The 115,343-nt window shown below is 50.7% G+C and carries 95 protein-coding genes and 1 pseudogene (1 of these 96 running past the window's edge); 62 read left to right on the top strand and 34 right to left on the bottom strand.

Going from position 1 to position 115,343, the window contains the following annotated elements; translation table 11 throughout:
* Positions 1–482 (bottom strand): annotated as a pseudogene (locus IFO68_RS12105) (transposase); the annotation flags it as partial.
* Positions 483–543: 61 nt separating this feature from the next.
* On the opposite strand from IFO68_RS12105, the gene IFO68_RS12110 reads away from it, so the two are divergent.
* On the top strand, positions 544–942 hold the full coding sequence (locus IFO68_RS12110) for a hypothetical protein (RefSeq protein WP_192016310.1): 399 nt from the start codon (positions 544–546) through the stop codon (positions 940–942).
* Positions 943–1,026: 84 nt separating this feature from the next.
* Here the strand turns inward: IFO68_RS12110 and IFO68_RS12115 are convergent, their stop codons facing one another.
* Entirely contained in the window at positions 1,027–1,440 is a 414-nt protein-coding gene (locus IFO68_RS12115; protein ID WP_192016116.1) for a hypothetical protein, read from the bottom strand.
* Between the two features lie 15 nt (positions 1,441–1,455).
* Entirely contained in the window at positions 1,456–3,225 is a 1,770-nt protein-coding gene (locus tag IFO68_RS21860; protein WP_225445202.1) for a hypothetical protein, read from the bottom strand.
* On the opposite strand from IFO68_RS21860, the gene IFO68_RS12125 reads away from it, so the two are divergent.
* Positions 3,217–3,591 (top strand): hypothetical protein, encoded by a 375-nt coding sequence (locus IFO68_RS12125; protein WP_192016311.1) that lies wholly within the window; start codon positions 3,217–3,219, stop codon positions 3,589–3,591. The genes IFO68_RS21860 and IFO68_RS12125 overlap by 9 nt on opposite strands.
* 22 nt (positions 3,592–3,613) lie before the next feature.
* Here the strand turns inward: IFO68_RS12125 and IFO68_RS12130 are convergent, their stop codons facing one another.
* Together IFO68_RS12130 and IFO68_RS12135 are read right to left on the bottom strand one after the other, a co-directional pair.
* Entirely contained in the window at positions 3,614–3,856 is a 243-nt protein-coding gene (locus tag IFO68_RS12130; protein WP_161457005.1) for a hypothetical protein, read from the bottom strand.
* 14 nt (positions 3,857–3,870) lie between these two features.
* Positions 3,871–5,220, bottom strand: a complete 1,350-nt coding sequence (locus IFO68_RS12135) for a hypothetical protein (RefSeq protein ID WP_192016117.1) — start codon at positions 5,218–5,220, stop codon at positions 3,871–3,873.
* Here IFO68_RS12135 and IFO68_RS12140 point away from each other — a divergent pair.
* Positions 5,206–5,784 carry a hypothetical protein gene (locus tag IFO68_RS12140; RefSeq protein WP_192016118.1) on the top strand — a complete coding sequence of 193 codons (579 nt, stop codon included), beginning with the start codon at positions 5,206–5,208 and terminating at the stop codon, positions 5,782–5,784. The genes IFO68_RS12135 and IFO68_RS12140 overlap by 15 nt on opposite strands.
* On the opposite strand, the gene IFO68_RS12145 is transcribed toward IFO68_RS12140, so the two are convergent.
* Positions 5,771–6,154, bottom strand: a complete 384-nt coding sequence (locus IFO68_RS12145; protein WP_192016119.1) for a hypothetical protein — start codon at positions 6,152–6,154, stop codon at positions 5,771–5,773. The genes IFO68_RS12140 and IFO68_RS12145 overlap by 14 nt on opposite strands.
* A 2-nt stretch (positions 6,155–6,156) precedes the next feature.
* On the bottom strand, positions 6,157–7,488 hold the full coding sequence (locus IFO68_RS22065) for an HNH endonuclease (RefSeq protein WP_336510275.1): 1,332 nt from the start codon (positions 7,486–7,488) through the stop codon (positions 6,157–6,159).
* Between IFO68_RS22065 and IFO68_RS12155 the strand changes: the two genes are divergently transcribed.
* Positions 7,468–8,058, top strand: a complete 591-nt coding sequence (locus IFO68_RS12155) for a hypothetical protein (protein WP_192016312.1) — start codon at positions 7,468–7,470, stop codon at positions 8,056–8,058. The two genes, IFO68_RS22065 and IFO68_RS12155, sit on opposite strands and share 21 nt — an antisense overlap.
* A 44-nt stretch (positions 8,059–8,102) precedes the next feature.
* Here IFO68_RS12155 and IFO68_RS12160 read toward each other — a convergent pair whose 3' ends face one another.
* The 7 genes from IFO68_RS12160 to IFO68_RS12190 form a co-directional block, all read right to left on the bottom strand.
* Complete coding sequence (locus IFO68_RS12160; protein ID WP_192016120.1) at positions 8,103–8,543, bottom strand: immunity protein YezG family protein; 441 nt, start codon at positions 8,541–8,543, stop codon at positions 8,103–8,105.
* A gap of 4 nt (positions 8,544–8,547) precedes the next feature.
* On the bottom strand, positions 8,548–17,487 hold the full coding sequence (locus IFO68_RS12165; RefSeq protein ID WP_192016121.1) for a two-partner secretion domain-containing protein: 8,940 nt from the start codon (positions 17,485–17,487) through the stop codon (positions 8,548–8,550).
* Positions 17,488–17,504: 17 nt separating this feature from the next.
* Positions 17,505–19,148 (bottom strand): ShlB/FhaC/HecB family hemolysin secretion/activation protein, encoded by a 1,644-nt coding sequence (locus IFO68_RS12170; protein ID WP_192016122.1) that lies wholly within the window; start codon positions 19,146–19,148, stop codon positions 17,505–17,507.
* Between the two features lie 383 nt (positions 19,149–19,531).
* A complete protein-coding gene (locus IFO68_RS12175) occupies positions 19,532–20,725 on the bottom strand; it encodes an acetate/propionate family kinase (RefSeq protein WP_192016123.1) in 1,194 nt (397 codons plus the stop codon).
* Between the two features lie 272 nt (positions 20,726–20,997).
* Positions 20,998–21,663, bottom strand: coding sequence for a CatB-related O-acetyltransferase (locus IFO68_RS12180; protein WP_192016291.1), 666 nt, complete (start codon positions 21,661–21,663; stop codon positions 20,998–21,000).
* Between the two features lie 141 nt (positions 21,664–21,804).
* Entirely contained in the window at positions 21,805–22,998 is a 1,194-nt protein-coding gene (locus tag IFO68_RS12185; RefSeq protein ID WP_192016124.1) for a tetratricopeptide repeat protein, read from the bottom strand.
* Positions 22,999–23,179: 181 nt separating this feature from the next.
* Positions 23,180–23,605 carry an organic hydroperoxide resistance protein gene (locus tag IFO68_RS12190; RefSeq protein ID WP_192016125.1) on the bottom strand — a complete coding sequence of 142 codons (426 nt, stop codon included), beginning with the start codon at positions 23,603–23,605 and terminating at the stop codon, positions 23,180–23,182.
* Positions 23,606–23,730: 125 nt separating this feature from the next.
* Between IFO68_RS12190 and ohrR the strand changes: the two genes are divergently transcribed.
* Positions 23,731–24,183, top strand: coding sequence for a transcriptional regulator OhrR (gene ohrR, locus IFO68_RS12195; RefSeq protein ID WP_192016126.1), 453 nt, complete (start codon positions 23,731–23,733; stop codon positions 24,181–24,183).
* Positions 24,184–24,243: 60 nt separating this feature from the next.
* Here ohrR and putP read toward each other — a convergent pair whose 3' ends face one another.
* From putP to IFO68_RS12215, 4 genes are all read right to left on the bottom strand, one after another.
* Positions 24,244–25,740 (bottom strand): sodium/proline symporter PutP, encoded by a 1,497-nt coding sequence (gene putP / locus IFO68_RS12200; protein ID WP_192016127.1) that lies wholly within the window; start codon positions 25,738–25,740, stop codon positions 24,244–24,246.
* A gap of 193 nt (positions 25,741–25,933) precedes the next feature.
* Positions 25,934–26,635, bottom strand: a complete 702-nt coding sequence (locus IFO68_RS12205; protein ID WP_192016128.1) for an aldehyde dehydrogenase family protein — start codon at positions 26,633–26,635, stop codon at positions 25,934–25,936.
* 29 nt (positions 26,636–26,664) lie between these two features.
* On the bottom strand, positions 26,665–29,775 hold the full coding sequence (gene putA, locus IFO68_RS12210) for a bifunctional proline dehydrogenase/L-glutamate gamma-semialdehyde dehydrogenase PutA (protein ID WP_192016129.1): 3,111 nt from the start codon (positions 29,773–29,775) through the stop codon (positions 26,665–26,667).
* A 370-nt stretch (positions 29,776–30,145) separates the two neighbouring features.
* A complete protein-coding gene (locus tag IFO68_RS12215) occupies positions 30,146–30,931 on the bottom strand; it encodes an AraC family transcriptional regulator (protein WP_192016130.1) in 786 nt (261 codons plus the stop codon).
* 398 nt (positions 30,932–31,329) lie between these two features.
* Here IFO68_RS12215 and IFO68_RS12220 point away from each other — a divergent pair, with 398 nt between their 5' ends.
* The 4 genes from IFO68_RS12220 (at position 31,330) to IFO68_RS12235 (ending at position 35,168) form a co-directional block, all read left to right on the top strand.
* Positions 31,330–31,608: a hypothetical protein gene (locus IFO68_RS12220; RefSeq protein WP_192016131.1), complete on the top strand. Its 279-nt coding sequence runs from the start codon at positions 31,330–31,332 to the stop codon at positions 31,606–31,608.
* A gap of 52 nt (positions 31,609–31,660) precedes the next feature.
* Positions 31,661–32,617, top strand: coding sequence for an AEC family transporter (locus IFO68_RS12225; RefSeq protein ID WP_192016132.1), 957 nt, complete (start codon positions 31,661–31,663; stop codon positions 32,615–32,617).
* Positions 32,618–32,703: 86 nt separating this feature from the next.
* Positions 32,704–33,894: a putative manganese transporter gene (locus IFO68_RS12230; protein WP_192016133.1), complete on the top strand. Its 1,191-nt coding sequence runs from the start codon at positions 32,704–32,706 to the stop codon at positions 33,892–33,894.
* 563 nt (positions 33,895–34,457) lie between these two features.
* Positions 34,458–35,168, top strand: a complete 711-nt coding sequence (locus IFO68_RS12235; protein ID WP_237795435.1) for a helix-turn-helix transcriptional regulator — start codon at positions 34,458–34,460, stop codon at positions 35,166–35,168.
* Positions 35,169–35,210: 42 nt separating this feature from the next.
* Here the strand turns inward: IFO68_RS12235 and pdxH are convergent, their stop codons facing one another.
* A complete protein-coding gene (gene pdxH / locus IFO68_RS12240; protein WP_192016134.1) occupies positions 35,211–35,846 on the bottom strand; it encodes a pyridoxamine 5'-phosphate oxidase in 636 nt (211 codons plus the stop codon).
* A gap of 256 nt (positions 35,847–36,102) precedes the next feature.
* Between pdxH and IFO68_RS12245 the strand changes: the two genes are divergently transcribed.
* The gene (locus IFO68_RS12245; protein ID WP_192016135.1) at positions 36,103–37,920 is read left to right on the top strand and encodes a sensor histidine kinase; all 1,818 of its coding nucleotides are present in this window, start codon (positions 36,103–36,105) and stop codon (positions 37,918–37,920) included.
* Complete coding sequence (locus IFO68_RS12250) at positions 37,917–39,221, top strand: sigma-54-dependent transcriptional regulator (RefSeq protein WP_192016136.1); 1,305 nt, start codon at positions 37,917–37,919, stop codon at positions 39,219–39,221. Before IFO68_RS12245 ends, IFO68_RS12250 begins: the two co-directional genes overlap by 4 nt.
* Positions 39,222–39,326: 105 nt before the next feature.
* On the opposite strand, the gene IFO68_RS12255 is transcribed toward IFO68_RS12250, so the two are convergent.
* From IFO68_RS12255 to IFO68_RS12275, 5 genes are all read right to left on the bottom strand, one after another.
* Positions 39,327–40,997, bottom strand: a complete 1,671-nt coding sequence (locus tag IFO68_RS12255) for a DUF342 domain-containing protein (RefSeq protein WP_192016137.1) — start codon at positions 40,995–40,997, stop codon at positions 39,327–39,329.
* 305 nt (positions 40,998–41,302) lie between these two features.
* On the bottom strand, positions 41,303–41,707 hold the full coding sequence (locus tag IFO68_RS12260; RefSeq protein ID WP_192016138.1) for a hypothetical protein: 405 nt from the start codon (positions 41,705–41,707) through the stop codon (positions 41,303–41,305).
* Between the two features lie 289 nt (positions 41,708–41,996).
* Entirely contained in the window at positions 41,997–44,096 is a 2,100-nt protein-coding gene (locus IFO68_RS12265) for a tRNA(Met) cytidine acetyltransferase TmcA (RefSeq protein WP_192016139.1), read from the bottom strand.
* Between the two features lie 110 nt (positions 44,097–44,206).
* Positions 44,207–45,184, bottom strand: coding sequence for a ParB/RepB/Spo0J family partition protein (locus IFO68_RS12270; protein WP_192016140.1), 978 nt, complete (start codon positions 45,182–45,184; stop codon positions 44,207–44,209).
* Positions 45,185–45,187: 3 nt separating this feature from the next.
* A complete protein-coding gene (locus IFO68_RS12275) occupies positions 45,188–46,405 on the bottom strand; it encodes an AAA family ATPase (RefSeq protein ID WP_192016141.1) in 1,218 nt (405 codons plus the stop codon).
* Between the two features lie 1,290 nt (positions 46,406–47,695).
* Here IFO68_RS12275 and IFO68_RS12280 point away from each other — a divergent pair.
* Complete coding sequence (locus IFO68_RS12280; protein ID WP_192016142.1) at positions 47,696–49,699, top strand: replication initiator protein RctB domain-containing protein; 2,004 nt, start codon at positions 47,696–47,698, stop codon at positions 49,697–49,699.
* Positions 49,700–49,974: 275 nt separating this feature from the next.
* On the opposite strand, the gene IFO68_RS12285 is transcribed toward IFO68_RS12280, so the two are convergent.
* Both IFO68_RS12285 and IFO68_RS22070 read right to left on the bottom strand, forming a co-directional pair.
* The gene (locus IFO68_RS12285; protein ID WP_192016143.1) at positions 49,975–50,676 is read right to left on the bottom strand and encodes a DUF1566 domain-containing protein; all 702 of its coding nucleotides are present in this window, start codon (positions 50,674–50,676) and stop codon (positions 49,975–49,977) included.
* A 17-nt stretch (positions 50,677–50,693) separates the two neighbouring features.
* Entirely contained in the window at positions 50,694–53,714 is a 3,021-nt protein-coding gene (locus tag IFO68_RS22070) for an Lcl domain-containing protein (RefSeq protein WP_192016144.1), read from the bottom strand.
* Between the two features lie 213 nt (positions 53,715–53,927).
* Between IFO68_RS22070 and IFO68_RS12295 the strand changes: the two genes are divergently transcribed.
* From IFO68_RS12295 to IFO68_RS12365, 15 genes are all read left to right on the top strand, one after another.
* Positions 53,928–54,128, top strand: a complete 201-nt coding sequence (locus IFO68_RS12295) for a Flp family type IVb pilin (RefSeq protein WP_192016145.1) — start codon at positions 53,928–53,930, stop codon at positions 54,126–54,128.
* Positions 54,121–54,570 carry an A24 family peptidase gene (locus tag IFO68_RS12300; protein WP_192016293.1) on the top strand — a complete coding sequence of 150 codons (450 nt, stop codon included), beginning with the start codon at positions 54,121–54,123 and terminating at the stop codon, positions 54,568–54,570. The genes IFO68_RS12295 and IFO68_RS12300 overlap by 8 nt, the downstream gene beginning before the upstream one ends.
* 31 nt (positions 54,571–54,601) lie before the next feature.
* On the top strand, positions 54,602–55,528 hold the full coding sequence (gene cpaB / locus IFO68_RS12305; protein ID WP_192016146.1) for a Flp pilus assembly protein CpaB: 927 nt from the start codon (positions 54,602–54,604) through the stop codon (positions 55,526–55,528).
* Between the two features lie 30 nt (positions 55,529–55,558).
* Positions 55,559–56,932 (top strand): type II and III secretion system protein family protein, encoded by a 1,374-nt coding sequence (locus IFO68_RS12310; protein WP_225445204.1) that lies wholly within the window; start codon positions 55,559–55,561, stop codon positions 56,930–56,932.
* 11 nt (positions 56,933–56,943) lie between these two features.
* Positions 56,944–57,519 (top strand): pilus assembly protein FlpD, encoded by a 576-nt coding sequence (locus IFO68_RS12315; RefSeq protein ID WP_192016148.1) that lies wholly within the window; start codon positions 56,944–56,946, stop codon positions 57,517–57,519.
* A 4-nt stretch (positions 57,520–57,523) separates the two neighbouring features.
* Positions 57,524–58,669, top strand: a complete 1,146-nt coding sequence (locus IFO68_RS12320; protein WP_192016149.1) for a CpaE/TadZ family protein — start codon at positions 57,524–57,526, stop codon at positions 58,667–58,669.
* Complete coding sequence (locus tag IFO68_RS12325) at positions 58,669–59,994, top strand: TadA family conjugal transfer-associated ATPase (RefSeq protein ID WP_225445205.1); 1,326 nt, start codon at positions 58,669–58,671, stop codon at positions 59,992–59,994. Before IFO68_RS12320 ends, IFO68_RS12325 begins: the two co-directional genes overlap by 1 nt.
* A complete protein-coding gene (locus IFO68_RS12330) occupies positions 59,988–60,908 on the top strand; it encodes a type II secretion system F family protein (protein ID WP_192016150.1) in 921 nt (306 codons plus the stop codon). The genes IFO68_RS12325 and IFO68_RS12330 overlap by 7 nt, the downstream gene beginning before the upstream one ends.
* A 5-nt stretch (positions 60,909–60,913) precedes the next feature.
* Complete coding sequence (locus IFO68_RS12335; protein WP_192016151.1) at positions 60,914–61,822, top strand: type II secretion system F family protein; 909 nt, start codon at positions 60,914–60,916, stop codon at positions 61,820–61,822.
* A gap of 13 nt (positions 61,823–61,835) precedes the next feature.
* On the top strand, positions 61,836–62,693 hold the full coding sequence (locus IFO68_RS12340; RefSeq protein ID WP_192016152.1) for a tetratricopeptide repeat protein: 858 nt from the start codon (positions 61,836–61,838) through the stop codon (positions 62,691–62,693).
* Entirely contained in the window at positions 62,693–63,172 is a 480-nt protein-coding gene (locus tag IFO68_RS12345) for a TadE/TadG family type IV pilus assembly protein (protein WP_192016153.1), read from the top strand. The genes IFO68_RS12340 and IFO68_RS12345 overlap by 1 nt, the downstream gene beginning before the upstream one ends.
* The gene (locus IFO68_RS12350) at positions 63,169–63,696 is read left to right on the top strand and encodes a TadE/TadG family type IV pilus assembly protein (RefSeq protein ID WP_192016154.1); all 528 of its coding nucleotides are present in this window, start codon (positions 63,169–63,171) and stop codon (positions 63,694–63,696) included. Before IFO68_RS12345 ends, IFO68_RS12350 begins: the two co-directional genes overlap by 4 nt.
* Positions 63,693–65,021 carry a vWA domain-containing protein gene (locus IFO68_RS12355; protein ID WP_192016155.1) on the top strand — a complete coding sequence of 443 codons (1,329 nt, stop codon included), beginning with the start codon at positions 63,693–63,695 and terminating at the stop codon, positions 65,019–65,021. The genes IFO68_RS12350 and IFO68_RS12355 overlap by 4 nt, the downstream gene beginning before the upstream one ends.
* 179 nt (positions 65,022–65,200) lie before the next feature.
* The gene (locus tag IFO68_RS12360) at positions 65,201–66,289 is read left to right on the top strand and encodes an efflux RND transporter periplasmic adaptor subunit (protein WP_225445206.1); all 1,089 of its coding nucleotides are present in this window, start codon (positions 65,201–65,203) and stop codon (positions 66,287–66,289) included.
* Positions 66,276–69,404, top strand: a complete 3,129-nt coding sequence (locus IFO68_RS12365) for an efflux RND transporter permease subunit (RefSeq protein WP_192016156.1) — start codon at positions 66,276–66,278, stop codon at positions 69,402–69,404. The genes IFO68_RS12360 and IFO68_RS12365 overlap by 14 nt, the downstream gene beginning before the upstream one ends.
* A gap of 119 nt (positions 69,405–69,523) precedes the next feature.
* On the opposite strand, the gene IFO68_RS12370 is transcribed toward IFO68_RS12365, so the two are convergent.
* Positions 69,524–70,567: a hypothetical protein gene (locus tag IFO68_RS12370; RefSeq protein ID WP_192016157.1), complete on the bottom strand. Its 1,044-nt coding sequence runs from the start codon at positions 70,565–70,567 to the stop codon at positions 69,524–69,526.
* Positions 70,568–70,709: 142 nt separating this feature from the next.
* Between IFO68_RS12370 and IFO68_RS12375 the strand changes: the two genes are divergently transcribed.
* The 4 genes from IFO68_RS12375 (at position 70,710) to IFO68_RS12390 (ending at position 74,472) form a co-directional block, all read left to right on the top strand.
* Entirely contained in the window at positions 70,710–70,979 is a 270-nt protein-coding gene (locus tag IFO68_RS12375) for a hypothetical protein (RefSeq protein WP_192016158.1), read from the top strand.
* The gene (locus IFO68_RS12380) at positions 70,976–71,473 is read left to right on the top strand and encodes a copper resistance protein NlpE (RefSeq protein ID WP_192016159.1); all 498 of its coding nucleotides are present in this window, start codon (positions 70,976–70,978) and stop codon (positions 71,471–71,473) included. The genes IFO68_RS12375 and IFO68_RS12380 overlap by 4 nt, the downstream gene beginning before the upstream one ends.
* Positions 71,474–71,793: 320 nt before the next feature.
* Positions 71,794–72,543: a PEP-CTERM sorting domain-containing protein gene (locus IFO68_RS12385; protein WP_192016160.1), complete on the top strand. Its 750-nt coding sequence runs from the start codon at positions 71,794–71,796 to the stop codon at positions 72,541–72,543.
* 408 nt (positions 72,544–72,951) lie between these two features.
* Positions 72,952–74,472: a putative bifunctional diguanylate cyclase/phosphodiesterase gene (locus IFO68_RS12390; RefSeq protein WP_192016161.1), complete on the top strand. Its 1,521-nt coding sequence runs from the start codon at positions 72,952–72,954 to the stop codon at positions 74,470–74,472.
* Between the two features lie 23 nt (positions 74,473–74,495).
* Here IFO68_RS12390 and IFO68_RS12395 read toward each other — a convergent pair whose 3' ends face one another.
* Positions 74,496–75,284 (bottom strand): AraC family transcriptional regulator, encoded by a 789-nt coding sequence (locus tag IFO68_RS12395; RefSeq protein ID WP_192016162.1) that lies wholly within the window; start codon positions 75,282–75,284, stop codon positions 74,496–74,498.
* A gap of 205 nt (positions 75,285–75,489) precedes the next feature.
* On the opposite strand from IFO68_RS12395, the gene IFO68_RS12400 reads away from it, so the two are divergent.
* The 17 genes from IFO68_RS12400 (at position 75,490) to IFO68_RS12480 (ending at position 92,459) form a co-directional block, all read left to right on the top strand.
* Positions 75,490–76,032: a 3'-5' exonuclease gene (locus IFO68_RS12400; RefSeq protein ID WP_192016163.1), complete on the top strand. Its 543-nt coding sequence runs from the start codon at positions 75,490–75,492 to the stop codon at positions 76,030–76,032.
* 235 nt (positions 76,033–76,267) lie between these two features.
* Positions 76,268–78,031: a sulfatase-like hydrolase/transferase gene (locus tag IFO68_RS12405; RefSeq protein WP_192016164.1), complete on the top strand. Its 1,764-nt coding sequence runs from the start codon at positions 76,268–76,270 to the stop codon at positions 78,029–78,031.
* Positions 78,032–78,132: 101 nt separating this feature from the next.
* Positions 78,133–78,486: a RidA family protein gene (locus IFO68_RS12410; RefSeq protein WP_192016165.1), complete on the top strand. Its 354-nt coding sequence runs from the start codon at positions 78,133–78,135 to the stop codon at positions 78,484–78,486.
* Positions 78,487–78,815: 329 nt separating this feature from the next.
* Complete coding sequence (locus IFO68_RS12415; RefSeq protein WP_225445207.1) at positions 78,816–79,781, top strand: LysR family transcriptional regulator; 966 nt, start codon at positions 78,816–78,818, stop codon at positions 79,779–79,781.
* Positions 79,782–80,035: 254 nt separating this feature from the next.
* Positions 80,036–81,310, top strand: coding sequence for a GGDEF domain-containing protein (locus IFO68_RS12420; protein WP_192016166.1), 1,275 nt, complete (start codon positions 80,036–80,038; stop codon positions 81,308–81,310).
* Positions 81,311–81,501: 191 nt separating this feature from the next.
* Positions 81,502–81,711 carry a Flp family type IVb pilin gene (locus IFO68_RS12425; protein ID WP_192016167.1) on the top strand — a complete coding sequence of 70 codons (210 nt, stop codon included), beginning with the start codon at positions 81,502–81,504 and terminating at the stop codon, positions 81,709–81,711.
* Positions 81,712–81,713: 2 nt separating this feature from the next.
* Complete coding sequence (locus tag IFO68_RS22150; protein ID WP_192016168.1) at positions 81,714–82,115, top strand: prepilin peptidase; 402 nt, start codon at positions 81,714–81,716, stop codon at positions 82,113–82,115.
* Positions 82,103–82,582: a TadE family protein gene (locus IFO68_RS12435; protein WP_192016169.1), complete on the top strand. Its 480-nt coding sequence runs from the start codon at positions 82,103–82,105 to the stop codon at positions 82,580–82,582. The genes IFO68_RS22150 and IFO68_RS12435 overlap by 13 nt, the downstream gene beginning before the upstream one ends.
* A 64-nt stretch (positions 82,583–82,646) precedes the next feature.
* Positions 82,647–83,717 (top strand): Flp pilus assembly protein CpaB, encoded by a 1,071-nt coding sequence (gene cpaB / locus IFO68_RS12440; protein WP_192016170.1) that lies wholly within the window; start codon positions 82,647–82,649, stop codon positions 83,715–83,717.
* Positions 83,718–83,758: 41 nt separating this feature from the next.
* A complete protein-coding gene (locus IFO68_RS12445) occupies positions 83,759–84,889 on the top strand; it encodes a type II and III secretion system protein family protein (RefSeq protein ID WP_336510273.1) in 1,131 nt (376 codons plus the stop codon).
* Between the two features lies 1 nt (position 84,890).
* Complete coding sequence (locus IFO68_RS12450) at positions 84,891–85,994, top strand: CpaE/TadZ family protein (protein WP_192016172.1); 1,104 nt, start codon at positions 84,891–84,893, stop codon at positions 85,992–85,994.
* Positions 85,995–86,030: 36 nt separating this feature from the next.
* On the top strand, positions 86,031–87,290 hold the full coding sequence (locus tag IFO68_RS12455; RefSeq protein WP_225445208.1) for a TadA family conjugal transfer-associated ATPase: 1,260 nt from the start codon (positions 86,031–86,033) through the stop codon (positions 87,288–87,290).
* Positions 87,287–88,183, top strand: coding sequence for a type II secretion system F family protein (locus IFO68_RS12460; protein ID WP_192016173.1), 897 nt, complete (start codon positions 87,287–87,289; stop codon positions 88,181–88,183). The genes IFO68_RS12455 and IFO68_RS12460 overlap by 4 nt, the downstream gene beginning before the upstream one ends.
* 183 nt (positions 88,184–88,366) lie before the next feature.
* Positions 88,367–89,263: a type II secretion system F family protein gene (locus IFO68_RS12465; RefSeq protein WP_192016174.1), complete on the top strand. Its 897-nt coding sequence runs from the start codon at positions 88,367–88,369 to the stop codon at positions 89,261–89,263.
* 59 nt (positions 89,264–89,322) lie between these two features.
* Positions 89,323–90,078, top strand: coding sequence for a tetratricopeptide repeat protein (locus IFO68_RS12470; protein WP_192016175.1), 756 nt, complete (start codon positions 89,323–89,325; stop codon positions 90,076–90,078).
* A complete protein-coding gene (locus tag IFO68_RS12475; protein WP_192016176.1) occupies positions 90,078–90,413 on the top strand; it encodes a DUF3613 domain-containing protein in 336 nt (111 codons plus the stop codon). Before IFO68_RS12470 ends, IFO68_RS12475 begins: the two co-directional genes overlap by 1 nt.
* A gap of 234 nt (positions 90,414–90,647) precedes the next feature.
* A complete protein-coding gene (locus IFO68_RS12480; RefSeq protein ID WP_192016177.1) occupies positions 90,648–92,459 on the top strand; it encodes a pilus assembly protein TadG-related protein in 1,812 nt (603 codons plus the stop codon).
* A 35-nt stretch (positions 92,460–92,494) separates the two neighbouring features.
* On the opposite strand, the gene IFO68_RS12485 is transcribed toward IFO68_RS12480, so the two are convergent.
* Positions 92,495–93,343: a helix-turn-helix transcriptional regulator gene (locus IFO68_RS12485; protein ID WP_192016178.1), complete on the bottom strand. Its 849-nt coding sequence runs from the start codon at positions 93,341–93,343 to the stop codon at positions 92,495–92,497.
* Between the two features lie 207 nt (positions 93,344–93,550).
* Positions 93,551–94,603, bottom strand: coding sequence for an alpha/beta hydrolase family protein (locus IFO68_RS12490; protein WP_192016179.1), 1,053 nt, complete (start codon positions 94,601–94,603; stop codon positions 93,551–93,553).
* Between the two features lie 335 nt (positions 94,604–94,938).
* Here IFO68_RS12490 and IFO68_RS12495 point away from each other — a divergent pair, with 335 nt between their 5' ends.
* From IFO68_RS12495 to IFO68_RS12535, 9 genes are all read left to right on the top strand, one after another.
* Positions 94,939–96,180, top strand: coding sequence for a hypothetical protein (locus tag IFO68_RS12495; protein WP_192016180.1), 1,242 nt, complete (start codon positions 94,939–94,941; stop codon positions 96,178–96,180).
* Complete coding sequence (locus IFO68_RS12500) at positions 96,177–96,962, top strand: immunity 49 family protein (protein ID WP_192016181.1); 786 nt, start codon at positions 96,177–96,179, stop codon at positions 96,960–96,962. Before IFO68_RS12495 ends, IFO68_RS12500 begins: the two co-directional genes overlap by 4 nt.
* Before the next feature lie 368 nt (positions 96,963–97,330).
* Positions 97,331–98,905: a methyl-accepting chemotaxis protein gene (locus tag IFO68_RS12505; protein WP_192016182.1), complete on the top strand. Its 1,575-nt coding sequence runs from the start codon at positions 97,331–97,333 to the stop codon at positions 98,903–98,905.
* Between the two features lie 403 nt (positions 98,906–99,308).
* Complete coding sequence (locus IFO68_RS12510) at positions 99,309–100,748, top strand: DUF1254 domain-containing protein (RefSeq protein WP_192016183.1); 1,440 nt, start codon at positions 99,309–99,311, stop codon at positions 100,746–100,748.
* 423 nt (positions 100,749–101,171) lie between these two features.
* Positions 101,172–102,605: an ethanolamine permease gene (gene eat, locus IFO68_RS12515; RefSeq protein ID WP_192016184.1), complete on the top strand. Its 1,434-nt coding sequence runs from the start codon at positions 101,172–101,174 to the stop codon at positions 102,603–102,605.
* A gap of 86 nt (positions 102,606–102,691) precedes the next feature.
* A complete protein-coding gene (locus IFO68_RS12520) occupies positions 102,692–104,074 on the top strand; it encodes a glutamine synthetase family protein (protein ID WP_225445209.1) in 1,383 nt (460 codons plus the stop codon).
* Between the two features lie 12 nt (positions 104,075–104,086).
* Positions 104,087–105,478 carry an aldehyde dehydrogenase family protein gene (locus tag IFO68_RS12525; protein ID WP_192016185.1) on the top strand — a complete coding sequence of 464 codons (1,392 nt, stop codon included), beginning with the start codon at positions 104,087–104,089 and terminating at the stop codon, positions 105,476–105,478.
* A gap of 22 nt (positions 105,479–105,500) precedes the next feature.
* Positions 105,501–106,670: an iron-containing alcohol dehydrogenase gene (locus IFO68_RS12530; RefSeq protein WP_192016186.1), complete on the top strand. Its 1,170-nt coding sequence runs from the start codon at positions 105,501–105,503 to the stop codon at positions 106,668–106,670.
* A gap of 14 nt (positions 106,671–106,684) precedes the next feature.
* On the top strand, positions 106,685–107,404 hold the full coding sequence (locus tag IFO68_RS12535; protein ID WP_192016187.1) for a glutamine amidotransferase-related protein: 720 nt from the start codon (positions 106,685–106,687) through the stop codon (positions 107,402–107,404).
* A gap of 65 nt (positions 107,405–107,469) precedes the next feature.
* Here IFO68_RS12535 and IFO68_RS12540 read toward each other — a convergent pair whose 3' ends face one another.
* The 4 genes from IFO68_RS12540 to IFO68_RS12555 all read right to left on the bottom strand — a co-directional run bounded on the left by IFO68_RS12540 (position 107,470) and on the right by IFO68_RS12555 (position 111,461).
* The gene (locus IFO68_RS12540) at positions 107,470–108,654 is read right to left on the bottom strand and encodes an MFS transporter (RefSeq protein ID WP_192016299.1); all 1,185 of its coding nucleotides are present in this window, start codon (positions 108,652–108,654) and stop codon (positions 107,470–107,472) included.
* A gap of 25 nt (positions 108,655–108,679) precedes the next feature.
* Positions 108,680–109,522, bottom strand: coding sequence for a siderophore-interacting protein (locus IFO68_RS12545; RefSeq protein ID WP_192016188.1), 843 nt, complete (start codon positions 109,520–109,522; stop codon positions 108,680–108,682).
* A gap of 26 nt (positions 109,523–109,548) precedes the next feature.
* Positions 109,549–110,151 (bottom strand): recombinase family protein, encoded by a 603-nt coding sequence (locus IFO68_RS12550; protein WP_192016189.1) that lies wholly within the window; start codon positions 110,149–110,151, stop codon positions 109,549–109,551.
* A 389-nt stretch (positions 110,152–110,540) separates the two neighbouring features.
* Positions 110,541–111,461, bottom strand: coding sequence for a LysR substrate-binding domain-containing protein (locus IFO68_RS12555; protein WP_192016190.1), 921 nt, complete (start codon positions 111,459–111,461; stop codon positions 110,541–110,543).
* Between the two features lie 96 nt (positions 111,462–111,557).
* On the opposite strand from IFO68_RS12555, the gene IFO68_RS12560 reads away from it, so the two are divergent.
* From IFO68_RS12560 to IFO68_RS12580, 5 genes are all read left to right on the top strand, one after another.
* Positions 111,558–111,743, top strand: a complete 186-nt coding sequence (locus tag IFO68_RS12560; RefSeq protein WP_192016191.1) for a hypothetical protein — start codon at positions 111,558–111,560, stop codon at positions 111,741–111,743.
* Between the two features lie 127 nt (positions 111,744–111,870).
* Complete coding sequence (locus tag IFO68_RS12565) at positions 111,871–112,341, top strand: GNAT family N-acetyltransferase (protein ID WP_192016192.1); 471 nt, start codon at positions 111,871–111,873, stop codon at positions 112,339–112,341.
* Positions 112,338–112,787, top strand: a complete 450-nt coding sequence (locus IFO68_RS12570; protein ID WP_192016193.1) for a GNAT family N-acetyltransferase — start codon at positions 112,338–112,340, stop codon at positions 112,785–112,787. Before IFO68_RS12565 ends, IFO68_RS12570 begins: the two co-directional genes overlap by 4 nt.
* Before the next feature lie 607 nt (positions 112,788–113,394).
* Positions 113,395–114,372 (top strand): DUF1852 domain-containing protein, encoded by a 978-nt coding sequence (locus IFO68_RS12575; protein ID WP_192016194.1) that lies wholly within the window; start codon positions 113,395–113,397, stop codon positions 114,370–114,372.
* 28 nt (positions 114,373–114,400) lie between these two features.
* On the top strand, positions 114,401–115,343 hold the 5' portion of the coding sequence (locus tag IFO68_RS12580) for a methionine synthase (RefSeq protein WP_192016195.1). 86 nt of this gene lie beyond the right edge of the window; only the first 943 of its 1,029 coding nucleotides appear in the window; its start codon is at positions 114,401–114,403; its stop codon lies off the right edge, out of view.

The following is a 115,343-nucleotide window of genomic DNA, read 5'->3' on the forward strand; positions in this document are numbered from 1 at the left end:
TCCCGCAGAGCCATTACTGATGCGGTACGCGGCTTTAACTTCGCTACATAACTCGACGAAATCAGAATTAATCGCCTTGGGGCGGCCAGACCAATATTTGTAACTGCTTCGATGGATGCTGAATACATCACAAAGTGTAGAAACACTGTGGCTCTGCTTGAGTTTCTCGACTAGCGAGAATTGTTCAGCGAGTCGGACATCAAGAGAGCTGTAGCCTTTTTTAATATTTCATTATGTTCTTCGAGGCGAGCCAATTTCTTCTTTAACTCACGGATCTCGATTTGTTCTGGCGTCATCGGAGAAGCTTTAGGTGAAACGCCTTGCCGCTCTTCTTTGAGTTGGCGAACCCACTTATCCATGGTGGATTTACCGACATTCATTGCCTTGGCTGCTTCAGCTACCGAGTAGCCCTGGCCAAGAATCAACTGCGCGGCTTCAAGTTTAAACTCGGGGCTAAATGTTCTTCTGCTAGGTTTTGTCATTGTGTCACCTGTTAACTTCTGAGGTGATGATATCACCTCTAATCAGGTGGCCAAATTAACTATGCCACTACAAATCGATCCCCCCTTGCTGCACGCCAACACTGGTGGTAATGCCTGCCGACTGATCCTGACGGTAGTCGGTGTTGTTGAGATCACTGTAGCTCAGGCTGCCGGTGTTGAGCGTCAGGTTGTTGAGGTCGTTGCCGTTTTCATCGACAGTGGCGATGAGTGCGCCGGTGATGTCGGTGTTGCCCGCGACTTTGATCTCGGCCTTGCCGCCGGAGGTGAGCGTGGTGAGCTGGGTTTAGGTTGTGAGGGATGCGGGGATGCTGAAGGCTTCCGAGAAGTGGACGCACCCGGTACAGAACTGGAATCTGACGTTATCCCAGTTGAGTCTCCACTTCCCGAACAGAATCGATCAATGGGTGGATCTGTGACTTACGCTGACACAGAACTATGAACACCCTCCAGAACTATGAACACCCTCTTTTTAGGAGGTGTAGGAAAAGACACAAAACTTTGAACCAACCTTTACAGAGTTTTTTTATTCTTGATCTATCAACTGACGGTAATTGTTAAACAATACAGAAGCTTCTGAATCCCCTTCGATAAGACGCTCATAAAAGAAGGGATCTTTAGCCCATTCTTTAAATACAAGTGATGATAATACTTCCCTTTCTTCCTGCTCTACTGCTGATAGTTCCCAATACGACGATAAACGATCATCTGATACGTTAAAAAACTCAGCAGCAAACGGTTTAGGATATTCATCATACTCCTCAACGCAGATATAATACCAGGGACTGTTATCCCAAAATATCACGCCATAAACCGTATACTCTTTTCCTATATCAAGTTCTACTTCTCCTTCAGGCATAGAGATATACTTATTTAAACGCTTCAATACGTTTTCATCAGAAAACGAGTTCAAATTATTTACTTTGCATACAACTTTCATAGTCACTTCTTCAAATTAGTAAGTACCCTTCCTAGGGTCAGAAACTCTTTCAATATTATTCAAACCATCAGTACTGTGCTTTTTAAATTTGAAATCCATTAAATGTTCGGTGTTTGGATCACGTACATAGTGAACAACTGAATCATTACCATTCACGGATTTGACTCTCAACTCCATCTTCTCCATTCCTTTGTATTTCGGATCATTCAAGCTCTTGATGATGACATAACCTTGACCTTCCTTAGCTGCTTCCAATGCCATTTGATCTTGAACACTTTTTGGATCTCTACTCCATTTGTCTGCACTATTTGTTACAGCACCCTCACCCACCACTCTACCATCATCCAGCGCCCCGGCACTACCCTGAACATGAGTCTCTGTCTGTGGTTTTGTCCCCGGCTTGCCGGGCCACTTCAACTTGCCTACGTTGATTTTTCCTGACGACACTCCCACAACTAGACCCAGTGAGGCGACCAGCGTTGCGGCCTGTGCTTCAGACAGATTCAGGTTTTCCGCGATTGACGCGATATAATTGTTCATCGCCAGCGTTTCTGCATCGCTTATCCGGTCGGCAGCACCATGCCCAAACTGGTCTTTAATCACCACCGTCTCTGCAACCGGGTAACTGTTTCCCTGCTGCACATAGCTCTCGTGATAGTTTTTCAGAACCGTTTGGGCATAGGTGTTCTGGGCTCCTTCCGCTTCCAGTGCCTGATAGTAAGCCCGCTCATCACTCCCATAAGCGAACTCTGCCGAACACTTGATCATCGCGCAGGCGGCGCTCAGCAGTTCCCGTTGTTTCGCCGGGTCATCCCCGGCCAGTTTGTTCAGGGCATGCTGCTCTTTTTCATTCGGCAAGCGGAAATCCATCTGCCCGCTTTGCCTGTCGTGGTCAAAACGGCTTTGGTTTTGCGCAATCAGCTCGCTGCCCTGGGTACCGTTCTGGGTATTCCAGCCGCCAAATTCGCCATGACCGGCATTGCTGTAGTTGAAGCTCAGGTAATCTTCTGTCGCTTCCCCCATCACTTCGGCATACTGCTCACGGTTCTGCTCATAAGTCTCACCGTCACCCTGATGCCCGCGCTGCGCGTCTATATGGTGCTGGGTTTCATGACCGACTGTGTTGACCGCATCTTCAAGGCGAGAGTGTTCACTGTCGTTGATGTACAGGGTGCCGTTGGCATACGCCCCTTTGGTGACTTGATCACCATAGGTTTCAACCACGGCCAGCAGGGCTTCTGCCGGAGTAATGCCCAGTTCATCTGAGATGTATCCCGACAACGCACCGTAGGCTGCCTGCTTTTGCTCCGGGGTGGCGTGGCTGTCGTTAAGCACAGCGACCAGTGCCGCATTCTCTGGCCCGGTGACAAAGTCTCTGGTGGCGGTGAAGAATTTCTGTTTGTTGTCCTGATGAGCAAAGAAATTCTCTACACCGTTTTCTGCATCACCCAGCAGGCCGATGCTTTCTTTCTGTGCCACATCCATGACAGCATCGACGAAGATGCCATTCCGCTTCACATCCTCGGCAATATTATTGCGGCCTTCTTCCGTCAGCAGGCGGTGGTCGAGGGTGACATCTACATTGCCCTGCTGGCGGTCGACTTCGAACAGGTCGCGGCTGGTAGTGCTGGTATCGCGGTTCAGCGCCGTGAGGTCGCTGTCATCGCTCAGGGTGATCTCGCCCTGCCCCAAGGTTGCGAGGGTCTTGTCTTTGCTGTAGGACGAGGTGTTGGTGTACTGCAGGTTGCTGCTGTTGTAGGTGGAATCGATACCCCCTTGCTGCACACCGACACTGGTGGTGATGCCTGCCGACTGGTGCTGACGGTAGTTGGTGTTGTTGAGATCGCTGTAGCTCAGACTGCCGGTATTGAGCGTCAGGTTGCCGAGATCGTTACCCTCCTCATCGACAGTAGCAATGAGCGCGCCGGTAATATCGGTGTTGCCCGCAACCTTGATATCCGCCGTGCCGCCCGAGGTGAGGGTGGTGAGCTGGGTTTAGGTTTTGAGGGATGCAGGGATGTTGAAGGTTTCCGAGAAGTGGACGCACCCGGTACAGAACTGGAATCTGACGTTATCCCAGTTGAGTATCCACTTCCCGAACAGGGTCGATCAATATGTGGATCTGTGACTTATGCTGACACAGAACTATGAACACCCTCACAGCCTCTAACACTCAGTGCACACCTAACTTTCGACAAATCTCATCAAAGCTCATACTGCTACACTTAATGCAGTAGAAATCATCTTCTGATATTTCTACTTCATCGCTATGCCCCTGAAGCTGGCCAGATATGTAACTAAAATAAAACTTATCGCCTTGTTTTCTTACACTCCATCCCGATCCAAAATATTCGTCATCACTAGATGTAGGTGAAGGTGGATACTCAAATGGCCTCATATCATAGAACTTACTCATATTAAGCTTCCTTATTATTTCAAATTAATTTCTTCAACAGGTGGCTTATGGGAAAAATCCATAACTGCTTCTGGAACACCACCACTAGTATAGCCGCCAGGAACCCATTGACCGTTAGCCCCACCTTCATTCCCTGATGGCATACGAATGTTTTTCATCTCTTCCGGTTTAATAAATACAGCCATTGTATCGCTATCACCAAGGTAACCCATATCTAAGCCGAGTTTTTTCTCTACAATTCTCAGATCACCTTTAGACTCAGATAGCACCCTATCAAATTCAGATTTTGGCAGTACAAAACCACCATCAGGCCCCAAAGAACCATATTTTTTCGTCGCGCTTCGGGATGTAAATCTTACTGCACCCTCATTAAATTTCGAAAGATGTGCGTCAATCTGTTGTTGGCTTAAATAACTAGATGGTTCAGGCCTTGAGCCATTCGGCTTTAATAGTATTTCGTCATATACACGAGTTGAATCCCATCCATCCTTGAAAACAACATCATTATCAATTACATATGAATCGAACTCAATTTTATTGGTAATCGTTGTTCCGTATGGAAGTGATCCAAATTCAAAGTCAGTACCTAATTGCCCTCTTACAACGCCACCCTGACCATCAACTTCCTGTTTTCCAGAATGCACCAAATCTGGTTTGTCGTTATCTCCAAGTCCCGTTTTCCCTGCAACACCCAGTCCAACGCCAATCCCCACTACGGCAAGACCGAACTCTGCACCTTCTTGTAACGACGTTGAAAAGCCTTCTCCCTTCTCATAATCCAGCAGAAATTCATGTGACTTTGTGTCTAGATGGTTAGCAGATGAAGCAATTTCCTTGGCTACATCATGCTGAAACTCTCGGATTTCATCCCCAATGGCAGTGTCGACAACGGCATCTTTTGCGATATCAATCACTGTCTTCACGACCCCGCCCGTCAGCAGACTCATCGCCAGCATCGCTGCTTCTGCTTGCTCTGCGGGCAAGTCCGCGACAAAGTCCTGAGCTTCGTCAAAACCTAACAGTACTTTTTGGAATGACGTACGCTCTAAGGTAACTAAAAGATTTAACTCCTCACCTGTTTGACTATGTTGCTCACTGTTACCGCCTAAACCTTCACCCGTTTCGACTAACTTTCCATTCGTTAATATCGAACCCACAGTGTTATAAAATTCAGGGTTCGTCAGAAGGGCTTTCGCCACTTTAGGGTCAATACCTTGTGCGATTAATGCGTCTAAGGTTTTCTCGGCATTGTCCTGCATCAACGCTGAAATTTGCTGATCGTCTATATCGTATAAAAACCGAGCAACCTGCCGCATGCCAATGGTATTTGCAACACTGCCTATCGCTTCATGAACGGTTTCCACATCCTCGGCAATGTTATTGCGGCCTTCTTCCGTCAGCAGGCGGTGGTCGAGGGTGACATCTACGTTGCCCTGCTGGCGGTCGACTTCGAACAGATCCCGGCTGGTAGTACTGGTATCGCGGTTCAGCGCCGTGAGGTCGCTGTCATCGCTCAGGGTGATTTCGCCCTGCCCCAAGGTTGCGAGGGTCCTGTCTTTGCTGTAGGACGAGGTGTTGGTGTACTGCAGGTTGCTGCTGTTGTAGGTGGAATCGATCCCCCCTTGCTGCACGCCAACACTGGTGGTAATGCCTGCCGACTGATCCTGACGGTAGTCGGTGTTGTTGAGATCACTGTAGCTCAGGCTGCCGGTGTTGAGCGTCAGGTTGTTGAGGTCGTTGCCGTTTTCATCGACAGTGGCAATGAGCGCGCCGGTGATATCGGTGTTACCCGCGACTTTGATCTCGGCCTTGCCGCCCGAGGTGAGCGTGGTGAGCTGGAGTTAGGTATTCCTGAGGTATGTGTTGGATTGGCGGTTAGGAAACCGCCGCTAAATGTCTGTCCTTATTTAATTCTCAGAACTCAATGAAAGGAAATGTTTCACGAAAACGCTTTTCTATGTGAGGGTTTTTTGCCAATTTTCTCAACGCGTCGGTTCGTGATATAGCATCACTGGTAAAATCTGGATTACGTTTGAAACCAAGACCATCAAGTGCATCACCCTCATCACTACTATGTAACCAATACGGAGTAAACCCCATAATTTTCAGTGGTTTGAAGTCAACCTTCTCTTTGAGTTCAATAAGATCCCAAAAATAATTGGGGACCTCTTCTTCATTTTCAACTGCCCAAAAAAGCCATTGCTTAAACTCATCAAAACTGACAATACCTGCAAACAAACAAGATTTAACAAAACCAATATCCTCGCAGTTATCCTTTGTTAGACGCAAACCTGCCATTCTTACTGACCTCCAATCATCGCCTCACCACCAATATGGCCAGTACTTCTGTGAACACTCTCGTCTACAAACTGCATTCGACCAGTATCTTGATGGTGGTGCCAAGTGTAGCCCGGTATTTTTGCATTACCCGACTGAATCGCCTGCAATTGAGATGCATTAAACTGAGATCGTAGCTGTAGATTCACTTCGATAATCTCACGCAAGTCTCTTGTCGCCATTCTCATCTGTGCTTGATAACTAGCACTACCAAAATCAGAGGCCTTGAAGCGAGTATCATAAACTGTGTCATTGTCAAAAATCGGATACCCTCGCTGGTCGAAAACAACACCAGTCACAGGGTGTCGTTGACCCACCATTTGGACATTTTTAGCACTATATGGAGGCACAGTGGTTGAAGTTACATTCCCGCTATAGAAATCCACATAGTTTTGACGCCAAACAAAAGGATCATAGAAGCCACTTGCAGAACCTACAACATCCGGCATCTTACCATCTGTATGTGCTCCTGTACCCCCCTGACCATCAACCTCCTGCTTACCAGAATGCACCAAATCTGGTTTGTCGTTATCTCCAAGTCCCGTTTTCCCTGCAACACCCAGTCCAACGCCAATCCCCACCACGGCAAGACCAAACTCTGCACCTTCTTGTAACGATGTTGAAAAGCCTTCTCCCTTCTCATAATCCAGCAAAAATTCATGTGACTTTGTATCTAGATGATTAGCAGATGAAGCAATTTCCTTGGCTACATCATGCTGAAACTCTCGGATTTCATCCCCAATGGCAGTGTCGACAACGGCATCTTTTGCGATATCAATCACTGTCTTCACGACCCCGCCCGTCAGCAGACTCATCGCCAGCATCGCTGCTTCTGCTTGCTCTGCGGGTAAGTCCGCGACAAAGTCCTGAGCTTCATCAAAACCTAACAGTACTTTTTGGAATGATGTACGCTCTAAGGTAACTAAAAGTTCTAAATCCTCATCCGTTTGGCTATGCAAGCCACTGTTACCGCCTAAGCCTTCACCCGTTTCGACTAACTCTCCATTCGTTAATATCGAACCCACAGTGTTATAAAATTCAGGGTTCGTCAGAAGGGCTTTCGCAACTTTAGGGTCAACACCTTGTGCGATTAATGCGTCTAAAGTTTTCTCGGCATTGTCCTGCATCAACGCTGAAACTTGCTGATCATCAATATCGTATAAAAACTGAGCAACCTGCCGCATGCCGATGGTTGTTGCAACACTGCCTATCGCTTCATTAACGGTTTCCACATCCTCGGCAATATTATTCCACCCTTCTTCCGTCAGCAGGCGGTGATCGAGGGTGACATCCACATTGCCCTGTTGGCGGTCGACCTCAAACAGGTCGCGAGTGGTGCTGTTAGTATCGCGGTTCAGCGCCGTGATATCGCTGTCATCGCTCAGGGTGATCTCGCCCTGCCCCAAGGTTGCGAGGGTCTTGTCTTTGCTGTAGGACGAGGTGTTGGTGTACTGCAGGTTGCTGCTGTTGTAGGTGGAATCGATTCCCCCTTGCTGCACGCCGACACTGGTGGTGAGGCCTGCCGACTGATCCTGACGGTAGTCGGTGTTGTTCAGATCGCGGAAAGTCAGGCTGCCGGTAGTCAGTGCCAGATTACCGAGGTCGTTGCCGTTTCCATCGACAGTGGCAATGAGCGCGCCGGTGATGTCAGTGTTGCCCGCGACTTTGATCTCGGCCTTGCCGCCGGAGGTGAGCGTGGTGAGCTGGGTTTAGGTTGTGAGGGATGCGGGGATGCTGAAGGCTTCCGAGAAGTGGACGCATCCGGTACAGAACTGGAATCTGACGCTATCCCAGTTGAGCCTCCACTTCCCGAACCGGGTCGCTCAATATATGGATCTGTGACTTACGCTGACACAGAATTATGAACACCCTCGGAATTTTTTATCCTTATATTTGTATTAGTAACACTTCATATTTCTTTATACTTTTCAATACATTTTTTCCACTCACCTTCGGGAATATAATAATTCTTTGCTTCCTCTAAAGTTAGGTCACTCACCCTTCTCATAAAAACTCCAGGCCAAGAGTCATCCTGAGGAATATATGAAAATTCCATTTTAAACTTACCTTCCGGAAATAACATGAATTTAAAATGTGTCCAAGGCTCTCTCTTGTAAGGAGGAAGTTTTTGAAGACTAATAGCCAAATTACTTATTTTATCGCATATCTCAATTGGGTGTTCATCAACGTTAAATCGATTCACCTTACCTTGCTTATCAATCCACTCAGGGCCAACCTGACGTGTCTCAGGGTAAACCCTACCTAGGCAGTATATTACTGATGCATGAAGAGGCATTATACTCCATAATGCTTTTCCAATTTCGTTATATATTACTTGATCTTCATTCATTTCATTAATTACCTGTTGGTGTATTTTTTAAATCCATCGGAATCTGAACTACTCCATCGATGGAATAGTTTACTTTAAAACTTTCTGGCCGCTTACTATTACTTGAGTATTTAGGTTCAATATTAACCTTTACTGTTCCTCCATTATCAAGCACGTTTCTCCACTGTGTTTCAAGCCTATACCACTCTCCGCCAGAGCCATTAAGTTTAGCATCCATTGGCACTAAGTTAATGCCTTCACCAGGTCCACCAAACATTGATGCAATCAAGTGACCTCCACAGTCACTCGTTTCTCTACAATCACGACCAGACACTTTTTGCTGATAGTTATTCCTGTCCCACGGCTCAAGATGTAGTTCAGCCTCAACCTCTTTAACTCGACCATTTGCGTCTGTCTTATAACTATAACCATTTTCAAATTCATAGCGTGTATTCGGCTCAGGATTATTTGCTAACTTATTCCAGTCGCCTGTTGTACCACGCTGAAGACTAACATCGTTCCCCCCAACATCACCAGCATGTCCCTCGACATCCTGCTTCGTCAGCGAGATGTCCATTTCCGGTGATCCCGAACTTCCCAAACGTGTCCCCGACACATCCAAATCCGTAGACGGGGCTTTATCCAGATGGGGGGCGGGGGCCGGCAGAGCCAAATCTGGCAGGTCAAAGTCCGCATCCATATGCTGCAGGTGCTCCTGCGCTTTACCCAGTAAAGTTTTGGCTTCTTCGACCCGACCGGCGCTGAACGCTTCTTTGGCTTTCTTCAGCAGATCACCGGCTACCGGTATCAGTCCAAGGCCCGCGACCAGATAGTCAATGCCGCTTTCCGCGTCAACAAAACCCTTCACATCCCCGGCCCCCGGGGTGAATTCCATTAAACCGTCGAACAACGCGTTCAGTTGTGCCTGTTGATTCTGGCGCGCCTCACCGGACGGATCATTCAGCACGGTACGGATGCTTTCCTGCTCCTGCCCAAGGCGAGTGTCGTCCCAGGGTGAGGCCCCTTCATCAAACGAATCCAGCGCGGCCTGTGCCTTCGCTATCTGTGCCCGGCAACCAGGGCTGCTCATGTCCTGGCAAGCCGCCTGAAGCTCTGCATCCCGCATGTGGTCAAGCTGATTGGTCTGATTCAGCTGCTCACAGGTCGCAGAGCCTGCCCCTTGCTGGTTACAACTGGCAAGCAGAGACAGTTTATTCTGCACTTCTTCCTGATTCAGGTAGTACTCGATACTGCCTGCGGGCAATAGCGCTTCGTCCGCCAGATAGTTGGAACTGTTACGACTGATGAGCGCTGACTGATTCCCATAATGGCGGTTGATATCCCCTTCTCTAACCGTTCCCAGCCCGCTGTTTTCCAATACAAAGGCGTAGTTGTCCGCTGAATATCCGCCCATCAGGCTGGCATATTCTTCATTCAGCGTTTTATTGTCCCGGCTGTCTAATCCGCCCTGCGCAACCTGACCATGCGTGACTTCATGACCTAACGTTGTCATGTAGTCCTTCGCATTCTTCATGGTTTCGTCATTGATAACGATTTTGCTGGCACCATTACCATTCATGTAATGTGCCCCGTGCGTCATCTTGGTAACCGCGACAACCAATGCCGAATCAATATTGACGCCATACACTTCGGCATAGGCGGCGGCATACGCGTTAATTGCAGCCTGCTTTTCTGAAGCTGTTGCTGTATCCAGATTATTTAATATGACCGCAAACTTGCCCTCTGCCTGCGATGCAACCAGCTTCTGAACATCCAGGTTTTTCTGAACGTTATCAACATGCTCAAAAGTATCACCGACAGAGACGGAATCTTTGGTGACCACATCAGCAAGCGAGGACAAGCCAAGCTCATTCCGCTTCACATCCTCGGCAATGTTATTGCGGCCTTCTTCCGTCAGCAGGCGGTGGTCGAGGGTGACATCTACATTGCCCTGCTGGCGGTCGACTTCGAACAGGTCGCGGCTGGTAGTGCTGGTATCGCGGTTCAGCGCCATGAGGTCGCTGTCATCGCTCAGGGTGATCTCGCCCTGCCCCAAGGTTGCGAGGGTCTTGTCTTTGCTGTAGGACGAGGTGTTGGTGTACTGCAGGTTGCTGCTGTTGTAGGTGGAATCGATTCCCCCTTGCTGCACGCCGACACTGGTGGTGAGGCCTGCCGACTGATCCTGACGGTAGTCGGTGTTGTTGAGATCGCTGTAACTCAGGCTGCCGGTGTTGAGCGTCAGGTTGTTGAGGTCGTTGCCGTTTCCATCGACAGTGGCAATGAGCGCGCCGGTGATATCGGTGTTACCCGCGACCTTGATATCCGCCGTGCCGCCCGAGGTGAGGGTGGTGAGCTGGGTTTCCGAGCTGATAACACGGCCGCTACTGGCGTTCAGGCCGCCATTACTGCCGGTGGTCTCTCCCTGGCCGCTCAGGCTGACACCGCCGCTGATACCGGCCCCCTGATGGCTTGAGCTGTGGCGATCCTGCACCGAAGCCACACTGAGATCACCGCCAATATCCAGGCTCAGCGACTCAGCAGCATCGACATTGGCACCTTGAATATGGGTATCACCACGGGAATTAATGGTGATGTGACTCCCCGACACCCCGCTGTTCACATACGTGGTCGACTGGCTGCGCTGCTCCGACTGATTCAGGCTGGCGTTGAGACTGCCGCCGGTGCTGCTGCCGTGCACCGTCATCGACGCGCTGATGGTCCCGCTTTCCGTCTGAGACTGGCTCTGCTGTGTTTGCTCAGCGGCCAATACACTGACCGTACCGCCATCCAGCGTCACGCCCTCTTTGGCGGTGAGCGAGCTGCCCTGCACCAGTATCTGCTGATCGGTCTGGGTCCCGGACTTCACTACAATATTCTGACCCGCGAGCGACGACCCGCGTGCGGTTGAGCTGCTGCTCTTGCTGTCGGTCTGGGTGACTGACATGTCAAGATGAAGACCCGCATCGATCCCAAGTGTACTGGTGCTTTGCGCCGCGGCGGCTCCCTGCTTCATCAGCAAGGTGGTTTTCGACGCCACATCCACTGTCGCCAATGTAATGCTGGCAAGATAGAACGCCTCATCGCTTTTGACATCACTGATAATGCCTTGCAGCTCGGCAATATCCGCCGCATTCACACCCGGTTCATGGTTCGCCAGTGCCTGTTCCAGCTCAGACAGCGTCTGCTCAAGGCTGTCGACTTGTTTCTGGTACTGACGGTAATCTTTTTCTGCCTGTTTGAGCTTGTCTGCAGACTCTTTCAGTGCGATCGCCGCTTTGCCCGTTTCCACGGCCTGATGCTGCACCACCAGGCTCAGCTCGGCTTCACCCTGCATGCTGGAAGAGGTGGTCGATTCCGTGTCGAGCACTTCGCGGATCAGCACATTTTCCGCCGCGGTCAGTTCAATGTTACCGTTGCCATCATCATCGGCGTCGGCCAGCACATCAGAGCCTTGGATCACAATGTCTTCGGCGGCGTCCATCAGAACCGTGCCTTTGCCAATGATGGACGCACCGCGATGGGTGGTAGCATCGGTCTTGTTGTCAGCTTTACTGTACTCGGCTTTTGCCAGTGTCAGCTTGGCCTGACCGCCGTCAAAATTCACCGATTCATACGGGTTCACCACTGATTTCAGAGCATCTTCCACGTTAACCGACAGGGATTCCGTGGACGACCAGGTGCTATGGTTTTCTTCCGCCGCCAGCACGGTGACACTGCCAGTATCTGCCGTGAAATTGGCGTCGGCTTCTGCGCTGACATCAGAGCCGATCACAGTCACACTGCCACCGTTGATATTAACAGTGCCGCCGGACGACAGGGCGCTGCCTTTAGCAGTGTTGTGGATTTCGCCCTGCCGTTCAGAATCCATAGAGAACAGATCACCACCTCTGAAGGCGCCGTATTCCTGCTCGAATGTTTCGTGCTGACGGCTTTCCTGTCCGGCCGCAATAATGACCTCATCGACGGCGGTGGCAGTAATATCGCCCTCTGCCTCGACATCACTGGCCACCAGCGTAATCGACTTGCCTGAGGTGATGTCGATGTTATCGCTGCTCATCATGCCGCTGGCATCCAGCAAGGTAGCGGAATCCACCTCGGATTTGTGCGAACCCGACAGGCCGCCAAAGCCTTGTTTAATGGTCTCGTTGCGGCTGTAGCTCTGGTACTGCTGCGCGGTGACGGTCACATCACCATCGGCCGAGGCTTCGATGCCCTCGCCCGCGGTAAAGTTGGAGCCGACAATAGTGATATCGCTGTCGCCGCCTGCGGTCTGGACGCTGCCAAACTTCTGGGCTTTGACGATGATTTTGCCGCCCGCCGATACATCGGCACCGACCACAGTTTCAGTCAGCGATTCCTGAATGGCCGTTTCTTTGCGGCCAAAGGATTTCTTCTCCGTGGTTTGGTCGTAAAGGTATTCGCTGTCGTTAACAGCTTGGAAAGTGATATCGCCTTTCGCCAGCACAACCACGTCACCTTGCGTAGACATCTGGCTGCCGGTTGCCGTGATATCGTTGCCAGACTGAATAAACACGCCATCATTGGCCGCCAGTTGCGTCCCCTGATGCTGCCTGGTGTGACTGACCGACTGACTGTTGTGCGTTTCCTCACGGCTGAAGACTTCATTCACCAGGGTATTGAGCGCAACGTCCCACCCGGCAACCATTGCCAGCTCACCCTCTGCATACATGTCCGATGCGGTGACCGAAATATTTTCTCCGGCATCAAAACTCAGGTTGCCGCCGGAAGATAAACCGGATCCCAGCACAGCAACATCCAGGTGTTCCTGATCGCGGGTTTTGAGGTAATCGCGCTGGGTTTCGGCGGTCACTATGATGTCTTTTTCGGCTTTGACGCTGAGATCGTCACCGGCAGTGACATTGGCAGCAGTGTTTTTAATCGAGCCACCAGCACTCATGGTGATCGTACCGCGTCCGTTAATGCTGGCCGTCTCACCGACTCGGGTATCGGTGTATACCACACCGCTGGCATCATCGGCTGTGGTTACTGCGCCGTTCTGAGTGATGCTGACACGCTCAACCTCAGTGCGGTTGATGATGTCGCCCTTTTCTGTGCTGAGTGCGATATTTTCACCGGCTATCTGGCCGCTGATATTCTGAATATCATTAACGGCGTCCATCTCAATATCGCCACCCGCGGTCATGCTGCCGCCCAGGTTGCTGATATTGTCATCACTAACCAGATGCAGTTTGCCCTTGCTGTCCATCTGGCCGCTGTTGATGATATTGCCGGCTTCTGCATAGACCTCGCTGCCGCTGATCAACGCGCCGCCGCTGAGATTGTCCTTCGTCACTTTCGACAGATAGAGCTTGGGTGCCAGCACCTGCTGGCCGTTCACTTCAACCGGTTCCCACCAGACAATATCCTGCGTCAGCCCGGCGACCTGCTCCGGCGTCAGTGCCACCCCGGCCTGCAGATTCAGGCTGTCTTTCTGCTGGCCTGCACTGTCCAGCAGTTGCTGCATCTGGTCAAGATCCGTGCCGACATCGTCATTGAGGTAACGCTGACCAGTTTGTTCAAAAATGGCGGAGGTGATGGTGCGGGTGTCATAGAAGGCATCCCCCAGCACCTTGAGATCCTTTTGCGGATCGAAGCCTATGCTGTCGAAGAAGTAATCCGATCCCAGAAACTGATCCAGATGGGTCAGCGCCGGATTGGTTTCAATCAGATACTGACTGTCCGGGCCATTGTTATACACGAACAGGCCGTTCGGGCTGGTTGGCAGGCGGAAATCGGGGAACGGAATATTATTGATTGATGTATTCAGTGCAAGGTCAAGCTGATTGCCCGCAGCAGTTTGTACACCCGCTTGTTGCGCCTGTTGTGATGGCTTACCGCTACTCTTGGCACCTGTGTTTGATTTAATTTCTGAGTTGTTCAGCTTGTTTTTAACATTGAGAACGGTTTGACCACCGGATGAAATAGTGGAATTGATAAAACCTTGGTCGAACTTTTGCACATCATGACTGGTGCGTTTGAAAACAAATTCTTTGACTATCCGACTAGTCAAATTACGATGATATGCGTAATCGTAGGCAGCTGTCTCTTTTACACCACCAGTCGCATATCCAATGTTTTTAAGAAAGTCTACTGTAAAATATGAATTGTTAGCAGCACTGATTAGACTGGCATTATTTTCTAAGTTATTTCCTAGAACTGTTAAATTCTTTCCAGCGAGCATCTGAGCAGACGCAGATGCTGTTTTAAGCGTGACCACATCATTTTTAGTAACAAAATCAAGATGTGTTCCCCCGGTAATGACTAAAGTGTACCGAATATTGCTATTACCATTCGCTCCGCTACCACCTTTTGACTCTTTCCATTTATATGTTGGTGCAAACTCAGAACCATTTGCCACAGTGAACTCAGCTTGATTGTAGTGAGGCTCCAGCTGTACCCCTTCGCCTGAGGATTTTTCAATCTCCAGTACTTTCCGCTTATTCACGATGTTTTGAGCTTTCATATCCAGATCAGCACCGGACTGAATTACCCCAGAAATATTCTGCACCGAGCTTGCCATGGCCCCGCTGGCATCTCCGGCAATCACCATGTTGCCGCTGGTTAAAATGTCGGCCTCGGTATTGATCAGGTGGCCTTTGACATAGAAATACCCCTGATCACCGGCATACAGCAGGCCGGTGTTGGTCAGGTTACCGGCCACATTTAAGGTGGTGTCCTGCATCCCCAGCGTCGCGCCCTGATTGGTGAACTGCGTCAGGGTCGCCATCAGGTTGGTCAGTGCCTGTATCGTTCCCTGATTCGTCAGCATACCGGCATTCAGTACAGTGGTATTACCTGAAATCAGGCCGGTGGCCAGATTGGTGAAGGTGCCGCCAACGCTGACGGTCGTCTGTCCCTGAGCCACCAGCTTGCCTTTGTTAGAAAGCTTGCCTCCGGCAGAAATGCTGGCATCCCCACCGGCACTCAGGTTGTGGTTGAGAACCATATCGCCCGTGGCATCGACATCAAGATCGCCGTTTGCCGTCGCCGCCTGATTCAGCGTCAGGGTATCCACACTGATACTCATATCGCCAAGCGATGTCAGATCACCATCGTTGATCAAGGTGCCTGCGTTCAGTTGGCTATTGGCGTCGCTGGATACTCTGCCTTTCTGGGCAAACCAGTCTGCATCGACAAACTGATCACCTACAGCCTGGATCTGTCCCGTATTTGTCAGCTGACCCGATACGCTCAGACGCTGCGCTCCGGCAGCCGCCAGCGTCCCGGCATTGTCAATCTGCTCGACCACAATCTGCTGCTCGGCCTGGGATGTCGTCACACCTGTGCTTTGCTGGCTAAAGGTGCCGGCTGTGATGGATTGTTCGCCCGCAGACTGAATCGCGCCCTGATTAGTGAGCAAACCTGTGACACGCAAGGTTTGCCCGCCAGCCGATACCAGCTTGCCACTGTTATCGATTGTTTCTGCCTCTGCGTTCAGCTGATTGGCAATGAGCTGGCTGTGGTTCTGAATCGTTCCCGCCTGCAGTTCCAGCGTACCGGCATGGGTTGTCCCTGCGCCCTGCAGTGTCAGCGACTGAGGATTGGCGATTATCAGTGTATGCTTAACGGCGATCTGACCCTCATTGGTTAACTGGCTGATCCCCGCCAGACTGGCGTGCTCTGCTGCAATCTGGCTCGGTACATCCAGGCTGAGGGTTTGAGCCACGCTGCTCAGTTCGCCAGACACCTGTATCCTGCTGTCACTCAAACTCACGTCAGCGCCTGTCAAATCCACCCGTCCGCTGAGACTCTCTGAGCCGTCTGCGGCCACACCGGCAATTAACGTGCTGTTTTGCAATCGAATGGCATCCGCCTGAACCCTGATTGTTTGGCTGACGGTTTCTGAATCCTGAAAATTCACTTCAGACCCCGAGAACGACGCACTTTCTGTGGCTGCCACCAGACTGTTCTGATGAATCTGATCACCCGCCGTTGCCTGAAACTGAGCGGCTGAGTTTTCACTGTTCAGAAGCAGATCACCGGTCGCGACATACTCGATGTTCTGTCCGGCCTGCTGCGTGCCTGTGGTCGTCACCGACTGATTCGACTGCACAGTAAGTGACTGCTTACTGCTGACATCCCCTAGGCTGATCTGGCCGTCAGCTGAGAGCTGAATATCACCCACAGTACTGAACAACCTGCCCGTGTTGACGCCGACGCCCTGCTCGGTCGCCACCAGCGAAATTCGTCCGGCATACATGCCGCCCAGCGCCGAAGAATCGATTGCCAGTAAAGGCTTATCTTTCACATCATGCGTGGCTGTGACGTCATTGGTCAGATAATCAATTTGGTTTGGGCCGGTAACGACAGACAGGTTGTTGGCATGAATGTCCGCATTGATTTTTGCCGTGCGGGCCAGAATATCGAAATAGTCCTGCTGCGTGCCATCCAGCCCTTGCCCGGTGACAGTGACATCGCCCTGGCGAATGTCAAAGCCGCTCAGCAAGCCGCTCTGAAACTGAGGTACACCCGTGGTTAATGTGGCGCGCGGGGTATTGAGAAAACCACAGCCGTTACAGGTAATGCCATACGGGTTGGCGACTATGACGTTCGCTTGCTGGCCAAACACTTCGGTATAGCCATTCAACTGGCTGCGGTTGGCCCCGGTGACTTCATTGAGAATGACAGAGGCGGCCTGCCCGTTCAGCTGAGCGTTCCCCTGCAAATAGCCGCCCAGCTGGGATTGCGCCAGTTTTTCGGTTGAGTTGTTGAGGATCAGCCCTTCTTTGCCGACGTTGTATTGCTGGAACTGGTTATGCGATAAACCACTGGCATTGGGGGCGGCAATGTTCACCACAGGCACGCCGTTAGCGGCGGCAGAGATCGTGGTGTTGTTCTTGCTGCTGCTATCGACCTGAATGGTTGCCCAGACAGGCTGAGTCGCCAGCATCCAGCACAAAACGTAAGTCAGTACTTGCGTAAATTTATGATTGCGATGCCGCATGCTGCCCTCGGAAAAATTCAGAATCTCAGTGAAAAACGGTAATTCAGGCTGTAATCATCCACCGACATCCAGGAAGGATGTTCGATGGGCCAGCCCGCTAAAACAGCACTCTGGTAAACGCCCGACTGAGCACGCAGCCCCACCGCTCCGCCGGTTAAGTGGCCACGTTCAAAGGGGTCGGTGTTGTCGGGATGTATCGCCCCGGTATCGAGTGCAACATTCAGATCCAGTTGCCCCAGAAAAGGCCATTGCCCCAAGTGGTAGTTCAGGTCGTTGCGCCAGTAGTAGCCAGCATCGCCCGACAGCGACTGCCCCTGAAAACCACGCACAGAATATTCACCGCCTATGCTCAGCCGCTCACTGCCGGGTAACGACTTGGCGGCAATTTGGGTAAACAGCGTGGTCGAGAACGCCCAATCCGGTGACAAGGGGTAGGTATAATTCACCGTGACTGTGCCCTTGTTAAATTCCTCTTCCGGACTGCCGGGAACAGCGCGATAACCGGGAATGGTCAGTCCGCGCTCATATAGGGGCGACATCGTCAGAAACCCGCCAGCCAGCCGTGTGCTGTGTTCAGCAGAAACCGTCACCGACGCGCGTTCATTACTGCTGCCGTTCAGTAAAGTTTTGTCGATAAAGTTTTTCTCATGGTCATAGCCAAGCCCCACCCGAAGTGAAGACTTACTGATGCTGTCCCGATGAAATAACCATTGGCTATCCAGTGCGTGCCTTTGGGTTTCGCCGCTGGATGCGAACGAGAAATTCTGGCTGTTCACTGTGGTCAAATAATCGCTGTAGGCGTACTGGTAGTTCAGGGTCCAGTAACCGAACGGCATTCCCCATACCAGCTGCAGGCTCTGGCTGTCCCGGCTATCGACAAACTCAGCACTTTTCGCGCCGGACAGGCTCCAGCTCTCGTAGAGCCCCAAGAGATCTTCAGCCACCAGCGTGACGGAGAGTTGCTCCTTGCCCGTGCTGTCCTGCCCTGAATTGCTGTAACCCAGCTCACCCCGCCACCATGCGCCCGCTCTGGTCTGAATATCGACCAGACTGAAACCGGGCCGGGTGCCGGGCAGCATTTGCACTGTCGCGTTATAGCGGGACAAACGGTTCATTTGATCCAGCGTCTGCTCGACATCGCGTAAACTTAAAATACGGCCACTTTCACCAGGATAGAGATGCAGCAAACTCGATGACGGCATGCCGTTTTCCTGCAGTCTTTCCAGCTTGCCTTCCAGCACGTCGACAACCAGCTCACCATTGGAGAGATTCTGCGGTAACAGCACCGCTCTGGAGGTCACATAGGCCTTGTCGATATAGGTGTTAGTGACGATTTTCAGAATATTGTTTATGGCTTCAATGCCGATGCAGTCTCCGGCTCTGAAATCGATCGCTGCCAATAAAATGTCTGTGGCTATGTGCTGATTACCGCGCAGCGTCAGCTTTTGAATCGCAAAGCATTGCGCATCCTGAGCTGGCAGGACAGGCGCTGGCGGTGGCAAGGCCTGTAACTGCTCAATCGCCTGTTGGGACGCTTCAATAGATTGCAGGCGTTTTGCCTGCTCAGTCTCAATATCGCTTTTTACCGCAGGGGAAAGCAGGGCGGCGTAAGTAGAGAAAGCCGTCAGAAAGAGACAGATCGAAGCAAAACGAATCAGCATAGCACCCACATGAATAACGATATAAATGTGCGATCCTGCCTTCAATCAGTCGATGATGTTGATGAAAAATTAAATTCATCAGTCTTCTTACGTCCGTGTATCTGCACCGATTTCTACATCCGTTTTTTGCCTGAACAAAATCCGGCAAACAATGACAAGACAAACCAATACACATGTTTATAAGAGAGGACACATACTTATTTGAAATGTGCATAACTCACGTCAGGAAATCGCTTTCAGTAGTGGCGACAATTTATTCAGTGGCATTAAATTGACACTCATTGAACAAGGAATAAAAAACATGCAATGACAAATAAACGGAATAAAAAAACGGCCCTGAGCTGAGCTCAGGGCCGTTTTTCGTGAAAGAAAGGAATGTTCAATCAAGCATGCAGCAGCGCCATGGATTCTCTGGCGATCACCCATTCTTCATTGGTCGGAATCACCATCGCCATAGGGGTATTGGGTTTAGTGATCACGCCTTTTTCGCCGAAACGGGCGTTAGCATTACCCGTGGCATCTTCGCGGTAGCCGAAAATTTTCAGGTACTTAAGCACTTCACTGCGTACCGGCAGGGAGTTTTCACCAATGCCGCCAGTGAATACGATGGCATCCAACTCTTCCAATGCCACCATGTAAGAAGCAATGTATTTCGCCACCCGGTAAGTGAAGATTTCGAAAGCCAGTTTCGCACCGGCATGGCCTTCTTCCATGGCTTCAACAATACCGCGACAGTCGCTGGTTAAGCCGGAAACGCCCAGGAAGCCTGCTTCTTTGTTCAGGGCTTGCTGCACATCCGCCTGACTCCAGCCTTTGTTGATCAGGAAATCCACGATACCCGGGTCTAAATCGCCGCAGCGGGTGCCCATCATCAGGCCGGCTGTTGGGGTAAAGCCCATACTGGTATCAACACTCTGGCCATTACGCACCGCACAAATCGATGCACCGTTGCCTAAATGCACAGTGATCACATTGGTTTTTTCTGCCGGTTTCCCCAGCTGTTTGGCCGCTTCCTGACTAACAAAGAAATGGCTGGTGCCGTGAAAGCCATAGCGACGGATACCCAAGTCCTGATAAAGCTTCTGAGGCAACGCATAGCGATACGCTTTAGCAGGCATACTTTGATGGAAGGCTGTGTCGAACACTGCGTACTGCGGCAGGTAGGGGAAAGCACTGATCGCCGCGCGGATGCCGATAACGTGCGCCGGATTATGCAATGGCGCCAGCTCACTCAGCGCTTCAATCTCTGTCAGCACATGTTCATCGATTTTCACGGTTTCACTGAAACGCTCGCCGCCATGAACCACACGGTGGCCAATGGCAATGATGTCCTGCTTCAGGCCCAGTTCATCGAGCAATAGCACCAGACGATCAATCGCCTGCTGATGATGATTGCCTGTCGCTTCCAGCGCAAAGCTGGATTTCTCACCGTCATATTTCCAGCTGACAGAGGCATCGCTGAGACCAAAGCACTCCCCCAGCCCTGTCAGTCTTGCATCACCACTGACGGCATCGATCAAAGCAAATTTAAGCGAAGAGCTTCCGGAATTAATAACGAGTACAAGTGAATGGCGCATGGGGATTCCACCAGAAGATTGTCGGCTTATTTGGCACTCAGTGCCCCCTGACAACAGATGTTGTCGGCACAGATGCTAAGAAATTGATGTGGAGCAACAGATTCATAGCATCTTGTGCTGCACCATAATACTCAATTTTTTTTGAATGATTCAACACAATATTCAAATTTAATGTAAAAATACAAAATTTTTTTGCAAGGAATCAAAAAACAGAGCGATAGTTCAACAAAGAGAAGAGATGTACATCCGCTGAACCGTCACGGGTAAAGCGCCTAGTTCGCTTCAGACGAAGACAGATACCTTTGGTACATAGCCTCAACGTCGTTGCTGCACATCACATCCATATTGGCTTTCAGCATGGATAATGGCCAGTCCCACCACTTCATTTCCATCAGCTTAGCCACCTCGCTGCCGTTAAACCGTGACTTAACAACTCTGCCAGGATTGCCGACCACTATACTGTAAGGCGGAACATCTTTGGTGACCACTGCCCGCGCGCCAATCACTGAGCCATCACCTATGTGTACACCCGGCATTATGACGCACTCACTGCCGATCCAGACATCATTGCCGATAACCGTATCACCCGCTCTGGCAAAACCGGCTTTAACTTTGTCACCAAATTCACTGACCTCAAACGGGTAAGACGATATCCAATCGTGTCTGTGTCCCTGATTGCCTGCCAGCATAAAAATGGCACCCGAAGCGATCGAGCAGAATTTACCTATGATGAGTTTATCGACCTCACCAAAAATGCCGGATTCCCACACCGCTTTTGTGGAGTGATCGCCCATCAGGTAACGTACGCAATGATCTTCAAAGTGCTTGTCGTGGTAATAGCCGGAATAGTAAGTAAAGTCCCCGACAATAATGTTCGGGTTAGTCACTTTTTTATTCAGCTCATAACCACCAAGCCAGGAAGGAAAGATAGTCGCCATCATTACCTCATACTCAAACATGCGCAAAAAACTGCGACTTTTTATGTCAGTATAATGTAACTGTCTGGAAGCAGCCGCGCTATGCTGTCACCCAACTAAGACAACAACTCAGCAACGGCTGAAAAATGGCAGAGATTTCGCTTATGCGGATGACACTGACTCAGCAGCGATCATTTCACCGCTCCAGTCTTTTTTTGCCGTATTTTGTGAACCGTTACCCTGCCCGGACGCAGAAGGACCAGGATTCGTTTGCACCGCTGAATCCACATCAATGTCTTCATTGATGCGGCCTAAAGCGGCGTCCAGCTCAGCATCAGTCGGACGGTATTTAGACCTGTCATACATTTTGTCGAGCAAATCCATGGTGGAATGCACAGGTACTGGCGGGTTGTGCAAATACTTATAAATCTGCTTCGCCACTTTCTGAACATTCAAAATTGACTCAATGCCCACATGCTGAACCGCTGTATCCCGCTCTTTTTTGGCATCCAGATATCCCGAAGCAAACGCCACAGAAAACCAGATATACGCAACAGCGGCATCGGTCACATTGGTAACTGGCTGGTCATTGTTCAGATGCATTTTCCCCGCCAGATACTGGGCCTCCAGGTTGCCGAGCTCGGCCGCTTTCTCCAGCCAGTAGATGGCTCGCCGGCGATCTCGCGTCGCCCCCACTCCGGTCTGGAAACAATAGGCGACTTTAATACAGCCCATCGCATCGTTATTCACGGCCGACTTTAAACGCCAGAAAAAGGCACGACGCGGCGATGGGGTCGGATTCGACTCCACCACGTACCAGTCACCCAGAAACAGCTGCGCCGGCACATATTCCATTTCAGCCGCTTTGATCAGGTGGCCGACACCCGAAGTGGTATTGATCGCAGTACCATAGCCTCGGATCTCAAAACGACCGAGTTCAAACAAGGCCTCTGGTTCATTGTTGTTTGATTTGACCAGACACTCCCAATAGCGCGACTTGGCTTCACCGTGAGGATCATCGACATCCTGACGACTCAACCGTGCCAACGCATTCTGTCCGATTTCATTCCCTAGTTCAGCAGCTTTCTGGTACCAGCCTAATGCCACACGGAGATTGCCAACTTCATTTTCCTTCGCTAACGATAAAATGCTGGGAATATGACCTGACTGCGCCTTTTTGACTTTTTCTTCGTGTTCAACAGCCTTTGCCTGTTCTAATACCTGTCGGTATTTTTCATCCTTGAGTGCCTGCTCTCTGGCAGCCTCACGAACGTCTTTCATCAGTGCAAAATACCGGGAAACCGCCACAATCAGCAATACAATGCCCAGGCAAACGCCTAAACCGAGTTGTGACATAACCCCTCTTAAAACAAATCTGTATTCTTTGTAATAACGGCATTTTGGGATAAATCTAAAGTTATATTTTCTCTGATTTTGAAGCTGGTCAGATCAGGGCACCGAAAACAGCACAAAAATCCCGGTTTGAGCAGAGATTCTGCGAAAACCGGGACAGAAAAATCACTAATGTCTGCGACGCTTAATCCAGCGAAATGCCGTTCACAGCCAGGCTGACTTCCACATTTCCGCGTACGGCATTGGAGTAAGGGCATACCTGATGGGCTGACCTCACCAGTTCAATGGCTGCTTGATCATCCATCGTCAGTTCAACGGACAAATCAACCGCTAACGCAAAAGCGCCACTTTCTTTAGCCAGTAACCGAACCTTTGCTTCTGTCGGTGCTTCACGCAAGCCCAGTTTCTGAAGACCCGCAATATGCAGCACTGCATTTGAGAAACAAGCCGAGTAACCCGCGGCAAAGAGTTGCTCTGGATTCGTAGCTTCTCCGCTGCCGCCAAGTGCTTTGGGATAGCTCAGAGAAACAGCCAGCAAACCATCATCACTCTTCACCTGACCATTGCGACCAGCGCTTGCTTTTGCGGAAGTGGTGTAAATTGTTTTCATCAGATAACCTCTAACAATTAAGTTGTGTGCAATTTAATTTCACGCAATCTTAGATCGATTTTCAGTTCGAACGCAAGTATATTGTGCGCAATTTAATTGAACTCTATCCATTCAGGAGATGGAACATGGCCAATTCCACTGAAATACCAGCCCGAGTCACACTGGATGACATGATCTGTTTTTCGCTGTACAGCGCTTCTAACGCCATGATCCGCGCTTATCGGCCCATACTGGATGCGCTCAATCTCACTTATTCGCAATACATAGTGATGTTGGTGATGTGGGAAAAAGAATGCCTGAGTGTCAAAGCGTTAGGCGAGAAAGTTCATCTCGATTCAGGCACATTAACACCGCTGCTGAAACGCCTTGAAGGGAAAGGACTGGTCAGTCGCAAACGCAGTGAAACGGATGAACGAGTTCGCGAGATCAGCCTGACAGATGCAGGCAAAGCCCTGCAGCAGAACGCGCAGCAAGTGCCAGCCGCATTGTTTTGCAAACTGGATATGCCGCTGGAAACACTAAAAGCCCTCAAATCCACCTGCGATACGCTCTACGAACAACTGTCTGCTGTAGAGTAACGGGTAAAAAAAATGCGCAGCCAAAGCTGCGCATTCAGAGAGTCTGGTTTGCTAAAGGTTTTAGTCAAACTCTTTCAGATTCTTCTCATAGGTATCGAACTGGGCGTGCAATTCTGAAGACGCTCCCCCTGTCATTTTGCTGACTACAAGAATGGCAACCGTAGCAAAGACAAATCCGGGAACAATTTCATACATGTCGAAGATGCCGCCTGTCAGTTGTTTCCAGATAACCACGGTCAGGGCACCGATAACAATACCCGCCAATGCGCCGTTACGGTTCATTTCTTTCCAGTACAGGCTCAGCAGCAGAGCAGGACCGAATGCGGCACCAAAGCCCGCCCAGGCGTAAGACACCAGACCCAGCACTGTGCTGTCAGGATTCATTGCCAGCATCAGTGCAATAATCGACAGTACGATAACCGCCACACGACCCACAGTAACGATTTCTTCTGTTGAGGCGTTTTTACGGATCACTTGCTTGTAAAAATCTTCAGCCAGCGCGGAAGACGACACCAGCAACTGGGAGTCAGCCGTACTCATGATCGCCGCCAGAATCGCCGCCAGCAGGATGCCGGCCAGCACTGGATGGAAAATGGCATTCACCAGCAACATGAAGATTTTTTCACCATCTGCCAGGTTACCGCCCAGCTGGTTATCGGCATACAGAATACCGACCAGACCCACCAGGATCGCACCAGCCATTGACAGCGCCGACCAAATCACAGCGATACGACGCGCCGTTGTGATATCACGGTTAGAACGGGTGGCGTTAAAACGTGCCAGGATGTGAGGCTGACCAAAATAACCCAGGCCCCAGGCGGCCAGAGAAATAATACTGATTAACGTCAGCGGCTCACCTTTCACGTCGTTAAACAAGGTCATTAATTCCGGGTTCTTGGCTTCCAGAGACGCCGCCAGATCGCCAAAACCGCCTTGCATTGCTGCGATAGGCACTATCATCAGTGCCGCCGCCATCAGCAGGCCCTGCACCAGGTCAGTCCAGGATACCGCCAGGAAGCCACCAAACAGGGTGTAAGACACTACGCAGAGCGTACCGATCACAACGGCAATTTTGTAATCCATACCGAATACGGTTTCAAACAACTTACCGCCTGCCACTAAACCTGAACTGGTATAGAAGAGGAAAAACAACAAAATGAAGAAGGCTGAAATTGTCTGAATGAGCTTGGAGTTATCTTTAAAGCGGTTCGACAGATACTCAGGAATGGTGATCGCATTTTCAGCGGTAATGGTATAAGTACGAAGACGCTTGGCACAAATCAGCCAGTTCAGGTAAGTACCTAACAACAGGCCACCCGCCAGCCACAGTGATTCGATACCCGCTGCAAAGGCATAGCCCGGCAATCCGAGTAATAGCCAGCCACTCATATCAGAAGCACCGGCAGACAGCGCCGCTGGCCACGGCCCTAGCGAACGACCACCAAGAAAGTAATCAGATGAGTTGGCAGTACGTTTATAGGCGTAATAACCGATTGCAAGCATAGCAATCAGATACACGATAAACGTGCTTGTGATAGCAAAGCTATTTTCTATCATGTTTGAGTTCCCTCATTATTGTTGCTCCCGTCATTGCAAGAGCTTATTGAATGATGCTGATTTAGTTCAGCCTCTGTGCTGACTGGGTTCTGCTCCACCTCGTACAACGTACCTGAGAGTCCTTGTTAAAAAACCGCCAATCCATCGATTGACGGTTCAGGTCACGAGTCACTGGTAACAGTCACCATCAACATTAATGTGCTTCTTCGCCACTCCCCAATTCCAACAGCGTCGCGTTTCCGCCCACCGCCGTGATATTGATGGTACGTGTTCTTTCAGTTACGAAACGCAGCGAATAAGTCGGGCTGCCAATCACAGGATAAGATTCAAAATCCGACTCTGCAATCAACTGGCCCAGCAGCCCGTCACGGGCGGCTAAATCACGGGACAGCGACAAAGCTGTCTCGCGCTTTCCTGCAAACACCACGCCGGCAACACCAGCATGGCGTACTAACACGTCAAGTTCGTTAGTGCTCACTGACTGTACAACGCCTTTCGGAAGTTCAGCCTTTTCCAATTCAGTGACAATTTGCTGAGCTGATTTCTCGTACCCTTCCGGCAGAGACAACAGCACAGTATTCCCGGTTACCAAAGCGGCCGTCAGTTGGCCGGCAACTGCCACCAGAGGGGTTGTCGCTTCGGCTGTGACCACAAAAATACCGCGGCCGGCGCAATACAGTTCATTGGTTTCACCGGTTGGCCCTGGCATTAATTCCGTTTCTGCCACATGCTCGTTGGCATTGCGGCACTGAAACGCCACCATAGCTGCCACTTCCGCATCGAGCGTGCTGCTCCACTGAGTCAGCTTAGTAATACGTTTTTCATAGCCCTGGCCATTCCAGTTTTCCCAGGCTGCATTGCTCTGATCGACGAGCGCTTGAATACTAGTTGTCATCTTTCTTTCCTTCCCAATTCCGGCAGCCATTACCCAGTGAACACATCTTTAGTGAAGCGATACAGGTAGTGCGGGCCCCCTGCTTTCGGACCTGTACCAGACAGACCCTGGCCACCAAATGGCTGCACACCCACCACAGCACCAACCTGATCGCGGTTGATGTAGCAGTTACCCACACGGGCACGGCGTTCAATATGGCTGTACGTACGCTCGTTACGGCTGTGAACGCCCATAGTCAGACCAAAGCCTGTTTGGTTGATTTGGTCAATCACCTGATCCAGCTCGTTTGCCTTAAAGCGCACGATATGCAGAATCGGGCCGAAATTTTCATTCTGCAGTACCTTGATACCGCGAATTTCAAACGCCGTCGGCAGAACAAAATCACCATGGCTGCAATCTGGGCTTATGCTGGCCTGAGCCACCATTTTGGCCTGATTTTTCAGCGCGCCAATGTGGGTCAGCAATTTCTGCTTGGCGGTTTTATCAATAACAGGGCCAACATCGGTGCTGTGCAGTTCAGGACGGCCCACCGACAATTCGGCCATAGCGCCTTTGATCAACGTGATGATGCGATCCGCCACGTCTTCCTGTACAAACAGCACCCGCAGCGCCGAACAACGCTGACCGGCTGACGCAAATGCCGAGCGAACCACATCGCGCACAACCTGCTCAGGCAGTGCCGTACTGTCGACAATCATGGCGTTCTGACCACCGGTTTCCGCGATGAAAGGAACAGGATCGCAGTCACGCGCCGCCAGTGTGCGGTTGATGCGCTGTGCCGTCTCTGTCGAGCCGGTAAAGGCCACACCCGCAATACGTTCATCAGAAGTCAGCACTGAGCCCACTTCCGCACCACGACCAGGTACGAACTGGATGACACCCGCAGGTACGCCTGCTTCCAGCATCATCTGGATTGCACGGAACGCAATCAGCGAGGTTTGTTCAGCCGGTTTACACACCACTGTGTTACCCGCTGCCAGTGCCGCCGATACCTGCCCCAGGAAAATCGCCAGAGGGAAGTTCCACGGACTGATACAGGCAAAGACACCGCGTCCCTGATACGACAAGGTGCGTGACTGGCCATCAAAAGCAACCACTGATTTGCCTTGCGCTAATTCCGTGGCCGCCTGATGGGAGTAAAAACGCAGGAAGTCTACCGCCTCGCGGATTTCGTCAATACTGTCCTGAATGGTTTTACCCGCTTCACGATGACACAGTGCGACCAGTTCACCGGTATTTTCTTCCAGCAGATCAGCCAGGCGCTGCAGGCAGGCACCGCGCTCTTTGGCAGGAGTGTCAGACCAGCTAGGGAAGGCTTCGGCGGCGACATCAATCGCTTTTGCTACCAGATCGCTTGAGGCAAAAGCCACTTCACCAACAGATTCACGACGGTCGTAAGGGGCCGTAACGTGGAAAATATCGCCTGACTGTACTTCGCCATTAACAATAGGGCCGGCTATCCAGTGATGCGTTTTGAATGCTTCGACCGAATCACGGAAAGGGGTCCATTCAGATTCGATCTCAATGTTAATACCGGCCGAGTTCTTGCGATCGTCACCAAAAATATCTTTTGGCAAAGGAATTAAGTGGTTATGCAGGGTTGGGCGCGAGCGCAGCACATCAACCGGGTGCTGTACCAGAGAGTCAATCGGACAGCGCGCATCAACCAGGCGGTGTACAAAAGAACTGTTGGCGCCGTTTTCCAGCAGGCGGCGTACCAGGTAAGGCAGCAAGTCTTTGTGGCTGCCGACCGGTGCGTAAATACGCACATTCACACCGTAGATGTCCATCACATGGTTATACAGTGCATCGCCCATACCGTGCAGGCGCTGGAATTCGAAATCGCGGTGTGTGGCCATCGCCAGAATGGCAGTGACAGTGTGTGCATTGTGGCTCGCAAATTGCGGGAAAATCAGGCCACGAACATGGGCAGACAGCAGGAAGCGGGCACACGCCAGATAAGAGGTATCCGTCGCCTCTTTACGGGTATAAACCGGATAGCCTTCATAACCGCTTTGCTGACACATTTTCAGCTCGCTGTCCCAGTATGCGCCTTTCACCAGACGCAGTGGGATCACATCGCCCTGCTCTTTACTCAGCGCCGCCAGCCAGGTCAGCACAGGCAGAGCACGTTTCGAATAGGCCTGCACAACCAGACCAAAACGCCCCCAGCCTTGCACTGTTTCTGAACGGTACAGTTTTTCAAACAGTTTCAGCGACAGTTCCAGTCGATCCGCTTCTTCAGCATCAATGGTGATACCAACGTTCAGCGCACGGGCGCGTTTCAGCAGCTCCAGCACTGTGTCGTACATTTCTGTCAGCACACGGCCTTCATTGGACACATCGTAGCGCGGATGCAATGCCGACAGTTTAATGGACACAGTCGGGCAAGGTGAGTTGGAGTGCTTTTTATTATCCAGACCCACAGCCTCGATAGCTTCAATGTAATCATTAAAGTATTTCTTGGCGTCGTCCTGAGTCAGCGCCGCTTCGCCGAGCATATCAAAGGAATACGTGAAGCCTTTATCACGCTTGGCCTGACCGTTCTTCATCGCTTCAGCGATGGACCGTCCCAGTACGAACTGGTGACCCATGATTTTCATGGCCTGATGCATCGCCTTGCGAATAACAGGTTCAGACATCTTATTGGTCAGACGGTTGATCACCCGGGCCGGGCTGCCATCTTCCTTAGATTCCATGCTGACGACTTTACCGGTCAGCATCAGGCCCCAGGTAGAAGCATTCACAAACAGGGAATCAGAGTTTTTAAGGTGAGACTTCCAGTCCGCCACGCTCAGCTTATCGCGGATAAGCGCATCAGCAGTGGCCGTATCCGGGATACGCATCAGGGCTTCGGCCAGACACATCAGCAGGATGCCTTCTTTAGTGTCCAGGCTGTATTCCAGCAGCAAGGCATCGATCATCTGGATCGCGGTACGATCTGCGCGCACCTGCTCGATCAGGCGTGTTGCCTTCTCGACAGTGAACTGGCGTTCTTGTTCAGAAGGCTCAGCCAGGGGCAACAGTTGTTCCAGCCAGGCAGATTCTTCTACCGAGTATAACGGTGAAATCTGCTGCCATAGTGCATCTAAAGGTTGCTCAATAAAAGATGGCTGAAGGGCATCTGCCGCATTGAACATAGTCATTCCCTCAATATAGTGGACCTGAATAACCATCAACACAGTTTGTCATGTGATTCAGGATAAATGTTACACCAGTGTTACTTTAGCGGGGGATTTTATTTCGTACCTGTCGCTGAGTCTTACCAAAAACTCCGATAATTTATCTAAAAAGTCCGCTTTATAACAAAATCAGACCCAAGTATTTAGCAAAAAATACTGTTTTCTATTTAATTGATGTAAGAAACAGCAAACAGTCGGTTCTGATGCCCGATCCCCTTATCAAATGATAGGGAAAGTCATAAAACTGTGGTTGAAAATAGTGAGATAAGCAACTATCGGCTAGAGGCAGCCAGCAACGTCTGTGCTGACAGTTGAGCGAATCCGGCTATCAGCTCCACTGACGGCGGTACTTAGCGGGTGACACCCCGAAATGGCGGGAAAAGGCCTGGGTGAAATTACTTTGGCTTGAAAATCCACACGCCTGAGCAATCTGGGCCAGACTCAGGCGCGACTCTTCCATCAGATGACGGCACAGCTCCAATCGCTTTTGCAGCACATACTGGTGCGGCGTGACACCGGTCTGCTCTTTAAAAACAACGTGAAACTGGCTTTCACCAAGGAAAACCAGCCCTGCCAGCTGGGCGACAGTGATCTTGCGCGAAAGATGCTGATGGATGTAATGATCAAGAACATCCATGTTCAGGCGCGGCAGATAGCGCTCAGACGCCAGCGGCTTGAAATGTCGCTGCAAAACACACATCAGGGTATCAGTACAGGCTTTACTCAACAGCCAGTCGTCCGGGTTACCGAGCATTTCTGCTGAAAGAGCGCGGATCAGCGTCTGCGCCTGGTTATCAAGATGAAAGTAGGAGGATTGCTCGAACAGCCTCTGCATGCGCTCGACGCCATAGTCGGGTACAGCGTCACTGACAGACACATTCAGCACCAGAATCTCATTGTTGCCCACACCGGAAAAACCATGTTCAGATTCTGCCGTCACCAGACACCCCTGCCCCGGACAGACCAGACTGCCATAACCTTCAACTTCAAACTCAGTTTGCCCGGACAGAGCAATCACAACCTGATTATATCCATGGTTGTGATGATCCATCTGTTCAGGCAACTTCATGATTTCCGCCGGTTTGAACCCTGACGGATGGGTACTATCCTTCATCTGTTCTTCCTGCGTGAATAATTGAGGTATGCCATCTGGCGCGATATAAAGGCGAATCATAATAGATAAGCCCCGACAATGAAAAGAGGCTGGCTAATTTCTGTTGATCTCGCACCAGGCCACCTTGATCATCTTTCCAGCGCAACAGCCCGATTTCGATCAAAAACACCTCGGAAGCGTGATCAAGACTCAACTTTTTACGGTCAATGTCATTTGGATTTTATCCCGCTGAATTTTCAGCCACCACAACACCTTGCCTCCGCGCTGAAAGGGAAACGGGCAAGACGTTTGTTTTCTCGTGCAGAGAAAACAAAAATACCATTAAAAATCAATACAATATAAAAACAACTCTTGATTTTTATCCGATCTGATTGCTTTGCCTCCTTCCGAGATGAGCAATGGAACAGCTTTTCAATCAAACCCGCTTGATCATACTTTCAGGGTTTGCGGCAGATGGTGTGCTCTGGTTTGTCAGATTATCAAGGATCCTGCTTGATCATCTTTCCAGTCAAAATGACAATGGCCGTTATTTATCCTTACTTGATCATCTTTCCAGTGTAATCGCCCTGCTTATATCGGCTTGTAACAGATATTTTCCCATCCTTTACTTTGCGAGCAGCGAAAGGGAACAGAACGAAAAAATGTTACAGATAAACCGGTTAGTGGCTGTTGCCTGAACCGCTTTGTGATAAAACGTATGGCTGTTTACCCAAGTGGAAAGAACACGTAATGGACGAATTTCTCACGCAGCTTTCATTTTCATTTACCGTTACAGGCCCTATTTTTATCATGCTGGCGTTGGGAATAGCCTTAAAACGCTGGGGAATCATCAATGATGCCTTTACACAGGCCGGTTCCAAGCTGGTGTTTACCGTTACCCTGCCCACATTATTGTTCCTCAATCTGGTCAATGCTGATGTACACCAGTTGGGCAGCGGGGAGCTCTTTATCTTTGCCGCGTTAGCTAACATTGCGATATTCCTCTTATTTGAAGTGATTGCCGGAAAGATGATCAAGGAGCCATCTGAACGAGGAGTTGTTGTTCAGGGCGCTTTTCGAGCCAATACGGGTATCATAGGCCTGGCTTATGTGGCAAATGCGTACGGCGAACCCGGCATAGTGGTCGGTGCCCTCTATGTTGCCGTGATCACTGTGCTTTATAACATCATGGCCGTGATCACGCTCAGCCGTTCCAGCGCTGCCAATGCTTCCCTTGATCATCGTTTCGTCGTGAAGTCGATCATCACCAATCCCTTGATCATCAGTATCTGCAGCGCTCTGCCTTTTACTTTTCTCGATCTCCGGCTGCCGGATGTTGTGATGCAGTCGGGCCGGTACTTTGCCGACATGACATTACCTCTGGCGCTTCTGTGTACCGGTGCCAGCCTGGATCTGCGACAGCTGAAACAGGAATCAGGCAATGCCAACCTCTCAACCAGTGCCCGTTTGATCATCGCTCCGTTACTGATCACCTTCGCTGGCTACTGCTACGGTTTCCGAGGCACAGAGCTGGGCATTATCTTTCTGATGAGTGCTGCCCCGACAGCCGCTGCAAGCTACGTCATGGCACGGGCAATGGGGGCCAACGCCAGTCTGGCGGCCAATATCATTGCGATGACAACACTTGGCTCTATGTTCACCTGCAGCCTTGGCCTGACTTTGCTAAAAACAGTCGGAATTATCTGATTTATGATCCAAAAATAGAATTGATAATCACTCTCATTTGATATTAAATAAGAACTATTCCTATTCAGTGTCGTTTGAGTGTGACCATGACATCTCAGGTTAAATCCGCGCCTTTCCAAAAACTGGGTTATCGCTGGCGTCTCGCCAATAAACGCCTTGTGCTTCCCGTCTTGCTGATAGCTATGCTGGCAGCACCTGCGACTCGTGAGCTGACAGTGAGTGTGCTTGCGGATGCGTTCTGGCAGGTCGCCGCCTACGTCGCCATCACTCTCGCACTGTATCACTCTCTGTCAGAAAGGCTGAGCCATCAGTCCGCTGTAACCCTACGGCTAAAAAGCAGCCGGCGATATCAGGTTGTCTTTGCATCTGTTATGGGTGCCTTACCCGGTTGCGGAGGCGCAATTATAGTGATCACGCAATTTGTGCGTGGTCAGTTAAGCTTTGGCTCTGTTGTCGCTGTGCTGACAGCCACTATGGGGGATGCCGCCTTTCTTTTACTTGCGGCGAAACCGGCCACCGGACTGTTCATTATTATGATCGGTTTAGTGGTTGGCATACTCAGTGGATGGCTGGTCGATACGCTTCATGGCGGTGCCTTTTTGCAACCCCAAAACGCTGAAGCGACGGCATCTTGTTGTCGCACGACCTCATCCCGTAACCAGGCACCAGCGGTTCGCTGGCAGGGAACCTTCTGGCAGTGGCTGCTGATTCCCAGTGCAGTGATCGCTGTGATGGGCTCGTTTCAGCTCAACACAGATGCACTGTTACATTTACCCGAGGGTAGCATCACTGTATTGGGGGCGTTTTTTGCGCTGATCGCCATGTTGCTCTGGTCACTTAGCCGCGACATCCAGGGTTATCAGGATGCCGTTTCCGAAGATCCGAAATCTGACAAAGCCAGCCTGTTTCAGCGTGTGGCTCAGGACACGAATTTTGTCACTACCTGGGTAATTGGTGCTTTCCTTTGCTTTGAAGTCACCATCAAGCTGACAGGCTGGGATATAGCAGCGTCACTCAGCCATTGGAGCGCTGCACTGCCGTTAGCCGGTGTATTAATTGGTCTTATTCCTGGCTGCGGGCCGCAAATTCTCATCACTAGCTTTTATCTTCACGGCGCGATCCCTATGTCGGCACAGTTGGGCAATGCGCTGAGCAATGATGGTGATGCGCTCTTTCCCGCCATTGCACTCGCTCCCAAGGCTGCGTTAATTGCTACTGTGTATTCCAGCCTGCCTGCCTTATTTGTTGCTTACAGTTATTATTATTTTTTTGAGTAGTATCACTTTTTACATATACACTTACTGTCTGATTGCATATTTATGGGCTACCGACGTATTTATTCGAGATAAAACACAAAAAAAATCGACCTCTGGTCGATTTTTTATTATCTTATGCATCCAATTCTTATCGTTTAATAGCATCTGGTGTCATATTGCAAACGGTAATTAATCTCAGTTCACAACCATCACTTATTGTCAATAGGTGATTTCCCCCCTTAACGAAAAGAGACCGCTTCACTATAGTTGCAACTGTAGGCGGTTGAGGAAACCCTTTCTAAAATCGTCTGCAGTATCCTAACCGGATACATCCCAATGAGGTTCTTTGATATATACCCTCTTATCAAAGATGCAAACTTGATTGGATACCTCTTCTACACGTCGTACAGGATTGAACTCTTCGGAGTTAAACTCTTGTCTTTGCCGGCCAGTTTGGCCGGCATTTTTTTCTATTTTATTCCATACTTGTCTAATTTTTCAGTCAGCTAATATTGTAACATTCTGCGCTTCCATTAAACTCAGACCTAATCCACCCACCAAAATAATAAACTCTGGCGTAAAGCGTGAAAGATTCACTCGATCCCACTTTGTTACATATGTTTAATCAGCTTCCTGGATGTTGGGGTTGTAAAGATATACATTCTGTATTTGTTTATGCCAATCATGAATATGGAAAAATTATAGGTGTAGGGCACCATTTAGACTGTGCAGGACGCACAGATTTCGACATGCCAAGCCCCACCATTGAGTGTGCTGAAAGCTTCAGAGATCAGGACAATCAAGTCATGCTCAGCGGAAAACGCATGCGAGTACTGGATATTCACCCGTACTCTGATGGTAACTGGCGGGCGCACTTGTTCACGAAAATGCCATGGCATAATGAAGAAAATGAAGTCGTCGGCACCATCTTTTCCGGCATTGAACTGAAAGATACCGCGATTCTTGAAGTCGGTCATTGGATTTGCAGGGCTGCAGGGCTGAATGATCAACACCAAAAATCATTCAGCCTGGACCTTCATCGCCAAAAGGTGCAGCTCAATACGCGAGAATCTGAAGTCTTGTTCTTACTGCTTTACGGTAAAAAACCTCAGTACATTGCTAAGGTGCTCAATGTTTCAGTGAAAACAGTTGAAAACTACGTGATTAAGCTTCGCGAAAAGTTTAATGCTAATTCAAAAAATGAACTGATCGATTTAGCTTTAGATCTCGGCTTTGGCTCGCACATTCCTGAAAGCATGCTTACCAGTCAGCTATCCATCATTCTGAAAGAATAACCGTTACAGAAAGGCCACGAGCGGTGGCCTTTCTGTGTCTGTTTACGGCGCTAAACGGTCAATATGCCAATGATCAGCTTCACGCTCGTACAAGAAACGGTCATGCAGGCGATGCTCGCCACCTTGCCAGAATTCCATTGATATCACTCTCACACGGTAGCCGCCCCAAAAAGTAGGAAAGGGTACTTCGCCTGCGGAAAACTTCTTTTTCATTTCCATGAATTTTCCTTCCAGTGCCTGACGAGCGGTTAACCTGGCGCTTTGCTTACTGGCCCAGGCTGCAATCTGGCTCTCTTTAGGTCTGGATGAGAAATATTTCATCACTTCCAGCGTGGTCAGTTTCTCTGCTATCCCGGTAATATGAACTTGTCGCTCCAGCGGGTGCCAGGGAAAGTGTAGGCTGATTTTATTATTATGCTCGATCTGAGATGCCTTTCGGCTGCTTAAGTTGGTATAAAAAACAAAACCTTGCTGATCAAAATGTTTCAGCAATACAATGCGCTGAAAAGGTTGACCCGTTGCGTCGACTGTTGCCACCGTCATTGCGGTAGGATCGGTCAGGCCCGCTTCGATAGCCTGCTGCAGCCAGTGATTGAAAAGCTCAATCGGTTGTTCCGGCAGATCGTGGCGGCGCAACCCACCCCGAGTGTACTCGCGACGAATATCAGACAGCTCCATTGTATTCTCCGTTTACTTACTGCCAGGGCTCACCAACACTATGGTTCAGTGAACTCAGGCTAGGACTGGTTAATGCAGCAAATTGTCCGCCTTAGTGTGTGGAAAAACAAGCACCTCCTGCAAAGTAAGCTGTTTTTATTGATGGTAAAAGGCGAGACAAGGATCAGGATCAATTTGATAAACATAAGCTTTAGTGCCTGACTGCGAAAGATGCTAATTTTGCACATTCCACTTTGACTTAAACAGAGCGCCGATTTTGCCAAAATCACGTACCTTGAGCCTGATTGCCGGACTGGGCATACTACTTTCTGTGCTTATCGGTTTCCTGACCCAGCAGCACTTTACGCGTACGCTATCAGAACAAATTACCTCTGATATCCGGTTACTCGGCGAGAAACTCGACCAGCGCCTTACCCGCTACCAGCAGTTACCCCAGTTGCTGGCCCATGATCCCAGGCTATTAGATTCGCTGCATGCACAATCAAGTCCTCAGCGCGAGCGCGATGCAAAAATGCTGCAAACCAATCTTCTGCTGGCTTACTGGGCAAAGACATTAAGTGCCGACACCATTTACTTGCTGAACGCCAAGGGCGATACCCTGGCGGCCAGCAACTGGGGACAAGCCGACAGTTTTGTTGGTAATAACTACGCTTACCGGCCCTATTTCAGTGATGCAATTAAAGGGTCACTCAGTCAGTTTTTTGCGCTTGGCGTTAGCTCAGGCAAACGGGGATATTTCTTCTCCGCCCCCGTTTTTAACACTCAGAAGCAGATAGAGGGGGTGATTGTTATCAAAATAGACCTCAATCTGGTCGATGAAATCTGGCAATACAAAGAACTGGAGTACGTGATCAGCGATCCTCAAGGCGTCGTTTTTTACAGCTCAATTGACACTTGGCTATACCACAGCCTGGTGCCCCTATCAGCTACACAGCAGCAACAAGTAAGAGAAAGCCGCCAATACGGTAATGCTTCATTGCGTCCTCTGACCCAGTTTCCAAGCCTGACAGTACTGAATACAAACCAGCAGGCTGAAATATACCTGCCGCAACGGCAACGCAGCCAATCCTTTTTGCTGGCTCACCATGATATGTCGACGGCAGGCTGGGTAATCTATGGCTTTACACCCAGCATGCATATCTATACCAATGTATTTGAAAGCATTCTTCTGTTTATCGCCTTTTACGTGCTGCTGATTCTTGTCATGATTTACTGGTGGCAGACCGTCAGTGCCAAGCAAGCGCTATCGGAACTGAACGACACGCTGGAGCATCAGGTTGCAGACAGAACCCAACATTTACATCTGGCTAACCAAGAGTTGTGGCACACTATTGAGCAATACGAACTGACTCAGGCACAACTGAAAGAAACACAAACCGAATTGATCCAGGCCGCCAAGCTGGCCATGCTGGGCGAGCTCTCAGCCAGCATCAATCATGAAATTAACCAGCCACTGTCAGCAATGCGTACCTACTGTGAAAATGGCCTGAAATTGTTAAAGAAAGAACGCTATCAGGAGGTAGCCAGTAACCTTGAACAGGTCATTGATTTAAACGAACGTATTTCCACCATTATTGCTCGCTTCAAGATATTTGCCCGTAAAGGGCAATCACTCAACAGCAGTACCGATGCCGCCCAATCGATTCGCAATGCTATTCAACTGATGCATGCACCGCTGACCAGACACCAAGTCGCTCTGCAACTCAATCTCACTGAAGATGTCTTTGTACGCATCGATGCGGTGCAGTTTGAGCAAGTAATAGTGAACCTGCTGCAAAATGCCATTCAGGCACAGGAGCTTGTCGCCGATAAAAAAATCGGTATTACTCTGCATGCCGGCCGCCAGCGCGCTGTCATTACCCTTTGGGATAATGGCCCAGGCATGGATGACACGCAAAAACAGCGGATCTTTACGCCTTTTTTCAGCACCAAACACGATGGGTTAGGGCTGGGGCTGACTATATGTCGCCGTATCCTTGATATGTTTTCCGGCAGTTTAACCGTACATAACCACACAGGCGGTGGAGCCGAGTTTCAAATCAGCCTGCCACTGAGCAAAGAGGAACCAGCATGAAACCTCCAGTCATCTTTATCGATGATGAAAAAACTATCCGGGATTCACTCGGACAAACTCTCGAATTGGAAGATTATCAGGTTCAGTTGTTCTCCAGTGCCCGCCAGGCGCTAAGCGTTTTCGACAATCAGTTTCCCGGCGTCATCATCACAGATATTAATATGCCAGGCATGGACGGTATGACGTTTTTGCAACAAGCACTGGCGATTGACGCAGAGCTGCCGGTGATTATGCTGACAGGGCACGGCGATATTTCTACTGCCGTTGATGCCATGCGGATCGGCGCTTACGATTTTCTGGAAAAACCATTCTCGACCGAGCATCTGCTTGATGTGGTAAAGCGAGCTTGTGACAAGCGGGAACTGGTACTTGAGAACAGAGAACTGAAAAGAGAGCTGGCATCGCAAAGTAGTCCAGGCCCTCGTATTTTGGGTAACAGCTTAGCCATTAAACAACTTCGGCGAAGCTTATATCAGCTGCAGGCGGATGAATCGACTATATTGCTGGAAGGCGAAGAAGGGACAGGCAAACGCATGGTGGCACAGTTTATTCATGACCACAGCCCCAGGCAGCATCTGCCTTTGATATCGCTTAAGTGTCAGGACCTGACTGAACAGCAATTTGAAGAGTTGTGCTTCGGGCACGCCAGCTATGCCGGAAAATGGTCAGATGCGACAGGCAGTACACTGTATCTTGAGAATATCGACCAGCTGGCTGCTGCATCGCAACAGCGATTACTTTATCAGCTTACACAACAAGACCAGCTCGCCGTAAATTCAAACCACAACAAGACACGCGTGATAGTCAGCAGCAGTCGCTCTCTTGATGCGCTAACCTCGCAAGGACAGTTTTCCCGTGAGCTTTTCCAGCACCTGAAGCAATGTGCTCTGTCATTACCCCCATTGCGTGAACGCCAGGAAGACATTGAATTATTATTTCAAAACTTTATTCGTACTGCGGCTTCCCGCTATAACATCGAAGCCCCCGTACTCAATGCCGAACAAAAAAGTAAGCTACTTGCTTACGACTGGCCAGGAAACGTGCGCGAATTAAGATCTGTGTCAGAAAGGTTGGTACTGCTTGGTAGCCATTTTGACCAACACCAAACACTCGATCTTGATGCCCCTCTTCCCTCATTGAGTGAACGTGTACACCAATTTGAATTTACCTTAATTAGTGACGCACTGCGCCGGCACAATGGCCGTTTAAAAGAAGTACAGTCGGAATTAGCGCTGGCAAGAAAAACCTTGTATGACAAAATGAAAAAACATGGCTTAGATAAGCAGGATTTCAAAGAGTAGCAGCAAAGCGACCTGAACCTGGGCCCGAACATCCTGATTTACAGTGTAAATACAAACCTCCGCTGTCAGCAGTCAGTACGCTATTTACACTGTAAATCTCTCGTATCATACCTGGCTGCGAGTAGTGCTCAGTGGCTGACAAACAATCTTCTGTTTCTCTAAATGTATCCGGCAAGCTGTCATTTCTCGCTCAGCGACAAACTCTTTGTCAGCGATACGAACAGATACCCCTGGATATATCAAGCTACTCACTTCAACCTGAGCAGCAGAAAACTGCTGAAGGTAGCTTTGCTGCAAAGATTGGTGCTGGCTTTTCATCTCAGCTAACGTCGCCATAAACTGCCCTTTACTGTCTGTCACTTTATTTGCTAATTCCTGAGAGCGTTTCTCTTTCGGAATTTTCGAGAGCTTCATCTGCAACAGAACAATTTGATGTAGTCGCTCTTCCTGATTTTTTATCTCAGCTTTCAAGGCGTCCATATCAGCCTTGAGATCATCAAACTGACTTAACAGTTTGATCTGGGTGTCAATGCCGGCCTCTGCCCCTAACACCCTGGCACTGACACCTCCCTCGGCGACAATCACCCCTCCGGTCACAGTACCGTGACGTTGCGCAGGATCGATAACCCTGACGACGCCTTTGGCTTTGACCATGCAATGTGCCAGATGCAGATGCAGCTCAGTGTCTGTGCCAGATTCAATCTGCGTGTACTGAGCGAACTTGGCCGAGACTTTCCCCAGCGCTTGCAAGTGACAGTATGCCGGTTTGCCATCCTGTAGCCGGCCTATCACACCGTTAGCGATCGTAATATTTCCACCGGCAGTCAACTCAGCAAGTTCCACCACACCTGTCACTGTAATATTACCGCCGGCTTTCACCTTCATACCTGAGCTGACATCACCAAGCACCAGTACCGCGCCGTTAAAATCGATATGGCCTGTAGTGACATCCACACTATCGACAGTTAAAAGGTCATCCACGGCCATGCCTGTCAGGCCGTGCCGCGGTGTTCCCTCTTTATCGGCAATCAATACATTGTGGTCGGAATCAGAAATCCGGGTTCCTAAACCAACATCGAAAGCAATGACTTTACCCGCAATCGCCTCAACCACGTTGCCATGGATATCATAACCAGGTTCACCAGCAGTGGGCGGGATGCGTCGCATCAGAGGCTGGCCGATTTCAACCGTAATCAGTTTACCCAGATCACGCATATCGACTTTTCCGTGATCACTGTCCTGAGGGGCAAGAATACGCTGAGAGGCATCCGCTACTAAAGGTTCAAAGCGGGTATCTGTACCAGCAACGGCTGGTCGGCCAGCCGCTATTTTCAGTGTGAAAGTTTCACCCGGATCGAGCTCCCAGGATTTCTGCAGGAGATATTGCAGGCGTTTTTTGCTGACACCACGCAGAATACGCTGCTGCTTCAGTGTGACTATCAGCCCTTGCGCTGTTAAACGATCGCCACCGTATGCACCAGTCAGAGTGACGTAAGCAAACATGCAGTCGTCTGAAATAGAGATTTCAAGCTCTACATCTTTTCGCTCTGCAATAATAAATGCCGACTGCCCAGCGTCTGATTTCGAATTGTTGTAATAGTCGATTGCATCTTGAATCGCCTCTTCGAGACGACTATAGGCATAGTAATCTGACTGCTCCAGTAACGATTCAATATCGGTACGCTGTAGCGACTGACAACTATTTTCCATTTGTTTGGATACAACCAGACGCAGTTGTGAGCCATCTGGCTCCAACATAAGCACTGAATCCGTCATGGAAGGCTCCTTCTTCCTGGCCTGTAGCCCGTTTGAGTGTAAATCTTACAGAAATTTCAATCGAGTAGACATAGAAGGGAGTCACACTTCGCACAACAAGCAACAGCAGGGCTTGTGGTTGGGGAGCAAGAGCGGAAACCAGGAAACCAGATAAAAAGCCAATAAGAGAATAAACCGCCACTCCTTATTCAACGTACCCACTCGGCGTACCCCAGCCAGAGCTATTGATGAATTGGAAAGAGAGATAAAGAATAAAGCGAACAAGGATAACCTTGCTCGCCCGCAAAAAGCGTCTCAAACAAAAGTTAATCTATCCCTAACCAATTCAAATCATCATCTGTTAGCCAGTCATTTGGATGAAACTGATAAATACAGGGCAATTGAAGATCGTTATCATCAGATGATTCCGACGTCAGGTAGCCGTCAAGCATTCTCAGCCCCTGAACTTGCAACTGATAAGACGCAGATAAGTCTAACGGCACCATAGCTGAAAAATAGATGCAATTCTTACTTAACTTATTCAACCGCACTTTTAACCCCAGATTGCCACTTTCAGAAACCGCCCGCTCTGTCGTGCTATTGGCTTTTTTCAATAATCGCGCAGCAAATCCGCCAGCCACTAGGCTGAATGTCATGTTGGGTTTGGCAATGCGTACGCCGGGTTCTAACAAGGATCTCATTGCCTTGCTTTCTACCTTAACTAAACTCATATCCTACCCCTTAACGGCATTCTAATAATTATCCTGTACTTGCCATCAGCAGTACGTTTTTCATGCTCAGGTTAAATAACTCTAGTCTAATTTTGTGGTTTAAGTGGTAATACCTTGAACTTTTTTCGGTACTGCTTATCAGAATTTGTTAGTAAATACTAACCTTGTAATGCAGGAAATGAAAGGCTGAACCACCAGATCAGGAATAAGACGCTAGTTAAGTTTAACCAGTATGCAGTAATTTACAGTGTAAATACGAGATGTGACCTATTTACACTGTAAATTGCAATCAATGAGGGCGATTTTGCAGCGCATGACCAACAAAATGTCGCAAAAACTGCTCTGCCTGTTTACGGCCTGTAAAGCCAAACTGCTCCTGCAATTCAGCCCACGATTGTCGCTGAATCACTTTAGCCAACATCACATCAATACCGTTTTGCGCAGTAAGCTCTCCAGACTGAAGTCCGTGTTGCAGCCAGAGTGACAACTGGCCAACGAGTAAATCATAGCCAAGCCCTCCCTGAGAGAAGTGCATTAACTGGCGCTGTGCCGTGCTTGGTAACTGCGGTAATTGCGTTTGAGCCAGGCATTGGGAATATAAAGGCAAAAAAACCGCTTTATCAAGCAGCCGAAACTGTTCGCAAGCCTGGGCCAGGAAACTGAGCGAGAAGGAACATGTTGCCGTTTCAAACCAGGACCTGGACGCGTCGGATAATGGCAGCACAGACAACAGGGAATGACAGCCACTGGCACCGTCTTTAACAATCCCCAACCGAATTGGAACATAGCCAGCGCTGTGCCAGAACGGCAATAATTCACTGCTGGCTGCAAAGCTGGTACCCAAAAAGTCCAGCTGTTTATTCACCGCCCAGTCCTGAACCTGTGCCAGTAAGGCCGAACCTATTCCCATCTTGCGCGCACTATCGTGAACAGCAATACGTAAAATACGTCCACAATGCTGGCTGGCAGCCTCAGCCAGACCAAGATGCGCAGCAACAGACTGCGCGAGCAAGTGCCCTCTGGGCCGGCGCTGGCCAAGACATATGGCTTGGGCAAGCTCAGCAGAGAAACCACCTTCACACGAAAGCAATACACACCCTACAATCAGCTCATCTTGCAGAGCGACAAAAATCGCTAAATCTGGATCGTCCAGCAGTTGCTTAAGATCGCTCGGTGAGGTCTGATAATGTGCATTGACCAGCAAACCAAACAACTGGGATAAGCTGTCCGGCCGCTCAGCCAGCCATAGTGGCGAGATCCGCTGATACTGAACATCCGCGGCAGACACAGGCTCAGCAATACAGGCCGGCTCGGCATCCAGCAACAGCGTCTCAAAAAGCCAGCGTTCCAGCGGATCGCCCGCAGCCCATCGAATAGGAGATGTCATTGAGCAGGCACGCCATTGCGGGGTCATTGCATCCAATACAGATGTAAACTTAATCGCAAATCCCCGTCCGGTACCTTCATAACCATGTATCGTCGATGCGAAGACCACCCTGGAATAACTCGACAGCATCTTTTGCAGCAACGGGGCAGGAATAGCTGCCGCTTCATCAACGATAAGCAGATCCGCAGAAGGGCGCTCTGCCAGCAAGGTATCAGGCGCAATAAAACAAAGCTGACTACCATCTCGTTGCAACTGATAAGACGAATCTGCAGCGAGCCCAAAGACGTTTGCCGCATGCTGAAATACAGTTTCGGCATTACGCTGACGAGGTGCTGTCACCAGTATCTTACGAGGCTTCTCCTTCATCAGAATACCCGCTGCGATACCTAAAGCGGATGATTTTCCTCGCCCGCGATCCGCGGTGATAACCAAGGGACGACGTCTGTGGCCTGTGACTACCCGCCGGATGGCTTCAACAGCATTGAGCTGTTCATCACTCAGGCACCCATAGCACCGCTCTGTCATATCGTTAATGGCTGGAGGTTCTTCAGGCAACAGAGGCAAACACATCTTGCCATCGCGCCCGGATTCTATCTTCAGTACCCGATGGCTGGAAAGCTGAGATAAAAAGCGCTCCATGAAAGGGGACTGCCAATCGCTTGACCTGTCTTTGGGGCCGGGTAACAGCATCACCATAAGACCACCGCCACGTATGGTGCCAGCTAAAGCGGCCATGGCCTCAAGCGCTAAGCCCTGGTGCAAATCTACGGTCAGAAAATCACAGTCCTGCCCTAACCAGGCTTGTGCTTTTTTTGCCGATACCGATAGCACGTTTGGCGGCGCCTTATCGCTCAGCCACAGGCCGTCAGAGTAATGCGCCTGAGCAAGCAAAGCCGTATTGATCCCCCAACTGTGCTCACTCTCAATGCAGAGCAAATAACGGTGACGGGATTGTTTTGCGCGACTGACTAAGTCAGAAATGAAACGAGACAGTTCAGACATACCGGCCTCTGATGCTGCAGCAATAGATAGAAGAAACAGGTCTGTATACTACCAAGCACAATAAAAAAAGCCACGTCATCAGACGTGGCTTAGAGATAACAAAGATGCGATTAATTGAGGTAATCGGCCAGATAGGCCAGTATATGTTCAGCCTGCTGTTCAGAGAGCTTGCTCAGTTTGAGCTGTAGTCTGTCACCATCTCTGACATAACTTGCTTGCCCGCGCACCAGTTCAACCGACTGAGGTTTACTGCTCTGCTGCACTTTGGGACGCACGACCTCACCAAGATGCTCAATGTGATTGGTGACTTCACGGGTAATACGCGTAATACCCTGTGCATCGACACTTTGCCACACAGGTTTATCTTGCTGAGCCAGCTCCTTCACAAAGGCTTTCTGCTGCTCATCATTCAGTGAATAGTAGAGTTTATGCAGCTTAACTATGGTCGGCCGACCTAATTCGCCAACACTCGGGTAAGCCATTAACAGCTCCATCGGCAAACTGGCCGCTTTCAACGCGCCGCTGACCAGCGCTTCGCTGCACTGGCAAAACCGAGCCAAAGCTTTTTGATCAGCCACTTTGCCGGTAGCCAGCAAAGCCTGCATTTCTTTGCCGCGTTCAAACAATGACAGCGGCTTGTGCGCATTGGCCACATCAGAAAGAAACTTGGCATGATCACTATTTATGCCTTTGGCTACATAAATCAGAAAATCCTGTTTCGACAGCAAACAGGCCATCCGCCGCCGGCTACCGTCAAGCACTTCAATGCGGCCGTCATCCAGCCAACGACCCACTGCCGGATATTGTTGTCCCCGGTCTTTCAGTGTTGTCAGAATATCGGCTAAGGCATGTTCGTTTAAAAATGCCTGCTCACGGGCATTCTGAGCAAACACCTGAGTCTGTTCGCCAATCTCGCTGGCTTTCACTTTTACCAGTTCAAACGCCACAGTGGTTTCACCGGCAACTGCCAGCTCAATAACTGCTGCTTTATCTTTTGCCGCACTTTGCGCCTCAGCCACTGTGGTCGCACGGCGCTTATCTGCTTTACCAAACAGACGGGCATTCAGATCGTTTGTTTTAATCGCCACCTGTTATTTCTCCTGGTTCAAATTAGCCCAGTGACTATGCATAACGCGTTCGAGTTCAAGGCCTACCCGCTGAATCGCGTCCTGGGCAGTCGATAAGGTTTTTTTACCACCTTCAAAATCTGCAGTCGTCAGATCAAAAACGGTGCTGTAGGTATCAGCACAGGTTTCAAAAGCACGGCTACGGGGCACTGTCGCCATCATCACCTGCTCCTGAAGCAGATAGTTCATTTCAGTTAATACAGAGACCTGTTTCTTATTATCATCTTCGAACATGGTAGGGATCAAACGGATAAATTCCAGTCCATGCCAGTCTTCCGGGAACATTTCGTACACAGTAGGCAAGTGCTGGAAGAAATTCACCGTAGATGCCCAGTCAAGACGTTTAGCCGCACAAGGGATCAACAGCGCATTTGACGCATACATCGCATTCCACACCAATGGGTCGATGTGCGGGCCTGTATCAATCATGATGACATCAAATTCATCTTCTATCTGATCGATGACTCTCTCTTTCAGCAATTGCACAATATCCAGGTTCTGATTTACAGCCAGATCCTGCCAGGCATCAGCATTGAACATGGCGTCTTCCGGGAAGGCCGCAATGGTTTTCAGGTTAGGGTACTGAGTTGGCATAACCACATTATTCATCAGAAATGCTTTGTCCGTAGCCTGATCTTCCGGCACATTTCCCAGCATTACGTCAACCGCAGAATAAATGTTTTCCTGATCGCCGACACTGATTTGCGGGTTCAGAAACAGACGAAGAGAGCCTTGCGGATCCAGGTCGATTAAGCAGATGCGATAGCGCTTATCCAGATCCAAGGCCAGACAAGCCGCCAAATGAACCGCCGTCATCGACTTACCTGTACCACCTTTCTGGTTCTGCACATTCACCACCCATGGCTTACGCTTGCCGGTTTGGCGCTCGTGAAAAGCAGGGCGCTCTGCCGCATCCATCAGCATATGTGCTTCATTTAGCGTAATAGAGTAATGATTGGCGTTATTTTTAGTAAATTGATGCCCCGCTTCTTCCATCCGGGCAATCGCTTCATCTAACTTACGACGGGTCAGGCCAGAACGGGTCTCCATAAGTGCTTTTGACATAGAGGGAAAGTGGTCATCCCTGCGCTCTTCCAGCACGATTTCAATTCGGTCCGCCTGAACCTGTTTTGTCTGCTCAGCTATCTTGAGCAAATTTTCTATTGTTTCTACCCGATTCATCTTGTTCATCACCCTACAGAGTATTTGTCAAAATTGTACAACATAAATACACAAAAACAACAAAAAGCTGAACGTTTCACTGTGATAAAGATCTCAAGTAAAAACCATGCCAGTTCGGATAAAAGCCGTACGAATTGACCAAATCCTTACAAACCAAAGCGTCACTTCTACCTGTTACGATTCAGATAACAGCTCATAAATTAAAATGTCACAGTGTCACAAATTTACAATGTAAAGAAAATGAACCCAATTTTGGCTGGAAGCCTGAAAAAAGATGGCTAATCTACAGTGAGTGTCATTTCAACCCGTAAAAAACCAAAATAGGCTTGATGGATCAGAACAGGCGCAGCGAAAAAGGCGATAGCACGAGGCCAGCTAGAATAATGGAGTAAAAATGAGCACTGTGCCTTGATCATGCTTCAGACATTATTTGCCGTTTACGCAACAATGATCAAGGAGAAAGCAGGCGAAATAGTAAGCTGAAAACAGTGCTCTTAAAGCAAGGAAAGATCGGATCAATGATCAAGATGAAGATCCTCACCAGGGATCAAGTTCAATACCTGCGGAAGCATAGTCAAGTACCGCTAAATTACGGTGAATGCCCGATATACCTGAATCAAATCGGGTTGTTATCACGACCATTGGCAGCGATTGCACCAACCACCATCACAATCAGTAGGTTGAAATGACAAAAGTGACAGCTTGATCATTTTTCCATTACCGGACACATATAAAAGCGCTCTGTTATTACGGTGGTTGTCTTTCCGAAATCGATGAAATCAACAGCAACATGAAAGAGTCAGGCGTAAAAAACGAATTACGCCAAGTTCAAAAGCGAATACTTGATCATCGTTCTGGACCAGAGAACAGGAAAAAAGCACGAGAAAGGGGAGTGAACCGTCGATTTAACTGACCGGGTGAGCACCTCTCAGGTATAACTCTGTGGATAACCTGTATAAACACATTGATCATAGTTCTGATATTTCGTTGATCATACTTACAGAACACTAATGATCATGGTTCTGGGCCTTGTTTGATCATGCTTACAGAAGAATCATGATCACCACTCCGAAAGCACATTGATCATACTTCCGGATCGTGTAAAAAAATATATTTTTGTAATCAGTGAGTTATAGCAATTTTGTTACCCGGATCATAAGATCACATTATCAATTAGATCTTTAAAATCAAAAAGATCATTATTAAAAAGCCTCAATAAAAAAAGCTTTCTTTCTCAGTATTTTTTTATTATTCTTTCCGGAAAGATGGTCAATTTACGGCGAATGGCAAATGAAATCTACGGTTACACGTGATGAGAAATATGATGAAAAGATCCTGATCTCAGCTCCCCGATCACACAAAGACGGACACTTGTTTGCCATTCCCAACGCGCTTGTCGACTGGTTACCTCAATATCAACACTTCAAAGGGGTAACCCGAAGCATTATTGAATTGCTGAACCTGATCTCTTTACGTGGCCTGTCCAGTCAGGACGGCATAGTGTCAACCACGGAACTGGTGGAAGCCACTGAAGGTCAGCTTACCCGTGCAGCCATCCAGCAACGCTTACGTGCGGCTGTGAGTATTGGTTTATTCAACCAGCAACCGGTACGCTTCGAAGAAGGGCTGGCAGGCAAGACTATGCTGCATCACTTCATTAATCCTGCTCTGTTGGTTTCTCAGCTGGGCACTGCCAGCCTGCAGTCTGCTCAAAGTAAAGAACAAGAAAAACAAAAACGTTCTAAAGCTTTGGCACAGAACCAGGTCAATAAACGGTTATTGAACGAATATGGCCTGGGCACGCCGCCTATGATGCCCGACGAAGCCGATCAGATTGTTGTTTCACCCACCAGCTGGGCAGGGATTATTGATCAGGCACTGGCGCCGCCACGCACCAAGAAAAGCTATCAGAAATCTATGGTAGCAATATCTGGCACACGCGCAATTATTGAAACACGATCATCGAAAGCGATCATGACAGTAGACGACATGATGACGCTGTTCGCGCTGTTTACCCTGACGGTGCAATATCATGATCATCATTTGTCGGATTACGAGCTGCAATCGCGGCACATGAGCAATAAAACACCGATTTACATCACAGATATTCTGGCATTGCGCGGGAAAAAAGACAGCGGCCCGGCCCGTGATTCGATCCGCGAAAGCATAGACAGGATCGAGTTTACCGATTTTCAGCTGCATGAACTGACTGGTCGCTGGTTAAGCGAGAACATGCCGGAAGGTTTTAAAAGTGATCGTTTTCGTTTTCTGGCCCGGACCATAACCGCGTCGGAAGAAGCACCGCAGGAAGGCGAAGATGGCGAAATCCGCATTAAACCGAATCTGTACATTCTGGTCTGGGAGCCTTCATTTTTTGAAGAGCTGCTGACCAGGGATTATTTTTTCCTGTTCCCGCCAGAGATTCTTCGCCAGCATACTCTGGTCTTCCAGTTATATACCTTCTTCCGCAGCCGGATGTCGCGCCGTGGCCATGACAGCATGCTGCTGAGCGAGCTGAACCAGAAACTGGCCCGTAACATTGAATGGCGCCGTTTCTCTACCGATTTGATCCGCGAGCTGAAAAAGCTGGCTGAAGGTAAAGTGACGGAGTCGTTATTTGCCGTCAATCTGTGGGGCTATCACCTGACGATCAGCCCGGCAGAAGGCAAGGCATCGCGCTATCAGGATTATAATATTGAGATCAAATGCGATGCTGATGAAGTGATCCGTTTCTCCCGGGCCAAGATGCACAATGAAGGCAAGCGATCCATGGCCCCCACTATGCCCAACCCGCTGCGCAATGAGATCCTGCCCCGCCAGGAACTGGAGCAGTTGTCTGAGATCATTGACGGCGAGTTTGAACCGATCCAACGCAAAGAAGGGCGTCCCAAGGGCCGCTTGGGGCGACGGGTTAAATTGCGAAAGCACCTGGTCGAGATCAATGCGGATGAGTTAACCATAGTACTGTCGAAGTATACCTCTCAGGAGGCCTTGCAACGCAGTATCACAGCGCTGTCTGCTATGTCTGGTCATCCTGTCAGCGTGATTACTGAAGAGTGCCAGGCCTTTATGGACAAGCTTGACTGGCTGCGTGTCAGTGGTGAGGTGATGCCATACGAAATCCTGAGTAAAACGGTTGAGCTGTTTAACAGTCAGCATGATGAGCGCCATCTGTCGATAGAAAAGCTGATCTCAGGATTAGCCGTACGCCGTAAGGTCTGTAAGTTAGTGTACGAAGGACACATTAATGACCAGGTACTGACGGCGCTAGATGATATTGCCAGCGGCAGATAGGAAGCAAGATCAAAGATTTCAGTCAAATCAATATGTTTTGACATTACGATGACATTAGTTACACAAAAAAAGCCAAAATGAATCTTGATATAACCTTTGTCCCTTTCGATGAGAAAGGTAACCCCTGGCAAGGATGGCGGGTCAGTTATCTTGTGAGTCTCTCGAAAATGCAATATGTGAGTTTGTTGCGAGCCCGTCCCGGCTCGCTTTTTTTTATCTGTTTTTCAGGTCACGGACTATGCCATGCCCCTGAGGACACGGCATAAATATTGAAGCTAAGGGATTTCACGGACCAGCCTTAGCATCCCTCCCCAGATATTGTAATCGTGATAACTGGCATTCCTTTTCTCCGGCCCACCCCAGGGATCATTATTCAGTGCTGTGAGCAGGGGAAGGTTCAGGTTGCTGAACGACACAAAGGCATAGCGCCCATCTGTGCCCCAGCTGTCGGTGAGATAATACAGCTCTGAGTAGCTCACAAACTTATGATAGAGCGGATCAAATTTACCAGCCTCTTTCAGGGTTTGCAGCTCTGCCAGTGTTTTAGACGGATAACTGAAGGCCGGATACAAGGCAGGCGAACACTGGTTATTGTAGATACTTAACAGTTCGTTCACATCAGGAGCTCGCCAGGGATGAGCGGTTTCACCCAGCCGGCTGTTCTCGTTACTCACGATCACCGCCTGTTTGGCCAGATGGGCATTGGCCTCTGCATCTTTGTCTATTATCTCAGGATCACCCTGACAACTGAGTTGATCCCCGCTGAGTTGCTGACCTAATGAGCAGAATTGCCACTGCAGCCCGGTTTGCTTGTCATTCACCACTTTGAGCGGACCTGCAGTGGTTGTCAGCACTGCCTGAGTAAAGCGCCCGGATGGCGGGGTGTAATTTGCGTTACAGCCCGTCTGAATATTGTCACTGGCCTGCGCGGCGCACGTCATTACTAGAGTCGCAATCAGTATGCTTATCGATTTCATCTTGATGTCCCTGTTGTTTATTGCGCGCTAAAGCCATCGCTGACCAGCATGATCATGTGCGGCTGCTGGTTTGGTGTCAGTGCATTCCCACGTTGCTTCAACGGCCTGACGGTGCGCGTCAGCGCTTCTGCAGTTAGCGGATGCTGATTGGCTGTCCAGAAACCGTGATAGATAGTTTCATGCCGGCTTTTATCTTGATCATCTTTCCAGTTGAAATAGGTGGTTTTTAATCCGCTGATATTCGGGAAGTAGCTTCTGTCCAGTGCGGTTGACTGATCGCCCTGCAGGTTCATGATCCCGTAAATTTCCTGCTGGCTGGGCAGTCGCCAGTTACTCAGTCCGCACAGCTTGCTTTCGTTGACTTTAGTCACCTGGTTAGCCGCACTGCACTGGGTACGATCTGAAGCCAGTTTTCCGGTGTCCGGGTTGTAACAGGTGCCGTTAAAAGGAATACTGCTGTCTTTGCCGTCAAAGGAAAAATAGTACAGATCATCGTGCAGGCTGGGGTGCTCAAGATCCGTCGCCGATTTGGTTTCCCAGATCAGGCCGGTATTAGCGTCAGCCACGCAACTGAATTTGAGCTGCTTCCAGGCAAGATCCTGACGTGGCAGGCGTTTTCCTTCTGTATCAAGCTTGATATAACGAGCCCCCAACTCACCGTCCCGGTTACTGTTATAGGCCAGCCCGCTTAACGGATCGCACTGATTCTGGGTGTCGCGCCCACGGGTGCTGTCGTCACCGAGAATGCCCTGGGTGATCCGGGTATCATTGAGATGGATACGCCCCGGGGTGTATTGCAGCTCTGCACTCAGGCTGCCACCCGGTGTTCCGATACGAATGCGGTACGTCTGCCATTTATCCAGTCCGCTTACGGTTGCCCGGGTGCGGCTGGTTTGCTGGCGATTGGCGGCATCAGTGATGGCGGTAAAGGGCTTTGTATCCCAGCCGAGCGTATATTCACTCACGTAATCCTGTTCCTGCCAGTCAAGCGTAACCCAGTGCTGACCAGAGGTGCTGTCCACCCCCTGACCGACGATAGCAATGCCTGTGACCTGATCGTAGCTGACCAGCCCGCTGGATTGACAGATGGGGGACAGATGGCTGTTCGGGTACACTTGCACCCAGCGTCCTGGTGGCGGCTGATTGTCAAAGTAGGCTTGATCGGGGGTGGAATCGGCTAACAGGCTGGTGGCCGCTTTGAGGATGTGCGAGATATTGTTATCAGGGTGATTGATCAGCAACTGAGCCAGCCCCGCGTTTTCTCCCATCAGGGATTGCAGAATGTTCAGCTGAGGGATCTGATTACTGTTTGAGACAATACTGTACTCTGCCTGCATGTTAATACCGACCAGCCCCAGCAGATCCTGATAAAAACTTGCGCTTTCAATCAGATCTACGGGTTCACTGAACAGTGACTGCTTCGCCTGAAGGGCGGCGAAAGCGGCCAGAAGCTCAGTTTGCTGGCGCGGGAATGGCGTCATCAGCGCATCAATTTCCGCAATACTCAGCGGCTTCCAGTCGATAAATGAGCCGTAGCTGGCCAGAGTTGTCTTCTTTAGCAGCACTTCCTGAGCAGACGAAATGTACCCTATGTTGGTGCGGGCATACTCGCTGCTATCGAGGGTACCGTCCTGATTGGAATCAAGGGCTATCAGCTCACAAAGCGGCCCCAATACCGAGCGAAGCTCAACATTGGAACTGTGATCGGTAATCTGAAGGGTCAGTAAATCCTGAAGGTTGTCGTCTGTCATTTTACCTTCCCAGGACTCGCCGATGAAGCCGGGAGCACACTGGCTGAATCCGTCAGCGGTGTCATGGAGGCGAACGGTCAGGGTGTAATGCTGCTGACCCTTGACGTTTACTCTGTGGGTCTGACGGCCAGTGTCATCTGTCAGCATCAAGGGAATAACCCGGTGAGGACGCTCTGGTTTGTAATAATACTCGCCCCGGGTGTCGTCATTGGGCTTGGCTCCAATGAGAACACTGACTCTGGCGTCTGTCAGCTCTGCCGGAAAAGCCCCGCTCAGGCGAAGTGTATAGACCGGATAGAAAGATTCCTGCCAGCGGTATGCTGCGCTCAGGGTGTTCAGGGTTTGCCCTGCAGTAAAACTGGCTTCCAACTGAGCTTCAGCTGTTGCCGGCAGTGTGATTTGACGTGTATCTGCCAATTGGCCATACAGCTCGCCCAGCGAGAGGTTTGGAGTGGCAGCTTTGGCGCCCACCAGCTGAGCGGTAAGCTGCGTTTGCGTTAATCCCAGCAGCGGCAGGGCTGAAACATCGCTGTCGGCAGGTTTAGCCTGCGTTTCTGAGAGCAGCTGTGCAAGGTCGCGCACGAAAGCCTGGTTAAGCGTGGCATGCGTGGCCATCTGCCGCTTGGCGGCTTCTCTGTCACTTTGACTGAGTGCGCTGCGTCCAAGCAGGTGCTGCGCGACAGCGTCAAAGGCAATACTGGCCGGAGAGAGGGCGAGCGGCAGCAATTCCTGATTATCGATCAGTTGATTATTATCACCATCAAGCAGTAACAGACTATCGATATTGGGCAGGGTGTGCCGGAAAACCATGCCGGGATTATCAATGTCTGTGGCCGTCAGGCTTAACGATGACTGACGTTGCCATTGCCGCAGCTGTAATTCGAACTGATAACCGCCGGTTTCAGCGGTGCGGGCCTTAACTTCAGATTTACCATCGCTCAGACTGACAGTGTACTGCTGGCCGCGATCCCCCAGAACAGCACCGGATAAAGTGATGGTGGTGACAGGTTCGGGCGCAGGATCCGGGGTCGGCGTCGGGTCTGGCGTTGGATCCGGAGTTGGCTTGGGTGCCGGATCCGGTGTGGGATCGGGCTGGACCGGCGGAGGCGGGCTGACTGTGCCTCCCGTGTCAGACCCTGAGTCAGGCTGATCCGGTAACAACGCAGAGGGTGACCCCGTCTGTCCTTCGCTACCGTCTCGCACCGGTTCGATATTGCAGCCGCTCAGTCCGGCAACCAGCGCTGCGCTGATCAATACCTTAAATCTATCTTTACTATGAATATTCACTTCAGTTGTTTTCCTTCCTTCTGGTGTTCCGGCTTGACTCAGCTATCAAAGACGCTGCCTATTTGGAGCTTTGTGTCACAAGTGACTCTATTTTTTTCTTTAGTTGCAGTTATTTAGCGATTTTTTACTTAATCGGCGGAGATACTATTGAAAGTGATGTTGATAATCAATATCATTCGCGTCTGTTTTTTTAACCTATTGATGGAGTGAATAATGAAAGTGTTTCCGGCCAAGTTAATTCAGCGGTATCTGAAAGATGAACAGGGGGCAACGGCGATTGAATACGGCATCCTGGCAGCAGGGCTGGCCGCCGGTATTCTGGCAATCTTTGGTTCAGACGGTGTTTTCGTTACCGCACTGAAGGCAAAGTTTGAGACGATCATTAAAGATCTGAATATCGGTGAAAATGGCTGATACCGGCATAGTCGTCGCTCAGGGATTGGCGGCATTGATGTTCTCCTGGCTGGTGGTTACTGATGTGACTGAGCGCCGGATTCCCAATGTCACCATAGTTGTGCTGCTGATCCTGTCCGTGCTGCTGGTGCCTTTCAGCCTGATGAATGTGCTGGTTTCAATAGCCTGCCTGATCCTCGGGCTGGCCGCATACGCAAAAGGGTGGCTGGGAGCCGGGGACAGCAAGCTGCTGGCAGTCTGCCTGTACGCCGCTCAGGACCACTGGCCGGAATGTCTGCTGGTAACGGCTTTGTCTGGCGGAGTGCTGAGTCTGGCGTATCTGGCACGAAACCGCTTGTTGCTGGCTTGGAAGCCGGCTTACCCAGCCGTACGCACTGTGCCTTACGGGGTTGCCATTACACTGGGAGCCTTGATGTCGACGCCTTTGATCCTCTTTCCATGACGGGCTGAATCAATCCCGGAGAGTTCTTATCATGAAAAAATTTCTGTTATTTGTCATAGCGTCAGGAGCGCTGCTGGCAGCCCTTGCTGTTGTCTGGGTTCAGCCAGCTGAGTCGCCTTCAGAGCAGGCACGGGCTGCGGAGGCCGATAACGCCACCGAACGAAACCGTGCCGAGCCGGTGCAAAACCGTGCCCGGATTCTGGTAGCGGCACATCCGCTGCAGGCGGGAGCTTTGCTGCGCGAGGAAGACTTGCGCTGGGCGGATTTGCCGGCATCCGATGAAGGGAACCTGCCGGGTCTGTTCCTGCAGGGATTTATTCAGTCTAAAAACCTGTCCGGCAGCCTGATCACCCGTTCACTGCAAACCGGGCAGATCTTGTCGGCAGAAGACGTGATACGCCCGGAGCAGAGCCATTATCTTTCCGCCATGATGGCGCCAGGCACCCGTGCCGTGACCCTGGCACTGACACCGGAAGCGGTCAGTCACGGCTTGCTGCGTCCGGGAAACCGGGTCGATGTCATTCTGACCAGCAATAACAGTAATGCGGGCAAACTGGTGGGTGACGAAGCTGTATCCGGCCTGTCTGCCGAGCAGGTGCTGTCAGATATCAAGTTACTGGCTATTGAAGCGCAACTGATTGATCTCGGTCAGCGTGGCGCCTCTGCTAAAGGTCAGCAACAGTTTGATCTGGTGAATGTAACTTTCGAGTTGTTGCCCGAGGAAGCGGCCCGGCTGTTGCTGGCCAACAAACTTGGCGAACTGTCGCTGGTGCTTCGTGGTCGACGCCCTGCTCTCGACAGCATGGCGGCAACAGAGCAAGCCGTGGTTTGGGCCGAGCAGGTCTCGCAAAACCATAATCCGAAAGCCATTCCCACGCATGGGGTTCGTATTGCCTACGGTAAGCCGGCAAACGATTCCGATGCTGATAAAGCCGATAAATCCGGTTCCTCCAATTAAGGCCCGTGTGTCATGCGTTGTATCTCATTCATGTTATTTGCACTCCTGAGCACTGTTGCTCAGGCAGCTCAACCGTTAATGCTCAAACCCGATCAGTCCCGCCTGTTGCGCTTTGACCAGCCGGTGAAAGATGTGTTTATCGCCAACGGGAATGTGGCCAAATTGCACAGCCCGTCAGAGCAGCACCTGCTGGTACACGGCATAGCCGTGGGTAAAACAGATCTGGTGATCACTGGTCATCAGGGGCAGACCCTGGGCCATTTTGACGTGCGTGTGGAGGCCGATCTTACCGCGCTGGAACAAGCGGCAAAGCGTGCCTATCCCGATACGCCATTAGACTTTCAATACACCTCCAAAGCGATAGTAGTTGCCGGCGAAGTGATCAGTGCACAGCAGGCACACGATATTTTGTCTATGTCTGCCGGCTTTGCCAGAGGTCTGTTTGCGACCAACGGCCAGGAACCGCTTTCGCAGGGGCGTGAGCGTTCCACCAACGAGCGGCCGGAAGACGCTGTACCCGGCGGGGGCGAAGGCCAGTATCCTCATGTGGTCAATCGCTTGCGTCTGGCCGGTTCAGATCAGATCAACATCTCTGTCCGTATCATCGAAATGGAACGCTCCACCAGCGAACAGCTGGGGATGCGCTGGAGTGCAATAGGTAAATATCTGCAGTTGGGTGTGTCGCCGGGCAATCTGTATCCCACGCCGGCAGACAACAGTCTGATTGGCAGAGATACGGTCAAAATTGACGCCATTATTGATGCGTTAGTGCAGAACAACCTGGTGACTGTGCTGGCTGAACCCAATCTGACGGCCAAATCTGGTGAGGCGGCGACCTTTATGTCTGGCGGTGAGTTTCCGTTTCCTGTCGGTAACGGTGACGATGGCCCGGAAATCGAGTTCAAGAACTTTGGTATCTCACTGGGACTGACACCAACCCTGCTGAGCAATAAACGCATCAGTCTGACAGTCTCACCGGAAGTGTCCACTCTGAGCCGTGAAAACAGTGTCTCCATTGGCGGTGTCGTGGTACCGGGGATCGAAACCCGCCGCACCACCACCACGGTTGAGCTGGCCGATGGCCAGAGCTTTGCGCTGGCGGGTCTGGTACGTACTTACCGCGATCAGAATGTTGAAGCTTTGCCTGTGCTGGGAGAAATACCGTTTCTGGCTCCGTTTTTCAGCAGTACCACTTACCAGGAAGGGGAAAGCGAGCTGGTGATTATAGCGACGGCCCGTCTGGTCGAGCCGACCAGTAACCCGCTTGAACTGGCCACACCGCTGGATTTCTACCGCCCGCCAAGCCGGTTTGAACGGCTTTTCTTCAGTGATTTTGGCGACATGCAAGCCCCTGCTGTACAGGGACAGGCAACGCTGTTCGGCCAGTACGGCTATAGCTACTGATTCTGGGATTTATGATGAAACTGAATGCAAAATCTTTGCTGCTGCCACTCACGGCTTTGGCGCTGACGGGCTGTGTCGATCGGCTGGACAACTGGAACGACAGCCAGAAGACGACTGAAAACTATCTGGAAACCGCCACTTATCGGGTGAATGCCGCGCAATTGCAACCCTCGTTGCAGGCTGTTCTGCGCCCGCTGGCTGAGCGGCTGGAAGACGGCATACTCAGGGTGGCAATCACCGGTCCGGCTGAGCCGCGCCAATCACTTGAGTTATCGGTTGTATTGCAGCAGCAACTGGCGATGCCAACCCTGGTGGAGCATCACCCTGCCAGCCAGTCCGGATACCAGGTTGCTCTGACGGTGACGTTGCAGCCGCATACCTGCCGTTATCAGCAGGGGCCGGCCGAGGTATCGATGAATACCTGTTTACTGAAACGCAATCAGTTCCGGGCTATGACAACCACAGCTCACTGGTTCGAAGGTGCGGAGTACGAAGTGACATCCAGCGCGCTCGATGTAGGGGCCGTGCAGCGTCTTTATGACGACAAGATCAAACATGCCAGCAGCCAGAGCACAACAGGGGAGTAAAGTCATGCGTAAACAACAGCAACTGGTGGCCTTTGTCCTCACTGACGCAAGCCGCCACAGCCTGAACTTAATCGGTGAGCAGCTCCCGGATGTGGTAATGACAGTCCGGGAGGGCGATATGCAGGCTGCCTGTGATTACTGCCTGAATCAAGGCGCACCCGATGTGCTTATCGTGGATGCCGGTGATTGTGGCAAGCTGGAGTCTGACCTATCCGGGCTGGCGCAGTGTTGTCCGCCAACGATGAAACTGGTAGTGCTTGGCCAGCGTCAGGATCTCAATGTCTACCGCCGTCTGATGCAGCTGGGAGTGAGCGATTACCATGCAACACCGCTGGATGCGGATGCCCTGCGCCTGAGTTTGCTGGCCATGGTGGATCGCCCTGCAACGGCGCCTCTGCGCCGCGGCCGAGTGATTGCTGTTGTGGGCTCAGGAGGCGGTGTCGGCACCAGTACCGTCGCGGCCAATCTGGCCTGGCTGCTGGCAGATGAACATCATCAGCACGTTGCGCTGGTTGATCTCAACACTTATCACAGCCAGCACCCCATTTTATTGGGGGTTGATTATGAGCATATCCAGCACTCAATTTTTACTGAGGCCGAGCGATTGGATGACACATTATTGAGCCATGCGGCCCATCAGGTCAGTGAACGCTTGCACCTGTTTTACAACCAGGACGGGGTTCAGGACTCTCCTGCCCAATTGTCGCAGGAGGTTATCAGCAGTGTGGCTATGGTTGCCGGCCATTACAGCACTGTGGTGGTCGATGTGCCTGACCTGCGCGATCCGGCCTGGCGTGCATTGGCCGCGCAGGCCGATCTGTGCCTGATACTGCATGACAGCAGTCTCAGTGCAATGCGGCTGCTGAATAAATGGCAGTTCCGGCAGGCCAGCACGCATCAGCGTCGTCTGCTGGTGGCTAACCAGTGCCGGACGAAAACCAGCCGGGTACCTGAGGCCGAAATGGCGCAGGCGTCAGGATTACAAACCCTGATGACACTGCCGTTTGATGCCGCTGCTGTGGTGAAATCGGAGCAATCAGGTCAGCCAGTGGTCTGCGTGGGCGGTAAGCTGGCTAAACAGCTGAGAAAGCTGACTCAGACAGTGATCAGTGGCGGTGCTTCCATTGCCGTGAAACGGAGTGCGGCATAATGTTTGGTAAACATACCCCGCCAGCGCTTGCGATGCAGGAAGAGGAACTGCTGACGATGTCAGAGCAGGCCAGAGAAGCCTTCTATCAGCAGGTTGAACCGTCGGTGGCTGCCAAGCTGTCGCCTCAGGCGCTGGCGCTCAAGGTCAGCGATGCTTTGCACGTGATAGCTGCCAGAAAACTGTTGCCCTATAACAGTGGCGAGTTGGCACTGCTGACCAGACAAATGGTGGATGAGATGATCGGCATCGGGCCTATCCAGCCGCTGCTCGATGATCCGAGTGTCTCCGATATCCTGGTCAACGGTCCGCACAATGTGTATGTCGAGCGATATGGCAAGCTGGAGCGAACTAAGATCCGTTTTCACGACAAACAGCATGTTCTGAATGTGGCGCAGCGGATCGTCAACGCTGTGGGGCGTCGGGTGGATGAGTCGACGCCTATGGTGGATGCCCGGCTGGCCGACGGCAGCCGGGTAAACGTTATTGCCCCGCCGCTGGCACTGCACGGCACGACCATTTCTATCCGTAAATTTCCGGCCAGCCGCCTGACACTGGACGCACTGGTCACGAATCAGAGCCTGTCGCCGGCCATGGCTCAGTTTCTGGCCCTGGCCGCTAAAGGGCGATTTAACATTCTGGTATCGGGCGGAACCGGTTCGGGGAAAACCACGCTGCTCAATGCCCTCAGCCAGCATATTGGTGATGACGAGCGCATCCTGACCATTGAAGATGCTGCTGAGCTGTCGCTGGATCAGCCGCATTGGGTACCGCTGGAAACCCGCAATGAAAGTGCGGAAGGGAAAGGCGAGGTGACCATTCGTGCTCTGGTACGTAATGCGCTGCGGATGCGGCCGGACCGCATCATTCTTGGCGAGGTACGCGGGGCGGAAGCGTTCGATATGCTGCAGGCCATGAATACCGGCCATGATGGCTCCCTCTGTACCCTGCATGCCAATAACCCGCAAGATGCCATGATCCGCCTGTCGAACATGCTGCAGATGGGCGCAGAAAAGCTGTCAGAATCGATTATTCAGTCCCAGATTGTCAGTGCGGTCGATCTGGTGGTGCAACTTGAACGGATGCGGGACGGCAAGCGTCGGATCACGGCCATCAGCGAAGTGGCCGGGATCAGCAAGGGCGCGATTCAGATGAAGCCGATCTTCCGTTTTCGCTATCAGCATGTTGATCACTCTTGTATCCAGGGTGAGTTTGATGCCTGCGGGATGTCGGAGGCGCTGCTGGAAAAAGCCGCGCAGTCCGGGTTGGATCAGGCCATGAGCGTCTGCAGTCTGCCGCTTGTCCCGCAAGGAGAGGCAGTATGCTGAGTATTACAGTGCTGCTAAGCCTGCTGGTGGTGTCGGTGTGGCTGATGATCCTCGGCTTGTGGTGGCAGGCTTATCGCCAGCGGGAATGCTGGCAGCAACAGGCGCAGCGCTACAGCCAGTTTCGTGCACCCGCTCAGCAGGAAACGCGCACTTTGCCTGAATGGTATCTGACCATGGCGACCGTGCTGGGGGGGAAACGTGTGCAATTCTGGCAACGTGCCGTCCCCGCGGCTGTGGTGGCGATCACGCTGCTGCTGACGGTCAACGGCATGACCTGGTTTGTCGCATTGAGTCTTTCGCTGTCTGTGACCGCGCTTGGCGTCTGGGTTGTTTATCATCAGTTGCAGCAACAGGCATTGGATGCTTTTCGTGATCAGCTGCCGGAAGTGATCGACGGTATGATCCGGGCGGTGCGTGTGGGCGCACCAATGGCTGATACCTTTGCGGTGATCGCCGAGCAGTACGGGGAAGCGGAGGATCAACGTGCTGTGGTATCCCGCCTGTTCGGGCAGATGCATGACGAGCTGCGTGTCGGCCAGCCGCTTACCGACGTGCTGGCCAAAGCGTCAGCCAGAATGCCGGTGGCAGAGTTTCGCTTCCTTACCGTAGTGCTGAGCTTGCAGCAGGAAACCGGTGGCCGGTTGTCTGAGGTGCTGAATCAGCTTGGCGATACCCTGCGCGGACGTAAAGAACTGCAAGCCAGTGTGGCCAGTATTACGTCGGAATCGCGCAGCTCAGCCAAAGTGCTGGCGGCGCTACCGGTTCTTATCGTACTGGTGCTGTTCAGTGCCGGACGGGAACATTTCGATTATCTGATGATGACTGTGCAGGGCCAGATGGTGGTCGGCTATGTGATCGGCAGTATTCTGTTCGGGCTGATGCTCATCCGCCGCCTGACCCAGATAAAGGCTTAATTATTATGCCCATTCCTTTGATTTCTTCTTCCCTGATACTGGCAATAGCGCTGCTTTGGCTGGTTGTCGTGTCATGTGCATTGCTCTGGTATCAACAGCGTCAGCATGCCCGTTGGGCTGTGCAGCGGGTACGCTATTGCATGGAAAACGTCTCGGAAAAAAGCGCTGAACGTCAGCACTGGCTGGCACGGATTGGCCGCCGCTATCCGGCGTCGGCGGCAGAGAAACAACGTCTGCTCAAAATGCTGGCTCAGGCCGGTATTGATAGTGACGATGGTGTCGCGAGAGTATGTGGGGCCAAATGTCTGAGCGGTATGGCGGCGGTCGTGGTGGCTCTGGTGTGGCGCTGGCAGGGCGAGTTGACGGCTATGTTGCTGATGGCATTGCTGTTTGCCTATGTGCTGGGGGCTAACCTGCCTGAGTACTGGCTGCGTCGCCGCTCTTTACGTGTCAGGGAGCAGCAACGCCGTGCTGTACCGGATGCCATTGATATGCTGGTGATCACAGTGGAAGCCGGGCTGTCACTGGATCGCGCGCTGGAGCGTGTCGGACGTTATCTGCAAGCGAGCGAACCCCGTCTTGCCGAGCAATTCCTGCGCACTCATGCCGAAGTACAGGTCATGGGCGATCCCGCGCAATGCATGAAAAAACTGGCCTGGCGAACCGGCCTGCCTGAGCTGGAACGGCTGGCTTCAACGCTGGCAATGGCCCAGCGTTACGGGTCGCCGCTGGCCGATACCATGCGCACCATCAGCAAAGAAGCCCGTCAGATGCGCAAGATAGCGCTGGAAGAGCAGGCGGGCAAGTTGCCGGGACGTATCACCTTAATCCAAATGGGCTTTATCATGCTGCCACTGCTGGTGTTAATCATAGCCCCTACCCTGAATCTGCTGATTGAAAGCCTGAGTGAATAACAGGAACACTTTGATGAATACGACTACTTCTGCTCAGTTGTTACTGCGCAACAGCCGCTATGTCTGGATTGCACTTGCCGCTCTGGCTCTGAGTGCCTGCAGTCGTCACGCCGATACCGTCAGCGCCAAGGCTCAGACCAATGCCATGGTTGTGGCACAAACCGCTTTCGACTCGCATCAGTATGTCAAAGCGGAAACCCTTTACCGGAAGATGCTGGATACGTCTGCGCCCTCCGGTGAGAGGGGGCAGCAAAACCCGCGGGCTACTCCTTTCTTTCAGCAAGCCCTGCTGATGCTGGCACGCAGTCAGTACCAGCAGGACAAGAAACAGGCGGCCAGAGATACGCTGCAGCAACTGCTGGAGATGCAAGGAGAACTCGCCCCGGAGGCTGCCTATTATCTCGGAAAATTCAGCCTGGATGATGGCAGGGTAGAACGGGCACAGGCTGCGTACCACCAGGGGCTGGCATTACAAGGCTTGACTGCGACTCAGGAAGCCAAATTGCGCAACGGCCTGGGCGTTGTGCTGTTAAATCAGAACAGTTACGTGCAAGGACGAGCCGCTTTCTCGCGGGCTGTGACGCTGGCTCCCGACGATGCATACTATCGCGCCAACCTGGCGCTGGGCTGGTTAATGGATGGCGAGGTGCGCACGGCAAGGGAGGTCTTCGCCCCGTTGCTGCACTATCAGCAGTTGCCCCCTCGGGTGGAGATGAACTATGCCCTGTTATTGCTGGCGGAAGGGCAGGAGCAACAGGCCAGGCTGATCCTGTCCCGCTTCATGTCGCCGACTCAGGTTGATCACGATATACGCAGGCTGTCAGCCCGTTTTGAGCAGATACAGCTACTTCCGCTTCAAGGTCAGTCCTGATGCATCAACCGGTTCAGACTTCCTGTCGCCAGCGGGGCGTGGTCAGCGTGGAAATGGCCTTTTTACTGCCTGTCTTTATCGGGTTGCTGCTGCTGTTTGCAGACGTGGTGCGAGTGCACTGGCAATACAGCACCCTGGAGCATGCCATGCGACGAGTATTGCGCGAACACATGGTCGACAGCGTTCGGGGAGGGCTGCCCAGCGCGACAGTGCTGAAACAAGATATTCAGGCCAGCCTGATAGGTAAACCGGATTTCAGTCTGTCCGTTACCCGTTTTGGTTCGCTGGCCGAGATGCTGCAGGCAGACGGCGGGCTGGCACCAGACGAGGCGATCCCTCTGGCGCCGTCTGATCCTGTATTGCGGGTGACAGCTGTACTAAAGCCGGCCATGACTGTGTATCCCCTGTTTTTTGCCAAAGCGCGGACCCTGGAATACCGAACGACCTTGATCATGCTTTCAGACAGGATGCCAGAATGAGCCGACGTGACTTTTCTTTAACCGGTTCGGGTTTCCCGGCCAAACAGCGCGGTGCGGCCAGTGTTGAAGCCGTGTTTGTCTTCGGCTTTCTGGTGCTGTTCATCCTGTCCTGCTCTGACTTACTCAGTGTGCTGCGTTTGCAGCAGCGGCTGGATAATCTCGCATATAACCTGACGCAGATGGTCAGCATGACAGCATTTACCCCCAACACTAACGCGGACAATCCCTTTACCTTCTATGGCCGGTATGCAGAACAACAGGTAACAGCACTGACAGGCAAACAGCTATCCGGCAGCCAGTACGGTTTGGCTATCGACTGGCGAAACCTGGCGACAGGTGAGGAGGTCAGTGTGGTCAAAGAAGGGTTGTGTACTGAAGCCAACGACTGGCCAACCCTGACCCGGGGCATATTCGTTCGGGTCTCCTTGTGCCTGAAAACCGGCGAAGTGGCCTCCGGCAGCTGGCTGAACGAATGGCTCACCGGGACAAACTTGCGTGCCGGTTATGTACAGGAGATACAATGACAGTCTATGTATATCGTCAGAAAGGTGCCTTCTCTGCCGGTTTTATCCTGATGTTGATCGGCGCCGTGGGATTTCTCGTCACCGTCAGCACCATCATTCGTGCTTATCATGACCATGACAGATTGAGCGGTGTGGCGGATATTGCCTTGCTGTCGGCCTCGGACAGTGATGAGCCATCCCGGGATGTGGCAGCCCTGCTCACATCAAACCGCATCGATGCCAGCGCACAGATTCAGTCAGGTGAGAACGGGGCCAGCCTCCGGCTGACAGGCAGCAGTCAGGACATTCCTATCGGGGTTAAAGCTGCGTCGCGGATTGTGCAGAGCACGGTAGAAATTGCCGTAGTGGTGGATGTGTCGGATTCGATGAAAGGAGAGCCGCTCAATCAGGTCAAGAAAGGGCTGGTGGATTTTGCTGATGTGCTTTTTGCCAAAGAAAGGCGCAATGATAACCGAGTGATCAGCCTGATCCCGGCCAGCGGCTTGGTGAACATTGGGCCGTATCCTCAGTTTTTCGAGCCGTCCAGTTTGCAGCCGCCCTTCAACCTGCAAACCCTGTTTAAAGAGAAGAACTGGCACAGCTTTTTGCACCCTTCCGTACCGGGACGGGACAGGCAGGCGTTTTGCGCCAGATTGGCGGAAGACAGCAGTGGGTTAACGCAATCGCGTGAAGTCTCGTCGCGCTGGGTTCGGCAACTGGAACTTGCTCCGTTCCGCGGTCAGCAGATTGAGCTGTTTCATACCACGCAGCGTCCAGCCGGCAGCCGCTATGCCGATGGCACAGCGCTGAAAGCTTTTTATCCGTCAGATAACCCGGAACATGCTTATCGTGAAAATGCCCTGGCTTCGCTGGGCCTGTTTGACTCGCTGGACTGCGGTGTCAGTCCAATTATGGCGATGGCAAAAACGCAGCATGAGTACCAGCAAGGCATAGAGCAGCTTTATCCGGGCAATAATACCAACACCGCAGAAGGGGTGCTCTGGGCATGGCGACTACTCTCGCCCCAGTGGCAGGGACTGTGGCGGGAAGCCATGGCCGATCTGCCGCGTAGCTATGAAATGCCGAATAATGTCAAAGTCATGGTGCTGCTGTCTGATGGCGAGCACAGGGTCAACCCTGCGATACGCGACAGAAAACAGGTGGCGATATGCCGTGAAATGAAAAAGCAGGGTATCCAGGTGTTCAGTATCGGCTATGGCAACAATGCCCAGATTGTGCGCCAGTGTGCCAGTCCCGATGGCTTCTATACCGCGAATGAACGCAATATACGCACGGTTTTTAGCGTGATTGCCAATACCATCAATGACATTTCATTGGTGAAATAAAAAGCGTTATAACCGTCACAGACCGGTTTTACACTGTAAACCGGGTCTGTGACTTCTCTGCGTCCCACTTCCGCCACCTTTCATCGCCATTGACAACACGTCAAAAAATCGCTGCTGGCTATACTTAACTGGAATCGACATATCATTGCTGTTTTGCCTTTGTTCACAGGAGCACATGGATGAAAGTCACCCTGATAGTCGGCACTGTCTTACTGCTGGCTCTGGTTCTTGGTATTGGTTATACCGAATACCAGCGACGTGCTCAGACACTGGTGAAGCAGTCACGCCCTGTGCCCAATGTGGTGGTTCAGCCGGTAGTGCGGCAGAACGTTGCCCGTCTTGTCGAAGCCCTTGGTACGGTGAAATCGCGCGAGTCAGTACAGATCACCGCAAAAGTGACGGAAAAAGTCGATCGTATCCATTTTGAAGACGGTCAGCAGGTGAGGGCGGGGGAGTTACTGCTCACGCTGACCTCGGGTGAACAACAAGCCAAAGTCAGGGCGGCACAGGCCAATCTGGACGAACAAAGGCGGGAATACAAACGCATTGAAGGTCTGGTTCGCCGCAACACTGTGGCGCGTTCTGAGCTGGATAAACTGCGGACGGGGATTGAAGTGGCCAGAGCCATCCTGGCTCAGAATCAGGCTGAGCTGGAAGCCAGAACCTTGCTGGCACCTTTTTCCGGTGTGCTGGGGTTTCGCCAGATCAGCCAGGGTGCGTTGGTGACGCCTGGTATGGTGGTCACCACCCTGGATGCCCTGGATACGGTTAAACTCGATTTTTCTGTGCCTGAACGGTTTCTCGGCCAGATTGAGCCTGGTGCTCAGGTGGAAGGAAGCGTCGCCGCTTTTCCCGATCAGGTTTTTTCCGGCAGGGTTTCCACGGTCAACAGCCGGGTCGACCCTCAGACGCGGGCCGTTGAGGTGCGGGCCAGAGTCGACAATCCACAATTGCTGTTACGGCCCGGTATGCTGATGACACTGGCGCTGACATTAGAATCCCGTGCCGGGCTGGTGGTTCCTGAAGAAGCGGTGATCCCGCGTCAGGCGGAACATTTTCTGATGGTCGTCAACGGCGAGAACGTGGTTGAACAGCGGCTGGTTGAGCTGGGTTTTCGCAGTCGCGGTGAAGTGGAAATTCTCAGCGGTGTGCAGCAAGGCGAGCAGGTGATCACCCGGGGGATGGATAAAGTCCGGCCGGGACAGACAGTGACCACTCAGCCTGTGGAGCATTTCACCTTCCGGGAGGCCGCCCATGTTTCTGACTGATCTGGCGGTCCGGCGGCCAGTCTTTGGCTCAGTGATCAGTTTGCTCTTGATTACTTTCGGGCTGGTGGCCTATGAAAGGCTGCCGCTGCGCGAGTATCCGGATATCGATCCGCCGATTGTTACTATTTCAACCAACTACCGGGGGGCATCGGCAGCCATTGTGGAAAGCCGGATCACCCAGATTGTCGAGGATCGAGTGTCTGGCATTGAGGGGATCCGCAATATCAGTTCCACCAGCAGTGACGGCCGGTCGGATGTGACGCTGGAATTTGGCATCGGGCGCGATATCGACGCCGCCGCGAACGATGTGCGTGACCGTATTTCCGGTATCCTCAATAATTTGCCGGACGAAGCGGACCCGCCTGAAGTGCAGAAGGCGGAGGGCAACTCCGAAGTGATCATGTGGCTCAATCTGGTCTCAGACCGGATGGATACCCTTGAGCTGACGGATTACGCCAACCGCTATCTGGTCGATCGCTTCTCTGTGCTGGACGGTGTGGCGGCGGTGCGTATCGGAGGCGGTAAAGAATATGCGATGCGGATATGGATAGACAGGCAAAAACTGGCTGCCCGAAGGCTGACGGTGTCCGATGTGGAAAACGCACTCAGGGCCGACAATGTTGAGCTGCCGGCCGGATCTATCGAATCGGAAAACCGCCAGTTTTCTATCCGCACTCAGCGCAGTTTTCTTGCTCCCGCGGATTTCTCCCGCCTGGTGATAGGTATAGGTGAAGACGGCTATCTGATCCGCCTGGCGGATGTGGCAAGTGTGGAACTGGCGGCGGAAGAAGAAAAAATCATGTTTCGCGGCAATACGCAGGACATGATAGGACTGGGGATTAACCGGCAATCGACCGCCAATACGCTGGAAGTGGCTCAGGCGGTGAACGCGCTGGTCGCCCAGCTCAATCCGACCCTGCCTGACGGTATGGAAATCAAAGAATCCTATGACTCCTCGGTGTTTATTCAGGCATCAATCGATGAGGTGTATAAAACCCTCTTTATTGCCCTGATCCTGGTCATCATCACGATTTACCTGTTCCTCGGCAGTGTCCGCGCCATGCTGATCCCGGCACTGACTGTGCCTGTGTCTTTAATCGGGACCTTCATTATTCTCTACGCCCTGGGCTATACCATCAACCTGCTCACCCTACTGGCGCTGATCCTGGCCATCGGGATAGTCGTCGATGATGCCATTGTGATGCTGGAGAATATTCACCGCCGTATCGAACTGGGCGAATCGCCGCTGAAAGCCGCTTTTCTGGGGGCGAGGCAGGTCGGTTTTGCCATTGTTGCCACCACAGTGGTGCTGATTTCCGTGTTCCTGCCGATTGGTTTTCTTGAGGGCGATCTGGGCAAATTATTCCGGGAATTCTCGGTCGCCATGAGTACCGCGGTGATCCTGTCTTCACTGGTCGCACTGACGCTGACGCCTATGATGGGGTCAAAAATTATGCAGCAGGTCGAGAGTGAACCCTGGCTGGTGCGTAAAGTCAGTGCTGTGCTGGGGGCGGTGACGGATTTTTACCGCGCATCGCTGATGAACTGGCTGCGCCGGCCTTATCTGATCATTGGCATTCTGGTGGTGATGCTGTGCGGCAGCGTCTGGCTGGCGACCCGTATCCCGACGGAATTTGCGCCCCGGGAAGACAGAGGCGCTATGTTCATTCTGATCAATGGCCCTCAGGGCGCCAGTTTTGAATACATGCAGCCCTACATGAATGAGATTGAGCACAGGCTGATGCCAATGGTTGAGAGCGGGGAAATCATGCGCTTGCTGGTTAGGGCGCCGCGGGGCTGGGGCCAGCTGGAAGATTTCTCCAACGGTTTTGCCATTGTGGTGCTGGAAGACTGGGATGAGCGGCGCAATGCGTTTGTGATCATTCGAGATATTCAGCAGCGCCTGAGTGATCTTGCCGGGGTGTCGGCATTCGCTGTGATGCGCCAGCCGTTCGGGCGCGGAGTTAACAAACCGGTGCAGTTCGTGATTGGTGGCGGCACCTATGAGCAGCTTGCCCAGTGGCGTGACATTATCATGGAGCAGGCTGCGAATAACCCCGGACTGGAAGGCCTGGATCATGACTACAAAGAAACCAAGCCTTTGCTTGGGGTGGATATTAACATCGAGCGGGCAGGGGACTTAGGCGTTTCAGTGACGGAAATCGGGCAGACGCTGGAATCCATGCTGGGCTCCCGGGTCGTGACCCGCTACGAATGGCGCGGGGAAGAATACGATGTGCTGATCGAAGGCCAGCCGGCGCGACAGAATACCCCGCAGGATCTTAGCAATCTGTACGTGCGTTCACGGCATAATGGTGAACTGATCCCCTTATCGAACCTGGTAACTGTGTCTGAATATGCCGATGCGCCGACCCTGAACCGGTTCAACCGGATCCGCGCGGTCACCATAGAGGCTAATCTTGCCGATAATTACACCTTAGGAGAAGCATTAACCTATCTGAACGGACTGGTCAGGCAATATTTACCTGCTGATGCGGTGGTGAACTATAAAGGCCCGTCGCAGGATTTTCAGACCGCCAGCCATTCAATTCTCTTTGTGTTCGCCCTCGCGCTGGCGGTGGTGTTTCTGGTGCTGGCGGCCCAGTTCGAAAGCTATATTCACCCGCTGGTGATCATGCTGACCGTGCCGCTGGCAACCTTCGGTGCCTTGCTGGGACTGTACTTTACCGGTCAGACCCTCAACATTTATTCGCAGATAGGCATCATTATGCTGGTGGGACTGGCGGCGAAAAACGGGATATTGATTGTCGAGTTTGCCAATCAGTTGCGCGATCAGGGCAAAGCCTATCAAGACGCAGTCATTGATGCGGCCTGTGCCCGCCTGCGTCCGATTTTGATGACAGCCATCACCACGGCTGCCGGTGCGGTTCCTTTGATCCTGGCGACCGGCGCCGGGGCAGAAACAAGGCTGGTGATCGGGATAGTGGTGTTGTGCGGCATCAGTGTTGCGACCTGCTTTACCTTACTGGTGATCCCTGTGGTGTACCATCTGCTGGCCCGCCACACCAACAGCCCGGAATTTGTTACCCGCCAGCTGGAGAAAGAGCTGGCGCAGGACAATACTGTGCTGTTGAAAAAGAAACGGCTGGGGTGAGCTGGCATAGCAGCTTGTGGTAATGAATAACATCAGAGGCACAGCGGGCAACAAAAACTCACAATGCAGCCATAGCTTCGCTGCATTGTGAGTTAAACGTACATAAACAGTGGCGCTACTCAGATGCCATCTTGTCCGGTCCACGACCAGCCAGGGTAAAGCACGCCATTCACTGTGGCATTGTTGCCTGAAATGATCGAATGGGGTTTATCAACCGCTTTCCAATTGTCCGCTGTTGAATGCTCTAATTCAAAGACCACATTGCCCCAAAGATCATACGGGCCGGTGATTGAGGAATTGCGATAGGCGCCAAACAGGGTTTGTCCTCCCATCATCAAATGTGCCACTGAGCTTTGTCTGTTGATATCTACCGCCGCTTTACTCCAGATCATCAGCACGTTTATCTGGGTGCCATTGTCGCCCAGAAAATAGCCGTTGCCTGACACTTGTACCGAATTAAACTGGTTGGCCGCGCTGGACTGGGCGGAGGACGTGTCGCTGACATTGAGGGTATGTAACTGGTTACTGTCCTTAAAATCGGCAAATGAATTGCCCGCGACCCGGATCGCATTGCCTGTCATATTGGTCACGGTCAGGCTGCTGCTTTCACTGACGGTAAATTGTTCCAGCGGGGTGTCTGTCGTACTGGTGGCATCCGTGGTGACATTATCCAGTGTCACACTGCTGTTGGCCTTAGCCAGCACGGCAGGTACATCGACGGGCACTGAAATGTGGACATCTCGCAGCGTGACGGCAGCAGACTGAATGATAATGGCAGCACTGGGCTGCACCTGCTGATCCAGCACGATAGCACCGCCGTGGGCGCCGTCGCTGGTGATCTCAATCCCGCTCTGGTCGATGAGCAGCGGGCCCTGGCAGTGGCCAGTGATAGTTATTTTGATCGGACCGGAAAGCCAGATTCTGTTTTCGAGAGCACTTTTCAATGCATGGGGTCTGCGGTGGCAATTGATTGACAGCTGCTTGGTTTTCTTGCTGTTTAGCCTGCTGTCTGCACTGTGGTTGCTTTGTGTGGAGGCTGGCATTGCTTCCGCAGCAAGCTGTTTTGCATGAAGACTGGGTGAAACCATGACGGACGCGATGAAGGCCGAACTAAACAGAGAATAGGCGAAACCTTTCACGAGCCGCGGTCTTGATATAAACATAAAAATCCTTTTTCCTGTGGGATGAAGACGCTGGTGGTTAATGAATCTGGTTAATGAGTCTGGTGAATAAATCCACCTATGTATAAAACACCATTTTTATACGTGGGCGTGCATATGTTAATGGCTGTGAAAGGTTTTTCTGTTGCTAGGAAACGATTTTAAGATCGGCGCAATACAATTTTGTCGACCGGATGGTGCAGATAACCGGGAGTTTGTGGGAGATGCGGTTATTTGCTGTTTTCACCGTTTCACCCGGTATGTCGGGATTCACCCATACAGCAAACGGAAAGTCGGGCACTTTTCGGATATTTATCAGTCCAACACCTCATCAGCGGCCCTGAAAGGTTTTGTTGCTGAATATTTGGCGAAGTCGGGCCGTATTGAGATGGCTCAGTATCAGGAGAAGGTATGAATACAAAGCGACTCTTGTCTATTGCGATTAGTTTGGCTCTGGCGGGTGCGCTGGCAGGCTGTGATAAACCCGCTTCCGAAAGCGACATGTCATCAAATGCTGCACCTGCTCAGACGCAGGTGGCCGATCAGCAGACGACAGCCTATGTAGACACAGAACACAATGCGCGTAATTCGCTGGACTGGAATGGCACTTATGTCGGTACGATTCCCTGTGCAGACTGTGAAGGTATTGAAACTGTCCTTGTTCTGGATCCGCAGGGGACATTTGAACTGACTGAAACCTATCTGGGCAAAGATGGTGAGCAGTTTTCCGATCGGGGAAAATTTAGCTGGAATGACGCAGGGAATACCATCACGTTAACCAATGACAGCGGTGAAGGCATTCAGTTTTTTGTCGGAGAGAACCAGTTGTTTCGATTGGATCGTCAGGGCCAGCGTATTACCGGCAGCTTGGCTGATATGTATGTGCTGACTAAACAACACAGCCAGTGATAACCGCGGCGGCGGTGTTTTATCGCCTGCCTGGTGTTTGCCGCTGGATCTTTGTCTCTTAAACCGCCCTTCACGTTGCTGTTTCTTCAGACAGTCAGGCAGATAAGCAAACCTGGCTGTCTGATTTCCCGTCAGAGAAATTTACACCCTGTGTCCAGATCTCCTCTTATCGTGTCAGTGTTTTTTACATTGCAATATTGATGCTGAAAAAACCTGCTGCTTTTCATTGGCTTATGTTTTGGCATGTAAGCTGCAATAGCTTGTGCGAACACAAAAACACGAACATAAATCAACACGGCATAACACAAGTAGGGAGCAAGATGATGAAATCGCTTATAAAGACAGGGGTAGCAGCCCTTGCACTGCTGGGTGGTTCGATGAGTGTGTCGGCGGCACAAATCGACTTCACGGACGGTGCTTATTCAAGCCTGAATGGAAATCAAACCAGTACTGTTGGCGGAATAACGTTTTCTTCGTACCGTTATTATGTCCCCGGGTTGTTTCAGGATGGCATTATCACTGGCGATCAGTCACTGATTAATTTGTCACACAGCGGGCAAGGTATCGGCGTCAATAGTATTTCTGACGGTGGCCTGATCGACAACACGTTGTTGCTTGGCGATGATAACTTCAAAGTGGATGGTCATGAGTTTCTGGTGCTGAGCTTTGATCAGCCTTCGACAGTAGAAGGTTTATATCTGAACAACCTGAATCTGCTGGAATCGGCGACAGCTTATCTGATTGACGATGGTTTCCCGGAATTTGAACTGAACATCAATACCAATTTACTGGGGATTGATGATTTATTGACGGCTCTGACGCCAAACGAGCTGAATTTCCAGGGCAATTACTGGGATCTGGATGGCGAAGACAATGTCAGACATATTATTCTGTCGGGCGTATTGCTGTCAGATTTTTATCTGGCCGGTATTGATTACATGACTTCCGGCGGACCAGGAAATCCGATTCCAGAACCCGCCAGTTTACTGTTGCTGATGACAGGCTTAGGGCTGCTGGGCTGGCGTTCGCGCCGCAAAGGGGCTGGGCAGCAAGCGCCGTTACTGGCGTAAACCGGGTTCAACACTACCTTTTCATATCTGTGAAATGCTTTGATGTTCCGGCGAAGTATGATACTCGCCGGATTTTTTTCTGTAATCGACGCAAGGAGTTGCAGCGATATCACGAAATACCCAACAAAGAAGTGCCACATGAAAGGGAAATTTGCCTAAAATGTAAGTGTCATTTTCACGTAAATGTGATCGTGTTAACTAATAAGTTTGTAGCAGAGCCAGAACATCAAAAGGCCGCATTACAACAAAACAGCACTAAACAATCACATATTTTCCCGAGTTGGCGATGGACGTGACGGTGATAATTTGGGACGAGGTAATCCATTTATGAGCCATTCTGCGCAGGGTAGGGCTGGTCGTGAGGCTAGCTTGCAATCGCTATTTCATTCAATGTTCCTGAAGCGAACCTTGATCAAACTCGCTGTCTTTGCAGCCATCTGGCTGCTGTTAGCCAGTCAGTTTCAGTTGTTCGAACGCTTTACGCTTTGGGTCGGGCAATATCATCAATTCGGACTGGGCGCTTTCATCTCGCTGATGTTCGTTTTGCCTTTCGCTCTCGTAGCACTGAGCTGGCGACGGCTTAGTCAGATGAATCTCATGCTGAAAGCCGGTGAACGCGACAAAGCCGCCATGTACAAACTGGCAATGCATGATTCTTTGACCGCACTGCCGAACCGGCTTTATTTTTCACAGCAGCTTGAGACAGCCCTTCAGCATGCCGGCGATAACGATGCCTGTGTCGCTGTGTTAATGATGGATTTGAATAAGTTCAAGCAGATCAATGATGCTTATGGCCACATTGTGGGTGATGAGTTGCTGGTGGCAACGGCCGGGCGTCTGAAGCATTTGCTGCGCATGCATGACACCATTGCCAGACTGGGCGGGGATGAATTTGCACTGATCCATGTTGGCGGACAAGAGCCGGATGAAGCCTCGGCCCTGGCGTCCCGTATTATTAAAGCGATGTCTGAACCCTACCATATTCGCGGCCAGCAGATATTGGCGGGAGTGAGTATAGGTATCGCCATGTCCAATCATGATATTGAACCTGTCGATTTGCTGCGGGCCGCAGATACAGCCATGTACCGCGCCAAGATGGATGGCGGCTCGACGTTTTGCTTCTTTGATACCCGAATGGACGAGCAGTTAAAACAAAGGCAATTGCTGGAAAGAGACTTACGCAAAGCCATGGCGCAAGACTTGCTCGAACCTTATTATCAGCCGGTGTTTGATCTGAAAAACAGCCAGCTGCAAGGATTCGAAGCTTTACTGCGCTGGCGCCACCAGCGCGAAGGTATGGTGTCTTCGCAGGAATTCATGCCTGTTGCCGAGGATGCCGGGTTGATTCAGGCGCTGGGTGACTGGGTGCTGAAGCAAGCCTGTATGGCCGCGAGGGACTGGCCGGAAGAAATGAGTGTATCAGTCAATATTTCTGCTCAGCAGCTGAAACCGGACACTTTCAGCCAGACTGTTCTGGAAGCGCTGCAGGAATCCGGGCTGGAGCCAGAACGCCTTGAAATAGAACTGACCGCAAAAACCGTACAGCAGGACCCACCGAAAGTGCGGGCCATGATGCATGATCTGAAGCATATAGGTGTCAGCCTGGTACTGGATGATTTCGGTAACGGGAATGCCTGCCTGACTATATTGCGCGATTTCCCTTTCGATAAAGTAAAAATTGCCCGTGCCTGTGTAGGTACCCTGCCAGGCTCTGACGCTAACAAGGCGCTCATTCAATCTGTTGTGGGCATGAGCGGGAGTTTGGGCGTTCGGGTGGCCGTGGTCGGAATTGAAGATGACGTTCAGCTCTCGACAGTACAATCACTGGGCTGTCAGTTCGGTCAGGGCTTCCTGTTAGGGCACCCGCTCAGCAGGCATGCGGCCGGGCGTTTGCTGGTGGGTTTACCGGATAAAGCGGTGGGCAGCTAAATCCGGCGGATGTGCTGTTTGTGCTACCTGACCCGGATTTGCTTTTGTCTGTACTGCTCTGGTGTGCATTGCGCATGCCGTTTGAACAGGTTAATGAAAGGCGAAGCCTGGTGATAACCTAAGGTCAGTGCAATTTCTTTTACAGACAAACCTTTCCTCAGTAAATGCAAAGAGTAGATAAATTTTCTCCTTTGCCGCCATTCAATGAAACTCATACCGAGCGTATCCTGGCAATGCCGGGCCAGAGTACGCTCAGAGGTATGCAGCTTTTCTGCCCACGCCGCCAAGGTTGTGCCATCGGTTGGATTTTTTTCCAGTGTACGCAGTATAGGCTGCAGGAGTTTGTCTTCACTGCTGGGCAGAAACTGGTCATGGATACGGGTATGTCTGAGCTGATCCAGCAATACGTCGATCAGACGCTTATCTTCAGCGGTTTCCGCGACCTGTAGCTGGCGGTCACGTAGATCATTGACTATCGCTTCTATGATAGGGTTGACTTCCAGCAGACAAGGGAAGCCCGGCAGCGATGTAGCCAGCGGTTGAATCAGGTTCATTGAACAGTAATTCATGCTACGGCGCATGTAACTTTCGTGCTCTATACCGGGCGGTATCCATATCGCGTACTGCGACGGTGATAAAAAACGTTTCCCTTCAGCGTTCAGCTCCAGAATACCGCCACTGATTAACTGTAACTGCCCCCAGGGATGGCTGTGCTTGGGAGTGGTTGTATGGGGGAGAAATGCCTGATGGCCGAAAAACACCTCGCCGGGCGGGTTGTTATCGTCAAACAGCGGGCGATAGACGTTTTTCATGGCGCGATCCTTTCATAAAAGCTGTCACAAGAGTAATTCTGATCGGCTGCTGTTGGCAAGGGGCTGAAGCCAGCCGCCATACATGCTATCCTTCGCCGCTTTGTTCAAAGCTAATCGTTTAAAACTCAATAATCATCCGTGTTGGTAAGTGTTTACTATCAGAGCTGATGATTATGAAGTTTGGTATGACGGATAATGGAAAATCATGAATTTTAACCGCATCGTTTGTTTTGATCTTGAAATGTGTTGCTGGAATGAAGAAGGTATCGCTCGCACCGGCGAAATCATTGAGATTGGCGTGGCTGAACTGAATCTCGAAAAGGGCACGATTTCACGTCGGGCGCAATACTATGTTAAGCCGGAAAACGACGAAATATCACCGTTTTGTACTGAGCTTACGGGTATAAAGCCAGAAGTTGTCGCGCAAAATGGTAAGCCCCTGGCCAGTATTCTGACTGCGATAGAGCAAAAATTCGGTGGCCGCCATAAAATTTATGCGGCGTGGGGGCGGGACGATGCCATTCTGCGTGCCGAGTGCAAAACAAAAGATCTGAACGTGCCTTTCAGGGAATACCTGAACCTGGCAACCCTGTTTAAACTGCAGCCACACGTTAAAAACAAGCGCATCGGGTTACGGGCCGCCATGAGCATGAGCGGACTGGAGTGGGAAGGCCGTCAGCATTCAGGCTATGTTGATGCCTATAATCTGGCCCGGTTAGCTCGTGTGATGCTCTGCCCGTCTGACTAGGGCCGCCGGTAAGCTGACGCTAACCGCTATGACACAGGGAACAGTTTGCGCTGATCTGTTGCCTGTGTTTTTTCTCCCTCTCTTTTCTTTCTCCTCTCATTTCCTTTCATTGTTTACTGTCTCCCGGATCAGCAACAGGACAAAATAGTGCTTTGTGGATTATTTTGACTTCCTGCCCTGACGAGCTTAAATCAAATAAGTACCCGGTATCTTTTTCGGAAGAAGGGAAGCGCCTATGCCTGCCAGTCACAACCGTCGGAGCTATGCACCAGACGCCGCACGAAACACAGTGCCAAACGTACTGGTGACTCTGGTGTCTGGCATCGTGCTGGTGGGAGTGCTGCTATTTCTGACCCGTGATGTCTTCTCTCAACTGATTTTTCTCAGCCAGTCAGAAAATCCAATGCGTAATGTGGCGATATTTGCTGTTATCTGGCTGATAGCCATTGCATCGCTGAAAGCGGTGTTAACGGCCAGACGAACAGCTGTGCATGTTTTCTGGAATCTGTTTTTTACTCTGGTTGTGCTGGCCCATTTATCCCTGCTCTTGATTCTGACTGATAACCTGACCCTGTTCGATATCAGACGGATGTGGATTGAACGCGGCGAAGCAGGTGCTGCTTTGTTTTTTTACTGGTCAGAACTTCTTCTGCCTCTGCTGATTGCTGCGGCATTCAGCCTGTCTTTATACAGAATCAGAACCTGGCTGCTTTCCCGATATCGCCCTTCCTCCTCCTGCGTTGCTGCCGGATTACCTGGGTTTGTTACAGGGATACTGGCTGTCATGGTGGTGATGAAAGGCCCGGCTGCGGCACAGGGACAGGCGGGCATTTATACCCTGCCCAGCTTGTTCAGTGTAATACTTTACGAGCAGGTTGTGGATGAGCGGCCAGAGCGACGGCCGGTCACGACCAAAGCCGGCAAGCCATTGATCAGCAATGTTATTGTTGTCATGGACGAGAGTGTCAGCGGTGATTTTTTCGGGCAGGATACAGATTATTCCCTCGTGCCGAGCTTAAAGGCGCATGCTGATGCTGTGATCAATTACGGTGTCGCAACCTCGGCGCATAACTGCAGCAGCTATAGCAATGCTGTGCTTCGCTGGGGAGTTGTCCCCGGCGCTTTTGAGCAAGCCCTACGCGTGCCGACTATCTGGCAATACAGTCAGGCATCTGGCTATACCAGTACCTATATTGACGCCCAGAAACCGCCGGGCACACTGGCTAATTTCATGAATATCGATGAGCTGAGCTTCATCAACCAGGTTAAGCAGTTTAACGTCGGGCAAATTGAAAGGCATCAGGCATTCATGCGGATCGACTTCGATATTGTCGATCATTTAGTGCCGCTGGTAGCAGATGATAAGCCAGACTTTATTTATATCAATAAACTGGGTGTGCACTTTCCCTATGAGGGGAAATACCCGGCCTCCTCGACCAGGTTTCAGCCTGCGATGGCGTTATTTGAACCTATCGGTCACAGCGATCGTCAGGCTCTGATTAATTCCTATAAAAATGCCATTGCCTGGAATGTGGACGGCTTCTTTGAGCGTTTGCTCTCCCGCATTGATTTAGACAACACTGTGGTGATTTATACCTCTGATCACGGACAGGATTTACTGGAAGAAGGAACAGGGCTGCTGACGCATTGCAATCGTAACAGCGGCTCTGCCTATCAGGGGATAGTGCCCATGATGGTGCTGACGAGGCATCCGAAACTGCGGCAGCGATTTGAGTCATCGCTGGCGGAGAACCGCCATCAATTGTCGCATTTCAATGTGTTCCCCACTGTGCTTGAAATCCTGGGGTACGATCATAATTTTGTGAAGCAGCATTACGGTGATGCCATGTTTTACCCGGTGGAACGGATCGGGAAATTCTATACCAGCGAATTGTTTCTTCCTGAACATGCTCAGCACGACTATGAGTGGAAAAGTGTGCCCCAGCTAACGCCTTCCCGGTTAATGCCGGGGGCGCTTGTCAGTCAGCATGCTGACTGATAGGAATTTCCTGCCTTATGGCAAAAAACACCATCATTGATTGATTCATCACGACAGAAAACATACATTGTTGGGCTTTTCACGCCTGTTAAGGAATTAAAATGGATATTCAGCGAATTAACCCAACAAAACGTTGGTCTGATGTCACTGTGTTCAATGGTATTGCGCACTTTGTCGAAGTCCCTGAATCTGATACCAGTGCTGATATTACGGGTCAGGCAGAGCAGGTTTTTGCTCAGGCAGAAGCCATGCTGGCAAGTGTGGGCAGTGATAAGTCCCGTGTTTTGTCTGTCACTATTTATATTACCGACTGGGCTAACCTTGCTGCTTTCAACGCGGCCTGGGACGCCTGGCTACCAGAAGGCGCTGCGCCAAGCCGCGCCTGCGTGAAAGTTGAACTGGCGGATCCGGATTACCTGGTAGAGATTGCTTTCGTTGCCGCTGCCGGTAAATAGAGAATGTATTGCCATCATTTTTGTAAATGGTGGCATTTTTCCCTTCTGTTTTGATTTCGCTCATTTCCACTGATATACGGCCTTTCTGACTTCGCCGCCATTCTGGTTTGCTATTTCCCCATAGATAGTCATGCTATTTGTTTCTTACATATTGTTATCAGACGATTAAAACTGATAGCTTTTCTAGTGAGGAATATTAACTTGTCAGTTATGCCTTTACGTTACCTACTGGGTGTCTTGGTGCGGTTGTCGCAGTATTGAACACTCAGCCGTAAAGCCGTTTGACTGCCGTTAATAGATTTTTCCGGTGGATGTTTGTTGAATAAAGGATGGCTGCATTGAAAGGATTGGGATTTGATCTTCGCTCGTTAGAAGTTTTTGTGGCTACCGCGCAGTCTGGCAACATGACGATGGCGGCTAACCAACTGGGCCTCACACAGTCCTCCGTTTCTCAGACACTCTCTTCTCTTGAGCACAATCTTAAAGTGACATTGTTGGACAGAAGCGTTCGCCCGGTTGAGCTGACCGTCGCCGGACGCTATTTTTATGACCAGTCATGCCATCTACTTGCCGAGGCAGAAAAAACACACGGTGTGATGACGAAAAGCAGTTTTCAGAAACTGCATTTACTACGCATTGCCATGGTCGATTCTCTGGCCACCTCGCTAGGACAGCCTCTGGTCGAGGTCATTAAACGGCATACAGAAAACTGGACTATCAATACTGGCCGTTCCCACATGCATGCCCAGGCGCTGCTTTCACGTAACGTTGATATTATTATTTCTGACGATGCGCTGGAAAATAACGAGCATCTCAGCCGTTACCGCCTGTTACGGGAACCCTTTGTTCTGGTCATACCCAGCCAGTTCGCCAGTCAGTATCAGGGATTACAGCAGGTCGCAAAGCAGCTTGATTTTGTCCGCTACTCCAATGACTCGCTGATAGGCGTGACGATTGAACGTTATTTACGCCGACTGGATATGAACGTGCCAGTGAGGATGCAACTGGATAATACATTTGCCGTGTTATCCAGTGTCGCGGCCGGGCTTGGCTGGACAATCACGACACCGCTTTGTATGTTCCAGTACGGGCTGACCAATACAGCACTCACCTGTCTCCCTCTTCCGCGCGAAGAACCCTTTTATCGCAATCTGACACTGGTCTGTCGTCACAATGAGTTGGGAAACCTGCCACATATTCTGGCGCAAGACAGCCGTCAAATTATTAACGAACGATTTTTTCCTCAGATCCGGGATGCCTTGCCCTGGCTGGATAAAGACCTGTATGCCGGTTAAAAACCGGCTACTGTTTGATTCTAAATAGAATAAGTGTGATTCCTACCCCGCATATATAACAATTTCCGCATTCTATTTTGGTAATTATCAACAGCGTGGACTAGGTTGAATTTATCGATAGCAGCAAAAAAATACCAGAGAGATTTGAGTACTAATTATCAGTACAAATAATCAATCACAATCGCTATCGGGTGAAACGGGTCTGATATTTCAGAGGTTATCGCAGCAGACACAAATGGAAGTGTGTACCTATCATGAATTCGCTGGAGTTTTTTCTGAGTTCTGTGTTAAACGGCATTGGTAGTCTGTCCGATCTCACCTCGGTATGGAGAGAATTATTTTCACTTCATGTCAATTTTCCTTTCTTCTGGCTGGTACTGGCAGGTTTGGTACTGGTGGCATTGCTGTTGTCTGTCGTCAGCCTGTTGTGGAAGCAGCACAGCCGTCGTTCCCGTGTTTACCGTGAGCTTGCCCGTGCCAATCAAAGAATGAGCCTGGCAACCTCAGTGGCGGGCATAGGTGTCTGGGAATGGGACGTGAATAGCGACACCTTGCAATGGAGCCCTTATCTGTATGATCTCTATGGTGTTCGTGTCGGCAGTAAGCTGGCATTGAGTGACTGGATATCACGCCTGAAAAGTGGTGATGGCGACAAGGTGATCCGGTTGAGACAAATCGCAGGTAAACATAAACAGCAGACGCTGCTTATCGACATGATTGATCCGCTGGATGGGCAACCCAGAGTACTGGAGTTGGTGGTGCAGGGGTTGGTTAATGACGCGTCTCGTCTGATAGGCACACAGCGGGATATTTCGGATGTCATTGAACGGCAGCGCCAAATGGAACAGGCCGCTTTGCAGGACAAGCTGACGGGCCTGCCAAACACACGGGCGCTTAACCGAGTGCTCAAAGCCGCCTTTTCTGCGCCGGACGTAGAGAACAAAGTATTCGGACTGATGTTTATCGACCTGGATGGTTTTAAGCAGGTTAATGACACCCTCGGCCATGATGTGGGTGATGCCTTGCTGCAGCACGCTTCCAAGCGGATGCGAGGATGCCTCAGGGTGGAAGATGAAGTCTTTCGTCTTGGTGGCGACGAATTTGTTGTCTGGGTGCCACTGGGTGAATACGCAGTGAAGATCAATAAGCCCACCAAAGATATTGTCTTTGATGAAGATGAATCTGATCGCCGTGATCCTTCCATTCTCACCTGGGGAGACAATGATGAAGAGCTGACGTTCAGAATGGAAACCATTGCAGAAAAATTGCTGCACACTCTGACCGTGCCTTTTAATTTTGGTGACAACCAGTGTCGCGTCTCGGCCAGTATCGGGATTGCCCGATACCCTGTGCACGCGAAAGATGCTCAAACACTGCTTAAGCGAGCGGATTGTGCCATGTACCAGGCTAAGCATCAGGGCAAACGTCAGTTTGCTCATTATGACCCGACACCCGCACAGAGCGAAGAAATCTGGCAACAGATTGATATTACAGAAGAAGCGTCAGATAACAAACAGGCTATGAGGTAGTGCTGGCGTGTCATTTTATTGGCTGTTTTGATTTGATAAGCCTGTGTCAGATAAAAAATTGGTGCTTATGAAAAAAAAGTTCAAGTAATCCAATAAATTTTTTACACAAAATTTGTATAGAATCTAATATTTGAGACAGGGAAGAAGAAAAACTATTCTACAGAATGCTAAACCAAAGTGAGGTATGTTCTATGAAGTACGTAGTATTAGCCTGGATTCACACAACCGACTTTATTCAGCGTTTGGTCAAAGAAGAAAAGGGTGCCTCTGCCATTGAGTATGTCTTGATCGCGGCAGTGATTGTTGGTGCAGTGAGTTTGCTAAATTTGGATGGTTTTATTGCTGGAGCGGGCACTCTATTAAAAGACGCAGTGGTATCAGCTGGTGTAACCCCTGAGTAGCAATGAAAGAGATTATATTGGTTTCTTTTCTTTTGATATTTTCATTAGTTGATTATAGAAGGATGAAAGTGCCAAATTGGATGTTGTTTATTTTCTTATTTGTCGTTTTCCTTAGTTTTTTTAATCTAGAAAATAGAGGGTGGACAGCAATAGATGTAAACTCAATGATATTGATTTTTTCCCTAACTTTTCCAGGGTTATATTTTTCAGTTTTTGGTGCATCTGACGTGAAAATACTGTTAATCATGGCACTAATATTGTCTTTCTCTCAGATGCTGGATGTACTTCTTTACTCATTTGTCTGCTTCGCAGTGTACTGGTGGTTATTTGCTCGTGGCCAGAAGGAAGCTCCCTTTGTACCAAGCTTGTTGGTTGGGGTGGTCGCATCGTTATGGATTCTATAAAAAAGAAGTGCTTCAGGATCAAACGGATAAAGCAGCAGGGTTCTGCTGCTCTGGAAACCATATTTCTTTTGCCTGTCGTGCTGATGATTTTTTATGCCATTGCCCAGTACAGCTTAATTTTTGTTTCCATTCAGATGCTGAATTATGTCTCAGAAGAAGCGCTTCGCAAGAGCATTTCCTATGTGGATGAGAATTGTTATTACGGCGGTGCTTGCGACAGTACCGAACTGAAAGATCATATTGAGCAATCTGCAGAATCATTAATAAAAAACTATACTGGATCAAATTCAGGGAGAGGCTCACTCTTCGGGCAGAGTCTGGATGATAACCTTTCAATCAATATCGATTCAGATACATTTTGCTGTAAAGTCACCATCATCTATAACTATAAGAACAAACCATTCTTACCGTCTTTCGGTTTGCCTGTACCGGACGAATTAAAATCGACTGCAATATTGAATTTATAGAAATGCGTTCAGTTTGCATTTCTTAAACTATGCTGCCAGACAGCGCGAGTAGAGTGAGGGTAAAATGCAGGGACGCACGTTAAAAATTGCTGCTGCCGTCTTATTGGTGATGGCGCTCTTAATTGGCTGGTACGGTGTTACCTTGAGTGGCCGCACCTCAACGCAAGCCTCATCGCCAGCGGTTTCCGTTTCTAAGCCTGTGGTGACTGTCTGGGCATTCGCTAATGATGTACCGAAACAGGCTGTGTTGACGGAAGACATGCTGGTCGCCACACAAGTAACCGATGCCACCGCCGAAGACATTCGCGACTATTCCCCTTTTATTGGCAGACAGCTGAAATTGTCTGTTGTGAAAGGAACCCGCCTCAAATCTGCTCTGTTGCTGGGTCAGTTACCCATTGCACAGTCTCTGCCTCAGGGATACCGCGCGATTGCGATTCAAGCCAGTGAACTGACCACAGTCGGCGGACATGTTCATCCCGGGTATCGGGTAGATGTGATTTACCTGCTCCGCGCCAATAAGGAATCGGGCGATAACAGTACCGCCCGGCGCATTCTGAGTAACGTAGAAGTGCTGGCTGTCGGGGATCAACTGAACTTCGACAGTAAAAAAACAGAGAAGCAAATTAACGATAAGGCCAGAACCGTAGTGCTGGCCGTTCCTGCCACAGATACGCCTCAGTTATTGCTGGCTGAAACCACGGGGCAGCTCAGGCTGGCAGTGGTGGGCACCCAGGAGCTGGCACCTGCCGTTGAGTTAACGGCTGATACAGAGAGCATGATGGCCTACACGCCGGTTGCCGGTCAGACATCTGACACCAATCAGACACTTGGCGTCAATCAAATAGCGGGCGTTATTCAGGCGCCTAAAGTCATTATTTCTTCGCAGAAAACAGCCAGTACCTCACAGGGCGCACCTGCTGTAATGATGACAGCACCCAGCCATTCAACGGTCAAAGAACCTGAAGATGTTAAACAAGACGACAGCTATGTCATCTCATTAAAAACGCTGGGTGGGTATCGCGAAGCAGAAGTGGAAGTGAAAAAACCGACTCCGGTGAAATACCGTTACGTTGCGCCTCGGGTTGAGGTGTATCAGGGCGAGAGCCGAACTCTGGTTCGCACCAGCCACTGACAGGGAGAGAGTGAATGCTGCGTTTTGTTAATGGATTATGTGTGTTTTTGGCTCTAAGCCTGAGTGTGTCCGTCAATGCCCGTGATTTTCAACTGGATGTGGGTCAGCAAGTGACCGTGCATTCCGGGAAACGCATTCAGCGGGCAGCCATTGGCGAACCCTCTGTGGCGGGCGTTAAAGTGTTAAGTACCTCTGAGTTACTGGTGACAGGTAAACAGACAGGGACAACTTCTCTTTTGATTTGGGAGCAGGGAGCTTATGAGCCCGTTCGCCACCGGATTTCTGTCAACCCCGGTGGTGTTGCAACATCCAATATTCAGGTGCAGACAGATATTAAAGTGGTCGAAGTGAGTAAAAGTGCGCTCAAAGAAGCGGGCTTCTTTTTCGGTAAGCAGGGTTCCGGCGGCACCTTCTGGGGTATTGGGAATGCCAGTGCGATCACTGGCGCTTCGTTTAATGGTTTTCGTGGCAGCTTCTTATCCAGTGGCGATGCGTTCAATCTGGTGATCGGCAACGTGGCGGATCATTTTCTCGGCACAGTGAGTGCGCTGGACAGTAACGGTTTTGCCTACACGCTGGCTGAACCCAGCCTGGTGACTATGTCTGGCCATACTGCGACCTTTCTGGCCGGTGGGGAATTTCCGTATCCGAAAAGCACCAGTGATGATGATATCAGCATAGAGTTTAAAGAATTTGGGGTTCGTCTGAACCTGACGCCGACTGTGATGTCGGGCGATCGCATTATGCTGAAAGTGGCCCCTGAAGTGAGTGAGCTGAACTATGCCCAGGGTGTACAGGCCTCCGGCGTTATAGTGCCGGGATTGTCGGTACGCCGCACAGACACCACAGTTCAGCTGGGCAACGGCGAAAGCTTCGTGATCAGCGGGCTGGTCAGCCGCAGTACGATCAAAAATGCCAACCGTTTCCCGGGATTGGGTGACATTCCAATTCTTGGCGCCTTTTTTCGCTCAACCCGGTTAGAAGAGAATGACAAAGAACTCATGATGGTCGTTACGCCGCATCTGGTGAAACCCTTTGCCAGTAATGCGCCACTACCACCGTTACCGGGCGAAATGTATCGTCAGTTTAAACCCAACTTTTTCGAATTAATTTTTCTGGATGCTGAACCCAGAGAACTACCCGTAAAAATGGGTTTTGCAGGGGAGGGTTAAGATGCAGCTCATGGCCTATACGGCGGATCATCACGCCAAACTGGATGTGTCAGAAGCGATCCCGGAAGGGTGTACGCTGACATGGATAGAAGATGCGTCTCATCTTAGTTCTAACCTGGCCTGGAAACAGACGCGCATTCTGATTTTAGTGGCCTCTGACTGGCCAATGTCCGATATCGAAAGCCTGATGGACAACTTTGCGCCCCGGCGCGTCATTCTGGTGGATCTGACACCAGAGGCGCACTGGCATGGCATTCAGCAAAACCAGCTGGTCCGCAAACACCTTCACTGGTGTGAGCTGGAGGGACTGACAGATCTGATCATGAATCTGACGCAGATGACGTCTTTTGACGCCACATCGCGTTTGGCGCTGTTATCGCCCCGCAATGACTGTGATGGTGCGTTGCTGGCCATAGCTGCAGCGTCACAGCTGCAACGAAAGCACAATCAGCCCGTCCTGTTATTGGATCTGGGGCGACCATACAGTGATGTGTCTTCTTATTTGGGCTGCGGTGATCGTATTGATTTTCTCACCTTGCTGGAGAAAAAAGATTATCTCAGTGCGCAGTGGCTTCAGGAGCAAGAGCTGGACGCCACAACCGGTATTCATGTTATCGGCATGCCGGACTCGGACAATTACAGCGCTGTAACCATGGAAGCACTGGTGGAAGTGATGGATCTGCTGGAAGGCATGTACAGCAATATCATTATTAATCTCACCGGTATGCCACCCAGCCCTTTACTGTTTTTCATGGTCAATCGCTGCGATCAGCATTGGCTGCTGTCCGATCAGAAAAACGTCAGTCTGAAAAGCGCCTGCGATTTGGCTGAATTACTTTACCTTCAGGGGATCAGGCCGGGCAGCGTGAATTTAGTGCTGGCGCCTTTTTCCCCTGAAGTGATGCCGGGGAAAGAGATGATCCAAAATCAGCTTCCGATCTTAGTTCGTGGCGATTTACCGTACACCTTTGCAGTCATTACTGACATTAATGCTAACGCACTGTTTCCGCCCAGTGGTGAGTTCAGGTTGTATATGAAGGCGGTTGAGAAATTGCTCTGGCTGTCGACAGAAAAATCACGCTGGCAGTTTTCTCTGGGCTGGTAAGTATCCTTAGGTGATTTCTCAAATCAAGGAGTAGGTATGGGAAATGAAATGGTGTGGCCAAGCAGGGAATTGGTGATTCAGCAGGAAGAATCGACGCTGGCTCTGAAAGCGGAATTACACCGTTACATCATAGAGCAGTTGGAAGAAGATGGCCTGATGTTCGAGATGGAACGTCAGGAAATGCAGCCGCACGTACATGATTACGTTCGTCAGTATTTTCAGCAGCATAAGGAACTGAATCAACATCTGAATATACAGGATCTGGTCACGGAACTGATGGATGAAATCGTCGGTTTTGGCCCGTTACAGAACCTGCTGGATGACCCAAACATCGACGATATTTTAATTAACGGCCCGAAAAACATCTATGTTGAGCGAAGCGGTCAGTTAAGCCGGATTTCCCTGAGGTTCATGAATGATCAGCATGTTTTGCGGGTTATTCGCCGTATGATTTCGCCAATTGGCCGGCGAATTGATGAGTCCAACCCCATGGTGGATGCCCGTTTGCCAGACGGCAGCCGGATCAATGCGGTGATCCCGCCTTTGTCTATTGATGGCCCTTGCCTGTCTATCCGGAAATTCAAAAAAGAAGGTCTGACGGCGGATACCTTAATTCAAAATGGCGCGATGAGCGTTGCCATGCATCAGTTGCTGAGAAGCTGTGCGAAATCGCGTTTTAATATTCTGATCAGTGGTTCAACGGGGTCAGGTAAAACTACTTTGCTAAATATTCTCAGCCAGTACATCAATACCGGTGAACGTATTGTAACCATTGAAGATGCCGCCGAACTGCAGCTCAGGAACGGTCACGTTGTCCGTCTGGAAACACGCCCGCCAAACTCTGAGGGCCATGGCGAAGTGACCGCCAGAGATTTGCTCAAAAATGCCCTGCGGATGCGGCCTGATCGCATCATTCTGGGTGAAAGCCGTGGGGGTGAAGTGCTGGATATGCTGCAGGCGATGAACACAGGCCACCAAGGGTCGATGAGTACCCTGCATGCTAACTCCCCCCGCGATGCGCTGGTGCGGCTGGAAATGATGGTTACACTGGCCGGTTTCACTTCCACCGAATCGCTGATTAAACAAATTATTGCCACTGCACTGGATATGATTGTTCAGGTTTCACGACTGCCAAGCGGTAAGCGGGTCATTACTCACATTGTTGAAGTACAAGACGTGGCAGACGATCAGATCCGCATTCAGGAACTGTATAAATATAACCAGCAGACAGAAGATTTTGTGCCTGTTGATGCTATGTCAGTCCACCTGCGTAAAAAGCTGGAGGAGGGGCTATGAACAGCGCGATCTTTATCGCGGTGGTATTGCTGCTTGCCAGCTGCGTATTAATGGTGATTGCCACCAGGCGGCCCAAAGCTGCGACCTCCAAAGCTGTAACAGAAAAAGCTGCGACAGAGAAAGCCCGGAAACAGGGTGCAGACGAACGGCCTGTCCAGCGCAAGGATCGCTTGCAGGAAAACTGGCAGCGACTGGGGCTGAGCACATCGGTTTACATGCTGGTGGTTTATGCGGCTTGCCTGTTGTGCGGGCCTTTCGTGCTGGCTCGCCTGTCTGGTATTGGCGGGCTGGGCATTGGTTTGCTTGTTTCTGTGGGATTTATTCTCCTGCTGGGGCAGATCCGAAAAAGTAATAAACGCCGGAAGATTCTTCAGCAGTTACCAGGATTTATTGATCACCTTAATCGCCGTATACATGTTGGCATGTCGCTCAACAAAGCAGTCGAGCAGGTACTGCCCGCGATGAATAACCCTTTACGCAGTGCTGCGCAACGGGCGGTTCAGCGTACCAGCCTGGGCACAGAACTTTATGACTCCTTCTATAAAGAAGCAAAAATAACGGGTGTTCAGGAGTTTGCCCTGCTTGGCTCTGTGTTTAAGGTGAATCATCAGTTTGGCGGCAGCGTGACGGCGGCACTAGAAAATTTGGTTGAGTTGCTGCATCAGCAGGAACGAAGCCAGCGTGAACTGAAGTCGATGACAGGGGAAACCAGGGTGACAGCCTGGGTGATGGGAGTGGCACCGACGGCCATGGCAATTTATATGCTGGTGTCTAATCCCCAGCAGTTGTTGTCTATGTGGGCAGATGAGTCAGGCCGGCAGGCGCTGATGCTGGGCATTGGGGCGCAGGTACTGGGTGCCTTGGTGTTGTGGCGCATGGTTCGGTCGTTATAAGGCGGTTTGGCTGGGTTCAAGCCGCTTAATGGATCCCCGCCTGCGCGGGGATGACGAAGTAAAAAGATGAAAAGAGTGCAGTGGCGAGAAGTCTTAATGACGTACACGCCGACTCGCCGTCATTCCCGCGAAGGCGGGAATCTAAGGACGGCAAAGCAGAGTAGGGATAAACAGAGGTAGAGAATGACAGTCACCGCTTATTTGATCATTGCCAGTTTATTGCTCACTGCAGGCGGGGCCGGTTTGATGTACTGGTCAGTCAAATTACAAAAAGCACGCAGTGTAGAGCAAAATCTTGCCAAGTCGCTGGGTAAGACGCCCGGCGAGCGCGTGATTCAGACAGGCCAGATGTTGTGGGGGAAAACCAAGCGGCGTAATGCCTCATTTCTGAGTGATATTCTGGAGATGATGCGCAAAGCCGGATACATCTCCAACCGCGAGCAGACACTGGCCGTGTTCAGGATGGCTGCCGTGTGGTGTGCCGTTCAGCTGGTGTTCGCCAGTCAGCTCATCCAGGCCGATGCGCCGGTAAACAATAAAATCAGCCTGGCGTTTATCAGTGCGCTCGGTACGGCGTATCTCACTATTCAATGGCTTAAGAAAAAAGCGGCCAAGCGCACCCGGATTATTGATGAAGAAATGATTATCGGCCTGCAGGTCATGAAAATTTTGTGGGATGTCGGTTTGTCGCTGGAGAGTTTGTTGCGCACCCTGACCCGTGAACTGTCGGAACTGACTCCTGAGCTGAATAAAGAACTGAAACTGGTACTCAGCAAAATTGAAGCGGGCCAGGAACGTTCCTCTGCTTTTAGCGAAGTGGCCAGTGTGAATGATTCCACCGGCATGCAGGATTTGTTAACCATGCTGGCACAGGTATCTGAAACCGGCGGCAATATGTCGGCTTCGCTGAATCAGTTATCTCAGTTGTTGCAGGACAGACGGCGCACTCAACTGCAGGAAAAAGTCACCAAGCTGTCGGGGAAAATGTCAGTGGTCATGATGGTGTTCCTGTTCCCGGCACTGTTTGTTGTGCTAGCCGGACCGGGGTTCATGGCACTCGTCAAGGCGATTGGCAGTTGATGCCTCCTGCCATTAACGTGCGGCGGTAAAGTAACAATAAGAATGACAAGGATGTGGATATGAAAAGTCAGTTTAGCAACGGATTCATCAGGTATTACCGCTATTGGGCAGGCGGCCTGCTGGCAATAACGCTGACTGCCTGCTCGGGTTCGCCTCAGGAAGAAACGGCCCAGCAAACGGCAAACAAGGCCGTACAGTCTGGCGCTTGTGGTGAAACACTGATTGCTAAAGACGGCATGAAGCTGTCGATGGTGAAACAGCAAATGGATCAAGGCCAGTATTATCTGGCGCTGGCAGCACTGGATGATCTGGATGAAGATGGCCTGAGCGTGCGGATAATGCGTGCTAACAGCTACCGCAAACTGGGCAAATGGGATGAAGCGTCCGCTTTGTATAAAGGCATGCTTAACACCTGCCTTTCGGGCAGTGCGTATCACGGACTGGGTTTGATCGCTTCGTATCAGGGCAATATGCAGGACGCCATGAAGTGGATGGAAAAAGCGGCCAAAGCCGCCCCGGTTGAAGCCGATGTCCGCAATGATCTTGGATTTTTACTGCTGGTAACAGGGCAGGATCAGAAAGCCAGAGATGAATTGTTAACTGCGCTGGAGTTGAATCCGTCGCACCCGAATGCGGCGAAAAATCTTTGGTTTGTTTTACTGAAAACCAACCAGAAACAAGCGGCTGCGACGCTGGCTTCCCGGTTCGAATGGGACTATGCCGATCAGCAGGAAATGATGGATGCCATTACTGCCTTCAGGCCGTTGCAGCTGGATCCTTCTCAATCGGGCAAAGAAAGTACAGGAGCTTTGTGATGAAAAGGACATACACCTCTTTGATCACTGCGATGGCGTTTGCGCTTGCAGGCACTGCCGCGCCGGTTATGGCAGAAACACGTTCAGCGACAGAACCGGGAGAAATCAGTGCGTACCCGGCAACCACTACAGCGCAGTTAAAACCGGTCATGAAAAGTGAGCGCAAGAACATGACTCAGCTCTGGCTGAATATGCAGACGCGCGGCCAGATGGCAACATCCCAGGTCGACACCCTGACCCCAGAAGCCGCGAAGGCAACACAGCAGCGGATGCAACAGAGCTTCAGCCACCCGATTCCGGATAAATTTATTAAAGACAACTTTGGTGGCAGTTAATGGTGAATCAAAAGCCGACTCACACGAACTTGGCGCACTGGCTCGTTTTTTCGCGTACTGACTTGTTGTTTTCACGTACTGACCTGTCATTCCCGCGCAGGCGGGAATCCACTTAACGGAACATGACGCTGACTGATAACACCTCTGCGCTGGCACAGGCATGAGAATCATCAGCACTGGCGGCACACTGAGGCATCAGTGTTATCACTCACAGTCGCCATGAGGAGCTAGGATATGTTGAGTCCATCGAGATCGCCTGGTCGTTTTTCTCGGATATCCCGCCAGCGCGGCGCGGTTGGGGTAGGTCTGATTTTACTCATGGTCAGCATGGTGCTGTTCCTGGCAATGGCCGTCGACACCGGCCGCCTGTACATGGAAAAACGCAAGCTCCAGAAACAGGCCGATTTAGCGGCACTCAGCTTAGGGCGAAGTGCCTGCTATATCGACGGAATCAACAATAAAGATACGCTGGAGACTCTGGTAAAACAGAATCTGGCAGCCAATGGTTTTGATACCACAGCCTCAAACCCAACGATTGAATTCGGTGCCGCGCAGATCGCCGGCAATGAATGGGAATTCGAACCTGCCAGCACTACAGTCAAAAGTGCTGGCAGAGTCACCATCAGTAAAACCGTACCCGGCAGTTTGATTTCACAGCTGTATAACCCGAACGATGTCACTCTGAGCGCGTCGGCGGCTGTGTATAAACAGGTTTCGGTTGAGTTCGGGGTGGGGTCTTCTGCAGTAAATGTTGGGTTAACTAATTCAGTCCTAGGTGCTGCATTAAAAGGAAATCTAAATATTATTTCTTATGATGCTTTAGTGAATGGAAAAATCAGTCTTGCGGCTTTATTGATAGAACTTCTTCCTAACCTAAAAGATAGCGATGGTAGTTCATTATTATTTACTGATCTGACTGTGGGTGATGTTGATGATATATTAGATGCTTATGTGAATGTGGCTGATATTATTGAAGCCTCAATATTAGTGCTAGGAGAAACTACAGATGAGGGTGCTGTGTTATCTACAATAAATCAATTAGCATTAAATAGTGGGTTACCAAGAATACAATTGTCGGAGATACTGTCTTTAGGCATACATGCTCATGATGAAATGGTTAAGAGTGCTGCCCTCGCAAGTAAAATTAATCTTTTTGATTTGGTCTCTGGAACAATATATGCGGCGAATAAAGACAATTTTATATCTATTCCAAATTTAGATGTTGATTTAGGTGTTGCAGGTTTAGCTGTTGCTTTGAAGGTAATAGAACCGCCACAGTTTGAATTTGGGAAATTGCCTGCTACATTAAATGATGACTTTGTGGCGTCAGCTAAAACATCTCAAGTTGATTTAAAAGTGAAAGCTACACTGTTAAATGGTGGCTTGGATTTAGGATTAATAGCCTTAGAGGTAGGTACAATAGGAGTTCATGCTACTATAGCTCAAGCGGAAACTAGGCTGTTAGATGTTTATGGTTGCTCCTTATCTGGTAACGGGATGAAAATGGATTTCTCCACAAAACCATCAGTTGCAACAATTAGAATTGGAGATGGAGGTGCTGTAGGGGACAAAGATGATTTTGGTTCCCAAGGGGCTCCAATAAAAATTGGTGCAAAAGTTGGCCTGAAAACTTTATCTGTTGAAACAGCGATAAGTGTACCAGTTTCATCTTCAACTTTTGTAAATCACATTGGCACAATTGATAAAGAATTAGAAATGCCACAGAAGGTTTCTACTGTTAATCCAGGAGCTGGAAACACTCTACAGGGAGCTTTAGACTCAATTAAAAACGGCAGTAGGGATTGCGATGATCCTAAACATGTTATTTGTGTTGATGTGAAAGGGTTAGGGATACTAGACCCATTGCTTGGGAGTGTATTAGATGCTCTTTTAACTGGATTAATCCCAGTTGTTATCGATTTGATTGATGATGTTCTGGTGATAGTTTTAGACACGATTTTAACAAATGTCCTCGGTATCCAAGTCGGCACAGCCGATGTATTCGTCAAATCTATCGACGTTGACGGCGGTGGTTTGATTGAATAATGACCTGCTGAGGCAATATTTTTTATTACTGCCACTCACTCATTCTGTATTTGCGCCAACTGAACCGGGATCTGAAAATGAAAACTGGCTGTGCCCGTGAAACGGGTATCCATCTCCAGCAGTATTTCGACCAGGCTGCCGTGATTGTCGAGGGAATAGCCAAGCAATTCAGCTTGCCGGAACAGGCTCTCAAGAGCATTGAGATAAGCAATGTCAGAAGCGACGCGGACTTTGCTACATAAATAGTAGCCTTCTGCAACCAGATGGTCGTTTGGCTCTGGTGGTGTTCGCCATTTTCCTGTGACGGATGTGATGTCATGCCAGGGGCGATCCAGCTCCAGCACGGGTGTGGCGCAGAGCATTTTGGCCGTCTGCTGCCCGTGTTGATTGAACAGGCTGTGCCAGTCTCCTCTGTGAGCTGTCTGCGTGTAAATCCCTCTTGCCGGAAACCAGGTTAATTCACACGGCATAGATGAAGCCAACTGCTGTTCAAGGGGAGGCTGTACCACTTCGGAGGTGCGATGTTGGCTGGGATGCGCCAGCTTACTGAGTAAAGCGATGGTTTCGCCTGGCGTGCCCGTTTCTCCCAAAGCTTTGATTTGTTTTGCCTGAAAACCGGTTTCTCGTTTCAGGGCTTTCGCCAGTGCCTGCGACGAGGAATAGCCAGAAGACAACGCAATTTGGGTAATTGAGCTGTTTCGCGACATCAGCAATTGCGAGATGGCGTATTGCAGTCGGATACGGTGTAAATATTGCCCCGGCGTTTCATGAAACAGCTGAGTAAACTGCCGGTGAAAATGAAAGGGCGATATGGCGCTTCTGCTGGCAATTTGCTCCCAGGTCAGCCTGTCACTGGGTGTGCTGTGCATCAGCTGCAAAGCCATTTCGAAGCGCTTTCGTATATTGTCCGCCAACGGCGCGAGCAGGTGCGCTCGGGCACGAGTTCATAGAGCGACATGAAGGTATCAAAAGAATCCGGGCTCTGTTTCATGGCTGAACGGGCGAAGTGAAAATGAATGTCACTATGCGCCCTGATGCAATTGTTTGCAAGATGTTGACTGGTCCTGATTTGCCCGCGATAGACTCGCTCGTTATAACCCGAGGGTGGCTGCGATGGGGGCGTGATACGGGTTGTCCGTTTTGAGCAGGCTCAGCCAGGGGGAGTGTGCCGTTTGCTGGGTCTGCTGGTTCAGCCAGTGGATCAGCGTCGGAAAGGCGTCGGGTGCCAGTGCCGACTCGCCCAGCCAGTGCAGTTTGAGCAGATCCCCTGTATCCATACGCTGTTTGGGAAAATAGGCTGAATCTAAAAGCCCATGATTACCGCTTGCGATCAGCCGGGTTGAGACAAAAGGATTTGAAGCGCGCTGGTGTTTTTCAAACTCAAACCGGGCATCGACATTGAGATCGTCCTCTCCCCAGAGGAACAGAGTCGGTGTATGTATCAGCGGGTAGTCCTCGCTGGCATCTGACTGCAGATTTTTCAGCACAAAGTGATACCTGTCTGCCGGCATGGCCTGAGCACCCATCACTTGCCGGTAGTCTGTATAGTCGGGTGCTTGTAGCAATAAGGCAATTTCCTCGTCATACGCGCTGAGGGCGGCCTGAATCTCTGCTTCCGTTGCGCCGGCCTCAGTGTGTTTGAGCCGGGTATAGTAACGACTTTGCTCAATCCAGTTGGTCGCAAAGCCAATACCAACCATAAAGCCAAACTGTGCCTGATGATCGGTTGCCAGTGACGGCAGTACCCAACCGGCCTGGCTGAATCCCACTACACCGGTTTGCCGGGCAGTGAAACCATATCGGGACTGTACCCATTGAATCGCATCAAGCACTTCGGCCTGTCTGTCTGCCATCGACTGCTCAAGCCAGTTACCGGTTGATTGCTCAACGCCAGGTTTATTCCAGCTTAGAATTGCGTAACCTTCAGCGCGGAGCTGATCCCACAGCAAAGGGTAATATCCGTAAGCGTCATGGGGCATTTCACCGTCACCATGAACAAATAGCAACACCGCCTTGCTAGTCTGGCTCCCTGTCGGTGGCAGGTACACCCCGGACAGTTGATTATCGCCGCTCCGGAAAACAATGTGTTCTTCTGATGAACAGGCCGAAAGTGTCAGGACGAATAACAGAACAAGCAGTTTCATTCAGATCACCATCAGCTGCTAAAAGTAGGTGTAATGTGCCAGCAAGAGTATCGTGGGAACGGCTAAAGAAAACGTGTCTCTGTTTGCTGTTTGCTGGAATGGGTGTTAGCGCTGTTGCAACCTTTACCTGACCGCTCTTGTTGTGACCCGAGTCAAGCTGTCAGAAAAACAGTTCAATTGTCAGCACTATCCGGCGAATCCACTGCTTTTAGTGTCACTTTGTCATCTGCTGAATATCTCATCAAAATGTTATTTTAATGCCTTGTTTTATGAGTGGTTTTTATCCCGGTTCAGTGTAGCTGCGAGTCGTGGCTGCAAAATAAAAGGCGATGAGTATGAGCTATGAGTTGATTGAGTCACGCAGGTTATCTCTTAGTGATCTACACCGGATTCTCAGTCCGGACAGTGCGAGGTGGCGAATTCAGGTCGAACACAGCATAAAGATTAAAGGTTTGGACGGGTTACCGCTTCGTGACGGAAACACCCGTGATGATATTCTCAGCAAAATTCAGAGTGGAGAGCTGGTATTGTTGGGGGATAGCGGTGATTTGTATGATGCTTCAGGTCATCTGAAGTCGAATTTACCTTTCGGGTTTTCCTGTCGAATGCGAATCTTGCAGAAAACGGCCCGGCCGACCCGCTATGTAAAAGCACATTATGCTCCTTTTGATCCGGATACCAATATGTACGAGACGGTAGCCGAGGTCGCCACACGTGTCGTTGGTGCCAGTAAGCAGTTCGTGAACGACTTTGTCCGTCATCAGGCTGCTCAGATGGGTGAGCATTTTGCAGAAGAAGGCGTGTTTGTAACGACCGACACGCAAACCGGGAAAATATTGACCCCGGAGGCAGTTTCGCAGGCTTATATCGACAGTGCTCATGAGATGTTCCCGATTGAAGGCGAACTGGAACAGCAAGGGGCTGAAACGCTCAAAGGCTATGAAAGTTATCAGGCGATGGTTCCGATTGTCAGTCTTGCAGCTAGCGGGGGAAAAGGGGTTTACAAGCTAGCAACTAACCCAGGGCTTCTAAGGGATTTTGTTGAAGGAGCGATTAAGGACGCTCGGAGTGTCGAAGAAGCACTTGGTCAACTTGGTATGGAGCATGCGAAGCAGCGGCTTGGGATCACGACTCACCCTGATTATATCAACCGTTATCATGGACCTGACTGTTTAGGCTTGGATAAAGAATGCATGCTGGTTGAAATCGAGAGTAAGGCGACCACAGGTCCAAGCAGATCTGTGGCGACAAATGTACGTCGAATGAGGCAAGGGTCGGCGGCAAAGAACCTGCTTCGCGGGACACTAATCAGAAAAAAAAGAAACAAAATTGGTATTCCGTCTTCACGCCAGGGCGGACCCTATACCCGAGAAGAAGTAAATTTGTGGTCTGAGATAGCTGATCTTGAAGGCAATAAGCGCCATTTGATGATTAATACAGATATTAAAACAGGAACTGTAAAAGTGTTTGAACAAGACAGGAATGGCAGAGTCGTAGACACAATAGACGAATTTAAAATTGAGCACTTTGATGAATCCAAGGATTTGATAGTAAAAGAGTTTAGGAGCAGAAGATGAAAAAACCAACAGATGCAGAACTCAATGACTGGATTGAGGACGCTTATCAGCAGTTGGAACGAAAAGAGCGATTGGCTCAGGAAGGGTTTCGTGAAAAGCATAACCTACCTTTGGAAGGCTATTACAGTTCAAAGGGAGATTATTATCTGGATATTTCGATTTGTCAGGCACTGCTTGGCAATAAAGATCTCGCAATTGAGGCATTGGAAACATCTGTCGAAAATGCGGTTATTCCATATCATATGGCATTTGATCAATCCTGTGAGTTACGCATTAAGGCAACGTCTAATTACCTGAGTATGCCGGAGACACATGCGGTATTGATGAGAATGGCTGCGTTTGATAACGACGAATTTAATCAAAAACATATTGCGTTTATAGGTTTACCTAAACAAGAGTTAGAAGATCTAGAATCACAGGAAATGATTCAAACCATTACAACACTGAGTCATATTCTTAGGCATCATCCGGATGAAACGGCAGAAGCAGCTTTGAAAAGTGCTTTGGATCATACCCGTATTCATCCAATCAAAGGTGGGTGGCGTGCGAGGACCTATGTAATTAACCTGGCACTTTTTAGCATTGTCAGGAGGGAGCAGAAGACCTTTGATGAGGCATTGGTTCTATTTTTAAAGGATTATGAAAGGGAAGCGAAAGGTGAAATTCGCGGGTTACCAATTGCCTATGTCAGCATGGAGGCCGTCGGCTTAGTCAAACTGGCCCGGCGCTATGGTCTGAAGTATGACGGTGACAATCCATTGATCCCAGCAGCGTTACTTTGATCAATGTTGTGCAAAATTCAGCTCAATAAGACATAACCTGGCCGCCATGTGCGGCTTTTTTCTTTGCCTGTCCTGCGAAGCTGTCAACCGGCAACCTAGGATGTATGTTTGTGGCTGCCTGATACCAGTGAATCCCTTACAGGTATACTGTGATGTGAAAATGTGCATTCACCTCAAAACAGGCAGATAAAGCATTAAAAAAATAGATTTACACCGCTCATCTTTGATGAAATCAGGCTTGCATTTTGTCTGCTCATTTCTGGTCAAACATTGGATTTTTCAGCACAACAAAAAATAAGTTCGTTAATGTATCTATTCCTTTGATATCAATGAGTTTTACAAATCCACACAGTCAGGGTTAACGTTTAATGAAAAAATTTATAGTGATGGTTGTCTGTGCAATGTTTGCCATTGCAGCGATAGCGAGTATTTGGTCTACGTCGTATATTTCTCATCAGGAAATAGACAGTATTATTTTAAAAAAATCGCAGGTACAAGCTGAGCTACTGGCAAAGAATGTTGAGTATGTGCTTGAGAACTCTCAGCAGCCGGAAGACGATTTACAGGCACTGGTGTTGTCGCTCAAGCAGCGCAGCGATATCAGTTATGCCGTAGTGATTAATAAGCATATCACGGCCATTGCCCACAGTGATCCGCAAAAGCTGAACAAAGTCTATGATGACAGCTACACAGTGGAAGGGGCAGGACAGGGTAAACCGAAACACTCCAAATGGTATGCGGATGTTCAGAAAGTCTGGGTATACGACATCATGATGCCTGTGTATGTGAACGGATCGCTTTACGGCGCGTTCGACGTCGGCATTCCTATTACAGAAGTCGATAATGCCGCCAGTGAAATTGTGATTGCTCAGCTCACCGCCATCATCATTATTTTTATCATCTGCGCGGCTTTTCTGATGTGGATACTGAACCGTTTGTTCATGCCGCTTACCGGATTGCAGCAGGCGCTGGAAGATATTTCCAAAGGCGATGGCAACCTGACGGTGCGTCTGCCGGTAAAAGGGAATGATGAGATCGCCCGTATTTCTGAGGCGTTTAATATCTTTGTCAGCAAGATCAACGACATCATCGTTCAGGTTGTTGATACAGGTGTTGGCCTGGGACGCTCTGCAGCTTCGCTGCGTGATCAGTCGGTGCATGCATTGTCGAGAGGGCAAGACCAGAGCGAACAGACGCTACTGGTGGTGACGTCGATGAATGAAATGATCGCAACGATTAATGAAATTTCCAATAACGCTGCAGGTGCCGCAGAGTCTGCAGGCAGTGCGAACAGCGAAACTCAGGCCGGACGCAAGACGCTGCAAGCGGCGACCAATACCATCAATCATCTGGCCGGTGAAATGAATGACATGTCTGCTGTGATTGCGACGTTAGCAGACAAAACGCAGTCAATCGGCTCGATTCTCGATGTGATTCGCGGCATTTCCGAGCAAACGAACCTGCTGGCGCTGAATGCGGCCATTGAGGCAGCCCGTGCCGGTGAGGCCGGTCGTGGATTTGCTGTGGTCGCGGATGAAGTGCGTAATCTGGCGACTAAAACGGCTCAGTCTACCGATGAAATCCAGCGTATGATTGACCAGCTGCAACATGAAGCGAAAAACGCAGTGACTGCGATGGAAAGCAGCAAATCCCTGACTGAAGAAGGCACCAAAGCCACCGAAGACGCATTGAGTGCGCTGGACGAAATTTCGGGTCAGGTTGTCGCGATTCTGGACATGAACACTCAGGTTGCCACGGCTACAGAGCAGCAATCCAGTGTGGCCAATGAAATCAATCTCAACATGGATACGGTGAATCAGGCGGTGCAGGCCGGGCTGGATGCCAGTATGGAGCTGGAAAAAACCAGTCAGGATCTGGCCGGCCTGGCTGAGAAACTGGATCGACTGGTGGGGGCTTTCAAACTGGCAAGACAGGTACGATAGTTATTTCTGATTAACTGACTCTTCAGCAAGGGAGCAGGTTCTCCCTTGCTGAACGAGCATTACTTTCCGGGCAGGCGTTCTGCTTCATTGCCCGAATAAATGTTCACTTTGCGTAAATTCTTCAAGCTCGTTCAACTGCGTTCATTTCCCTGCCTAACAATGGATTCTGTCGTGTTTTCGTCACCATCCTGCTTCTGGTTGTTATGGTCTGATTCCGAAATCTTGGCCTGAAAGTATTGTGATATTAGATGCTTATCTTTCCGTCTTGGTCTAAAGTTACAAACGGTCTGCTTTGAAGCAGTAGCAATAACGTCTTCGCAGGCTGGCTCGCGTGTTTTTGCATTGTGGTACACGAAGTCCGAACAGTTATCTTTTCTAAAAATGAACAACAGGAATTGATCGCATGAAACGTCTACTTGCCGTGACATTGTCGACGACTTTGCTTGTCGCGTGTAACGATCCGAATCAAGCTGCTTCCAATACCTCCGCGGATACAGCTTCTGCTACAACGACAACCTCATCTTCATCGAATTCTTTAACTGCTGAGCAGGCGCGCGAATATGCCCGTGATGCGTACATTTTTGTTTACCCCTTAGTGCTGAATTATCGCACTATGTATTCTCAGGCAATTAAAGGGGATGCGGCATTTGGCAAGTGGCTGCATTTAGGCACGTCTACCCCCGCAGACACTGATATTGTCACACCCAATATTGATACCCCTTATTCTTACGCCTGGGTGGATTTGCGGTCTGAGCCTTGGGTAGTCACTTTGCCTGAGATAGAAGCTCAGCGTTACTACACCAGCCAGTGGGATGATTTGTGGGCATATGTTATTGATAATCCCGGCTCATTGAATGATGGCAACGGTGGCGGAAGCTTCATGCTCGTTGCACCGGACTGGCAAGGTGAAACGCCAGAAGGTATTAAACGAGTCATCCGCGGGGAGAGTCAGTTCCTGGGGACGCTGACACGTACACAGCTCATCGGAGGGCAGGATGATATGCCTAATGTTGAGAAGATACAGCAAGCGTACAAGCTGCAACCGCTCAGCGAATTCCTGGGTCAGCCCGCCCCAGCGCCAGCACCGGCCATTGACTGGCCGGCATGGACAGAAGGCGATGAAAAAACAGATCAATTCTGGCGCTACGCTGACTTTCTTCTCCCGTTTACGTCACCCAATGCGAATGATGCCGCGGAGTACAATAAACTCAAAGCCTTAGGCATTGGCACGGGCGAACCTTTTGACTTTTCAGCCTTAGACCCCTCGATTCAGGATGCGATGCGGGCGGGGGTACAGGATGCGCTGGCCGAATTCCAGAAAGCCGGAAACGATCCTACTTTGGATTCAGGCACACTGTTTGGCAGTCGCGAGCGGATTGGCACGGATTATCTGAAGCGGACATTGGGGGTTGTGCTGGGTATTTTTGGTAATGCTAATGAGCAGGCGGTATATTTTTCTATTCCGCTTGATTCGAATGATCAGCCTCTTGATGCCAGTAAAAATAATTATTCAGTGACTTTTCCTGCGGGGCAGATACCACCAGTGAAATATTTCTGGTCATTCACTATGTATAAACTGCCACAGCGATGGCTGGTGGAAAACCCGATCAACCGATATTCGCTGTCAAGTACGACTCCGGGAGTAAAAAGCAACGATGACGGTTCATTAACGATTTATTTCCAGCATGAGTCACCTGGGCCGGATAAGGAAAGTAACTGGTTGCCATCACCCGATGGACCATTCTGGATTGTGTTGCGAAACTACGGACCGGATAAAGCCATCATTAGCGGTGACTATCCGAAGCCAAAACCGGTTCCGGTTCCGATTCCGGCTGCAAAATGATGTAACCCTGCAGTGCTTTGAATCATTTTACAAAGGCCACCTCATTCTGCTTGTGATAATGCGCCGCAGCATGGGGTGGTCTCTTCGTTATGTTCAGATGCTGCCGGTGCTTATTTCATCCCCCCTCTTTGCTGTTAGCGGTTTTGCTTCTGGTACCCGAGGTGATTGCACTGGCGTTCGCTCCTGTCTTGCCCCGGCATCAGCGGTCACACATAAGCGAACACATAAACCTGCTATTTTCTTCTTAAAATTCATCACATAGCGGCTCGCCGTCACGGAAATGCCGCTTACTATTAATAAAACTTATACCTTAGTTTTAGCCTAACTGATTCTTGTTGCCGGGCAGTAGATGTCGCCATTAAGTTAACAAAAGCTTAACAAGATGTGCGATTTAACTTCATTCACTGTAGAAAAGGAAAAGTTATGTCTGGCAGCAACGAGCAAGCCGTCGAAACCCATACCGTTTCTGACGAATACTTAAGTAAACGACAACTCAAAAAAGGCGTGGCAGGCTGGGTACTGCTGGCAAGCCTGGGTGTGTCTTATGTGATCTCCGGGGATTTCGCTGGCTGGAATTTTGGCTTAGAGCGGGCAGGGTTTGGCGGCATGCTATTGGCCACGATAGTCATGGGGCTGATGTATATGTGCCTGGTACTGAGTCTGGCCGAGATGTCGTCATCGATTCCCACTGCTGGTGGTGGTTACAGCTTTGCCCGTCGCGCCATGGGGCCGTGGGGAGGCTTTCTGACCGGTACCGCTATCTTGCTGGAGTATGCCATTGCCCCTGCCGCGATTGCGATTTTCATCGGCGGCTACGTGAATGAGTTAATCGGTATTGACGGGCCCATAGTATACGCGGCTTTTTATTGTGTGTTCGTCGGTATCCATTTGTGGGGTGCCGGAGAAGCACTGCGTATCATGATGGGGATCACCTTGCTGGCGGTGATTGCGATTATAGTTTTTGCGCTGGGTATGCTGCCGCATTTTGACATCAACAACCTTTTTGATATTGCCGTTAATTCAGATGTCGCTGGCGCCAGTGCCTTTTTGCCGGAAGGCTACATGGGAATTTGGGCGGCACTGCCATTTGCCATGTGGTTATTCCTGGCGGTCGAAGGTGTGCCACTGGCGGCTGAAGAAGCGACTAATCCGGCCAAAGATATGCCGCGTGGCATTATCGCTTCCATGCTGGTACTGATAGTGTTTGCCGCTGTGGTGCTGATTCTGGTGCCGGGCGGTGCCGGAGCCGAAGCCATGAAATCGCACAGTGCGCCGCTGGTTGGTGCTTTGCAGTCGGTGTACGGCACGGAATCGCTGGCGGCGAAATTCGTTAACCTTGTTGGCCTGTTCGGCTTAATTGCCAGCTTCTTTTCTATTATTTATGCCTACTCACGCCAGGTGTTTGCACTGTCGCGTGCCGGCTACCTGCCGCGTTTTCTGTCGCTGTCCGGCGAGCGTAAAGTGCCTGTCTGGGCGCTCATCGTGCCCGGCATCATCGGCTTTCTGTTGTCGCTGTCCGGCGAAGGGGATCTGATGATCACCATGGCGGTGTTTGGCGCGACCGTATCTTACGCTCTGATGAGTCTGTCCCATATTATTCTGCGCCGCAAAGAGCCAGCGCTGGAACGCCCTTATAAAACGCCGGGTGGCACGCTGACATCGGGCATTGCGCTGGCACTGTCGCTGGTAGCGCTGGCATCCACTTTTGTGGTGAGCCTGCAGGCGGCGCTGTGGTCCGCCCTTTTTTACGCTGTCATGCTGACTTACTTCACGCTGTACAGCCGTCACCGTATTGTCGCCAATGCGCCGGAAGAAGAGTTTGACCTGATTGCTGATGCAGAATCTGAACTCAGTTAATGTCATTTGAGGACGCGGCTGCCGCTGTTGGTCAGTGCGTCCGGATTGAACTTATCTCCAAACAGGCTCAGGAACGAGTCATCTTGATGAAAGAGGTACACATGGAAGCCAGAGAAGTGAAGACGATTGCCGATGCAATGGCCATTGTAGAAGAACGCGCACTGACCCACGTGAAAGTCGGCTTGTTTGATAACGACGGCATCATGCGCGGTAAATATATGTCGAAATCCAAGTTCTTTTCATCGCTTGAAAAGGGGTTCGCGTTTTGTGACGTCGTGCTGGGCTGGGACTCCAAAGATCAGCTCTACGACAATACTCAATATACCGGCTGGCATACCGGCTACCCGGACGCCCCGGTACGCATTTTGCCGCACACCTGCCGGGAGGTCTACGGTGAAGAAGGTATGCTGCTGTTTATTGCCGAGTTTACCGATGAAGCTGAGAAAGTCTGCCCGCGTGGCACCTTGCGCAAGGTGCTGAAAAAAGCCAATGACATGGGCTTTGATGTGTTTGCTGCCCTTGAATATGAGTTCTTTGTTTTCAATGAAACACCGCATTCAGCCAGAGAAAAAGGCTTTCGCAACCTGGAAACCATCACGCCGGACTGGTTTGGTTATTCGATGATTCGAAACTCGGTGCATTCCGGCTTGTATGAAGCCATTCTGGGCATGAGTGAGCAGATGGATTTTCCGATTGAAGGCATTCACTCAGAGACCGGTCCCGGTGTTTTAGAAGCCGCCATCGCGGTTGATGGCGCCGAAGCGGCGGCCGACAAAGCGGCACTGTTCAAAACCTTCATGAAAGTGCTGGCTCAGAAAAGGGATCTGCTGGCGACCTTCATGGCGAAATGGTCGGGAGACTATCCGGGCCAGAGTGGCCATATTCATGTGTCGCTCAAAAACAAAGACGGCTCGTCGGCGTTCTACGACCCGACACAGACTCACAATATGAGTAAACTGCAGCGGCATTTTCTGGCCGGCCAGCAGCGCCTAATGCCTGAGTTTTTGTGTCTGATTGCACCGACCATCAACAGCTATACCCGTATGATCCCCGGCTTCTGGGCACCGACAGATGCCACCTGGGGCGTGGAAAACCGTACCACGGCCCTGCGGGTGATCCCCGGCAGTGAACAATCCCAGCGCATCGAACACCGCTTAGGCGCAGCAGATGCTAACCCGTATCTCGCGCTGGCAGCCGCCGTGGCTTCCGGTCTGTACGGCATTATGCAGGAATGGGAACCGTTCGAGCAGGTGAAGGGCAATGCCTACGAACAGCAACATGCACCAGAGCTACAATTACCACGTACCCTGTGGGATGCCGCGCAGCGGTTTAAGCAGTCTGACGCTGCCCGAACCATGTTCGGTGATGAGTTCGTTGAGCACTTTGCTGCCAGCCGTGAGTGGGAGGAGCGTGAATTCAGAAAACACGTGACTGACTGGGAAATGGATCGTTATTTCGAAATTATTTAAGGAAGATGCGTCATGACTCGAATGCAACAAACGATATCGCCGGTAGACGGCAGTGTGTATGTCACGCGTCCGCTTGCCTCTGGCGATGAGATTCAGCAAGCGCTGACGCTGGCGAAAAGTGCCCAGAAAAGCTGGGCCAGCGTTGCACTGAGCGAGCGTCAGGCAATGTGCAGCAAAGCGGTTGACTGGTTTGAAGCCAATAAAGCTGAGATCGGCCAGGAAATCTGCTGGCAGATGGGAAGACCGATCCGCTATGCGCAGGGCGAAATCGCCGGTCTGGCGGAACGGGCACGCCATATGATTGCCGAAAGCGATGCGGCGCTGGCCGCGATCACTTTACCCGACAAGCCCGGCTTCAGCCGTTACATTACCCGTGAGCCCGTTGGTGTGGTGGCGGTGATCGCCCCCTGGAATTATCCGTACCTGACGGCCATCAACAGTATTGTGCCTGCCTTGCTGGCCGGTAACAGTGTCATCCTCAAGCATTCTGCACAAACGCCCCTGTGTGCTGAGCGGCTGAAATCGGCTTTTGATGCCGCAGGTCTGCCGGAAGGGGTGTTTCAGTTTTTGCATCTGACGCACGAAGACACCACCAAACTGATCCAGTCTGACGCGGTGAATCATGTCGCCTTTACCGGCTCAGTACCGGCCGGCGCGCATGTCGAGCAAGCCGCCGCAGGCCGTTTTATCGGCGTTGGACTGGAGCTGGGCGGTAAAGATCCGGCTTACGTGCGCGAAGATGCCGATCTGGATGATGCGGCTGACACCGTGATTGACGGGGCATTTTTCAACAGCGGCCAGTCGTGCTGTGGTATTGAACGTATTTATGTTCACGCTTCTGTGTATGACGCCTTTGTCGAAAAAGCGGTAGCGATCGTCAGACAATATAAGCTGGGCCGACCGGATGAGCCGGGCACGACGCTGGGGCCGCTGGTCCGTACCAGTGCCGCTGATTTTGTCCGTGGCCAGATTCAGGAGGCGATAGCGCAGGGTGCAGTTGCCCATATTGATGAGCAGGCTTTTCCGCTCAGTCAGGCCGGATCGCCCTATCTGGCGCCGCAAATTCTGACCCAGGTTGATCATTCGATGCGCGTGATGCACGAAGAATCGTTCGGGCCTGTTGTCGGTATTATGAAAGTGAATAGCGATGAAGAAGCTATCACGCTGATGAACGACAGCGATTTTGGCCTGACCGCCAGCATTTTTACCCGTGATATTGAGCGGGGTATTGCCTTAGGCCAGCAGGTGGAAACCGGTACTTTCTTTATTAACCGTTGTGATTATCTCGATCCGGCGCTGGCCTGGACCGGGGTCAAACAGTCTGGCCGCGGCTGCACTTTGTCGGCTCTGGGCTTTGCGGCGCTGACACGTCCGAAGTCATTTCATATTAAATCACTGGCCTGAACCGGCGTGTAAGGAGAGCAAGATGTCGCTGAAAGGAAACTGGAATTATCCAACGCCGATCACAGTAGGTGAAGGTTGTTTACAGCAAATCGCACAGGCATGCCGCGGCGCTGGGATCAGCAACGCATTATTGGTCACCGATCCCGGGCTGGCAGCCCTGCCCATGGTGACGGAAACTGTGGCGTTATGCCGCGAAGCTGGCATTGGCTGTGAGGTGTTCAGCCGGATTCAGGGCAATCCGACCGGCGAGAATGTCGAAGACGGCCTGGCTGTGTATCGTCAGGGCGGTTTTGATGGTGTGATTGCCTTTGGTGGCGGTTCCAGCCTGGATGCCGCCAAAGCCATTGCCCTGATGGCGGGACAGTCACTGCCGCTGTGGGCATTCGAAGATGTGGGCGACAACTGGTTGCAGGCCATTGCGGATGCTATTGCCCCTGTTATCGCGATCCCGACCACAGCCGGGACCGGCTCTGAAGTCGGGCGTGCATCTGTGATCACTGATACGGCCAACCACGTCAAAAAGATCATTTTTCATCCTAAGATGCTGCCGGTACGTGTGTTGCTCGACCCGGCGGTGACGACCGGGCTGCCGCCGCATATCACAGCGGCGACCGGTATGGATGCACTGTCGCATAATCTTGAAGCCTATTGTGCCAACGGCTATCACCCGATGGCCGAAGGTATTGCACTTGAAGGCATCCGGCTGATTAAAGCCTATCTGCCACAGGCGGTTGCCGATGGCAGTAACCTTGAGGCCCGCACCCAGATGCTGGTGGCCTCCAGTATGGGCGCGACCGCCTTTCAGCGTGGTCTGGGCGGGATGCATGCCATCGCCCACACACTGGGGGCGTTATACGACAAGCATCACGGCTTATTGAATGCCATCCTGATGCCTTATGTGCTGGTGGCAAACCGCAGTGCGATTGAAGATAAGCTGACCCATCTCGCCCGCTATCTGGATTTACCCGAGCCCGGTTTCGATGCCTTTCTGACCTGGATTCTGGATTTCCGTGCCGCCCTGCAGATCCCCCATACGCTGGCGGATATTGATATTACGGTTGAAGAAGCACAGCGTGTAGGCCGCATGGCGGTACAGGACCCGTCGGCAGGCGGAAATCCTGTTGCACTGAGCGCCGAGCAATACAGCCGGATTTTTGTGGACGCTGTGACGGGCCGCTTGCCACAGCACTGACACCAGGAGGCTCCATGACGGTAAGAATGGGTATTCTGCAGTGCGATGATGTCAGGCAGGATTTGCAGGCCGACCACGGTAATTATCCGGCGATGTTCACTCAGCTGCTGCGCGATGCCGGTGACGCGCCGGAACTGGTTTTTTACCGGGCGCTGGACGGCGAGTTGCCGCAGGATGTTGATGAATGCGATGTGTATATGACCACGGGCAGTCGTCACAGTGTCAACGATGACCTGCCCTGGATCCCCCCGTTGCTGGCTTTTGTGCGGGCGTTGCATGCCCGTAAAAAGAAGCTGGTGGGGATCTGCTTTGGTCATCAGTTGATCGCAAAAGCACTGGGGGGCGAAGTGATTCAGGCGCCGCAGGGCTGGGGGATTGGTGTGGCGACACATGCGCTGCATGCGTTGCCGGCGGGAGTAACGGAAAATGCCGCGTTCCCGTCCGATCTGTCTTTGCTGGTCAGCCATCAGGATCAGGTGGTCAGGTTACCGGATGATACGGCTGTGCTGGCCGGGAGTGATTTTTGCCCGTATTACATGCTGCAAGTGGGCGAGCATTTTCTCGGCATTCAGGGCCACCCTGAATTCAGCAAGGCCTATTCGCGGGACCTGATGCTGGCAAGAAAGGCGCTGTTACCAGCCAATGTACTGGATACCGGACTGACATCGCTGCACATGCCGGTAGACAGTGAAAGAGTCACCCGCTGGATGCTCGATTTCCTGCGCTCCTCATAACCCTGTCGCTTTACTGTGGCTGAACACCTGCCCCTGTTAACACAAACAAGGGCAGGTGTTTTTCTTTACTGGCTGTCAGGTAACGGCGTGCGGAATCCGCTGCGGATATTCAGGGTGACAATCAGAGCAAAGATCCCGATCACACAGCCAAGCTGCCAGGCCTGCTGAATACCCAGCTTGATCAGCGCCATACTGACCAGGGCTGAAAGCAGCATCTGCCCGCCACCGGATAACGCGGCCACTGTGCCAGCCTGTTTGCGGTACGGCAGCATCACCTGCGACTGGGCGCAAGGCATGGCGATGCCGTTGCCAAACACCATCAGGAACTGACCCAGCATCATCATCAATGGTGTCAGCGGTGTCAGAATTAACCAGGCCGCCGCAATGAGATGCACGGCAGGTGCGAGGTACAGCATGCGTTTGGTGCCGATTTTTGGCCGCAGCCAGCTGACCAGAAAACCACCGGCAAATAACCCTGCGGTCGGCAATAGTGCCCAGAGGGCGTATTCGTCTGAGGTCATGCCAATCTGAACCTGCATGATAAAGGGCATCAGCGAGATGGTGGTGACGACCAGACTGAAGTTCAGCCAGCCGATACTGGCAAAACTCAGGAAATAACGTGACGACAACAGCGAGCGGTAATCAGTGACGATTTTCTTCACTGAAGGCACAGCTTGCTTGTCGTGCATGGTTTCTTTGAACATCAGGCACAATGCAAACCACACCAGGGTGATATAGCTTGCCAGCACGATAAAGACCGACAGCCAGCCAAAGTGGTGGTTAATGAAACCGCCAATCACGGGCGCAAAAATCGGCGTAAACGAGGCCACCATGGTCAGATAAGACAGCGCCTGCGGCAGTTGTTCACCTGTGTAGGAATCCCGTGTCGAGGCGCGGGCCAGCACAGCGCAGCAACCCGCCCCCAGTCCCTGCATCAGGCGACCGGCCACTAAGCCGTAAAAACTGTCGCTGGCAAGGATCACCAGAATCAGACCGGCCACTGCAAGCAGGATTCCGGCTAACAGCACGCGGCGACGGCCTAAGGCATCTGAGATCGGGCCGTAGATGAATTGCGACGGACCGAAACCGAGTAAGTAGACCGAAATCAGCAGCTGAGCCTGATCGATGGATATGCCAAAGTCTTTGGCTATCCAGGGCAGGGAAGGAAACACCAACCCCATGCCAAACTGACCTATGCTGATGGTCAGGCAGGCCAGTAAAATCGGACGCCAGGAAAAAGCGGCAGACACCGCTGATCCCTCTGCCGTCTCGGCATCAGGCTTCGCCATGATAGCTGTCCTGATCCTCGCGCTTGATGACCTTGTGCCCGTCTTCCGTTACCCCGTGTTTCCAGTAGCTGCTGATGTAACAAGTTTTGCGATCGAACTGATCCTGCTGGCTGATGTGCTGGCGAATGGCCCGCATAGTGCTGAATTCGCAGGCACACCAGATAGCTGGCTTTCCATCCGGCCAGCGCAGTTGCGTTACTTTCTCAGCCAGTGCGGTGCCTGAGCGTTCCCCATCCACCACAGTGATTAATTCAACGCCGGAGGGCAACTGCAGTGCCGGTAAATCCTGCTCGCTGCTGAGTGCCAGCACCACATAACCCTGGCTATCTGCCGCAAGGCGGGCTGTTTTGAGCTGAATGGAAGGCAGTGCTGTCATATCACCAATGATCAGTACCCAGTCACTGTCATCGGCCAGGCCCTGAATGGTATTTGGTCCGCCGAGGGAAATCTGTTCGCCTGGCTGAGTGTGCATGGCCCAGTGACACGCATAACCGCCTTGTTCCGGCGTGATCTCGCCTTTGTGTTGGTGCTCGTCTTTGCGCTGGCTCTTGTCCTTGTGGTGATGTTTGACAAAATCCAGCGCCAAGGTGCCCTGCTTTGCATCAAACTCACTGATGGTGAAGGTGCGCAGCACAGGTTTCTGGCCCTCAGACAATGTGCTCAGGTCGGTACTGCCGGCAGGAGTGAACAGCAGTTTGACATACTGACCGGCACTGTCGGCCGGAAGATGGCGGATATCTTCGCCTGTCAGAATCACGCGACGCATGTTCGGGCTGATATCAAACGCTTGCTGCACAGTAAATGATTTGGGTTGTAGTCGTTTTTGCATGTGTTGGTCTCTGTTTGAATTTGGATTTACAGCTCGTGGCCGTGATGCTGCATCTTTGCTTTGACACGTTTTACCGTAGAAAGGCTGACACCGGTTTCGTCAGCCACTGTCTGCAGGGTTTTCCCTGCCTTGAGCAGCATGGCAATCTGTTGGTGCACTTCATGATTGGCACGGCGGCCGCGAAATTTTTCTTTCCATGCAGCTTTGTCCTGGCGCAGTGAATCCCGACCCGCCTCGGCGGCCCACAACCGGTGCTGGGTGTGTGAGTTCGCATAACCTTTGAGCATCAGCAGCAAGGCATCGGTGATTGGGCAGCCCGGTTTGAAGGTCAGTGGTTGGTTCACGGTATGGACGATCACGCCTTTGTCCAGTAATTGCTGAAGGGTCTGATGGCAGGCATCGAAATGAAAACCGAGATCTGTCACCCAGCGGACGATCAACTGATCACCCGGTTTCAGGGTGTTGAATAAGTCGCGGTACCGGGGGCGCTCCTCAGCAGGAACGTTACCGCGGATCCCGGTTTCCCGGAACAGCCGCAGATTGGGATCATAATCGGTAATTTGCCGGATCAACGCTTCAGGATCGCTCATTTTCGGCGACAGGCGAATATAGCCGTACAGGGTGGGCATAGTGACTCCTTAACAGGACAGCTTCTGTCTGTGGTCTCAGGGGTGGGTCATTTGGTGTGGCTCATTTAATGGTTATCATAGAGGTTCAAATTTGTTCTTGCAACACCAAATGAGCTATTTTGGGCGGGAGGGGGATAAGTGAAATGCATGCTGTTTAGCGCGCCAGATGGATTCCCGCCTGCGCGGGAATGACGTTAAGTTAATGAGTAATTTGAATTTTTTCGGTACTAGTGTGCTGGTGTGAATGACAGTAAGGCCATACGTAGAGTTTGGTTTTACTTGTGCGTCATGCTGTTGCTATAAATGTTTGTATTTGTTGTTTTTTAGTCATCCCCGCGAAGGCGGGGATCCATAAAAGAGGGTGCACAGGAAGTCATTCTTGCAAATAGTCATGTAAGCACGGGCTGTGCCTGAGACTGTCGGACTTCCTGATGCAGCCAGTCGATAAAGGCCTGAGCACGGGTCATGCGCGGTGAGGTGCGGTCGTAAAATAAGGTGTAGCGGATACCCGGCACTAAGCCAATGTCAAAAGGCTTGACCAACAGGCCGTTTTCGATGAAATCACCGGCCAGACTCAGCGTGCCTAAACAGGCGCCGTGACCGGCCATGACGGCATTCAACCCCATTTCAAAGGTGCTGACTTCCATCCATTGTAAGTTCCCCTCGGGCACGTCAATTCCCGCCGTGTTAAACCAGCGCTCCCAGGTTAAATTACAGGTTTCAGCCCAGTGAATCAGCCAGCATTTCAGCAGCTGTTCCGGATGGGTAAACTTCATCGAATTGGCCAGCTCGGGTGAGCAGAGCGGATATACAGGTTCTTCATACAGCACACAGGACTGAATACTGTCACCAAGATGTACTTTGTGGCCCTGTCTGATGGCGAGATCAATACTACCGTACTTCATGTCAGGCGCTTCGGTAGTGGCATCGACCCGGATGGAAATATCCGGATGGATCATAGTGAACTTCCACAAGCGGGGCATCAGCCAGCGGGAGGCAAAAGATCGGGAGGTATTAACGGTCAGGATCCCCTCCAGAGGCTCCGCCTGAATGCGGTTCAGACCGGACAGTATATGATCGAATCCGCGTGAAACATCGGTATACAGGCTGGATCCCTGCGTGGTCAGTATCATGTTCCGCCCTTGCCGGACAAAGAGTTTGCAGCCCAGTACCTCTTCTAACTGGCGGATTTTCTGACTGACGGCGGCCTGGCTGACATACAATTCTTCGGCGGCTTTGCTGTAGCTCTGGCGTCGGGCTGCCACTTCAAAGTAGCGTAATCCGGATAAGTACTGTAGTCGATTGTCCATAATCTCAGCTTATAGTAGGTGTAATGAATCATCGTTCGTGGCCGGGACTCATTATACGCATAATTCCTGCAGGCACTGTGACTGAAGGGGAATAAAATGATCAGAGTAGCACTGCAATGGGAAGTTGAAATTCAGCTGTTTAATCAGAAAAAGCCATGGTTATGGGGAAATCGGCAGAAAAAGACACAGTTGCAACCAGAATCATTCAGTCCGCACCTGAAGAAAGATATCGGGCTTGAGTCATCGCCCACACCGTCGAAGGACTATCAGAAATATTTATAGGTTTGTTGCTTTATGTTTGAGCCGAAAGTGATTTTGTCTGCCAGAGGCTAAGCCGGGGAATAGGATGTGCAACTTGTTGAATTTGTGGTTAACATGCAGAGGAGAAGGAAATCTGAGAGACCGAGATATGGAAGTGACCACTCGTGCTTTAACCCCTGCTGATATTCCTGCATATCGCGACATTCGTCTGGAAAGTCTGCGGTTACATCCAGACTGCTTTGGTGCCAACTATGAGGAGCAGCGGCAGCAGCCAACCATGCATTTTGAGCGTAACATAGCCAGCCAAAGCCCGCAGCACACTATGCTGGGGGCGTTTGAGGGTGAAGAACTTATCGGTTTGTGTGGTGTGTCTGAACTGGAAAACCGGACGGTGCTGCTTACACAAATGTACGTTAAAAGCCGGTGCCAGGGCGCTGGTGTCGGCGTGGCGCTGATCAATGCTGCCAGACACACGGCGGCTGAAAAGCATCAGGCTCGCGTACTCCAGCTGGATGTCTACCCGCATAACCTGGCAGCAAAACACCGTTATGAAAAAGCCGGTTTTCAGGTTACGGGCCAGACAGCAGACGAGCTGATTATGGCGCTGAGTCTGTCATGATTGAAATTCATCATCTGGATGCGGCACAGATCCCGATGGCACTGCTGCTGGAAGCTGATCCCTCTGAAGCCTGTATCCAGCGTTATCTGAACGGGGCTTATTGCCTGGCTGCTGTGGTTGATGGCGAAATCATCGGGGTCTGTGTTGCCAAGCTGATCGCAGAAAATACTTACGAAGTCTTCAATCTGGCGGTCTATCCGGCGTTTCAGCAGCAGGGTATAGGCTCGAAGCTGTTAACCGCATTATTTTCCCGGCTGAGGAAGCAGGGGGTTCAATCGCTCGTGCTGGGAACGGGCACTTTCGGTTATCAGCTGACGTTTTACCAGCGGCTGGGGTTTCGGGTTGAGAGTGTCGCTAAAGATTTCTTTCTCGATCATTATGATGAGCCAATCTTTGAGCTGGGTATTCAGCACAAAGATATGCTGCGGTTGAGGCTGGATTTGTAACCGCTTCCTGTGAGTGAAAGTTTTGTGGTTGGGATTTTGGTACAGCTGAGGTATGTCGCGCTTGAGTTCAGTGGTTCACTTGGCATTGTGTGATGCGCGCCAGGTACTCTTTGTTGGGGCAAAGAGTACCCAGAAAGCCCCTTTTTGTTCTTTGGTGTGGTCCGGGACGGTTGTAGGCGCTCCCGGCGCCGACAACCTAAAAATTCGTCCTGAATTTTTCCCTTGTGGAGTGGGTAACTTTGTTCTCTGAATCGTTGTTGGATAGAGCGTTTTCAGGCCTACATTCATTAAGTTACCTCTGTCATTTGCCGCGCAGGCGGACATCGATGCAGCGAGTGCGGTTTTCACGTTCGGTTTTCACAAACCATGAACGTGATTCATAGATTAATGAAATTAAATCATTTTTATTCATGATTCGACCCAAGTATAAATTACTCTATTGTCAGCTTTATACAATCTTGCAGTTGGCTCTGATTGAGGCCATTAGGCCAAAATCAAACAACTGTGAAGATGACGGACTGGAAAAACAAAAATATAAAATTGTAAAGTCCGGAAAGAACAAAAAATAAATTCAGGATTATCTCAGAAAATTGGATGACAGGTTACCATGAATAAAGATTTTATATTTACGATAAAGAATATTTGTTTCGATGAAAATTATCATCCTTCAGATAATACCCGTATCACAACTAACTTTGCTAATTTGGCGCGAGGAGAGAGCCGTCAAGAGAACTTGCGCAATACCTTAAGGATGATTAACAATCGTTTTAATGCTTTAGCAAGTTGGGATAACCAAAAAGGCGATCGTTATTCTGTCGAGCTTGAAATTATTTCAGTAGATATGGATATTGAAGGTAGTGGTCAGGCTTTCCCTTCGATTGAAGTATTGAAAACGAACATTGTTGATCATAAAACCAGCGAACGGATTGAAGGCATTGTAGGGAATAATTTTTCCTCCTACGTGCGAGATTATGATTTCAGCGTATTATTGTTGGATCATAATAAGAATCAACCCAAATTTAGCATTCCGGATAATTTTGGTGAACTGCATGGTAAGCTCTTCCAATGCTTTGTTAATTCAGATGCATACAAGGCTAATTTCAGTAAGCCGCCGGTTATCTGTCTCAGTGTTTCGGATAGCAAGATCTATCATCGCACTGAAAACCAGCATCCTGTATTGGGTTTTGAATATCAGCCCAATGAGTCTTCGCTGACTGAGCAATATTTCAAGAAAATGGGATTGCAGGTTCGCTATTTCATGCCTCAAAACAGTGCTGCACCTTTAGCTTTTTATTTCTTTGGTGATTTACTGAATGATTATACGAATCTTGAGCTGATAAGCACCATCAGTACGATGGAAACATTTCAAAAGATTTACCGGCCTGAGATTTATAATGCGAATGCTTCAGCGGGAAAATTATATCAGCCCAATCTGAAGAATCAGGATCATTCATTAACTCAAATTGTTTATGACCGAGCAGAACGCAGCCAGTTGGCTATTGAGCAAGGTAAATTTGCTGAGGAACACTTCATCAAACCATACCAAAGTATTCTTGAGCAGTGGTCTGCTAATTACGCTTTATAATTAACGATAAATTACAATAGAGCCTATTATGAAAACATTATTACCGACTTCAACTTCTGGCAGTTTACCTAAGCCCTCTTGGCTTGCAGAACCTGAAACACTTTGGTCACCCTGGAAATTACAAGGTGAGGAGTTAATAGACGGCAAACACGATGCTTTACGTGTGTCATTACAAGAGCAACAACGGGCAGGTATTGATATTGTCAGTGATGGCGAGCAAACCCGTCAGCATTTTGTGACAACCTTTATTGAGCACCTCAGCGGCGTTGACTTTGAGCAACGTAAAACAGTGAAAATCCGTGACCGCTATGATGCGAGTGTACCGACAGTCGTGGGTCCTGTGAGTCGCCCCAAGTCGGTTTTTGTTGAAGATGCCAAGTTTTTACGTCAGCAAACCAATCAACCCATTAAATGGGCTCTGCCTGGTCCCATGACGATGATAGATACGCTTTATGATAACCATTATAAAAGCCGCGAAAAACTTGCCTGGGAATTTGCCAAAATCCTCAATCAAGAAGCCAAAGAATTAGAAGCCGCTGGCGTTGATATCATCCAATTTGATGAGCCTGCTTTTAATGTGTTTTTTGATGAGGTCAATGACTGGGGCATTGCGGCTTTAGAAAGAGCCATTGAAGGACTTCAATGCGAAACGGCTGTACATATTTGCTACGGTTACGGCATCAAGGCTAACACAGACTGGAAAAAGACCTTGGGCTCAGAGTGGCGACAATACGAAGAAGTGTTTCCCAAACTGCAGCAATCGAATATTGATATCATCTCACTGGAATGTCACAACTCGCGTGTTCCAATCGAGCTACTGGAACTCATTCGGGGTAAAAAAGTCATGGTAGGAGCGATTGATGTCGCAACCAATACCATTGAGACGCCAGAGGAAGTCGCCAATACCCTGCGAAAAGCACTGCAGTTTGTCGATGCCGACAAGCTTTATCCTTGCACCAACTGTGGCATGG

Source organism: Photobacterium arenosum (genome assembly GCF_014841115.1).
Taxonomy (GTDB): domain Bacteria; phylum Pseudomonadota; class Gammaproteobacteria; order Enterobacterales; family Vibrionaceae; genus Photobacterium; species Photobacterium arenosum.

What these genes read in the sequence shown, in the direction of transcription:
- IFO68_RS12110 (WP_192016310.1), top strand. Translation starts at nt 544, where the DNA reads ATGCCACTACAAATCGATCCCCCCTTGCTGCACGCCAACACTGGTGGT.
- IFO68_RS12395 (WP_192016162.1), bottom strand. Translation starts at nt 75,284, where the DNA reads ATGAAAAACGTCTATCGCCCGCTGTTTGACGATAACAACCCGCCCGGC.
- IFO68_RS12400 (WP_192016163.1), top strand. Translation starts at nt 75,490, where the DNA reads ATGAATTTTAACCGCATCGTTTGTTTTGATCTTGAAATGTGTTGCTGG.
- IFO68_RS12370 (WP_192016157.1), bottom strand. Translation starts at nt 70,567, where the DNA reads ATGTTTATATCAAGACCGCGGCTCGTGAAAGGTTTCGCCTATTCTCTG.
- IFO68_RS12255 (WP_192016137.1), bottom strand. Translation starts at nt 40,997, where the DNA reads ATGACGGATTCAGTGCTTATGTTGGAGCCAGATGGCTCACAACTGCGT.
- IFO68_RS12190 (WP_192016125.1), bottom strand. Translation starts at nt 23,605, where the DNA reads ATGAAAACAATTTACACCACTTCCGCAAAAGCAAGCGCTGGTCGCAAT.
- IFO68_RS22150 (WP_192016168.1), top strand. Translation starts at nt 81,714, where the DNA reads ATGAAAGAGATTATATTGGTTTCTTTTCTTTTGATATTTTCATTAGTT.
- IFO68_RS12215 (WP_192016130.1), bottom strand. Translation starts at nt 30,931, where the DNA reads ATGAAGGATAGTACCCATCCGTCAGGGTTCAAACCGGCGGAAATCATG.
- IFO68_RS12470 (WP_192016175.1), top strand. Translation starts at nt 89,323, where the DNA reads ATGAAAAGTCAGTTTAGCAACGGATTCATCAGGTATTACCGCTATTGG.
- IFO68_RS12495 (WP_192016180.1), top strand. Translation starts at nt 94,939, where the DNA reads ATGAGCTATGAGTTGATTGAGTCACGCAGGTTATCTCTTAGTGATCTA.
- cpaB (WP_192016146.1), top strand. Translation starts at nt 54,602, where the DNA reads ATGAAAAAATTTCTGTTATTTGTCATAGCGTCAGGAGCGCTGCTGGCA.
- IFO68_RS12275 (WP_192016141.1), bottom strand. Translation starts at nt 46,405, where the DNA reads ATGAATCGGGTAGAAACAATAGAAAATTTGCTCAAGATAGCTGAGCAG.
- IFO68_RS12410 (WP_192016165.1), top strand. Translation starts at nt 78,133, where the DNA reads ATGGATATTCAGCGAATTAACCCAACAAAACGTTGGTCTGATGTCACT.
- IFO68_RS12170 (WP_192016122.1), bottom strand. Translation starts at nt 19,148, where the DNA reads ATGCTGATTCGTTTTGCTTCGATCTGTCTCTTTCTGACGGCTTTCTCT.
- IFO68_RS12310 (WP_225445204.1), top strand. Translation starts at nt 55,559, where the DNA reads ATGTTATTTGCACTCCTGAGCACTGTTGCTCAGGCAGCTCAACCGTTA.
- pdxH (WP_192016134.1), bottom strand. Translation starts at nt 35,846, where the DNA reads ATGGAGCTGTCTGATATTCGTCGCGAGTACACTCGGGGTGGGTTGCGC.
- IFO68_RS12530 (WP_192016186.1), top strand. Translation starts at nt 105,501, where the DNA reads ATGTCGCTGAAAGGAAACTGGAATTATCCAACGCCGATCACAGTAGGT.
- IFO68_RS12350 (WP_192016154.1), top strand. Translation starts at nt 63,169, where the DNA reads ATGAGCCGACGTGACTTTTCTTTAACCGGTTCGGGTTTCCCGGCCAAA.
- IFO68_RS12280 (WP_192016142.1), top strand. Translation starts at nt 47,696, where the DNA reads ATGAAATCTACGGTTACACGTGATGAGAAATATGATGAAAAGATCCTG.
- IFO68_RS12525 (WP_192016185.1), top strand. Translation starts at nt 104,087, where the DNA reads ATGACTCGAATGCAACAAACGATATCGCCGGTAGACGGCAGTGTGTAT.
- IFO68_RS12185 (WP_192016124.1), bottom strand. Translation starts at nt 22,998, where the DNA reads ATGTCACAACTCGGTTTAGGCGTTTGCCTGGGCATTGTATTGCTGATT.
- IFO68_RS12340 (WP_192016152.1), top strand. Translation starts at nt 61,836, where the DNA reads ATGAATACGACTACTTCTGCTCAGTTGTTACTGCGCAACAGCCGCTAT.
- IFO68_RS12180 (WP_192016291.1), bottom strand. Translation starts at nt 21,663, where the DNA reads ATGGCGACTATCTTTCCTTCCTGGCTTGGTGGTTATGAGCTGAATAAA.
- IFO68_RS12145 (WP_192016119.1), bottom strand. Translation starts at nt 6,154, where the DNA reads ATGGCAGGTTTGCGTCTAACAAAGGATAACTGCGAGGATATTGGTTTT.
- IFO68_RS12570 (WP_192016193.1), top strand. Translation starts at nt 112,338, where the DNA reads ATGATTGAAATTCATCATCTGGATGCGGCACAGATCCCGATGGCACTG.
- IFO68_RS12295 (WP_192016145.1), top strand. Translation starts at nt 53,928, where the DNA reads ATGAAAGTGTTTCCGGCCAAGTTAATTCAGCGGTATCTGAAAGATGAA.
- IFO68_RS12505 (WP_192016182.1), top strand. Translation starts at nt 97,331, where the DNA reads ATGAAAAAATTTATAGTGATGGTTGTCTGTGCAATGTTTGCCATTGCA.
- IFO68_RS12560 (WP_192016191.1), top strand. Translation starts at nt 111,558, where the DNA reads ATGATCAGAGTAGCACTGCAATGGGAAGTTGAAATTCAGCTGTTTAAT.
- IFO68_RS12285 (WP_192016143.1), bottom strand. Translation starts at nt 50,676, where the DNA reads ATGAAATCGATAAGCATACTGATTGCGACTCTAGTAATGACGTGCGCC.
- ohrR (WP_192016126.1), top strand. Translation starts at nt 23,731, where the DNA reads ATGGCCAATTCCACTGAAATACCAGCCCGAGTCACACTGGATGACATG.
- IFO68_RS12380 (WP_192016159.1), top strand. Translation starts at nt 70,976, where the DNA reads ATGAATACAAAGCGACTCTTGTCTATTGCGATTAGTTTGGCTCTGGCG.
- IFO68_RS12315 (WP_192016148.1), top strand. Translation starts at nt 56,944, where the DNA reads ATGATGAAACTGAATGCAAAATCTTTGCTGCTGCCACTCACGGCTTTG.
- putA (WP_192016129.1), bottom strand. Translation starts at nt 29,775, where the DNA reads ATGTTCAATGCGGCAGATGCCCTTCAGCCATCTTTTATTGAGCAACCT.
- putP (WP_192016127.1), bottom strand. Translation starts at nt 25,740, where the DNA reads ATGATAGAAAATAGCTTTGCTATCACAAGCACGTTTATCGTGTATCTG.
- IFO68_RS12335 (WP_192016151.1), top strand. Translation starts at nt 60,914, where the DNA reads ATGCCCATTCCTTTGATTTCTTCTTCCCTGATACTGGCAATAGCGCTG.
- IFO68_RS12320 (WP_192016149.1), top strand. Translation starts at nt 57,524, where the DNA reads ATGCGTAAACAACAGCAACTGGTGGCCTTTGTCCTCACTGACGCAAGC.
- IFO68_RS12345 (WP_192016153.1), top strand. Translation starts at nt 62,693, where the DNA reads ATGCATCAACCGGTTCAGACTTCCTGTCGCCAGCGGGGCGTGGTCAGC.
- IFO68_RS12130 (WP_161457005.1), bottom strand. Translation starts at nt 3,856, where the DNA reads ATGAGTAAGTTCTATGATATGAGGCCATTTGAGTATCCACCTTCACCT.
- IFO68_RS12460 (WP_192016173.1), top strand. Translation starts at nt 87,287, where the DNA reads ATGAACAGCGCGATCTTTATCGCGGTGGTATTGCTGCTTGCCAGCTGC.
- IFO68_RS12480 (WP_192016177.1), top strand. Translation starts at nt 90,648, where the DNA reads ATGTTGAGTCCATCGAGATCGCCTGGTCGTTTTTCTCGGATATCCCGC.
- IFO68_RS12565 (WP_192016192.1), top strand. Translation starts at nt 111,871, where the DNA reads ATGGAAGTGACCACTCGTGCTTTAACCCCTGCTGATATTCCTGCATAT.
- IFO68_RS12265 (WP_192016139.1), bottom strand. Translation starts at nt 44,096, where the DNA reads ATGTCTGAACTGTCTCGTTTCATTTCTGACTTAGTCAGTCGCGCAAAA.
- IFO68_RS12420 (WP_192016166.1), top strand. Translation starts at nt 80,036, where the DNA reads ATGAATTCGCTGGAGTTTTTTCTGAGTTCTGTGTTAAACGGCATTGGT.
- IFO68_RS12545 (WP_192016188.1), bottom strand. Translation starts at nt 109,522, where the DNA reads ATGCAAAAACGACTACAACCCAAATCATTTACTGTGCAGCAAGCGTTT.
- IFO68_RS12550 (WP_192016189.1), bottom strand. Translation starts at nt 110,151, where the DNA reads ATGCCCACCCTGTACGGCTATATTCGCCTGTCGCCGAAAATGAGCGAT.
- IFO68_RS12365 (WP_192016156.1), top strand. Translation starts at nt 66,276, where the DNA reads ATGTTTCTGACTGATCTGGCGGTCCGGCGGCCAGTCTTTGGCTCAGTG.
- IFO68_RS12405 (WP_192016164.1), top strand. Translation starts at nt 76,268, where the DNA reads ATGCCTGCCAGTCACAACCGTCGGAGCTATGCACCAGACGCCGCACGA.
- IFO68_RS12225 (WP_192016132.1), top strand. Translation starts at nt 31,661, where the DNA reads ATGGACGAATTTCTCACGCAGCTTTCATTTTCATTTACCGTTACAGGC.
- IFO68_RS12175 (WP_192016123.1), bottom strand. Translation starts at nt 20,725, where the DNA reads ATGCGCCATTCACTTGTACTCGTTATTAATTCCGGAAGCTCTTCGCTT.
- IFO68_RS12230 (WP_192016133.1), top strand. Translation starts at nt 32,704, where the DNA reads ATGACATCTCAGGTTAAATCCGCGCCTTTCCAAAAACTGGGTTATCGC.
- IFO68_RS12520 (WP_225445209.1), top strand. Translation starts at nt 102,692, where the DNA reads ATGAAAGAGGTACACATGGAAGCCAGAGAAGTGAAGACGATTGCCGAT.
- IFO68_RS12555 (WP_192016190.1), bottom strand. Translation starts at nt 111,461, where the DNA reads ATGGACAATCGACTACAGTACTTATCCGGATTACGCTACTTTGAAGTG.
- IFO68_RS12260 (WP_192016138.1), bottom strand. Translation starts at nt 41,707, where the DNA reads ATGAGTTTAGTTAAGGTAGAAAGCAAGGCAATGAGATCCTTGTTAGAA.
- IFO68_RS12355 (WP_192016155.1), top strand. Translation starts at nt 63,693, where the DNA reads ATGACAGTCTATGTATATCGTCAGAAAGGTGCCTTCTCTGCCGGTTTT.
- IFO68_RS12435 (WP_192016169.1), top strand. Translation starts at nt 82,103, where the DNA reads ATGGATTCTATAAAAAAGAAGTGCTTCAGGATCAAACGGATAAAGCAG.
- IFO68_RS12220 (WP_192016131.1), top strand. Translation starts at nt 31,330, where the DNA reads ATGGAACAGCTTTTCAATCAAACCCGCTTGATCATACTTTCAGGGTTT.
- IFO68_RS12360 (WP_225445206.1), top strand. Translation starts at nt 65,201, where the DNA reads ATGAAAGTCACCCTGATAGTCGGCACTGTCTTACTGCTGGCTCTGGTT.
- IFO68_RS12455 (WP_225445208.1), top strand. Translation starts at nt 86,031, where the DNA reads ATGGGAAATGAAATGGTGTGGCCAAGCAGGGAATTGGTGATTCAGCAG.
- IFO68_RS12450 (WP_192016172.1), top strand. Translation starts at nt 84,891, where the DNA reads ATGCAGCTCATGGCCTATACGGCGGATCATCACGCCAAACTGGATGTG.
- IFO68_RS12465 (WP_192016174.1), top strand. Translation starts at nt 88,367, where the DNA reads ATGACAGTCACCGCTTATTTGATCATTGCCAGTTTATTGCTCACTGCA.
- IFO68_RS12115 (WP_192016116.1), bottom strand. Translation starts at nt 1,440, where the DNA reads ATGAAAGTTGTATGCAAAGTAAATAATTTGAACTCGTTTTCTGATGAA.
- IFO68_RS12535 (WP_192016187.1), top strand. Translation starts at nt 106,685, where the DNA reads ATGACGGTAAGAATGGGTATTCTGCAGTGCGATGATGTCAGGCAGGAT.
- IFO68_RS12575 (WP_192016194.1), top strand. Translation starts at nt 113,395, where the DNA reads ATGAATAAAGATTTTATATTTACGATAAAGAATATTTGTTTCGATGAA.
- IFO68_RS12325 (WP_225445205.1), top strand. Translation starts at nt 58,669, where the DNA reads ATGTTTGGTAAACATACCCCGCCAGCGCTTGCGATGCAGGAAGAGGAA.
- IFO68_RS12475 (WP_192016176.1), top strand. Translation starts at nt 90,078, where the DNA reads ATGAAAAGGACATACACCTCTTTGATCACTGCGATGGCGTTTGCGCTT.
- IFO68_RS12250 (WP_192016136.1), top strand. Translation starts at nt 37,917, where the DNA reads ATGAAACCTCCAGTCATCTTTATCGATGATGAAAAAACTATCCGGGAT.
- IFO68_RS12385 (WP_192016160.1), top strand. Translation starts at nt 71,794, where the DNA reads ATGATGAAATCGCTTATAAAGACAGGGGTAGCAGCCCTTGCACTGCTG.
- eat (WP_192016184.1), top strand. Translation starts at nt 101,172, where the DNA reads ATGTCTGGCAGCAACGAGCAAGCCGTCGAAACCCATACCGTTTCTGAC.
- IFO68_RS12300 (WP_192016293.1), top strand. Translation starts at nt 54,121, where the DNA reads ATGGCTGATACCGGCATAGTCGTCGCTCAGGGATTGGCGGCATTGATG.
- IFO68_RS12140 (WP_192016118.1), top strand. Translation starts at nt 5,206, where the DNA reads ATGAACGGTTTCCACATCCTCGGCAATGTTATTGCGGCCTTCTTCCGT.
- IFO68_RS12500 (WP_192016181.1), top strand. Translation starts at nt 96,177, where the DNA reads ATGAAAAAACCAACAGATGCAGAACTCAATGACTGGATTGAGGACGCT.
- IFO68_RS12330 (WP_192016150.1), top strand. Translation starts at nt 59,988, where the DNA reads ATGCTGAGTATTACAGTGCTGCTAAGCCTGCTGGTGGTGTCGGTGTGG.
- IFO68_RS12205 (WP_192016128.1), bottom strand. Translation starts at nt 26,635, where the DNA reads ATGACAACTAGTATTCAAGCGCTCGTCGATCAGAGCAATGCAGCCTGG.
- IFO68_RS12510 (WP_192016183.1), top strand. Translation starts at nt 99,309, where the DNA reads ATGAAACGTCTACTTGCCGTGACATTGTCGACGACTTTGCTTGTCGCG.
- IFO68_RS12490 (WP_192016179.1), bottom strand. Translation starts at nt 94,603, where the DNA reads ATGAAACTGCTTGTTCTGTTATTCGTCCTGACACTTTCGGCCTGTTCA.
- IFO68_RS12160 (WP_192016120.1), bottom strand. Translation starts at nt 8,543, where the DNA reads ATGAATGAAGATCAAGTAATATATAACGAAATTGGAAAAGCATTATGG.
- IFO68_RS12165 (WP_192016121.1), bottom strand. Translation starts at nt 17,487, where the DNA reads ATGCGGCATCGCAATCATAAATTTACGCAAGTACTGACTTACGTTTTG.
- IFO68_RS12425 (WP_192016167.1), top strand. Translation starts at nt 81,502, where the DNA reads ATGAAGTACGTAGTATTAGCCTGGATTCACACAACCGACTTTATTCAG.
- cpaB (WP_192016170.1), top strand. Translation starts at nt 82,647, where the DNA reads ATGCAGGGACGCACGTTAAAAATTGCTGCTGCCGTCTTATTGGTGATG.
- IFO68_RS12415 (WP_225445207.1), top strand. Translation starts at nt 78,816, where the DNA reads ATGGCTGCATTGAAAGGATTGGGATTTGATCTTCGCTCGTTAGAAGTT.
- IFO68_RS12485 (WP_192016178.1), bottom strand. Translation starts at nt 93,343, where the DNA reads ATGGCTTTGCAGCTGATGCACAGCACACCCAGTGACAGGCTGACCTGG.